Origin of the sequence: Streptomyces sp. NPDC048523 (assembly GCF_043199815.1) — a bacterium.
Classification (GTDB): Bacteria; Actinomycetota; Actinomycetes; order Streptomycetales; family Streptomycetaceae; genus Streptomyces.
This window is the reverse complement of the sequence record NZ_JBICWQ010000001.1, coordinates 281,321-394,346: the sequence shown is the minus strand read 5'-3', so window position 1 is coordinate 394,346 and position 113,026 is coordinate 281,321. Positions and strand designations below refer to the sequence as shown.

General features: G+C 69.9%; 93 protein-coding genes, 1 tRNA gene and 8 pseudogenes (1 of these 102 only partly in view). 54 read left to right on the top strand and 48 right to left on the bottom strand.

The window, feature by feature from the left end; all coding sequences use genetic code 11:
* Positions 1–201: 201 nt before the first annotated feature.
* The 3 genes from ACGFWE_RS01845 to ACGFWE_RS01835 are packed head-to-tail and all read right to left on the bottom strand — an operon-like array spanning position 202 to position 1,375.
* A complete protein-coding gene (locus ACGFWE_RS01845) occupies positions 202–483 on the bottom strand; it encodes a helix-turn-helix domain-containing protein (protein ID WP_393597138.1) in 282 nt (93 codons plus the stop codon).
* On the bottom strand, positions 483–935 hold the full coding sequence (locus tag ACGFWE_RS01840; RefSeq protein WP_393598894.1) for a DUF2975 domain-containing protein: 453 nt from the start codon (positions 933–935) through the stop codon (positions 483–485). Before ACGFWE_RS01840 ends, ACGFWE_RS01845 begins: the two co-directional genes overlap by 1 nt.
* Before the next feature lie 17 nt (positions 936–952).
* Positions 953–1,375: a MarR family winged helix-turn-helix transcriptional regulator gene (locus tag ACGFWE_RS01835; protein ID WP_352385165.1), complete on the bottom strand. Its 423-nt coding sequence runs from the start codon at positions 1,373–1,375 to the stop codon at positions 953–955.
* A 62-nt stretch (positions 1,376–1,437) separates the two neighbouring features.
* On the opposite strand from ACGFWE_RS01835, the gene ACGFWE_RS01830 reads away from it, so the two are divergent.
* Entirely contained in the window at positions 1,438–2,232 is a 795-nt protein-coding gene (locus tag ACGFWE_RS01830; RefSeq protein WP_393597136.1) for an alpha/beta fold hydrolase, read from the top strand.
* A 57-nt stretch (positions 2,233–2,289) separates the two neighbouring features.
* Here ACGFWE_RS01830 and ACGFWE_RS01825 read toward each other — a convergent pair whose 3' ends face one another.
* Together ACGFWE_RS01825 and ACGFWE_RS01820 are read right to left on the bottom strand one after the other, a co-directional pair.
* Positions 2,290–2,415 (bottom strand): alpha/beta fold hydrolase, encoded by a 126-nt coding sequence (locus ACGFWE_RS01825; RefSeq protein ID WP_393597134.1) that lies wholly within the window; start codon positions 2,413–2,415, stop codon positions 2,290–2,292.
* Positions 2,412–3,221 carry an alpha/beta fold hydrolase gene (locus tag ACGFWE_RS01820; protein WP_393597132.1) on the bottom strand — a complete coding sequence of 270 codons (810 nt, stop codon included), beginning with the start codon at positions 3,219–3,221 and terminating at the stop codon, positions 2,412–2,414. The genes ACGFWE_RS01825 and ACGFWE_RS01820 overlap by 4 nt, the downstream gene beginning before the upstream one ends.
* Before the next feature lie 135 nt (positions 3,222–3,356).
* Between ACGFWE_RS01820 and ACGFWE_RS01815 the strand changes: the two genes are divergently transcribed.
* The gene (locus tag ACGFWE_RS01815) at positions 3,357–3,947 is read left to right on the top strand and encodes a TetR/AcrR family transcriptional regulator (RefSeq protein WP_352385171.1); all 591 of its coding nucleotides are present in this window, start codon (positions 3,357–3,359) and stop codon (positions 3,945–3,947) included.
* A 20-nt stretch (positions 3,948–3,967) separates the two neighbouring features.
* Here ACGFWE_RS01815 and ACGFWE_RS01810 read toward each other — a convergent pair whose 3' ends face one another.
* Both ACGFWE_RS01810 and ACGFWE_RS01805 read right to left on the bottom strand, forming a co-directional pair.
* Positions 3,968–4,135: a VOC family protein gene (locus tag ACGFWE_RS01810; protein WP_393597130.1), complete on the bottom strand. Its 168-nt coding sequence runs from the start codon at positions 4,133–4,135 to the stop codon at positions 3,968–3,970.
* Positions 4,136–4,241: 106 nt separating this feature from the next.
* Positions 4,242–4,358 (bottom strand): annotated as a pseudogene (locus ACGFWE_RS01805) (VOC family protein); the annotation flags it as partial.
* A gap of 452 nt (positions 4,359–4,810) precedes the next feature.
* Between ACGFWE_RS01805 and ACGFWE_RS01800 the strand changes: the two are divergent.
* Complete coding sequence (locus ACGFWE_RS01800; RefSeq protein ID WP_352385177.1) at positions 4,811–5,668, top strand: oxygenase MpaB family protein; 858 nt, start codon at positions 4,811–4,813, stop codon at positions 5,666–5,668.
* A 52-nt stretch (positions 5,669–5,720) separates the two neighbouring features.
* Here ACGFWE_RS01800 and ACGFWE_RS01795 read toward each other — a convergent pair whose 3' ends face one another.
* The gene (locus tag ACGFWE_RS01795; protein ID WP_393597128.1) at positions 5,721–7,739 is read right to left on the bottom strand and encodes a non-reducing end alpha-L-arabinofuranosidase family hydrolase; all 2,019 of its coding nucleotides are present in this window, start codon (positions 7,737–7,739) and stop codon (positions 5,721–5,723) included.
* A 55-nt stretch (positions 7,740–7,794) separates the two neighbouring features.
* On the bottom strand, positions 7,795–9,438 hold the full coding sequence (locus ACGFWE_RS01790; RefSeq protein ID WP_393598892.1) for a glycoside hydrolase 43 family protein: 1,644 nt from the start codon (positions 9,436–9,438) through the stop codon (positions 7,795–7,797).
* Positions 9,439–9,822: 384 nt separating this feature from the next.
* On the opposite strand from ACGFWE_RS01790, the gene ACGFWE_RS01785 reads away from it, so the two are divergent.
* Together ACGFWE_RS01785 and ACGFWE_RS01780 are read left to right on the top strand one after the other, a co-directional pair.
* Positions 9,823–11,469 carry a glycoside hydrolase family 27 protein gene (locus tag ACGFWE_RS01785; protein ID WP_393597126.1) on the top strand — a complete coding sequence of 549 codons (1,647 nt, stop codon included), beginning with the start codon at positions 9,823–9,825 and terminating at the stop codon, positions 11,467–11,469.
* 77 nt (positions 11,470–11,546) lie between these two features.
* Complete coding sequence (locus tag ACGFWE_RS01780; RefSeq protein WP_393597124.1) at positions 11,547–12,815, top strand: cellulose binding domain-containing protein; 1,269 nt, start codon at positions 11,547–11,549, stop codon at positions 12,813–12,815.
* A 39-nt stretch (positions 12,816–12,854) separates the two neighbouring features.
* Here the strand turns inward: ACGFWE_RS01780 and ACGFWE_RS01775 are convergent, their stop codons facing one another.
* Positions 12,855–14,483, bottom strand: coding sequence for a PucR family transcriptional regulator (locus ACGFWE_RS01775; RefSeq protein WP_393597122.1), 1,629 nt, complete (start codon positions 14,481–14,483; stop codon positions 12,855–12,857).
* A gap of 251 nt (positions 14,484–14,734) precedes the next feature.
* Here ACGFWE_RS01775 and ACGFWE_RS01770 point away from each other — a divergent pair, with 251 nt between their 5' ends.
* Complete coding sequence (locus ACGFWE_RS01770; RefSeq protein ID WP_393597120.1) at positions 14,735–16,003, top strand: aspartate aminotransferase family protein; 1,269 nt, start codon at positions 14,735–14,737, stop codon at positions 16,001–16,003.
* Positions 16,000–19,005 carry an FAD-binding and (Fe-S)-binding domain-containing protein gene (locus tag ACGFWE_RS01765; protein WP_393597118.1) on the top strand — a complete coding sequence of 1,002 codons (3,006 nt, stop codon included), beginning with the start codon at positions 16,000–16,002 and terminating at the stop codon, positions 19,003–19,005. Before ACGFWE_RS01770 ends, ACGFWE_RS01765 begins: the two co-directional genes overlap by 4 nt.
* On the opposite strand, the pseudogene ACGFWE_RS01760 reads toward ACGFWE_RS01765, so the two are convergent.
* Positions 18,888–20,501: pseudogene (locus tag ACGFWE_RS01760) on the bottom strand (PucR family transcriptional regulator); the annotation flags it as partial. The gene ACGFWE_RS01765 and the pseudogene ACGFWE_RS01760 overlap by 118 nt on opposite strands.
* Before the next feature lie 277 nt (positions 20,502–20,778).
* On the opposite strand from ACGFWE_RS01760, the gene solA reads away from it, so the two are divergent.
* From solA to ACGFWE_RS01715, 9 genes are all read left to right on the top strand, one after another.
* Positions 20,779–21,915 carry an N-methyl-L-tryptophan oxidase gene (gene solA, locus ACGFWE_RS01755; RefSeq protein ID WP_352385190.1) on the top strand — a complete coding sequence of 379 codons (1,137 nt, stop codon included), beginning with the start codon at positions 20,779–20,781 and terminating at the stop codon, positions 21,913–21,915.
* 71 nt (positions 21,916–21,986) lie between these two features.
* Positions 21,987–22,667, top strand: a complete 681-nt coding sequence (locus tag ACGFWE_RS01750; protein ID WP_352385192.1) for a haloacid dehalogenase type II — start codon at positions 21,987–21,989, stop codon at positions 22,665–22,667.
* 103 nt (positions 22,668–22,770) lie between these two features.
* Complete coding sequence (locus ACGFWE_RS01745; protein WP_393597115.1) at positions 22,771–23,868, top strand: extracellular solute-binding protein; 1,098 nt, start codon at positions 22,771–22,773, stop codon at positions 23,866–23,868.
* Positions 23,861–25,027: an ABC transporter ATP-binding protein gene (locus ACGFWE_RS01740; protein ID WP_393597113.1), complete on the top strand. Its 1,167-nt coding sequence runs from the start codon at positions 23,861–23,863 to the stop codon at positions 25,025–25,027. The genes ACGFWE_RS01745 and ACGFWE_RS01740 overlap by 8 nt, the downstream gene beginning before the upstream one ends.
* A gap of 4 nt (positions 25,028–25,031) precedes the next feature.
* Complete coding sequence (locus ACGFWE_RS01735) at positions 25,032–25,934, top strand: ABC transporter permease (RefSeq protein WP_352385198.1); 903 nt, start codon at positions 25,032–25,034, stop codon at positions 25,932–25,934.
* Positions 25,931–26,770: an ABC transporter permease gene (locus tag ACGFWE_RS01730; protein WP_393597111.1), complete on the top strand. Its 840-nt coding sequence runs from the start codon at positions 25,931–25,933 to the stop codon at positions 26,768–26,770. The genes ACGFWE_RS01735 and ACGFWE_RS01730 overlap by 4 nt, the downstream gene beginning before the upstream one ends.
* A 117-nt stretch (positions 26,771–26,887) precedes the next feature.
* Positions 26,888–28,168: an NAD(P)/FAD-dependent oxidoreductase gene (locus ACGFWE_RS01725; protein ID WP_393597109.1), complete on the top strand. Its 1,281-nt coding sequence runs from the start codon at positions 26,888–26,890 to the stop codon at positions 28,166–28,168.
* Positions 28,169–28,210: 42 nt separating this feature from the next.
* The gene (locus ACGFWE_RS01720; protein ID WP_393597107.1) at positions 28,211–29,662 is read left to right on the top strand and encodes an NAD-dependent succinate-semialdehyde dehydrogenase; all 1,452 of its coding nucleotides are present in this window, start codon (positions 28,211–28,213) and stop codon (positions 29,660–29,662) included.
* A 1-nt stretch (position 29,663) separates the two neighbouring features.
* Positions 29,664–30,647 (top strand): D-2-hydroxyacid dehydrogenase, encoded by a 984-nt coding sequence (locus ACGFWE_RS01715; RefSeq protein WP_393597105.1) that lies wholly within the window; start codon positions 29,664–29,666, stop codon positions 30,645–30,647.
* A 62-nt stretch (positions 30,648–30,709) separates the two neighbouring features.
* On the opposite strand, the pseudogene ACGFWE_RS01710 reads toward ACGFWE_RS01715, so the two are convergent.
* A pseudogene (locus ACGFWE_RS01710) lies at positions 30,710–32,728 on the bottom strand (alpha-L-fucosidase); the annotation flags it as partial.
* Between the two features lie 113 nt (positions 32,729–32,841).
* Here ACGFWE_RS01710 and ACGFWE_RS01705 point away from each other — a divergent pair.
* The 4 genes and pseudogenes from ACGFWE_RS01705 (at position 32,842) to ACGFWE_RS01690 (ending at position 40,199) form a co-directional block, all read left to right on the top strand.
* Positions 32,842–33,561: a FadR/GntR family transcriptional regulator gene (locus tag ACGFWE_RS01705; protein WP_352385209.1), complete on the top strand. Its 720-nt coding sequence runs from the start codon at positions 32,842–32,844 to the stop codon at positions 33,559–33,561.
* A gap of 87 nt (positions 33,562–33,648) precedes the next feature.
* Positions 33,649–34,119 (top strand): annotated as a pseudogene (locus ACGFWE_RS01700) (RNA-guided endonuclease TnpB family protein); the annotation flags it as partial.
* 314 nt (positions 34,120–34,433) lie between these two features.
* Entirely contained in the window at positions 34,434–35,528 is a 1,095-nt protein-coding gene (gene chvE, locus ACGFWE_RS01695) for a multiple monosaccharide ABC transporter substrate-binding protein (protein ID WP_393597103.1), read from the top strand.
* 495 nt (positions 35,529–36,023) lie between these two features.
* Positions 36,024–40,199 (top strand): beta-galactosidase, encoded by a 4,176-nt coding sequence (locus ACGFWE_RS01690; RefSeq protein ID WP_393597101.1) that lies wholly within the window; start codon positions 36,024–36,026, stop codon positions 40,197–40,199.
* A gap of 27 nt (positions 40,200–40,226) precedes the next feature.
* Here ACGFWE_RS01690 and ACGFWE_RS01685 read toward each other — a convergent pair.
* The 3 genes from ACGFWE_RS01685 to ACGFWE_RS01675 form a co-directional block, all read right to left on the bottom strand.
* Positions 40,227–40,302, bottom strand: a tRNA-Gln gene (locus ACGFWE_RS01685).
* Between the two features lie 99 nt (positions 40,303–40,401).
* Entirely contained in the window at positions 40,402–41,769 is a 1,368-nt protein-coding gene (locus ACGFWE_RS01680; RefSeq protein WP_393597099.1) for a hypothetical protein, read from the bottom strand.
* A 63-nt stretch (positions 41,770–41,832) separates the two neighbouring features.
* Positions 41,833–42,741, bottom strand: coding sequence for an NAD(P)-dependent oxidoreductase (locus ACGFWE_RS01675; protein WP_393597097.1), 909 nt, complete (start codon positions 42,739–42,741; stop codon positions 41,833–41,835).
* Positions 42,742–42,824: 83 nt separating this feature from the next.
* On the opposite strand from ACGFWE_RS01675, the gene ACGFWE_RS01670 reads away from it, so the two are divergent.
* Entirely contained in the window at positions 42,825–43,196 is a 372-nt protein-coding gene (locus ACGFWE_RS01670) for a helix-turn-helix domain-containing protein (protein ID WP_352385219.1), read from the top strand.
* A gap of 97 nt (positions 43,197–43,293) precedes the next feature.
* Here ACGFWE_RS01670 and ACGFWE_RS01665 read toward each other — a convergent pair whose 3' ends face one another.
* The 3 genes from ACGFWE_RS01665 to ACGFWE_RS01655 all read right to left on the bottom strand — a co-directional run bounded on the left by ACGFWE_RS01665 (position 43,294) and on the right by ACGFWE_RS01655 (position 45,228).
* A complete protein-coding gene (locus ACGFWE_RS01665; RefSeq protein ID WP_352385221.1) occupies positions 43,294–43,980 on the bottom strand; it encodes an SDR family NAD(P)-dependent oxidoreductase in 687 nt (228 codons plus the stop codon).
* A 113-nt stretch (positions 43,981–44,093) separates the two neighbouring features.
* Positions 44,094–44,438 (bottom strand): ester cyclase, encoded by a 345-nt coding sequence (locus ACGFWE_RS01660; RefSeq protein WP_393597095.1) that lies wholly within the window; start codon positions 44,436–44,438, stop codon positions 44,094–44,096.
* 49 nt (positions 44,439–44,487) lie between these two features.
* Positions 44,488–45,228, bottom strand: a complete 741-nt coding sequence (locus tag ACGFWE_RS01655) for an SDR family oxidoreductase (RefSeq protein ID WP_352385224.1) — start codon at positions 45,226–45,228, stop codon at positions 44,488–44,490.
* Between the two features lie 92 nt (positions 45,229–45,320).
* Between ACGFWE_RS01655 and ACGFWE_RS01650 the strand changes: the two genes are divergently transcribed.
* Entirely contained in the window at positions 45,321–45,929 is a 609-nt protein-coding gene (locus ACGFWE_RS01650; protein ID WP_393597093.1) for a TetR/AcrR family transcriptional regulator, read from the top strand.
* 49 nt (positions 45,930–45,978) lie between these two features.
* Here ACGFWE_RS01650 and ACGFWE_RS01645 read toward each other — a convergent pair whose 3' ends face one another.
* The 3 genes from ACGFWE_RS01645 to rox all read right to left on the bottom strand — a co-directional run bounded on the left by ACGFWE_RS01645 (position 45,979) and on the right by rox (position 49,071).
* Positions 45,979–46,602 (bottom strand): TetR/AcrR family transcriptional regulator, encoded by a 624-nt coding sequence (locus tag ACGFWE_RS01645; RefSeq protein ID WP_393597091.1) that lies wholly within the window; start codon positions 46,600–46,602, stop codon positions 45,979–45,981.
* A gap of 206 nt (positions 46,603–46,808) precedes the next feature.
* Positions 46,809–47,273, bottom strand: a complete 465-nt coding sequence (locus tag ACGFWE_RS01640; protein WP_393597089.1) for a hypothetical protein — start codon at positions 47,271–47,273, stop codon at positions 46,809–46,811.
* Between the two features lie 304 nt (positions 47,274–47,577).
* On the bottom strand, positions 47,578–49,071 hold the full coding sequence (rox, locus tag ACGFWE_RS01635; RefSeq protein WP_393597087.1) for a rifampin monooxygenase: 1,494 nt from the start codon (positions 49,069–49,071) through the stop codon (positions 47,578–47,580).
* A 359-nt stretch (positions 49,072–49,430) separates the two neighbouring features.
* Between rox and ACGFWE_RS01630 the strand changes: the two are divergent.
* Positions 49,431–49,774, top strand: a pseudogene (locus ACGFWE_RS01630) (glutaredoxin domain-containing protein).
* A gap of 310 nt (positions 49,775–50,084) precedes the next feature.
* Here the strand turns inward: ACGFWE_RS01630 and ACGFWE_RS01625 are convergent.
* The 3 genes from ACGFWE_RS01625 to ACGFWE_RS01615 form a co-directional block, all read right to left on the bottom strand.
* Positions 50,085–52,442 carry an alpha-L-fucosidase gene (locus ACGFWE_RS01625; protein WP_393597085.1) on the bottom strand — a complete coding sequence of 786 codons (2,358 nt, stop codon included), beginning with the start codon at positions 52,440–52,442 and terminating at the stop codon, positions 50,085–50,087.
* 167 nt (positions 52,443–52,609) lie between these two features.
* Entirely contained in the window at positions 52,610–53,281 is a 672-nt protein-coding gene (locus ACGFWE_RS01620; protein WP_393597083.1) for an enoyl-CoA hydratase-related protein, read from the bottom strand.
* 44 nt (positions 53,282–53,325) lie between these two features.
* Entirely contained in the window at positions 53,326–53,937 is a 612-nt protein-coding gene (locus ACGFWE_RS01615; RefSeq protein ID WP_393597081.1) for a TetR/AcrR family transcriptional regulator, read from the bottom strand.
* A gap of 764 nt (positions 53,938–54,701) precedes the next feature.
* On the opposite strand from ACGFWE_RS01615, the gene ACGFWE_RS01610 reads away from it, so the two are divergent.
* The 5 genes from ACGFWE_RS01610 to ACGFWE_RS01590 all read left to right on the top strand — a co-directional run bounded on the left by ACGFWE_RS01610 (position 54,702) and on the right by ACGFWE_RS01590 (position 59,644).
* On the top strand, positions 54,702–55,901 hold the full coding sequence (locus ACGFWE_RS01610) for a hypothetical protein (protein WP_352385239.1): 1,200 nt from the start codon (positions 54,702–54,704) through the stop codon (positions 55,899–55,901).
* 11 nt (positions 55,902–55,912) lie between these two features.
* On the top strand, positions 55,913–56,503 hold the full coding sequence (locus ACGFWE_RS01605; protein ID WP_352385240.1) for a hemerythrin domain-containing protein: 591 nt from the start codon (positions 55,913–55,915) through the stop codon (positions 56,501–56,503).
* Positions 56,504–56,811: 308 nt separating this feature from the next.
* On the top strand, positions 56,812–58,530 hold the full coding sequence (gene ctaD, locus ACGFWE_RS01600; RefSeq protein WP_393597078.1) for a cytochrome c oxidase subunit I: 1,719 nt from the start codon (positions 56,812–56,814) through the stop codon (positions 58,528–58,530).
* Positions 58,527–58,904 carry a hypothetical protein gene (locus tag ACGFWE_RS01595; RefSeq protein ID WP_352385244.1) on the top strand — a complete coding sequence of 126 codons (378 nt, stop codon included), beginning with the start codon at positions 58,527–58,529 and terminating at the stop codon, positions 58,902–58,904. The genes ctaD and ACGFWE_RS01595 overlap by 4 nt, the downstream gene beginning before the upstream one ends.
* A 161-nt stretch (positions 58,905–59,065) precedes the next feature.
* Complete coding sequence (locus ACGFWE_RS01590; protein WP_393597076.1) at positions 59,066–59,644, top strand: hypothetical protein; 579 nt, start codon at positions 59,066–59,068, stop codon at positions 59,642–59,644.
* A 38-nt stretch (positions 59,645–59,682) separates the two neighbouring features.
* On the opposite strand, the gene ACGFWE_RS01585 is transcribed toward ACGFWE_RS01590, so the two are convergent.
* The gene (locus ACGFWE_RS01585; RefSeq protein WP_352385246.1) at positions 59,683–59,883 is read right to left on the bottom strand and encodes a hypothetical protein; all 201 of its coding nucleotides are present in this window, start codon (positions 59,881–59,883) and stop codon (positions 59,683–59,685) included.
* Between the two features lie 313 nt (positions 59,884–60,196).
* Between ACGFWE_RS01585 and ACGFWE_RS01580 the strand changes: the two genes are divergently transcribed.
* Together ACGFWE_RS01580 and ACGFWE_RS01575 are read left to right on the top strand one after the other, a co-directional pair.
* Entirely contained in the window at positions 60,197–60,658 is a 462-nt protein-coding gene (locus ACGFWE_RS01580) for an SPW repeat protein (protein WP_352385248.1), read from the top strand.
* A gap of 298 nt (positions 60,659–60,956) precedes the next feature.
* Positions 60,957–61,100: pseudogene (locus ACGFWE_RS01575) on the top strand (ANTAR domain-containing protein); the annotation flags it as partial.
* Here ACGFWE_RS01575 and ACGFWE_RS01570 read toward each other — a convergent pair.
* Positions 61,085–62,506 (bottom strand): PP2C family protein-serine/threonine phosphatase, encoded by a 1,422-nt coding sequence (locus ACGFWE_RS01570; RefSeq protein ID WP_393597074.1) that lies wholly within the window; start codon positions 62,504–62,506, stop codon positions 61,085–61,087. The pseudogene ACGFWE_RS01575 and the gene ACGFWE_RS01570 sit on opposite strands and share 16 nt — an antisense overlap.
* 441 nt (positions 62,507–62,947) lie before the next feature.
* Here ACGFWE_RS01570 and ACGFWE_RS01565 point away from each other — a divergent pair, with 441 nt between their 5' ends.
* A complete protein-coding gene (locus tag ACGFWE_RS01565; RefSeq protein ID WP_393597072.1) occupies positions 62,948–65,215 on the top strand; it encodes a M4 family metallopeptidase in 2,268 nt (755 codons plus the stop codon).
* A gap of 180 nt (positions 65,216–65,395) precedes the next feature.
* Positions 65,396–66,286, top strand: coding sequence for an aminoglycoside phosphotransferase family protein (locus ACGFWE_RS01560; RefSeq protein WP_393598890.1), 891 nt, complete (start codon positions 65,396–65,398; stop codon positions 66,284–66,286).
* Between the two features lie 154 nt (positions 66,287–66,440).
* Here the strand turns inward: ACGFWE_RS01560 and ACGFWE_RS01555 are convergent, their stop codons facing one another.
* On the bottom strand, positions 66,441–66,869 hold the full coding sequence (locus ACGFWE_RS01555; protein WP_352385255.1) for a VOC family protein: 429 nt from the start codon (positions 66,867–66,869) through the stop codon (positions 66,441–66,443).
* Positions 66,870–67,640: 771 nt separating this feature from the next.
* Here ACGFWE_RS01555 and lpdA point away from each other — a divergent pair.
* The 4 genes from lpdA (at position 67,641) to ACGFWE_RS01535 (ending at position 72,728) form a co-directional block, all read left to right on the top strand.
* On the top strand, positions 67,641–69,053 hold the full coding sequence (gene lpdA / locus ACGFWE_RS01550; RefSeq protein WP_393597070.1) for a dihydrolipoyl dehydrogenase: 1,413 nt from the start codon (positions 67,641–67,643) through the stop codon (positions 69,051–69,053).
* A gap of 172 nt (positions 69,054–69,225) precedes the next feature.
* On the top strand, positions 69,226–70,404 hold the full coding sequence (locus ACGFWE_RS01545) for a cytochrome P450 (protein ID WP_352385259.1): 1,179 nt from the start codon (positions 69,226–69,228) through the stop codon (positions 70,402–70,404).
* A 65-nt stretch (positions 70,405–70,469) separates the two neighbouring features.
* Positions 70,470–71,417, top strand: a complete 948-nt coding sequence (locus ACGFWE_RS01540; RefSeq protein WP_352385261.1) for an RNA polymerase sigma-70 factor — start codon at positions 70,470–70,472, stop codon at positions 71,415–71,417.
* Positions 71,418–71,531: 114 nt separating this feature from the next.
* Positions 71,532–72,728, top strand: coding sequence for an NAD(P)/FAD-dependent oxidoreductase (locus ACGFWE_RS01535; RefSeq protein WP_393597068.1), 1,197 nt, complete (start codon positions 71,532–71,534; stop codon positions 72,726–72,728).
* 65 nt (positions 72,729–72,793) lie between these two features.
* Here the strand turns inward: ACGFWE_RS01535 and ACGFWE_RS01530 are convergent, their stop codons facing one another.
* From ACGFWE_RS01530 to ACGFWE_RS01515, 4 genes are all read right to left on the bottom strand, one after another.
* The gene (locus tag ACGFWE_RS01530) at positions 72,794–73,963 is read right to left on the bottom strand and encodes a serine hydrolase domain-containing protein (protein WP_393597066.1); all 1,170 of its coding nucleotides are present in this window, start codon (positions 73,961–73,963) and stop codon (positions 72,794–72,796) included.
* 139 nt (positions 73,964–74,102) lie between these two features.
* The gene (locus ACGFWE_RS01525) at positions 74,103–75,230 is read right to left on the bottom strand and encodes a cellulose binding domain-containing protein (protein WP_393597064.1); all 1,128 of its coding nucleotides are present in this window, start codon (positions 75,228–75,230) and stop codon (positions 74,103–74,105) included.
* Positions 75,231–75,394: 164 nt separating this feature from the next.
* Entirely contained in the window at positions 75,395–76,417 is a 1,023-nt protein-coding gene (locus ACGFWE_RS01520) for a LacI family DNA-binding transcriptional regulator (protein ID WP_393597062.1), read from the bottom strand.
* Between the two features lie 206 nt (positions 76,418–76,623).
* Positions 76,624–77,916, bottom strand: coding sequence for a cellulase-like family protein (locus ACGFWE_RS01515; protein WP_393597060.1), 1,293 nt, complete (start codon positions 77,914–77,916; stop codon positions 76,624–76,626).
* Positions 77,917–78,075: 159 nt separating this feature from the next.
* Here ACGFWE_RS01515 and ACGFWE_RS01510 point away from each other — a divergent pair, with 159 nt between their 5' ends.
* The gene (locus ACGFWE_RS01510; RefSeq protein WP_393597058.1) at positions 78,076–80,124 is read left to right on the top strand and encodes a glycoside hydrolase family 2 protein; all 2,049 of its coding nucleotides are present in this window, start codon (positions 78,076–78,078) and stop codon (positions 80,122–80,124) included.
* Between the two features lie 60 nt (positions 80,125–80,184).
* On the opposite strand, the gene ACGFWE_RS01505 is transcribed toward ACGFWE_RS01510, so the two are convergent.
* The 3 genes from ACGFWE_RS01505 to ACGFWE_RS01495 form a co-directional block, all read right to left on the bottom strand.
* On the bottom strand, positions 80,185–81,114 hold the full coding sequence (locus ACGFWE_RS01505; protein ID WP_352385273.1) for a carbohydrate ABC transporter permease: 930 nt from the start codon (positions 81,112–81,114) through the stop codon (positions 80,185–80,187).
* Positions 81,111–82,016, bottom strand: a complete 906-nt coding sequence (locus ACGFWE_RS01500) for a sugar ABC transporter permease (RefSeq protein ID WP_352385275.1) — start codon at positions 82,014–82,016, stop codon at positions 81,111–81,113. The genes ACGFWE_RS01505 and ACGFWE_RS01500 overlap by 4 nt, the downstream gene beginning before the upstream one ends.
* Positions 82,017–82,080: 64 nt before the next feature.
* The gene (locus tag ACGFWE_RS01495; RefSeq protein ID WP_352385277.1) at positions 82,081–83,427 is read right to left on the bottom strand and encodes a sugar ABC transporter substrate-binding protein; all 1,347 of its coding nucleotides are present in this window, start codon (positions 83,425–83,427) and stop codon (positions 82,081–82,083) included.
* 168 nt (positions 83,428–83,595) lie between these two features.
* Here ACGFWE_RS01495 and ACGFWE_RS01490 point away from each other — a divergent pair, with 168 nt between their 5' ends.
* The 6 genes from ACGFWE_RS01490 to ACGFWE_RS01465 are packed head-to-tail and all read left to right on the top strand — an operon-like array spanning position 83,596 to position 88,868.
* Positions 83,596–84,339: an SDR family NAD(P)-dependent oxidoreductase gene (locus ACGFWE_RS01490; RefSeq protein ID WP_393597055.1), complete on the top strand. Its 744-nt coding sequence runs from the start codon at positions 83,596–83,598 to the stop codon at positions 84,337–84,339.
* 43 nt (positions 84,340–84,382) lie between these two features.
* The gene (locus ACGFWE_RS01485; RefSeq protein ID WP_352385281.1) at positions 84,383–85,129 is read left to right on the top strand and encodes a FadR/GntR family transcriptional regulator; all 747 of its coding nucleotides are present in this window, start codon (positions 84,383–84,385) and stop codon (positions 85,127–85,129) included.
* Positions 85,126–86,271, top strand: a complete 1,146-nt coding sequence (dgoD, locus tag ACGFWE_RS01480; RefSeq protein ID WP_393597053.1) for a galactonate dehydratase — start codon at positions 85,126–85,128, stop codon at positions 86,269–86,271. Before ACGFWE_RS01485 ends, dgoD begins: the two co-directional genes overlap by 4 nt.
* A gap of 49 nt (positions 86,272–86,320) precedes the next feature.
* Positions 86,321–86,941: a bifunctional 4-hydroxy-2-oxoglutarate aldolase/2-dehydro-3-deoxy-phosphogluconate aldolase gene (locus tag ACGFWE_RS01475; RefSeq protein ID WP_393597051.1), complete on the top strand. Its 621-nt coding sequence runs from the start codon at positions 86,321–86,323 to the stop codon at positions 86,939–86,941.
* Between the two features lie 53 nt (positions 86,942–86,994).
* Entirely contained in the window at positions 86,995–87,957 is a 963-nt protein-coding gene (locus ACGFWE_RS01470; RefSeq protein WP_393597049.1) for a sugar kinase, read from the top strand.
* A 14-nt stretch (positions 87,958–87,971) separates the two neighbouring features.
* Entirely contained in the window at positions 87,972–88,868 is an 897-nt protein-coding gene (locus tag ACGFWE_RS01465) for an SMP-30/gluconolactonase/LRE family protein (RefSeq protein ID WP_393597048.1), read from the top strand.
* Between the two features lie 358 nt (positions 88,869–89,226).
* On the opposite strand, the gene ACGFWE_RS01460 is transcribed toward ACGFWE_RS01465, so the two are convergent.
* The gene (locus ACGFWE_RS01460) at positions 89,227–89,925 is read right to left on the bottom strand and encodes an SDR family NAD(P)-dependent oxidoreductase (RefSeq protein ID WP_393597046.1); all 699 of its coding nucleotides are present in this window, start codon (positions 89,923–89,925) and stop codon (positions 89,227–89,229) included.
* A 114-nt stretch (positions 89,926–90,039) separates the two neighbouring features.
* Between ACGFWE_RS01460 and ACGFWE_RS01455 the strand changes: the two genes are divergently transcribed.
* The 5 genes from ACGFWE_RS01455 (at position 90,040) to ACGFWE_RS01435 (ending at position 94,825) form a co-directional block, all read left to right on the top strand.
* On the top strand, positions 90,040–90,906 hold the full coding sequence (locus ACGFWE_RS01455; protein ID WP_393597044.1) for a helix-turn-helix transcriptional regulator: 867 nt from the start codon (positions 90,040–90,042) through the stop codon (positions 90,904–90,906).
* Positions 90,907–91,032: 126 nt separating this feature from the next.
* Positions 91,033–91,638 (top strand): hypothetical protein, encoded by a 606-nt coding sequence (locus ACGFWE_RS01450; RefSeq protein WP_352385798.1) that lies wholly within the window; start codon positions 91,033–91,035, stop codon positions 91,636–91,638.
* A 319-nt stretch (positions 91,639–91,957) separates the two neighbouring features.
* Positions 91,958–92,614, top strand: coding sequence for a hypothetical protein (locus ACGFWE_RS01445; protein WP_393597042.1), 657 nt, complete (start codon positions 91,958–91,960; stop codon positions 92,612–92,614).
* 549 nt (positions 92,615–93,163) lie between these two features.
* Positions 93,164–94,186: a DUF4232 domain-containing protein gene (locus tag ACGFWE_RS01440; protein WP_393597040.1), complete on the top strand. Its 1,023-nt coding sequence runs from the start codon at positions 93,164–93,166 to the stop codon at positions 94,184–94,186.
* A 42-nt stretch (positions 94,187–94,228) separates the two neighbouring features.
* Entirely contained in the window at positions 94,229–94,825 is a 597-nt protein-coding gene (locus ACGFWE_RS01435) for a DinB family protein (protein WP_393597038.1), read from the top strand.
* 133 nt (positions 94,826–94,958) lie between these two features.
* On the opposite strand, the gene ACGFWE_RS01430 is transcribed toward ACGFWE_RS01435, so the two are convergent.
* On the bottom strand, positions 94,959–96,602 hold the full coding sequence (locus ACGFWE_RS01430) for a peptidoglycan-binding protein (RefSeq protein ID WP_393597036.1): 1,644 nt from the start codon (positions 96,600–96,602) through the stop codon (positions 94,959–94,961).
* A 198-nt stretch (positions 96,603–96,800) separates the two neighbouring features.
* Positions 96,801–97,247 (bottom strand): peptidoglycan-binding domain-containing protein, encoded by a 447-nt coding sequence (locus tag ACGFWE_RS01425; RefSeq protein WP_352385301.1) that lies wholly within the window; start codon positions 97,245–97,247, stop codon positions 96,801–96,803.
* 274 nt (positions 97,248–97,521) lie between these two features.
* On the opposite strand from ACGFWE_RS01425, the gene ACGFWE_RS01420 reads away from it, so the two are divergent.
* Together ACGFWE_RS01420 and ACGFWE_RS01415 are read left to right on the top strand one after the other, a co-directional pair.
* Positions 97,522–98,352, top strand: coding sequence for a peptidoglycan-binding protein (locus ACGFWE_RS01420; protein WP_393597034.1), 831 nt, complete (start codon positions 97,522–97,524; stop codon positions 98,350–98,352).
* Positions 98,349–99,284: a DUF2690 domain-containing protein gene (locus ACGFWE_RS01415; protein ID WP_393597032.1), complete on the top strand. Its 936-nt coding sequence runs from the start codon at positions 98,349–98,351 to the stop codon at positions 99,282–99,284. Before ACGFWE_RS01420 ends, ACGFWE_RS01415 begins: the two co-directional genes overlap by 4 nt.
* Before the next feature lie 37 nt (positions 99,285–99,321).
* On the opposite strand, the gene ACGFWE_RS01410 is transcribed toward ACGFWE_RS01415, so the two are convergent.
* The 3 genes and pseudogenes from ACGFWE_RS01410 to ACGFWE_RS01400 form a co-directional block, all read right to left on the bottom strand.
* Positions 99,322–99,672 (bottom strand): hypothetical protein, encoded by a 351-nt coding sequence (locus ACGFWE_RS01410; RefSeq protein WP_393597030.1) that lies wholly within the window; start codon positions 99,670–99,672, stop codon positions 99,322–99,324.
* A gap of 16 nt (positions 99,673–99,688) precedes the next feature.
* A pseudogene (locus ACGFWE_RS01405) lies at positions 99,689–100,060 on the bottom strand (maleylpyruvate isomerase N-terminal domain-containing protein); the annotation flags it as partial.
* A 95-nt stretch (positions 100,061–100,155) separates the two neighbouring features.
* Positions 100,156–100,956: an SDR family NAD(P)-dependent oxidoreductase gene (locus tag ACGFWE_RS01400; protein WP_393597028.1), complete on the bottom strand. Its 801-nt coding sequence runs from the start codon at positions 100,954–100,956 to the stop codon at positions 100,156–100,158.
* A gap of 73 nt (positions 100,957–101,029) precedes the next feature.
* Between ACGFWE_RS01400 and ACGFWE_RS01395 the strand changes: the two genes are divergently transcribed.
* Positions 101,030–101,620, top strand: coding sequence for a TetR family transcriptional regulator (locus tag ACGFWE_RS01395; protein ID WP_352385311.1), 591 nt, complete (start codon positions 101,030–101,032; stop codon positions 101,618–101,620).
* An 18-nt stretch (positions 101,621–101,638) separates the two neighbouring features.
* Here ACGFWE_RS01395 and ACGFWE_RS01390 read toward each other — a convergent pair whose 3' ends face one another.
* Positions 101,639–102,385, bottom strand: a complete 747-nt coding sequence (locus ACGFWE_RS01390) for a phosphotransferase family protein (protein WP_393597027.1) — start codon at positions 102,383–102,385, stop codon at positions 101,639–101,641.
* A 203-nt stretch (positions 102,386–102,588) separates the two neighbouring features.
* Here ACGFWE_RS01390 and ACGFWE_RS01385 point away from each other — a divergent pair, with 203 nt between their 5' ends.
* Positions 102,589–103,578 (top strand): SDR family oxidoreductase, encoded by a 990-nt coding sequence (locus ACGFWE_RS01385; protein ID WP_393597025.1) that lies wholly within the window; start codon positions 102,589–102,591, stop codon positions 103,576–103,578.
* Between the two features lie 214 nt (positions 103,579–103,792).
* Here the strand turns inward: ACGFWE_RS01385 and ACGFWE_RS01380 are convergent, their stop codons facing one another.
* Positions 103,793–104,683: a hypothetical protein gene (locus ACGFWE_RS01380; RefSeq protein WP_393597023.1), complete on the bottom strand. Its 891-nt coding sequence runs from the start codon at positions 104,681–104,683 to the stop codon at positions 103,793–103,795.
* Positions 104,684–104,924: 241 nt separating this feature from the next.
* A complete protein-coding gene (locus ACGFWE_RS01375; protein ID WP_393597021.1) occupies positions 104,925–105,461 on the bottom strand; it encodes an FAD-dependent monooxygenase in 537 nt (178 codons plus the stop codon).
* 26 nt (positions 105,462–105,487) lie between these two features.
* Here ACGFWE_RS01375 and ACGFWE_RS01370 point away from each other — a divergent pair, with 26 nt between their 5' ends.
* Positions 105,488–106,015, top strand: a complete 528-nt coding sequence (locus tag ACGFWE_RS01370; protein WP_393598888.1) for a TetR/AcrR family transcriptional regulator — start codon at positions 105,488–105,490, stop codon at positions 106,013–106,015.
* A 42-nt stretch (positions 106,016–106,057) separates the two neighbouring features.
* On the opposite strand, the gene ACGFWE_RS01365 is transcribed toward ACGFWE_RS01370, so the two are convergent.
* Positions 106,058–106,771, bottom strand: a complete 714-nt coding sequence (locus tag ACGFWE_RS01365; RefSeq protein WP_393597019.1) for a GAF and ANTAR domain-containing protein — start codon at positions 106,769–106,771, stop codon at positions 106,058–106,060.
* A gap of 321 nt (positions 106,772–107,092) precedes the next feature.
* Here ACGFWE_RS01365 and ACGFWE_RS01360 point away from each other — a divergent pair, with 321 nt between their 5' ends.
* Complete coding sequence (locus ACGFWE_RS01360; RefSeq protein WP_352385327.1) at positions 107,093–107,848, top strand: alpha/beta hydrolase; 756 nt, start codon at positions 107,093–107,095, stop codon at positions 107,846–107,848.
* Positions 107,849–108,124: 276 nt separating this feature from the next.
* Here ACGFWE_RS01360 and ACGFWE_RS01355 read toward each other — a convergent pair whose 3' ends face one another.
* The 4 genes and pseudogenes from ACGFWE_RS01355 to ACGFWE_RS01340 all read right to left on the bottom strand — a co-directional run.
* Complete coding sequence (locus ACGFWE_RS01355; RefSeq protein WP_393597018.1) at positions 108,125–109,690, bottom strand: lectin; 1,566 nt, start codon at positions 109,688–109,690, stop codon at positions 108,125–108,127.
* Positions 109,691–109,716: 26 nt separating this feature from the next.
* Positions 109,717–111,096 carry a ricin-type beta-trefoil lectin domain protein gene (locus tag ACGFWE_RS01350; RefSeq protein WP_393597016.1) on the bottom strand — a complete coding sequence of 460 codons (1,380 nt, stop codon included), beginning with the start codon at positions 111,094–111,096 and terminating at the stop codon, positions 109,717–109,719.
* A 110-nt stretch (positions 111,097–111,206) separates the two neighbouring features.
* Positions 111,207–112,232, bottom strand: a complete 1,026-nt coding sequence (locus ACGFWE_RS01345) for a glycoside hydrolase family 5 protein (RefSeq protein ID WP_393597014.1) — start codon at positions 112,230–112,232, stop codon at positions 111,207–111,209.
* A 179-nt stretch (positions 112,233–112,411) separates the two neighbouring features.
* Positions 112,412–113,026: pseudogene (locus tag ACGFWE_RS01340) on the bottom strand (SGNH/GDSL hydrolase family protein) (its annotated part continues 99 nt past the right edge of the window); the annotation flags it as partial.

Sequence of the window (113,026 nt, the reverse complement as noted above, 5' to 3'; positions counted from 1 at the left end):
GTCCTTCCTCATGGATGGCGCCCCTGCTCCGGGGGCGCCACCACAGGCTCTCGCGGGGTGACGGCCCCTCACATCGCCCGTGGAACTGACGTGTTGCTCCGCCGCGCGGCTCACGGCGATGACCGCCGTGCACCCGCAGAGGTACGTCTGCCTGCACCCCTGGTCCCACGGAGAGCGAATGAGTCCAGCAGCACCCGTACGTCAGGAGGTGCCGGTGGCGCCGGTCGCGGTCCGGCCTGACGCGGGCACGTCCTCGTCCGTGCCGTCCTCGGGCCCCCAGCGCAGCAGGTCGCCCGGCTGGCGCTCGAGCACCTCGCAGAGCGCGGCGAGCGTCGCGAAACGTACCGCCTTGGCGCGCCCGTTCTTGAGTACCGCCAGATTGGCGGGCGTGATCCCTACGCGGTCGGCGAGTTCGCCCACGGACATCATCCGCCTGGCCAGCATCACGTCGATGTCGATGTCGATGTCGACGGCGATCGGCATCAGATCACTCCGTCCAACTCGGCCTGCAGCTGCGATGCTTCGACGTCGCGCGCGACGGCCTGGGCGAGCAGCATCCGCAGCACGAGCACGATGAGGGCGACTCCCAGGATGGCCACGCCGACGCCGCCCATGATGAGGGTGACGCCCGGGTCGTCCCGCTGGCCCGGCGCATTGACGAGGGTGACCGCGAACCACACGAGGGCGGCCGCCACGATCGCGCCGATCACTCCGTCCACGTACCGGAAGGCGGCGGGGGAGAACACGGTTCCGCGTCGCACCATCGTCATCAGCCGCCCTACGCGGACCACTGCCACCTGGACCGACACCGTGCCCAGGATCGTGATCACACGCAGCGGGGTCAGCGGGAGCGACCCGTCCTCAGGGTCGCTCGCGCTGACCAACGTCCACACCATCAACGTCTGTACGAACGGGGTGCCGACGAGCACATCGATAGGTTGGGCAAGTGCCGTCAGTGCGCGTCCGGCTCCGCCGTGAGGCGTTGAAGCAGGCCGAGCAGGGTGGCGCGGTCCGGCCCTGGCAAGGCCGAGAAGCAGTCGGCGAGTACGTGGTCGGCGACTTTGTGGCCGGCCGCCAGGACCTGCTCGCCGGCAGGGGTGAGGTGGTGTTCGATGCGCCGGCCGCGTCCGGGCCGGCGTTCGACGAGGTCCTGGGCCGTGAGGCGGCCGGCGAGCGTACCGAAGGCCTGCTCGGTCTGGAAGGTCGCTGCGGCCAGTTCGCGGGCGGACGCTCCGGGGGAGCGGCTGATCGCGCGCAGCGCGTCCCACTGGGCCAGTGTCGTGCCGACCGTCTGGAGGGCGCTGTCGAGGGCCCGGTGTTGCCGATACTGGGCCTGCTTGACCGCTCTGCCGAGTTCTTGCAGCTCACCGTGCATGCGCCAAGTCTACGCCATGACCAAGCTAGCTTATATAAAGATGTTTAGTTACAGTGGTCGGCATGTCCACCAACGCATCAGCCATGTACGCCGACCTGTCGCTCACCCTGTCCGAGGCCGGGGAGGGGAGGCCGGTCCTCGTCCTGCACGGCGGCGGAGGCCCCGCCACCGTCGCCGGCCTCGCCCGGCACCTGTCCCGCACCGCTCACACGATCACGCCCGTGCATCCCGGCTGGGACGGCACGGACCGCCCGGCCGGGCTCACCGGCATCGACGACCTCGCCCTCGCGTACCTGCGCCTCCTGCGCGAACGGCGACTGCGCGACGTTCTCGTCGTCGGCTCCTCCCTCGGGGGCTGGACGGCCGCCGAGATGGCCGCCCGCGACACCACGGGGTCTGTCACCGGCCTCGTCCTGATCGACGCGGTGGGCGTGCGGGTCGAGACGGAACCGATCACCGACTTCTTCGCCCTGGACGCCCGCGGCGTCGCGGAGCACTCCTGGCACGACCCGGACCGCTACTACCTGGGCCCGGCCGGGATCCCGGACGAAGAACTGGCACGCAGAGGGGCCAACATGGCCACCATGCGCCTGCTCGCCGGCGACCCCTACATGCACGACCCCACGCTGCTGTCCCGGCTCGGGCAGGTCCAGGTGCCCGCTCTCCTGCTCTGGGGTGAGAGCGACCGCATTGTCACCCCCGCCTATGGCGCCGCGTACGCCGACGCGTTCGGCCGCGGCCGGCTCGAGGTCATCCCCAAGGCCGGCCACCTTCCGCAGATCGAGCAGCCGGACGCCACGTTCGCGCTGATCGACGAGTACCTGCGTCAGACAAACAGCCCGCTGCGGCAGCGGTGAGGGGTCCTGCTCACCGTTACGAAAGGCGTGCCGGCGACTGCCACCCTCCCTGCCGCCTCACGTGCGCCCCCGGGTCAGGAATGCCGTCAGCGCGGCCAGAGTCTCGTCGGGTGCCTCTTCCGCCGGGTAGTGGCCGCAAGGGACAGTGACCGTCTCCACGTCGTCCGCGGCCAGGCGCATCATCGCGCCGACATGATCGGCCAGGTTCGCCGCCCCTCCGACGGCCAGGACGGGCAGTTGAAGTCGACGGGCCGCCGCTCGTTCTGGGCGATGGTGGTGTCGAGAGCGCGGTAGGGGGCGAAGCTCGCACGGAGGGCGTCCGGGTCCCCGGCGAGGGTGTCGATGTAGTGCCGGACGGCGTGCTCGGGCAGTGGTGCGGCTGCCTTGGCCGCGAACTGCCGGCCGAAGAAGAGGTCTTCGCGGCCCTGGACCAGTTGCTCGTTGAGTTCGGGGAGCCGGTTGAACGTGAAGTGCCACAGCCGGTCGTTGTTCTCGGTGCTGCCGAGCAGGGGCGGTGAGGGGGCGAGGCCCGGGATGAGGGCTTCGGCGACGGCCAGGTGGTCGACGCGGTCCGGGTGATCGGCGGCCAGGGCGTAGCCGACCCACACGCCCACGTCGTGCCCGGCGACGTGGAAGCGGTCGTGCCCGAGCGCCGTCATCGCGGCCGCCGCGTCACGCGCGAGGCTGCCGGTGTCGTAACCGTCCAGAGGCTTGTCCGACAGGCCCACCCCGCGGGCGTCGAGCGCGACGACCTGGAAGTCACGGGCGAGGGCCGGCATCAGCAGACGCCACGCGTACCAGGTCTGGGGCCAGCCGGCGAGGAGCAGCAGCGCGGGCCCCGAGCCTCCGGTGACGGCGTGCAGGCGGACCTCGCCGGTGTCGACGTAGTGGCTGGTGAAGGTGCGGGCGAAGCCGTCCGGGAGCTGCGGCGCGCGGGAGACGGAGCCGGGGCCGTCGGCGGTGAGGAGGGCGGCGGAAGGGGGCGTCATCAATGATCACCTTCGCTGGAACGGCGACGGCAGGCACAGCCACCATCTTGGAACGATTAGTCAAACATAGTTGGACCGGTCGATACAAGATGGCGGTAGACTCGCAGCGAGATCCCGCGGGGAAAGGTGAACGGCATGTCCGGCCGAAAGCAGTTCGACGTCACCGCCGCACTGGACCAGGCCATGCGCGTGTTCTGGCAGCAGGGATACGAGGGCGCCTCGCTCGACGCCCTGGGATCCGCCACCGGTCTCGGACGCGGCTCCCTGTACGGCACCTTCGGCAACAAGGACGCCCTCTTCCGCCAGTGCCTCGACCGGTACGTCTCGGTGTACGGCGCCCGCCAGGAGAAGGCGCTCGCCGGGCACCCCGGTGATCCCGTGCGTGCCGTGAAGGCGTTCCTCGACACGACCCTGGCCCGGATCGCCGACCCCGCGGTACCGGACGGCTGCCTCATCGCCCAGTCCAGCGCCCAGGCGCCGACGTTCAACGAGGAGAACGGCGCCCATGTCCGCGCACTGGTCGCCGCCCAGCGCGCACGGGTGCGCGCTGCACTCGGTAGCGCGGCGGTGGATGCACAGGTGCTGGACGAACTCGCCCTGTACGTCGTCGCCGTCAACCAGTCCCTGGGTGTACTCAGCCGGGCCGGTGTGCCGCACGAGGAACTGCGTGCCGTGACCCGGCTGGCGTGCGCGACGGTGGCGGACACGCTGGCCCGAACCGCCTGAAGGCCTCCCGCCCCGACCCGTCAGACGCCGGGGCCGCTGCGCACGAAGAGGCAGAACGGGTGGCCCGCCGGGTCGTGCAAGACCCGTACACCGGTCTGAGGCTGTACGCCGGCTGCGGTCGCTCCCAGTCCGAGGGCGTGCTCGACGGCCGAGGACAGGTCGTCCACCTCGATGTCCAGATGCATCATCATCTGCTGCTCGGAGCGTGGAAGGCCACTGCGGGCGTTCGAAGAGCGGCTCTGTCTGGAAGGACAGCCCGGCAGTGCCGTCGGGCGAGGCGATCTCCACCCAGCCGGGTTCCTCCGTTCGCAGCCGCCACCCGAGCAGATCCTGGTAGAACCGCGCGAGCGCGTGGGCGTCCGGTGCGTCCAGAGTGGTCGCGGCCAAGGTGAAACGCGGTACGGGCTCCATGCAGTAGTGCTGCCCGGTTCCGCTGCTGTCAGACCGACGTGCCGCGCGGGCCGCACAGGGGTGGGACGCCCGGCCCGGGGTAACCGCGTCTGTACGAAGACCAAGTCGGGCGGCAGGCCATGTCGTGCGGCAGTTGTCGTCGACCTTCACGGGAGGACAGTCGTGCCTGGCATGTTGGAGAAGATCAAGCAGTTCAGCAGGAGCCCGCAGGGACGGCGTGCCGCCGAGCAGGTACGCCGTGCATCGGCCGATCCGCGTCGTCGGGCCCAGGCTCGGCAACTGCTCGGCAAGCTCCGCGGACGGAGCCACTGACCCGGAACGCACTCGCCACGGCGGGTGGACGCCGGTGACGCCGCTCGGTGGGAAACCGAGCACACCGCATCCACCCGCACGGCTGCCCGGGAAGACAGACCACCGGGCGTGCCGCGGGGCGGGAAGGAGGTGCGGCGCAGATGACCGACCTTCGTGATCGGCTGGGCAGGGCCGTGTTCCGGCGAGTGGCGGGGCCGGACGGCCCCGCCAACCGCGCCCGTATCCATGACACGCCCGGACCCCGCTGGTTCGGTCCCGAACGTCCCATCCGCACGGTCCACGGCGACGCGTCGATGTTCATCGGCGGGCTGAGCGCTCTGCTCCTGCAGTCCCTGCACCCGCTCGCCATGGCCGCCGTGTCCGCGCACTCCGGGTTTCGCGGAGATCCCTGGGGGCGGCTGCAGCGCACCAGCACTTTCCTGGCCGTCACGACCTACGGCACCGCCTCCGACGCAGAGGAAGCCGTCGAACGCGTGCGCGCCATCCACCAGCGGGTGCGGGGGACCACCACCGAGGGACTGCCCTACCACGCCGCCGACCCGCATCTGCTGGGCTGGGTGCACGCGGCCGAGACCCACAGTTTCCTGCGCGCCCACGAACGCTACGGGGCCCGCCTCCTCGACCCGGCGGAGTACGACGGCTACGTGTCCGACACCGCGCGGGTGGCCGAGGCACTGGGCGTGGTCGATCCACCCCGGGATCGCCGGGCCCTGGCCGCACTGCTGGCCACCTACCAGCCGGAACTGCGGGCCACCCCGGAAGCCCGGGCCGCCGCCCGGTTCCTGCTGCTGCACCCACCCGTACCGCTGGCCGTGCGGCCGTTCTACGGCGTCCTGGCGGCGAACGCGGTGGCCCTGCTCCCGGCGTGGGCGCGCAGTGTCCTGCGACTGCCCCGGGTCCCGGTCGTGGAGGGGCTCGCCGTCCAGCCCGCGGGTCTGCTGCTGACGCACGCCATCCGCTGGGCCATGACCCCGGGAGCGCGCTCGCCGGTGGAGTGAGGTCCGGCGAGCGCACGATGTGGGCCCCGCACGCCGTACGGGGCCCACACGGTCAGCAGGTCGAGTTGGTCTGGGTCAGCAGCCCCAGTCGCCAGGGCAGGCTGTTGTAGTCACCGCCGGCGTTGGGGTCCTTCCCCTGGTACAGGTACTGGAGCCTGCAGGCCGGGATCGTGAGCGTCTGGTCGTAGCCGGCGCGGATCATCTCGCCGTGACTGATGTCCCGGCTCCAGGTACCGGCGGGGAACGTCACGTTGTTCGACTTGGCGAACGGGTTGCTCTCGGACGCGGCCAGGGGCGACCACGAACCGGCGAGGCTGCTCGATGTCCAGGAGCGGAAGTAGCGCCGGCCGTCCGAGGCGATCGCCTCCACGAGCAGCAGGTACTGATTGCTGCCCTGCACCTTGTAGACGTTGCTCGCTTCGAACATGGCGTACTTGGAGTCCTGGGCCGCGATGACGGTGTCGGTGAAGCCGTTGGGGAACTGGCCCACCGACGTCCGGGAGCGGTAGAGATGACCGTTGTCGTCCGAGGAGAACAGGTAGCAGTTGGCGCTGTCGCAGATCACCCACATGTCGACCCAGTAACCGTTGCCGATGTTCTGGCGGATGATGTCCGGCATCGACGAGTAGAAGTTCTTCGGGGCGCTCCACCCGTTGGGGTTGCTGATGTCCGGATTCGTCGAGTACGAGGCGTTGCCGGTCTGGTAGACGAGGTACCACAGGCGTTGCGGGGCGTTGTAGAAGACCTGCGGTGCGGCCCGGTACCCGGCGCCGATGGCGGTGCGGTCCAGGTAGTGGTGCGTGGCCGAGCCCGCCTGGGACCAGTCGGAGAAGCTCAGGTACACCAGGTTGTACCCGGCGGCGTTCGCGGTGCTCGCGAACACGTGGTACTTGCCGTTGTAGTAGACGACCGACGGGTCCTTGATCCCCGCGATGTTGTGCGTCGCGTCCGACTTCGGCCCGATCAGGGCGCCGCTGGAACTCCAGCGGAAGGAGGAGGGGAGCGCCGCGGCGGACCGGGCCGCGGATGCGTCCGTCCGCTGTGCCGCGGCGCGGCCGCCCAATGCCGTGAGCGTCGACTGGTAGGCGGGCTTCTTGTTGCCGTTGCGGTCGAACAGCAACGGGTTCTCACCGCTGCGCCAGGAGTCGCTGTCGCGGATGCCCCAGACGGTGATGCCGGTGCAGCGCGCCACGTTCATGCAGGCCCGCACCGTGTTCGTGTACGCGGCCGTGGGCGCCTGCGCGATGTCCAGCTCGGTGATCTGGACGTCCACGCCGAGCGCGGCGAAGTTCGACAGGGTCGTCTGGAAGCTCCCGGGCGGTCCGCCCGCCCCGAAGTGGGACTGGAGACCGACGCAGTCGATGGGCACGCCGCGCGCCTTGAAGTCGCGCACCATGCGGTAGACGCCCTGGGTCTTGGCGTCGCTCCAGTTCTCGATGTTGTAGTCGTTGTAGCAGAGCTTGGCCGACGGGTCGGCCGAGCGCGCGGTGCGGAAGGCCTCCTCGATGAAGCCGGTGCCCAGCACGTCCCGGAAGACCGAACTGCGCATCTGGCCGCTGCCACCGTCGGCGAAGGCCTCGTTGACCACGTCCCAGGCGTAGACCTTGCCCCGGTAGTGGTTCGCCACCTGGGTGATGTGGTTGTTCATCACGCTGCGCAGGGTGTTGGCGTCCCTGATGGAGCTGACCCAGCCGGGCAGTTGCTGGTGCCAGACGAGGGTGTGTCCGCGCAGGCGTTGCCCGTGTGACTGGGCCCGGTTCGCGATCTGGTCGCCGGGGCCGAAGTTGAACGAGCCGCGGGAGCGCTCGACGGTGTCCCACTTCATCTCGTTCTCGGGCGTGACCGAGTTGAACTCACGGTCCAGGATCCCGGTGTACGTGCCGTCGCCGAGGCGTCCGGCGGCCACGGCGGTACCGAAGTACCGCCCGGACTGGGCCGCCTGGGCGCCCAGCGTGGAGGCCCGGACGCCGTCGGGTGCGGCGCTCGCGGCGCCGGGGGTGACCAGGGCGGCCACGGCCAGCAGGGACAACACCGAGGCTCGGCGACGGCCGAACCGCTTCAGCGGGTTCATGGTTCTCCTCGTACGGTCGGGTGGGGGGTTGCGCCGTGCGATCGACGGGATGGGATCAGGGCGTCGACAGCTCGAACCGCGCGATGCGGACCGCGCCGCCGAGCGCCTGGGTGGCGTGGTTGAAGAGGGCGAATCGGTAGCCCATGAAGAAGCGCCAGTCGTTGCCCATGGAGAAGGCGGGCCCGAGCCGGGTGAAGTGAGTGCCGTCGGTGCTGTAGGAGAAGGTTCCGGGGCGGGCCGCGCCGGGGCGGATGTCCGCGGTCGCGCGCAGCCAGACGCGGCCTCCCGCGAGGGGCACGCTCGCGACCTCGGTACCGGTCGCGGTGGTGTTCCAACTGCCGTCCATGGTCAGTCCATTGACCATCGTCACCCGTGCCGCGCCGCCGTCGCGCCTGACGCCGATCCACGCGGAGGAGTCGCGGAGCAGCGCGAGTCCTGCCCGGTCGCCGTCCCGCATCGCGGAGTGGTCGAGCTCGACCGTGGCGGTGGAGGTGGGCCCCTGGATGCGGTGCGTGAGGGTGTTGCGGGCCCAGTACAGGTCGCCGGTGACGGTCGCCGTCCGCAGGGTCAGGCCGTCGCCGGCCGACCACTTGGTGTTGTCCGGGTTGTGGTTCCACTCCCATCTCGGCTTGAGGGCCGTGCCGTCGAAGGTGTCCACGCCGGTCATCGGGGTGACCTGGCGGGGCGGAGCGGGCACGGCAGGGCCGGGGTACGACGTGCCCCAGGCGCCATTCACCAGTTGGACGACGGGCCAGCCGTCCGGGGTCCAGGTGACGGGTGCGAGGACCGGCACCCGGCCGCCGGGATAGGCGTCCACGAAGGCCATGTAGTACCAGGCGCCGCCCTGTGTCTGCACCAGCCCGCCCTGGTGCGGGACACCACCGCCGGGGATCGGCCCGCGCAGGTCGAGGAGGACCTGTCGCATCGTGTACGGGCCGAAGGGACCGCCCGACGACTTCAGGATGTACTGCCCGTTCGCCGGACGGGTCAGGAAGATGTAGTACTGCCCGTTGATCTTGTAGAACCGGGAGCCCTCGAGGGTGCCGACGCTCGACGGTGTGGTGAACACCTGCTGGGTACGGATTTGGCTCCGGCCGTCGGGCGAGAGCTGGGCCACGCTGATGGTGGTGTTCCCGTACGCCACGTACAGGGTGTCGTCGGTGTCGACGAGCAACCCCGCGTCGTAGTACGGGGTGTTGATCGTCGTCAGCCTGCTCCACGGCCCCTCGACGGCGGTGGCGGTGTAGACGTACGTCCTGGCGAAGTCGATCTGGCCGAGCCAGTAGAACGTCCTGTTGGCCGGACGGTAGGCCAGTGACGACGCCCAGATCCCCCTGACGTAGCCGCGGGCACCGTTCAGGTCGTACTTGGCCCCGAAGTCGAGCACGGGCACCGAGTGACCGGCGATCTCCCAGTTGACGAGGTCGTACGAACGCAGGACGGGGGCGCCCGGTGAGTAGTGCATGGTCGAGGCGGAGGCGTAGTAGGTGCCGCCGACGCGGATGACGTCGATGTCCGCGAAGTCCTGCCAGATCACCGGGTTCGTGTACGGCGCGGCGGCCGTGGGGGCCGGTCCTCGGGCGGGAGCGGAAGCGGCGGTGGGGGAGGGCCCCGCCAGGGACAGGAGGGCGCCGGTGACCAGGCCGCCGCCGACGGTCAACGCCTTTCGGCGATCGAAGGGTTGGCGAGGACATGACATATCCATGTGTCGTTCTCTCTGCGAGGGAGCGCTGCGGGGGCGGGGCTGTCCTGCTCGTTCGAGAGTGTGAACGCCGACTGACGTGTCGAGCAATCAGGATGATATGTGCCTGACACATCCCGTCAATGCCTCTCGCAGGATTCGCTGTGAGCAGCGAAATGTTTCGGCGATTTGAGGGTCCTGATGTACTGAAGTGAACAGTTGACAGCCCGTCAGGTGTTGACACATACGGGACTACCTCTAGCATCCGTAAAGCCAACGATCCGAAACCCGACCGAAATTTCGAACCGTCGTTGAATGTCATGTGCCTGACATGGAGTTGCCCTGCACGGTTTCATCCACTGTCTTGCCGTGTCTCGCGAGGTTCCCTGAAAGGAATCACCGATGCCACGACCCTCCGTCAGACGACTGCTCCGCGTCCTCGCGGCCGCCGCGCTGACCGTCACCGCGTCCCTGACTGCTTCCGCCCACTCCACCGCTTCGGCCGCCCCCGGCAGCCCCGCACTCACCCCGCCCCTGGGCTGGAACAGCTGGAACAGCTTCGGCTGCGGGGTCACCGAGGCGCAGGTCCGCCAGGCCGCGGACGCGATGGTCTCCTCGGGCATGCGGGACGCCGGGTACCGGTATGTGGTGGTCGACGACTGCTGGTTCGACCCGCAGCGTGACGCGGCCGGCAACCTCCGGGCCAGTCCGACCAAGTTCCCGAGCGGGATGAAGGCGCTCGGGGACTACATCCACGGCAAAGGCCTGAAGTTCGGTATCTACCAGGTGCCGGGCGAGCGCACCTGCGCGCAGACCAGCGGTGCCTATCCGGGGTCGACGGGAAGCAGGGGACACGAGACCCAGGACGCCTCGACCTTCGCCTCGTGGGGCGTCGACTACCTCAAGTACGACTGGTGCTCCTCCAGCGGCACCCGCGACGAACAGGTCGCGCGTTTCTCGCTGATGCGGGACGCCCTGCGGGCCACCGGACGGCCGATCGTCTACAGCATCAACCCCAACAGCTTCCACGCCATCACCGGGGCCACGTACAACTGGGGCGAGGTCGCCGACCTGTGGCGGACCACCGAGGACCTCCTCGACATCTGGCAGAACGGCAACACCAACAGCTATCCGATGGGCGTCGGCAACGTCCTGGACATCACCGCGCCGTTGGCGGCCCAGTCGGGTCCGGGGCACTGGAACGACCCCGACATGCTGGTCGTGGGCCGCCCCGGCCTGTCGCTCACGGAGTCCCGCTCCCACTTCGCCCTGTGGGCCCTGCTGGCCGCACCGCTGATGGCCGGCAACGACATCCGCACCATGTCCCCCGACGTGAGCGCGATCCTGCGCAACCCGCGTCTGCTGGCGGTGAACCAGGACGCACTGGGCGCCGGCGGGCGCAGGGTCCGCGACGACGGCAGCACCGAGGTGTTCGCCAAGCCCCTGTCCGACGGCTCGGTCGCGGTCGGGCTGTTCAACCGGGGCAGCGGTACCGCGACCCTCACCACCAGCGCCGCACAAGTCGGTCTGTCCGGCGGGTCGTTCACCCTGACGGACCTGTGGAGCGGCGGTACCTCCAGCACCTCCGGGCAGATCTCGGCGAGCGTCCCCGCACACGGCGTGGCCGTGTTCCGGGTGACCGGCGGCAGCCCGCAGGCCGCCACCACCTCGCGACTGCGCGGCAACGCCTCCGGCCGCTGTCTGGACGTGGACAACGCCTCCACCGCGGCCGGAGCCACCGCACTGATCTGGGACTGCCACACGGCCGCCAACCAGCTGTGGACCACGTGGGTCGGCGGCGAGATCCGCGTCTACGGCGACAAGTGCCTCGACGCCTACAACCAGGGCACCGCCAACGGAACCCGGGTCATCATCTGGTCCTGCAACGGCCAGGACAACCAGAAGTGGACCCTCGGCTCCGACGGGACGATCCGCAACCTCCACGCCGGGCTGTGCCTCGACGCCGACCAGTCCGGCACCGCCAACGGAACGCCCCTGGTCCTGTGGACCTGCAACGGCCAGGCCGGCCAGAGGTGGACCCGCGCGTGAGGGACGTCGCGCTCCTGTCCCACCACCAGGAATGCATCCACCGGACAAAGCACCCGCCGAACAAGGGGAGTCGCATGATGACAAGAGCCCGATTCCGCTTATGGCACACCGTTGTCGCGGTGCTGCTCGTGCTGGCCACGGGAGGCTCGGCAGTGGCCGCCGGCCGAGGTGAGAACGTCCCGCTCACCGCCTCCGGCACCGCCGCCCCGACCGCGGGATGCGGGAAGACCCCCACGCTGACCAGCGGTACCCACACGATCCAGAGCGGCGGCAAGAACCGCAGCTTCATCCTGAAAATCCCGGACGGCTACGACCGTAACCACCCCTACCGGCTGGTCTTCGGATTCCACTGGCTGGGCGGCACCTCGACCGATGTCGCCACCGGCCGCACGGTCGACACCGGCACCTGGGCCTACTACGGGCTGCAGCGGCTGGCGAACAACAGCGCCGTCTTCGTCGCCCCACAGGGCCTCAACAACGGCTGGGCCAACTCCGGCGGGGAGGACGTCGCGTTCGTCGACGACATGATCCGGCGGATCGAGGCGGACCTGTGCGTCGACACCACCCAGCGCTTCGCGCTCGGCTTCAGCTACGGCGCCGCCATGTCGTACGCCCTCGCGTGCGAGCGCGCCACGGTCTTCCGCGCGGTCGCGGTGCAGAGCGGCGGGCAGCTCAGCGGATGCGGCGGCGGCACCGAGCCCATCGCCTACCTCGGAGTGCACGGCCTCAGGGACAACGTCCTCGGCATCTCCGGCGGACGGGCGATGCGGGACCGGTTCGTCAGGAACAACGGCTGCACCCCCCAGAATCCGCCGGAGCCCGCCCAGGGCAGCCTGACGCACCGGGTCACCACCTACTCGGGCTGCTCGGCCGGGCATCCGGTCGCCTGGGCCGCGTTCGACGAGGGACACATCGCCGCCCCGCAGGACGGGGCGCCCGGTGACAGCGGCAGGACCTGGGTGCCGGGAGAGGTGTGGAAGTTCTTCACGCAGTTCCAGACCTCCGACCCGTCACCGGGTACCGCCACCTGCAAGGTCAACCGCACCGTCAGCGCGTGGAACAGCGGCCTGACCTCGAACATCACCATCACCAACACCGGTACCGCCGCGATCGACGGCTGGTCCCTGGCCTTCACCCTGCCCGGCGGGCAGACCATCACCTCCGGCTGGAACGCGGACTACTCACCCGCCTCCGGCCAGGTCACGGCCAGGAACGTCTCCCACAACGCCACCATCGCGCCGGGCGCCTCCGTCGGCATCGGCTACCAGGCCGTCCACACCGGCGACACGGCCGCGCCGGGCTCCTACACCCTCAACGGCAACGCCTGTGCCGTATCGGGGAGTTGAGCGAACCGACCGCGGACCGTCGCACCTGCCGCCGTGTCCTCAGCGCGCTCGCAGCACATCCAGTGCCGTGAGAGCGGCGTGGAGTTCGGTGCGCTGGTCGCCCGATTCGAGGTCGCGGACCAGGAGGCGCTCGATGGTGCGCAGCCGTTGGTACAGGGTCTCGCGGGCGAGGCCGCCGCGGCGGGCGGCGACGGTCTTGTTGCCGGCCGCGTCGAGGTAGTGGCGAAGGGTCGTCAGCAGGTCGGTGCCGTGCCGGGTGTCGTACTCGACGAGCCGCCCCAGTTGGCGTTCGGTGTACGCCTGGATCCTGGGGTCCTCGCGCAGGGCGTACAGCAGGCGGCGCAGGCCGATGTCGGAGAGTTCGTGGAACGAGCGGTCCGGAGCTAGCGGCTGGCCGGGCGGCGTGGCCTCGGCGACTCGGGCCGCCTCGCGGAAGGAGCGGGCGGTGTCGCGGAGGTCCGTGACCTCGGAGCCGACACTCACGACGGCTTTCGGGGCCATGCCCAACGCGATGCCGCTCAGGCGTTCGACGATGGGCCGCCACGGTTCGGCGGGACGCAGGGCCAGCAGGATGCCCAGTCGGCCGGGGGCCAGTTCGCCGACGAGGCTCACTGCGCCTGCCGTCCTGAGTTCCCGGAAGATGCGGGACTCCGGATCGCTCTCCGTGTCCTGCGGGCCGAGGTCCACGAGGACCGCGACATAGCGGCTGCGGTGCGTCGGCAGGCCCAGTGCCGCGCAGCGGGCGCCGGCGTCCTGCGGAGAGAGGTGACGCTGTTCGACCAGCTCACGCAGGACGTTCCGGTGCGCGGTGCGTTCCCACCGGGTGGGGTGGATGAGGCGCGCGACGGTCAGGGCCATCGCGGTCCTCTCCAGCACGGTGATGTCCTCCGGGCCGAAGGCAGGCCCTTCGTCGGCGCGCGCGGGAAGCATGACCGCCCGGCCCCAACGTTCGCCCTGGTACTCGACGGGTGTCGTGAGCCAGCCCTCCGGACCGCAGGCCGCGGTGTGCGCGCCCGGCCCGGTGGCTCTGGAGCGCTGCTCCCAGTCGGTGAGCGCCTCCTCCACCGTTCTTCCGGACGGTTCGCAGATCAGCGCCTGGTGAACCAGATTCTCCAGGACGACCGTGCGACCGCTGATCTCCGCCGCCGCGCGCACCACGTCCTCCGGCCCGGCTCCGCGCAGGGTGAGAGCGGTGAACGCCTCGTGGATACGCTGCGCGCGGCGCAGGGCGTCCGTCTGGTTGCCCAGCAGGAGCGCGTGCACGACCTGGGTGACCTCGAGGAAGTTGACGTCCTTGGCCAGGGTGACGAGAGGCAGACCGCGCAGGCGACAGGCTTCGACGAGCGCGTCCGGCGGGCGGTGGTAGCGGCGTACGAGTTCGATGACCAGCGCCGCGGCCCCGACATCGGCGAGTTCGTCGACGTACCGGCGCACGCCGGCAGCGTCCTCGGGCAGCGGCATTCCGGTGGTGAGCACGAGTTCGCCGCCCTTGAGGAAGGACGCGGGGTCGGTCAGCTCGGTGACGTGGACCCATTCGACCGGCCGGTCCAGGTGCGGCGCACCGGTCACCACCTGCGGCTGCCCGGCGGACAGGACGGGAAGGGCCAGGACGTCGGCCACGGTGAGCGGACGGGTGAGTTCCTGGCCGGCCGGGTGGTTGTCGTTCACGGTGTCTCCACGGGGTCCCCTGCCCCCACCGAGCCCGAGTGCTCGGGGGCAGGGTCCGGCCACTGTGACAAGCGCCGCTGACCTGCGCAAGAGCGGTCCGTGAGCGAGCGGCGCCCGGCAGCGCCGGCGCGGGACCGACACAACGTCCGGATGTGGCGCCCCAGCCGGACAGATCGCGCTGTGCCGCAGCCCCGGCCCGCGGAGATGCTCGGCATACCGCAGGAGACCGATACCGAGGCCGGGAGACGAACATGACCGCACTGTCGCCGCACCTTCGCCAGGCCACACCCGTCGTGGCGGTCCGGGGCGAGGGCGTCCACCTCTACGGCGAGGACGGCCGCCGCTACCTCGACTTCACCGCCGGGATCGGCGTCACCAGCACCGGGCACTGCCACCCCAAGGTCGTGGCCGCGGCGCAGGAGCAGGTGGCCACGCTGATCCACGGTCAGTACACGACCGTCATGCACCAGCCGCTGCGGCGGCTCGTCGAGAAGCTCGGTGAGGTCCTGCCGGCTGGCCTCGACAGCCTGTTCTTCACCAACTCCGGCAGCGAGGCGGTGGAGGCCGCGCTGCGGCTGGCCCGTCAGGCCACCGGCCGACCGAACGTCATCGTCTGCCACGGCGGTTTCCACGGCCGTACCGTGGCCGCCGCCTCCATGACCACCTCAGGCACCCGTTTCCGCTCGGGTTTCTCCCCGCTGATGAGCGGCGTCGTCGTGACCCCCTTCCCGTCGGCCTACCGGTACGGCTGGGACGAGGAGACCGCGACCCGCTTCGCACTCCGAGAGCTGGACCACACCCTGCAGACGATCTCCGCTCCCGCCGACACGGCCGCGATCATCGTCGAGCCGGTGCTCGGCGAGGGCGGGTACGTGCCCGCCACCCGGGCTTTCCTGGAGGGCCTCAGGGAGCGTGCGGACCGCCACGGTTTCTTGCTCATCCTGGACGAGGTACAGACCGGCGTCGGCCGCACCGGACGCTTCTGGGGCCACGACCACTTCGGCGTCACGCCCGACATCCTCGTCACCGCCAAGGGCCTGGCCAGCGGTTTCCCGCTGTCGGGCATCGCCGCCTCCGAGGAGCTGATGACCAAGGCGTGGCCCGGCTCGCAGGGCGGCACGTACGGCGCCAACGCCGTCGCGTGCGCGGCGGCCTGCGCCACCCTCGACGTCGTACGCGACGAGAGGCTCGTCGAGAACGCCGAGGCGATGGGCAAGCGGCTGCGCCAGGGTCTGGAGGCGGTGGCCGAACGGACGCCGGGCATCGGCGACGTCCGCGGCCTCGGCCTCATGCTCGCCGCCGAGTTCGTCACCGAGGACGGCAGCCCCGACCCCGAGACCGCCGCCCGCGTCCAGCGCGCCGCCGTCGACGAGGGCCTGCTCCTCCTGCTGTGCGGGGCCTGGAACCAGGTCGTACGGTTGATCCCGGCGCTCGTCATCGACGAGACGGCGGTGGACGAGGGCCTCCAGGCATGGGAGGCCGCGGTCGAGGCCGGTACATCGGGATCGGCACGGCGATGACGGACACCACCACGGCCCTGGAGCCGCTGGTCGCGCGGCTCGCCGAGACCGCTCCCGGCCTACGGGTGGAGACCGGCTCGGGTGCCACCGGTCCCTATGCCTACGACGCCTCCAACTACCGGGTCCCACCGAGGGCCGTGGTGTTCCCCCGCACCGCCGACGACGTGGTCGCGGTGCTGCGCTCCTGCCGTGAGACGGGCATCCCGGTCACCGCGCGCGGCGGCGGCACCAGCATGGCGGGCAACGCCGTCGGACCGGGCGTCGTCCTGGACTTCTCCCGGTACATGAACCGGATCCTGGACATCGACGCGGACGCGCGCACCGCGCGTGTCGAGGCGGGAGTGGTCCTGGACGCGCTGTGCGGCGCAACGGCCCTGCACGGGCTCACCTTCGGTCCCGACCCCTCCTCGCACAGCCGCTGCACCCTCGGCGGCATGATCGGCAACGACGCGTGCGGCAACCGATCGGTGCGGCACGGGCGCACCGGCGGCCACATCGAGGCGCTGGAGCTCGTGATGGCCGACGGTGTGCGGGCCGTCGCCGACCGCACCGGCCTGCGCGCGGCCGACCCGGACGACACGGACGCGGTCCGCCATGTCGCCCGCCTCGAAGCGGACGTACGCCGCCTGATCGACGCCAACCTGGCGCCCATCCGCACCGAGCTGGGCCGGATACCGCGCCAGGTCTCCGGCTACCAGCTGCACCACCTGCTGCCCGAGCGCGGCTTCGACATGGCCCGCGCTCTCGTGGGCACCGAGGGCTCCTGTGCGGTCGTCACCGCCGCGACGGTCCGCCTGGTGCCGACCGCACAGGCCGCCACCCTGCTGGCACTCGGCTACGACGATGTGGTCGACGCCGCCGAGGACGTTCCCACGATCCTGCGCTGGAGTCCCACCGCCGTGGAGGGCATGGACGAGGCGATCGTCGCCACCATGCGTGCCCGGCGCGGTCCGGACTCCGTGACCGGGCTGCCCGAGGGACGTGCCTGGCTGTACGTCGAGCTCGACGGTGACGACCAGGAGGCGGTCGACGCCCGCGCCGCTGAGCTCCTGGACGTACTCGAGGCCCAGGGCCGGATGACCGCCGGGCGGGTCGTGCGGAGCCCGGCGGAACGGCGCGCCCTGTGGCGGGTCCGTGAGGACGGTGCAGGGCTCGCCGCCCGCCTGGTGGACGGCGGAGAGTCGTGGCCCGGCTGGGAGGACGCGGCGGTCGCGCCCGAGAACCTGGCCGCCTACCTGCGCGACTTCCGCAAGCTGCTGGCCGGCCACGACCTGACGGGGGTGCTGTACGGGCACTTCGGCGCGGGCTGTGTCCATGTGCGCATCGACTTCGACCTCGCCACGGCGGACGGACGCGGTGCCGCCCGCCGCTTCCTGAGCGAGGCGGCAACCCTGGTCGCCGGCCACGGCGGCACCCTGTCGGGTGAACACGGCGACGGACGGGCCCGCTCCGAGCTGCTGGAGATCATGTACACCCACGGGCTGATCCGTACCTTCGCCGCCTTCAAGGAGATCTTCGACCCCGAAGGGCTGCTCAACCCGGGCATCATCGTGGCCCCGGCCCGCCTCGACGCCGATCTGGCGCTGCACACGCCCGCCGACGTGCTTCCCGTCGAGTCCCTCTTCTCCTTCCCGCACGACGCGGAAGGCTTCGCGGGCGCGGTGCGCCGCTGTGTCGGTGTCGGCCGCTGCCGCAGCGACGCGGGCGGCGTGATGTGTCCCAGCTACCGGGCCACGGGCGAGGAGAACGACTCCACGCGCGGCCGGTCCCGTCTGTTGCAGGAGATGGTGCGCGGCGAGTTGGTGGAGGACGGCTGGCGCTCGACCGAGGTGCGCGACGCCCTCGACCTGTGCCTGTCCTGCAAGGCCTGTTCCAGCGACTGCCCGGTCGGCGTCGACATGGCCACGTACAAGGCGGAGTTCCTGCACCACCACTACAAGGGCAGGCTCCGGCCGCGCTCCCACTACTCGCTGGGCTGGCTGCCCCTGACCTCGGCCCTCGCCGGATACGCGGCGCGCCCTCTGAACGCGCTGCTGCGAGGACCGGCCGGCAGGCTGCTCGCCCGTCTCGGCGGCGTCACCACGAAACGCCTGATCCCGGCGTTCGCCTCCCGCCGCGCGCTGCGCCGGGCCCTGCGGTCGGCGAGGAGCGGTGAACCGGCGAAGACCGTGCTCTTCGTCGACAGCTTCACCCGCGCCTTCCGCCCCGAGGTCGCGGGAGCGACGAGCCGTGTACTCGCCGACGCCGGCATCCCGTGCACGACCGAGGACGGCCTGTGCTGCGGCCTGACCTGGGTCAGCACCGGCCAGCTGTCCGTCGCGCGCCGCGTCATGACCCGTACCGTCGCCCGCCTGGACAACGGCGACGACCGGCCCGTCGTCGTGGCCGAACCGAGCTGCGCCGCGGCCCTCAAGCGCGACGTGCCCGAACTCCTCGACACCGACGCCGCCCGGCGCGTCGCGGCCCGGGTCCACACCCTCACCGGGGCCCTCACCGACCTCGCCGCACCCGACTGGACGCCTCCCGAGCTGCCGGACGAGGTCGTGTTGCAGACCCACTGCCACGAGTACGCCACCTTCAAGGGCCACCACCCCCGCGGGTTGCTCAGCCGCCTCGGAGTGACGAAGGTCGACGAGGCCGAGGGCTGCTGCGGACTCGCCGGCAACTTCGGCTTCGAGGCACAGCACTACGACACCTCGATGGCCGTCGCCGACCTGGCGCTGAAGCCCCGCCTCGACGGCATCGACCACGACACGCCCGTAGCGGTCGTGGCGGACGGCTTCAGCTGCGCCACACAGATCGACCACCTCGCCGGTGACCGGGGCATCCGCGCCCTGCACCTGGCGGAACTGCTCGACCCCGCCGCCCCCGGTCGTCACACCCCGGGGACAGCTGCTTCCCGTGCGTCCAGGACCAGCACCGCGACGTGCAGGGACGTGCGCTGCAGACCTGATTCCAGGTCGCAGCCCAGGAGCCGTTCGATGGTGTGGAGGCGCTGGTAGTACGCCTGCCGGGACATGCCGACGCGTTTCGCCGCGACCGACTTGTTGCCGGCCGCCGCCAGATAGGCGCGCAGTGCCGCCAGCAGATCACCGCTGTTGCGGTCGTCGTGCTCGATGAGGCGGGTCAGTTGCCGTTCCGCGTACCGCTGCAGACGGGTGTCCTGACGCAGGACACCCAGCAACTCCGGCAGCTGCACGTCGGCGGTGACGTAGAACCACCGCTCCGCGGAGGCCGGTGTGATGGCCTCGGCGGTCTGCTCGGCCTCCTGCCACGACCGGGCGATCCCGGAGAGGTCGGTCACCCCGGGGCCGACGGCGACGACGGCCTCCGGTCCCAGCTCCTCCCGGGTCAGACGGCCGATCCGCTCGGCGACCGGCTGCCAGGCGCTCGCCTGTGCCAGTGCCAGGAGTACGCCGATCCGGCCGGGGGCCGTCTCGCCGACCAGGGCGCGGACGCCGATCTGTGTCAGCGCCTTCGCGATCCGCTCGTCGAGGTGCTCACCCGCGGTGCCGGTGTGCGTGTGGCGGATGACCAGGGCGAAGAGCCGGTGCCCGAAGGCCGGGAGCCCCAGTGCCTCGGCGCGGGCGCGCGCGTCCGCGGGTGAGCGGAAGCGCCGTTCGTACAGGTCCCGCAGTACGGAGCGGTGGGCCCGGCGCTCCCACCAGGCCGGCCCGGCCAGGCGTGCCATGGTCAGCGCGACCGCGGCGCGCTCCAGCACCAGGACGTGTTCCGGATCGGGCTCGGCGTTCAGCCGCCCTTCCAGCAGAACGAGCCGCCCCCACGGCCCGTGGTGGTCCTGCACCGGCGCGATCAGCCACCCCTCCGGGCCGCTCGGCCTGATCGTCTCCGGCGTCGGGGCGGCCCGCGAACGCCGCGACCAGGCCGACACCACCGGCTCGTACGGCCGGCCGAGCAGCTCGCACATCAGGACCCGGTGGGTGAGATCCTCCAGCACCACGGGGGCTCCGGTGAGCTCCGCGGTGGTGTGCACCAGTTCCTCGGGGTCCGCGCCCCGCAGCGTCAGCGCGGTGAAAATAGCCTGGATGTCCGTTCCGCGACGCAGCAGGGCTCCCTGGGCGTCGAGGATGAGCGCGTGCACCGTCTGCGTGACGTCGATGAACCGGACGCCACGGGCCAGCTCGACCAGCGGCACTTCTCGGGCACGGCACGCCGCCACCAGCTCGGGGGGCACCTTCCGGTACCGGTAACCGAGCTCCACGACCAGACCGGCCGCTCCGACGTCGGCGAGCTGGTCGACGTAACCGCGCAGCTCGGAGGCGTCCTCGGGATACGGCATGCCGGTGGTCAGCACCAGCTCGCCGCCCTCGAGGAAATCGGCGGGGTTGAGCAGCTCGGTGACATGCACCCAGCGCACGGGCCTGTCCAGCTGTGCCTCACCGGCCAGCACGCGCGGCATCCCTTCGGCGAGCACGGGCAGGCGCAGTACCTCCGTGATGGTGGGGAACTGCCCGGCTGCGGGACGTCTGGGCGGCATAGGGGGTGCTTTCGTCCGAGGCGATCGGGTTACCTTCGCACCGGCCACCCCCCGTGACAAGAGGTGTCCGGCATTTCGTCGAGCCCGGTCGTGCGCAGTGACAAACCGTCTTGAGAAGACACCGCGGTGGAACACAGTGTGGGTTGACCTGCACGTTCCCCGGGGCCGAAAGTGAACGCCATCCCCAGTGGGACCCGAACCGGAAAAGTCCGCACGGTGTCCGCATCGTGCTGGGGCCCGACTGCCGTCCAGACCACACCATCGAAAGGAGCGACTCATGCGCATCCCGAAGCGGGTCGCCGTGATCGGTGCCGGCAGCATGGGCAGCCAGGCCATGTGGCGACTGGCCGCCCGCGGAGCCGAGGTCATCGGCTACGACCGGTACGCCCCGGGTCACGACCGCGGTGCGGCCGGGGGCGAGAGCCGCATCTTCCGAGCCGTCCACCTCGGCGAAGCCGGGTACCTTCCGCTGCTGCGGCTGGCGGACGGGCTGTGGGAGCAGCTCCAGGCGGAGACGGGCCGGTCGCTGCGGCGCCGCAGCGGCTGCCTCGTGATGGGCGAGACCGCGTCACCGACCATGCGCCTTCTCCTGTCCACCAGCGCCACCCACCGTCTGGACCACGAGGTACTGGACCGGGACGCTCTGGCCCGTCGTTACCCGCAGCACCGTCTCCCGGACGGACACACCGCCGTACTCGACCGGATGGGCGCCGTCATCAGGCCCGAGGCGTCGGTCCAGGCGGCCGCCACCCGTGCCGAGGAACTGGGCGCCCGGCTGCACCGCTACACCCCGGTGCGGGAGATCGTCCCGGCGGCGGGGGGCGGCGTGCGGATCGTCACCGACCACGGCACGGACCACGTGGACGCCGCCGTGGTGACCGTGGGCCCCTGGATCAACACACTGCTCCCCGACCTCCCGCGGACCGTCGACGTCCGCCGGGTGATCTGCTCCTGGCATCTGCCCACCCGCCACGACTGGTTCGCGGCCGGGGCACCCCCCTTCGTACGCGCCACACCCCACGACTGCTTCGGGCTCCCGTCACCCGACGGCCTCTCCGTCAAGCTCGGTCTCTCCGTCGCACGCCATCTGCCGGTGCCCGAGCCCGACCGGCTCGACCGTACCGTCCGCCCCGAAGAACTCGGCACCTTCCGCGAGCTCATCTCCGAGCTGATGCCCGACCTGAACCCGGATCCCATCAGGATGTCGGCCTACATGGAGGGCTACACCGACTCCGGTGACCCGCTCGTCGGCCATCTCCCCGGCGAGGACGACGTCATCGTCATGGCCGGCTTCTCCGGCAGCGGCTTCAAGATGTCGCCCGCCATGGGCGAGATCGCCGCCGACCTGGCGCTCGACGGCACCACTGAACACCCCATCGACTTCCTCGCTCCGGCAGGAGTCGGCGCCGCCTGACCCCCCGGCGACACCGGCGGCTTCACTCCTCACATCGCTATCCCTGCCATGTACACGACAGGAGTACCCTCATGCCCATTCCCTCGTTCCAGTTCCGTCCGAAGTACGTCTCGTTCGACTGCTACGGCACCTTGATCGAGTGGCCGATGACCCCCATCACGCGTGAACTCGTCGGCGACCGGATCCCCGCTGAGCACTGGGACCAGTTCGTCCGGGAGTTCCGCGGTTACCGCTACGACTCGATCTGCGGCGCGTACTACCCCTACGAGCAGACTCTGCAGGACGCCTTCGAGCGGGTCTGCCGCAAGTGGGGTGTGCAGGCCGACCCGGACGCGGGCAAGCGGTTCGCCGACGGTGTGCGCAGCTGGGGCCCGCACGCCGACGTGCCGGAACCGCTGAAGAAGATGGGCGAGAACTACAAGCTGGTGATCCTCTCCAACGCCGGGGACGACTTCCTCGAGGAGAGCGTCCCCCGGCTCGGCGCGGACTTCCACGCGGTGTTCACCGCGGAGCAGGCCGGCTACTACAAGCCCCGCTACGCCGCGTTCGAGTACATGCTCGACCAGCTCGACGCCTCCCCCGAGGAGTTCGTACACGTCTCCTCGCACACCCGCTACGACCTGATGCCGATGCACGACATGGGCTTCCGCAATCTGGTCCTGCTGGACCGTGGCTACGACCCGGTGACCCACGGCTACGACTACGTGACGGTGAAGTCCCTGGACGAGCTCAACACCATGCTCGGCATCTGACGCGCGACGCACCTCGTCCCGCAGGGACAACCCCGAAGGACCCCAACCCCCCACCCAGCGTTTTCCGTTCCCCCGAATCCCCACCCTCACCAGGAGGCGCCCGATGGAAGCCAACCGGATAGGACGCAGAACCGTACTCCGCACCGCAGGCGCGCTCGCCGCCGCCTCGGCACTGACCGGATGCGGCACCCTCATGGGCAACGGCGAAAGCCGCGGCTCGTCGGGCGGCGGCAAGAAGAGGCTCGTCGTCAGCAACAGCGGTGGCGCCTACAACGACGCTCTGATCAAGGCCATCTACGAGCCGTTCGCCAAGGAGACGGGCATCACGGTCACGACGGTCAACTACCAGTCGGCGCAGATCATCGCCCAGGTCAAGCAGGGCCGTCCGCAGGTGCACCTGCTGGACAACACACTGCTGAACTTCCAGAAGATGGCGCGGCTGGAGTGTCTGGAGCCGGTGGACCACGATCGGCTGAAGAACGTCAAGGGCGCCGGAATCGCGGAGGTCAACCTGCCGGAGCACGCGGTCGGCAAGAACGTGTGGGCCAGCGTGATGGCCTACCGCACGGACAGCCTCAAGCGCGCCCCGAAGAACTGGGCCGACTTCTGGAACACCCACTCCTTCGGCGGCGCCCGCTCCCTGCAGAGCGCGGAAGTCGACCTGCCGGAGCTGGAGTTCGCGCTGCTGGCCGACGGTGTGCCGCTGGACGGGCTCTACCCCCTCGACGTGGACCGGGCGTTCGCGTCGATGTCGCGGATCCGCGGTGATGTGAAGAAGTTCTGGAACACCGGCGCCCTGCCGGCCGTCCTGCTCGGCCGCAAGGAGGTCGTCGCGACCAGCCTGTGGGGCGGCCGCGCGGACGAGCTGATCAAGCAGGGTCAGCCGGTCGCCTACCAGTGGAACGGCGCCCGCCGGATGACCAACGGCTGGGGCATCCCGAAGGGCGCGGACAACACCGACGCGGCCTACCAGCTGATCGACTTCTCGCTGCGGCCCGAGGTGCAGGCGGCCTTCGCCAAGCTCAGCCCCACCGGCGGCCCGGTCGTCCCGGCGGCGACGAAACTGCTCTCGGACGACGTCCTGGCCTCGCTGCCGACCTCGCCGCAGAACCTGAAGACCGGGTTCGACGCGGACCCCGCCTGGTGGGACAAGAACCGTGACGCCGTCACCAAGCGCTGGCAGGAGTGGGCCGATGCCTGAACGGACCCGGAGTCTGACCGCCGGAAAGCTCTCCGCCGACGACCTCGCCGCCGCCCTGGCCCCTCGCTCCTCCGCACCGACGGGCAGGTCGCTGTCGGTGACCGGGCTGCGCAAGTCCTACGGCGGGACGACGGTGGTCGACGGCGTGGACATGGAGATCGCGGCGGGTGAGTTCGTCACCTTCCTCGGCTCGTCCGGTTCCGGCAAGACGACCACGCTGATGATGCTCGCCGGCTTCACCGAGCCCGACTCCGGCACCGTCACCGTCGACGGCCGGGACATCACGCAACTCAACCCGGGCAAGCGGGACTTCGGTTTCGTCTTCCAGCAGTACCTGCTCTTCCCGCACATGACGGTCGCCGAGAACGTCGCCTTCCCGCTCCAGCTGCGCGGGGTGGACAAGGCGGAGATCCGCCGCAGGGTCGGGGAGACGCTGGAGGCGGCGGGCCTGTCGAAGTTCGCCGGCCGCAAGCCCCGCGAGCTCTCCGGCGGTCAGCAGCAGCGCGTCGCACTGTGCCGGGTCCTGGTCTACCGCCCGCCGATCGTGCTGATGGACGAACCGCTGGGTGCGCTGGACAAGCGGCTCCGCGACCAGATGCAGACCGAGATCAAGAGCATCCAGCGCGAACTCGGCCTGACCGTCGTCTATGTGACACATGATCAGGAAGAGGCCCTGGTCCTGTCGGACCGGATCGCCATCATGAAGGACGGCCGCATCGAGCAGTTCGACACCCCACGCGGCCTGTTCGAACGCCCCCGCACCCCGTTCGTCGCCGACTTCCTGGGCGCCGCCAACTTCCTCACCGGCAAGGTCGAGGTCGGCGGAGCGGACGACTGCACCCGCGTACGACTGGACACCGGAGGCGTCCTCACGGCCCGCGCCCACCCCTGCGCACCGGGCCAGAACGTACGGGCCGCGGTGCGGCCGGGCAAGCTGCGCCTGGTCGGTGCCGAGGAGAGCTGCTGTTCCGGCACCGTCGAGACGGCCGTCTACGTCGGCTCGCTCACCCGGATCTCCGTCCGCCTGGACGGTGCCGCTCCGGGGACGCCACCGCTGCGGATCGAGACCGCCCACACTCCGCCCCGCCCCGGCGAGCGGGTGTGCGTCACGGCGGACCGCGAGGACGTCAGTGTCTTCGACGCGACGGACGGGGGGTGAGCCCATGGCCGGCACCGCTCTCGCACCCACCAAGGTGCGGGTGAAAACGTCCGAGAAGCGCGGACACCGCTCCCGGATCGCCCTGGTCAACGCCGTCCCCGTCACGGTGTTCCTGCTGGTGCTGTTCGTCTACCCGATCATCGGGGTGCTCTCCCTCAGCCTCAAGGGCGACAGCGGCGGATTCACCCTGCACTGGTACGCCGACGCCCTCAGCGGCGTGAACCTGTCCGTGCTGCTCTCCACCCTGCGGATCTCCGCGGAGACCGCGCTGCTCAGTCTCCTGGTGGGTTTCGTCCTGGCGCACGCCATCACCCGGATGCGCCCCGCCCTCGCCGCGCCGGCCATGCTGATCGTGGTCGTGCCGCACTTCATCAGCGCCCTGGTACGCACCTACGGGTGGATCATCATGCTCGGTGACCACGGCCTCATCAACACGCTGTTGACCTCCCTGCACGTGCCCGGAGCCCCGTTCTCGCTCCTCTACAACGAGACCGGTGTGGTCATCGGCACCACCTCGGTGATGCTGCCCTACACCGTCCTGGTTCTTCAGGGCGTCATGCGCGGCGTCGACGGCCGGCTCCTGGCCGCGGCGGCAGGCTTCGGCGCCGGCCGTTTCACCATCTTCCGCAGGATCTACCTGCCGCTGGTCGCTCCCGGGATCGGCACCGCGGGTCTGCTCAGCTTCATCCTGTGCCTGGGCTACTACATCACCCCGGCCCTGATGGGCGGCGACAAGCAGACCGTCGTCGCCGCGCTCATCGACCAGCAGGTGATGAAGCAGGACCAGTGGAACTCGGCCGCCGCCTTCGGCGTCATCCTGCTCCTGCTCACCTTCGCCGGCCTGGGCGTACTCGGCCTGGCCAAGCTCCGCCGCAAGCAGGCACACGCACGAAGGAGCAGCTCATGATGGAACTGCCCGCCACCCGGGCCGGACACATCGGCCGCGCCGTGAGCGCCACAGCAATCCTGCTGTTCCTGGCGATGCCCATCGTCATCATCCTGATCACCTCCTTCGGCGCGGACGGCATCGGCACCTTCCCGCCCAAGGAGTACAGCACCCACTGGTACGAGCAGATGGCCGCGCCCGGCGGCAACTGGGCCGCCTCCATCGCCCTGTCCAGCCTCATCGCCACCCTCACCACCGCGTTCTCCCTCATCCTGGGAGCCACCGCCGCCACCGCCCTGGCCCGCGGCCGACTGCCCCTGCACACGGCGGTCTACGGGCTGGTCCTGGCTCCGCTGCTCATCCCCCAAGTGGTCATCGCGCTCGGCCTGTTCCTGTTCTTCGAACCGGCCGGCATGCTCGGCAGCCCACTGGCCATCGCCCTCGGCCACACCGTGCTCGCCGCACCCATCGCCATCCTCATCATGATCTCCACGCTGAGGGGCATCGACGAACGGCTGGAGGACGCGGCGGCCAGCATGGGCGCCGGACGCCTCACCATCGCCCGGCGCATCACCTTCCCCCTGGCCACCCCCGGGTTGATCGCCGCCGCGGTGTTCTCGTTCATCACCAGCTTCGACGAGTTCTTCATCGCCCAGTTCATGTCGACACCCGACACCCGCACCCTGCCGGTCCTGGTCTTCAACGCCCTCCAGTTCGACGTCGATCCGACCGTCACCGCCGTCAGCGCCGTCCTCATCGCACTCGCCGTCCTCGCCCTCGTCCTGGTCGCCGTCGTCCGCAAACTCGGCGGCCACCGCAGCGGCCGGCACGTCCTCCCCGTAGAACCCCTCGCCTGAGCCTTGCGCCGGCACGGGCCGTGCCACCGCTGACAGCGCCCTCGGCCGGGCCCCTGCCGGGCCCCTGCCGTGCCCCTCCGCGCCCTCCCCCTGACCCATTCCCGCAGGAGACCCGTTATGAAGACGATCCCGTACTGGGTAGAAACCGCCGGGGCGTTTCCCGACCGGTCCGGCAAGCCACTGACCGAGGACACCGACCTGGTGGTCGTCGGCGCCGGCCTGACGGGTCTGTCCACCGCCCTCCACTCCGCCCGCAAGGGCGCCCGCGTCACCCTCGTCGAGAAGAGCCAGATCGGCTCCGGCGCCTCCGCGCGCAACGGCGGAATGGCCAACCTGGGCTTCACCATCGGCGTGGGCCAGGCGATCCGCCGGTACGGGCTCGAACGGGCCCGCGAGATCTACAACTCCTACGGCAATGCCGTGGACACCGTCGAGCAGCTCGTGAACGAGGAGTCCATCGACTGTCAGTTCCGCCGCGTCGGACGCCTGGGCGTCGCGTCCCGCCCGGCGCACTTCGAGAACAAGAAGGCCCAACAGCGCGACCTGGCCAAGTACTTCGGACACGAGACCACGCTGATCGACAAGTCCGAGCTGCGTTCCGAGATCGGATCCGACGCCTACCACGGCGGCCTGCTCGACCCGCTCAGCGCCGCACTGCACGTCGGCCGCTTCGTGCGCGGCATGGCCGAGGCGTGCGAGCGCACCGGTGTCGAGATCCACGAGCGCAACGCGGCCATCGGCGTACGGCGTACCGCCGCCGGCCGGTTCGAGGTCAGCACCGAACGCGGTGTGATCCGCGCCGGGCAGGTCATGATGGCCACCGACGCCTACACCGACAAGAACTTCCCGTGGCTGCGCCGCCGGCAGGTCTGCCTGGGCAGCTTCATCATCGTCACCGAGCCGCTCGGCGAGGAGCTCGCCCGGGACATCATCCCGAAGGCCCGCCTCATCGTCGACTCCAACCAGGTCTGCCACTACTTCCGGCTCACCCCCGACAACCGGCTGCTGTTCGGCGGCCGCGCCCGCTTCGCGCCGTCCGACCCCACCTCGGACAAGAAGAGCGGGGCGGTTCTGTTCCGTGAGATGTGCGAGGTCTTCCCCCAACTCGCCCGGACGAAAGTCGAGTACGTGTGGGGCGGCTCCGTCGGTTTCGCGAGGGACCGCATCGTGCACGCCGGGCAGTCGGATGACGGCGTCTACTACTCCATGGGATACGCGGGCCACGGCGTGCAGATGGCCACGCACATGGGCCAGGTCATGGCCGAGGTGATGGACGGCCACCCCGAGGCCAGCCCGGTCCGCGACCTGGCCCCGCCCCGCATCCCCCTCTACAACGGCACTGCCTGGTTCCTGCCCTTCGCGGGCGCCTACTACAAGACGCTGGACCGCATCCGCTGACCGGTCGGCAGCCCCTCGACACCCACACAAGGAGATACCACGATGACTGTCGTCCGTGATGTTCCCAAGCAGCTGTTCATCGGCGGTGACTGGCAGGACGCCGAGTCCGGCCGGACGCTGTCCGTCGACAACCCGGCCACCGGCGAGGAACTGTGCCGGGTCGCCGACGCCTCGCCCGCGGACGGCCGGCGTGCCGTCGAGGCGGCGGTCGCCGCACAGGCCGCCTGGGCCGCCACCCCGCCCCGGGCGCGCAGCGAGATCCTGCGCCGCGCCTACGACACCATCATCGAGCGCACCGAGGACCTCGCGCTGCTGATGACCCTGGAGATGGGCAAGCCCCTGGCCGAGGCGCGCGCCGAAGTCGCCTACGGCGCCGAGTTCTTCCGCTGGTTCTCCGAGGAGGCCGTCCGTATCGACGGCGGCCTGATGACCGCCCCCGACGGCAGGAACCGTCTGCTGGTCAGCCGCCAGCCGGTCGGCCCCTGCCTGCTCATCACGCCATGGAACTTCCCCCTGGCCATGGGCACGCGCAAGATCGGCCCCGCCATCGCCGCCGGCTGCACCATTGTCCTCAAACCCGCCCCCCAGACCCCCCTGACCAGCCTCGCCCTCGCCGCCATCCTGAAGGAAGCCGGGCTCCCCGACGGCGTCCTCAACATCATCGTCACCACCGACGCCGCCGGCGTCGTCGAGCCGCTGCTGCGCGGCGGGCAGATCCGCAAGCTCTCCTTCACCGGCTCCACCCAGGTCGGCCGGATCCTGCTGGCCCAGTGCGCCGACACCGTCATCCGCACCTCCATGGAACTCGGCGGCAACGCCCCCCTCATCGTCTTCGACGACGCCGACCTCGATGTCGCCGTCGAAGGCACCATGGTCGCCAAGATGCGCAACATGGGCGAATCCTGCTGCGCCGCCAACCGCATCTACGTCCACACCTCCGTGGCCGAGGAGTTCGCCACCCGTCTCGCCGCCCGCATGGCCGCCCTGACCGTCGGCGACGGCACCGAACCAGGCACCGACGTCGGCCCCCTCATCGACACCGCCGGCCGCAGCAAGGCCCACGACCTGGTGCGCGACGCCGTCAAGCGCGGCGCCACCGTCCTGACCGGAGGTGAATTCCCCGAAGGCCCCGGCTGCTTCTACCCGCCCACCGTCCTCACCGGCATCGCCCCCGACTCCGCGATCATCGACACGGAGATCTTCGGCCCGGTCGCCGCGATCCGTCCCTTCGACACCGAGGACGAGGCCATAGCCGCCGCCAACGACACCGAATTCGGCCTCGCCGCCTACCTGTTCACCCAGAACCTCGACCGCGCCCTGCGCGTCGCCGAGCGCCTCGAAAGCGGCATGATCGGCCTCAACACCGGGCTCGTCTCCAACCCCGCCGCCCCCTTCGGCGGCGTCAAGCAGTCCGGCCTGGGCCGCGAAGGCGGACGCGTCGGCATCGACGAGTTCCTCGAGTACAAGTACATAGCCGTCCCCGTCGGAGCCTGACATGCCCGAGCGACTCGTCGTCCTCTACCGCGGCAACCGGCCCCCCGCCGCCGCACTCATCGAACGCCTCATGGACACCGTCTACGCCACCGAGGAGGAACTCCCCTACCTCCTCCCAGGCGCCGACGCCCTCCTGGCCTGGGTGACCATCACCCCGGCCATCCGCGAAGCCTGGCCGGACAACCCGGAGAAGGCACCGCGGTGGGTCCACGCGTCCTCCGCGGGCGTGGACTCGTTCCTCTTCCCGGCCCTGGTGAACGATCCGGGCGTCGTCCTCACCAACGCCCGCGGCGTCTACGACCAGCCGACCGCCGAGTACGTCCTCGGCCTGATCCTCGCTCTCGCCAAGGACTTCCCCGGCACCTGGGAGCACCAGCGGCGCCGGGAGTGGCGTCCACGCCCCAGCGACGGCATCACCGGCCGCACCGCACTGGTCTGGGGCACCGGGCCGATCGGCCGGGCCATCGCCCGGCTGCTGCGGGCCGCCGGGATGCGGGTGTGCGGCGCGGGCCGCGAGGCCCGCGCGGACGACCCCGACTTCGGTACGGTCCACGGCGAGGCGACCCTGCGCTCCGCGCTGACGGAAGCGGACTACGTCGTCCTGGCGGCACCCCTCACCGAGGGCACCCGGGGCATGGTCGATGCCTCCGTGCTCGCCGCCATGAAGCCTGGGGCACGGCTGATCAACGTAGGCCGGGGCGGGCTCGTCGACGAGGAGGCGCTGGTCGACCACCTCGCCGCCGGCCGGCTCGCCGGCGCGGCCCTGGACGTGTTCGCCCAGGAACCGCTGCCCGCCGAGTCACCCCTGTGGGACATGCCCGGCGTGATGATCTCCCCGCACACCGCGGGGGAGACCACCAGTGAACGGGAGGCGCTCGTGGAGGTGTTCCTCGACAACCTCACCCGGCACCTCGAGGGCCGTCCGCTGCGCAATGTGGTCGACAAGCGGCGCGGCTACGTGGTCGACGAGACGCGCCCCGGGTAGGGGGCGAGCAGGGGCCCGCCGGGGAGAGTGTGCGTCCGAGACCTCACAGATCAGACCGCCGCCTACACCGCCGTGAAGCTCCACAGCAGGTTGGTGCTGCTGCCGAAGGTCCACTGCTTGGTGACGGAGCCCGAAGCGACGCCGCCGCCGCCGTCGAGGACCAGACCGGTGGTGCGGTTGGCGATCGAATAGCGGTCACCGCCCCGGTGGGTGATCGTCCACTGCTGGTTGGTGCCGCCGTTCCAGGGGGCCTGCCGGGCGGCGGAGCCGTCCTCGGTGGCGCCCCAGCCGTCGGCGACCATGCCGTTCGTACGGTTGACCAGCCGGTAGTAGCCGCCTCCGACAGCCTCCGCATGCCACTGCAGGTTCGAACTGCCGTCCCAGGTCCACTGCTTGAGGTTGGCGCCGGAGGCGACGTTGCCGCCGCTGTCCAGGGCGAGTCCGTCGGTGGCGTTGACGATCCGGAAGTACGTCGCCGGATTGAACTGGACCCTCACCGAGGCGATCCGGTCGTTGTTGCCGGTGACCCTCAGATCGGGGTTGTCGGCGGTGAACGTCCACGCGGTTCCGGTGAAGTCGCCGCCGGAGTAGCCGATCACCTGGCAGCCGGGGGCCGGCCGGAGGGAGGAGAGGGTGCCGGGCCCCGGCCCGGCCGCGCTCAGATCCGCCGCGCTGTAGTCGCCGACGGCGAGCACGGCGGCCTTGCCGGTGTAGCCGGTGTCCGTGAAGACGACGGCGCCGGCGAGGGGCCGCAGAGCGGGGATCGCGCCGGAGAAGGCGAGCTTCAGCACGTAGGCGTTGGCGCTGTACGGCGCCGAGGACGGCAGGGTGACCGCGAGTCCGGAGGAGGTCTGGGCCGGCGCGGGCAGGTCGATGTAGGTGCCGGCGGCGGAGCCGAGGAGCTTGACCGAGGTCAGCGACGAGAGGTTGATCCGGTCCGCGCTGAGCGTCTTGATCGTCAGTGAACTGCCGGGCCAGCCCAGGACGGTGGCGTACAGGACGTTGCCGGCCTTGTCACGGGTGAATCGGATGTCCTGTGGGGTGCCGGCGGTCGGGCTGGTGAAGGCGCCGCCGCCCATCTTCGTCGGACCCTCGCCGTACGTCGTCCAGGCCCGGGTCGCGTACACCGACTCGCCGAAGCGCCTCAGGTGGTCGCCGATACCGAGCAGGATGTCCTTCTGCGCCTGGGGGATGGTGCCGTCGGCCATCGGCGCGATGTTCAGCAGCACATTGCCGTTCTTGCTGACCCGGTCGATGAACGAGTGCAGCATCTGCTGGACGGTGTAGTAGCCGATGCCCTGCGTGTAGCACCAGCTGCTGCTGGAGATGCTGTCGTCGGTCAGCCAGTACGGCGAGGTGAGATCGGCGGGGCCGCCGCGTTCGTAGTCGAAGACCTCGCCCTTGCCGTTCATGCCGTCCTTGTAGGTCGCGACGACCTCGCGGCCCCAGCTGTCGGCCTGGTTGTAGTAGTAGGAGAGGAAGTTCAGGCGCTGTGTCTCGTCGACGGCGTCCAGATTGAAGTCCTGCCAGAGGATGTCGGGCCGGGCGCGGTCGACGACCTCCTTCAGCTTGTCGAACCAGAGTTGGTTCTCCGCGGCCGAACCCAGCTGCCCGTAGAGCTTCTTGAGGCTGGGGTCCGTCTGGGCGGGGGCGAACTCGTAGAAGCCGGTGAAGTTGTACGCGTGGTGCATGGCCACCAGCAGCTTCAGGCCCTTGGCGCGGATCGCCGTGGAGAAGAGCCGCAGCAGGTCGAGGCCCGGGCCCTTCTTCACCGAGTTCCACTCGTTGACCTGGCTGTCCCACATGGAGAAGCCGTCATGGTGCTCGGCGACCGGGCCGGCGAACCTGGCGCCGGCGTCGACGAACAACTGCACCCACTCGTCGGGGTCGAACTTCCCGCCGGCCGACTTCAGCTTCGGTGCGAACTGCACGGTGTTGCCCGCCAGGTCCCGTGCCCCGTTGATGAAGTTGTGGTAGGGCCAGGCCGCCGGTTGGCCGTAGGTCGCGATGTGATGTCGGTTCGCGTTGCTCCCGGCCTCGTACATGTTGCGCGGATACCACTCGTTGTCGAAGGCGGGGACGTGCCCGCCGGTGCGGTCGCCGTCCCGTCATACGCAGCCCCGTATCATCAGCGTCGCCTTTGGCATGCGGACTGCGGCATGGGTCGGGGCGCGACGTGGAGAAGGGATGCGCGGTGTCTCTGACAGACAGGGCGATCGAGCAGATCCGTGAGCTGATCCGGACCGGAGCGCTGCCTCCGGGATCGAAGCTCCCCCCGGAGCCGGATCTGGCCGCGCAGCTGGGACTGTCCCGCAACCTCGCCCGTGAAGCGGTCAAGGCCCTGGCGGTCGCACGGGTCCTGGAGGTCCGGCGGGGCGACGGCACCTATGTGACCAGCCTCCAGCCGAGCCTTCTGCTGGAGGGACTCGGTGGGGCGGTGGAACTGTTGCAGGGCGACTCGGTCGCTCTCCAGGACCTCATGGAGGTACGGCGGCTCCTCGAGCCCGTTGCCACGGCCCTTGCCGCGACCCGGATCTCCGACGACCAACTGGCCGAAGTCAAGGGTCACTTGGATGCCATGCGTGAGGCGCGTGAGGACGTCGAACGACTCAACGCCCATGACGCGGCCTTCCATCGGGCCGTCGTCTCGGCCACGGGCAACGAATCCCTCCTCGCGCTCCTGGAAGGCATTTCCGGCCGCACGCTGCGTGCCCGGATCTGGCGCGGCCTGGTCGACTCCCGGGCGGCGGGCCGCACCCTCGCCGAGCACGAGGCGATCTTCGAGGCACTGGCCGCACGCGACGCGGTCCTCAGCCAGGCGGCGGCGCTGCTGCACGTGAGCAACACCGAACGCTGGCTGAAGGAGCACCTGCGCTCGGCCGAGGCCCTTCCCTCCGGTACGACCGCGGGCTGACGGGGAGCCCGCCCGCACGCGTCCTCATGGGTCAGGGCCGCCAAGGGCCTGGTCGGTCCTGACTTGCTGCGCGCGAGGCGCCCCCGACATCGTCGGCACGGCAAGAAGGCCCGGGCGAGGCTGACCCGGTACGACCGGATGGTGGCCCGCCGCAGGCCGAAGAAGGGACAACCGGCATCGAAGGGCTACCGCGAGGCGAAGAAGCCGCGGGGTGAAGGCGCACATGAAGGTCACCAGGCAGCGGGAGGGCGCCGGCCGCAAGTGGGTCAAGAAGGTGGTCCGCGACCACGACGCCATCGCTGTCGAGGACTTCCGCCTGAAGTTCCTGCCCAAGACGACCATGGCCCGCAAGGCCGCTGACGCCGCCATCGGAGCCACCCGCACTGCGATGCGAGAGGCAGGCATCGCCTGCCGCTGGGTGGGCGCACCTACACCTACACCTGCACCGCGTGCGGAAGGCGCACTCCCAACCTGCCCCCACAGCACCACAGACCTGACGGAGTCCTGCTAGGACTCCGAGGCCGTGTTCCCGGGCGCGAGGCCCGGCCAGGGCCGTGACTCCCGTCGGCCGCACACGCTCTCTGTAACCGATCGTGTTCACACCGTTGACATCCTCCTCACCTGCCTCTACCGTCGCGCCGCCATATGGAACGCGTGACGAAATCTCGAACATTCGAAGGCGGTTCCCCTGTGCATGCCCGGAACAGCGGGAGGCAGGCCTGTACCGGCAGGACCGCCGACCCCCTGACGTTCGGCCCGTCCAGGGCAACCGGGGTATCCACCGCTCCACCCGCACCGCACCCGTCCGAGCACCTGCACGTCTGATGCGCCGTCATCCTGTCAACGACGAGAAGAACAAGGACCCATTCACCATGCTCGACCGAAGAGCCGCCCTCGCCGCCCTCGTAGGAACCGCCTCCCTCGCCCTTACCGTGTCCGCCTGCGGCAAGGAGAACGCCGGCAGCTCCCAGAGCCGCTCCGAGGGCGGTACCGTCGGCATCGCCTTGCCGACCCGGTCCTCCGAGCGCTGGCTCGCCGACGGCAAGAGCGTCGTCGGGGGTCTGAAGAGACGGGGGTACAAGGCCAAGCTGGTCTACGGCGACGACGACCCGAAAGCCCAGCTGTCACAGATCGGGACCCTGATCGAGCAGGGCGTCGACGCACTGATCATCGCGGCCATCGACGCAAAGTCGCTGAACGGCGTGCTTCAGCGGGCCTCCGACGCGCGCATCCCGGTGATCTCCTACGACCGGCTCATCCTCGGCACCGGGAACGTCGACTACTACGTCTCCTTCGACAACGAGATGGTCGGCCGGATGGAAGCCAACTACATCATCGGGAAGCTCGGCCTGGAGAAGGGCAAGGGCCCGTTCAACATCGAGCTCTTCGCCGGTTCCCCCGACGACAACAACACCAAGTACTTCTTCAACGGCTCCATGGCCCTCCTGCAACCGTTCCTGGACAGCAAGCAGTTGGTCGTTCCGTCCGGTCAGACCGGGATGGACCAGCTCACCACCCCACGCTGGGACGGACCCACCGCGCAGAAGCGCATGAGCCGCCTGCTCAGCCGGTGGTACGTCGGCAGGACGCTCGACGCGGTCCTGTCACCGTACGACGGCATCTCCCGCGGTGTCCTGTCCGCGCTGGAGGAGCAGGGCTACGGCTCCGCCGGCAAGCCCCTCCCGATCGTCACCGGCCAGGACGCCGAGCTGCCCTCGGTGAAGTCGATCATCGCGGGCCGGCAGTCGCAGACCGTCTACAAGGACGTCCGCGCCCTCGCCGACGCCGCCGCGTGGATGGTCGACGACATCCTCAGGGGCCGGGCGCCGCGGATCAACGACCGGTTCAGCTACAACGACGGCGTCAAGAAGGTGCCCGCCTACCTGCTCCAGCCGCAGAGCCTCGACAAGAACAACGTCGAAGTACTGGTCAGGGACGGCTACTACACCGCCGAGGAGCTCGCGTAGCGACGGGATGTGTCCGAGCCCGGCCCCGGCCCTCAGGCCGGCTGCCGCTCGGACAACTCTCGGAGCAACGCGCTGTATTCGTCGGGATGCTGCTGTCACAGGATCCTCAGCCGCTGGAGTGAGACGATCAAGGGGTCGGTCAGAAGCCGTCGAGGCCGAGACCGCCCCGACGGCGCACCATCAGGGCCGTGAGGCCGGCGAGCCGGGTGCGGCACCGGCGACGCCGCTCGACGACTGCCATCTGCCGAAGCTCGTCCCCAGTCGGCCGGGCGAGGACGCGGTGCTCCTGGGAGCGGTGGCGACAGCCCCGGCACGGCCCGGGGGCTGGTGTTCGAGCGACGAACGACCACGTCCTGAGCGGCCCGGGCCGGCCTTCCGCCCCCAACGCCCCGTCCGTCTTCTCCCGCCCCATTGTGCTCAGCCAACTGCCCCCCTACTGTTCGACTTTGCCTGAGTCTGTTTGATGCTGATCGCTCAGGCGAGAGGGAGGCCGCAGTGCGAGGCAATCGGACCGATGCAGAGACCGTGAGACCCGGTCGCCGCGGGTGGTGGAGGGCGGCCCTCGCGACGGCCGCGACCCTCGCCCTGGCCGTGGGCCTGACCGCGCCCGCCGCGGCCAGGGAAGCCGGGGGGCCCGCACCCGCCGCAGCGCCTGCCGCCAACCCGCAGCCGCACACGGTGACTCTCGACGGCTACTCGTTCCTCGTGGACGGCAAGCGCACCTACCTCTGGTCCGGCGAGTTCCACTACTTCCGGCTCCCGAGCCCGGACCTGTGGCGGGACATCTTCCAGAAGATGAAGGCCGCCGGCTTCAACTCCACCTCGCTGTACTTCGACTGGGGCTACCACTCGCCCAAGCCGGGGGTGTACGACTTCACCGGGGTGCGTGACGCCGACAAGGTCCTGGACATGGCCGAGGAAGCCGGCCTCTACGTCATCGCACGCCCCGCGCCGTACATCAACGCGGAGGTCGACAGCGGTGGCCTGCCCGGCTGGCTGACCACCAAGGCGGAGGACAACCGCAGTGACGACCCGCGGTTCCTCAAGTACGCCGACGAGTGGCTGACCCAGATCGACAAAATCATCGCCCGGCACCAACTCACCAACGGCACCGGGTCCGTGATCGCCTACCAGGTCGAGAACGAGTACTACAACGGCTCCGCCTCCGCCCGCTCCTACATGCAGCACCTCGAGGACAAGGCCCGCGCCGACGGCATCACCGTGCCGCTGACCGGCAACAACAACGGCACCTTCAACACCGGTGCCGGCGCCCTGGACGTCGACGGCCCGGACTCCTACCCGCAGGGCTTCGACTGCTCCAACCCCACGAAGTGGAACGGCGTCCCCGACATCAGCTACGACCACCCGGCGGGCAAGCCCCTGTACTCGCCCGAGTTCCAGGGCGGCGCCTTCGACCCCTGGGGCGGACCGGGTTACGACAAGTGCGCCCAGCTGATCAACGACCAGTTCGCCAACGTGTTCTACAAGCAGAACATCGCCGTCGGCGCGACCGCGCAGAGCTTCTACATGACCTACGGCGGCACCAACTGGGGCTGGCTGAGCATGCCCCAGAACTACACGTCGTACGACTACGGAGCTGCGATCCGCGAGACCCGGCAGCTCGATCCGAAGTACGACGAGGACAAGCTGATCGGGTACTTCACCCAGTCGGTGGCCCCGCTGACCAAGACGGACGCGATCAGGAGCACGCCGCCGGACGACTCCGCGGTCGTCGACACCGCCCGGATGAACCCGGACACCAAGACACAGTTCCACGTACTGCGGCACGGGAACTCCACGTCCACGGCGGTCGACAGGGCCCACATCTCGCTGGACTTCAACGCCCAGCCGGCCGGGGACACCACCTACACCTGGGACGACCCCGACTCCGCGCTGCAGTACGCCGGTTCGTGGTCGCACGTGGCCAACCAGAGCTACACCGGCGGCGACTACAAGAAGACCGAGTCGTTCTCCGACAAGGCCGGTGACTCGGTCACCGTCCCCTTCGACGGCACCGCGATCCGCTGGATCGGCTCGAAGACGAACAACCACGGCAACGCCGACGTCTACCTCGACGGCACCAAGGTGGCGACGGTCGACGACTCCGGCGCCGAGAACCAGGCGGTCGTCTTCCAGAAGACCGGCCTGCCGTCCGGGGCGCACACGCTGAAGATCGTCGTCGCCGGAAACCACGGTTCGGGGTCCACCGACAACTACGTGGCCATCGACGCCATCGACGTGCCGACCGGTGCCGCCGCCGCGGAACCGACTTACCCCGTCGTGCCCCAGCAGCCCGGCACCGCGATCACGCTCGACGGACGCGACTCCCACGTGATCGTGGCGAACTACCGCCTCGGGGAAGCCCAGTTGCAGTACTCGACCTCCGAGATCATGACCGGCGCGACCATCGGCGACCGGGACCTCGCCGTGCTCTACGGCGACCCGGACAGCGATGGCGAGACCGTCCTTCGCTACGCCTCCAAGCCCACCGTGACCGCCACCGGCGGTGCCGTCACGACCACCTGGGACCCGGCCACCGGCGATCTGCGGCTGAACTACACCCACAAGGGCCTGATCCGGATCAGCGTCAGCGGCGGCGGACAGCGCCCGCTGCTGCTGCTCGTGGGTGACAAGGCCACGGCGAAGACCTTCTGGCGTCAGGACACCGCGGCCGGACCGGTGCTGGTGCGCGGCACGCACCTGCTGCGGACAGCGACCAGCCTGAACGGCGGCCGTACGGTGGCGCTCACCGGCGACAACGCCGACGACCAGAACATCGAGGTGTTCACCTCCGCGGCCCGCGTCACCTGGAACGGCCGGAAGGCGGACACCCGGACCACCGCCACCGGAAGTCTCACCGGCAGGATCCCGACCGCCGCCGCGATCCACCTGCCGACGCTGACGAACTGGAAGCACGCCGAGGAGTCCCCCGAAGCGGCCCCCGGCTTCGACGACACCGGCTGGCAGACGGCCGACAAGACCACGACCAACAGCGTGTCCGGCATCAACAAATTGCCGGTGCTCTACGCGGACGACTACGGCTTCCACACCGGCAACACCTGGTACCGCGGCCGCTTCCACGCCACCGGCAAGGAGACCGGCATCCACCTGGTCTCGGACTCCGGCGGCGGCGCACAGGCGTTCTCCGCCTGGCTGAACGGCACCTTCCTGGGCAGCTCCACCACCGGCAGTGCCGACTTCACCTTCCCGGCCGGTGCGGTCAAGTCCAAGGGCGACAACGTCCTCTCCGTGCTCACCGTGAACATGGGGCACGAGGAGGACTACAACTCGACCAACGGCAACAAGACCGCGCGTGGTCTGACCAGCGCCTCTCTCGTCGGAGCGCCGCTGACCTCCGTCACCTGGCGCCTGCAGGGCGTACGCGGTGGCGAGGACCTCCAGGACACGGTGCGCGGCCCGCTCTCGACGGGCGGCCTGTACGGCGAGCGGGCGGGCTGGTCCCTGCCGGGCTACCCGGACGCCAAGTGGAACCGGGTCACCCTGCCGACGACCGACACCCGCCCCGGAGTGTCCTGGTACCGCACCGACGCCACTTTGGACCTGCCGCGCGGCCAGGACACCTCACTGGGCCTGACGTTCACCGACGACCCGGCGCGCAAGTACCGGGCCACGATCTTCGTGAACGGCTGGCAGGTCGGCAACTACGTCAACTACCTCGGCCCGCAGCACACGTTCCCCGTCCCCAACGGCATCCTCGACCCGAACGGCCGCAACAGCATCGCCATCGCCGTGTGGAACCTGGACGGCAGCACCGGCGGCCTCGGCAAGGTCTCGCTCACCGACTACGGCAGCTACGCCTCGTCCCTGCGCGTGGCGCAGAACGACAGTCCCCGCTACGACTCCCGGAAGTACGCGATGCCGAGGCCTCCCGGCGCCGAGGTGACCCTGGACGTGCCCGACACCGCTCAGCCGGGGGAGACCTTCACGGCCCGGACGACCGTGCGGGTGCCCAAGGGCGGATCGCCCGCGTCCCGGCTGACACCCTCGCTCTCCGCTCCCGACGGCTGGACGGTGAGCGCTCCGAGCCCCGTGTCCCTCAAGCGCCTGCAACCGGGCGCGTCGGCGACCTTCACCTGGACGGTCCGGCCACCGACCGGTGATCTGCCCGCCGCCTCGGCACTCGGCACCGCGGTGCGGTACGACCAGAACGGACGACAGCACACCGGAGCCGACGAGCGCATCGTCGGCGGGATTCCACCGGCTCCTCCGGCCGGTAAGAACGCGGTGAGCGACCTGCCGTTCTTGTCCTCCACCAACGGGTGGGGCCCGGTCGAGCGCGACAGCAGCGTAGGCGAGCAGGCCGCCGGGGACGGCCGTGCGATCAGTATCGGCGGCGTGGGCTACGCCAAGGGCCTCGGCACCAATGCCCTCAGCGACGTCCAGCTCTACCTCGCCGGAAACTGCTCCCGCTTGACGGCGCAGGTCGGCGTCGACGACGAGACGGGCGGCGCCGGAACGGTCACGTTCTCCGTGATCGCCGACGGCAAGACGCTGGTCACCACCCCGACGATCAGCGGCCGACAGGCAGCCGTCCCCATCGACGTCGACGTCAGCGGCGCCCAGGTGGTCGACCTCAAGGTCGGCGACGGCGGCGACGGCAACGGCAACGACCACGGCGACTGGGCGGTACCCACACTGACGTGCGGCTGACGGCTGTCGGGAGGAAGTGGGTCCCGGTGGCGACGAGGGCAGGATTCGAACCTGCGTCCACCCGGGATCAGAGCCGGGCGCTCCTCCGCAGAGCTTCCTCGTCGCCACCGAGATCATTGCCTGAGCTGATGCGTGAGGCAACTGCTTTGTGGAGCAACTGGTTCGTGGGTCGGACGCACGGTTGGACGCACATGGGAATCGGTCACATCCACTCCTGAGCGGCAGCGCGCTTCTCCTTGCCGGAGAAGACTCCTGCCGAGCGAAGGGCGCTGGCCATGAGTGGGTCGGCGACCGCGACTCCGTGCACCAGTTCGGGTGTCCGCCGGAAGGCGACGGCCTCGGCCGTCGGCCTGGGAGCGGTCCAGGCGCCTGCCATCGGGTCCACCCGATGCCGGGCACAGACTGCCTCGACGAGCGAGCGTGGGCACTGCTTCTCTCCTCGGAGAACTTCCCAGGGCAGAGGCAGCTCTGCCCAGACATGAGTGTCCGGGTGCAGCCCGCCGCCGCGCATGCGGTGCCAGTACGCCACGTCGGCCGCCATCAGCCGGGGCACCTTGCCGGGGCAGACCCGGTCGAGAATCTCGTCCTGCCCCAGCTCGGTCAGCAGCGCGAACCAGTGGGCACGGGCCGTGTTCCATGCCTGTGCGGCCTGGTTCCACGTCGAGGAGTCGTCGCCACGGCGCACGATCATCGTCTCGCGTTCCAGCGGATGCCGGTTCCACGCGTCCTCCAGCAGCCCCGCGACCTGGCGCAGGAATCCGTTCCACCGGACCAGCAGCCGAGTGAGGTCCTGGTCGGACACCTGGGCCAGCACTTCAGCCGTGGGGTGCACATGCGCGATCGCGTACCAGCAGGCATCCTCGGGCCTGAGGCGCCGGAACAGGGCCTCGGCGACCTCGTCGTAGACCTGACGCTGCCGACCGTCGGTGAACACGCTGCGCGTGTGGCCGCGCGCCGTGAAGTAGGCGATGAAGGCCGCCGTGTCCGGATCGGCGGCGAACACCTCGTACGGCAGGGCGTGGGCGAGGGCACCCTTGCCGGTGATGACCACCTCGCGTCGACGCTGCTCGTGGATGAGCCGGGCCAGTTTGGCCTCCATCCGCCGTAGGAGCCGGAAGCGCTTGTTGTACTGGCGTTTCGAGATCTCCCCGAGGCCCGCCGCCGTGCGCTCGGCCCGGTCGAGGCGGTCCATGCCGAAGTCGTTCTGTCCGTACGAGCGGCCGATCTCCTCACCCGCTCGCCGGATCACCTCCTCGATCCGGGCCGGATCGTCCCCCGCACTGCCCGGGAGTTCCGGCAGGTTCGCGAAGAGGCTTGCCGCCCGGGCGAGTTGGCGTTGTGCACCGACCGGCCACGCGAACTCCTCCCGCATGGAGGTGTAGCCGTGCCAGAGATTGCGCAGCGAGTGCTGGGCGGCCTTGGCGAGCGCGGTATCGGTCGCCGCGTCGAGGTCGGTGCCCTGGGCGGCGTACATGTCCTGGATGAGCCGGGCCACGTCTTCCGGACGCTTGCGCAGTGTCAGCGAGGCGTGCAGTTCACGGACGAGCTGTTCGAGTGTGGGCGACGGCATGGGGCTCACCTTGTCAGCACCACGCAACGGTCTCCACTGCTTATCCGCATGCGGCGCGGTCGGTCAGTGCGGTGCTCGGATGCTGTCGATGATGCGGGTCCAGTGGTCGCCGCCGTGGCCGTTCTCGATCGCGTGCCGGTAATGGGCCTGCACGGCCCGCGGGAGCGCGAGGTCGAGGCCGAGTGACGTGCTGGTCTCGACGATGTGGTCGGCCGTCGCACCCATCATGGTGACGGTGCTGAGGTCGCCGGGATGCTGTCCGGCGTCAAGCGCGGCGCCGGGCCTTTCCTCCCCGGCCCTGAGGATGGCACCGATCGAGTCGGTGAAGGAGAGCAACTCCGGCAGCGCTTCCGATGCCTTCATCCCTGCCGTACCCAACATCGCGGTGGCGTGCATCAGTGCCGACAGGGTGGTGAGGAACACCGCGAGTTGGGCCTGGTACATCATCTGGGCGAGGCCCGGGTCGTCGCCCAAATGCCTTGGTTTTCCGAGCAGTGTCAACGTCGCCCGGTGGTTCTCCATCACCTGGTCGTGGCCGCTGTAGTAGACGTAGGCCGCCTCTGTGCCGACCATCGGCGCGGGAACCATGACCCCTCCGGTGAGGAACGTGGCGCCGTGGCCCGCCGCCCAGTTCGCCGCCTCGCGTGTGCGGTCGGGAGTGTCGGAGCTCAGGTTGACCAGGGTGCGGCCGGCGAGCGATGCGGTGGCGCTGTCGAGGATGTCGTACATCGCCTGGTAGTCGGTGAGGCTGAGGATCACGAGGTCGCTCGCCTCGACCGCCTCGCGGGGTGTCGCCGCGAGCGTCGCTCCGTCGGCGACGACGCCGTCGGCCCGGCCGGCGGTGCGGTTCCAGACGGTGACCGGATGGCCGGCGGTGAGGAGGGTGCGGGTCATCGCCCGGCCCATCGGGCCGAGCCCGATCACGGTGACAGCGCTGTTCTGCCCGGTGGTGGAGTGCAGTTGTTCGTTCACTCCTCCATGCTCGGAGAGCACGGCTAGTGTCGGAAGTACCCACTATTTTCTGCGGTACTTACCTTTTAGTAAGGGGTTCGGGGATGGCCAAGCCGCCGAGGTGCGGGCCGTACATCTGTGGCATCGACGCCGCGCTCGACGTGGTGAGCGGGAAGTGGAAGGGACTGATCCTCTGGGAACTCGAAGCCCATGGCATACGCCGGTTCGCTGAGCTTCGGCGCGGCTTACCGGGCGTGAGCGAGAAGATGCTGACGCAGCACCTGCGCGAGATGGAGGAGGACGGTCTCGTGCACCGGAAGGTGTACGCCGAGGTGCCGCCGCGCGTGGAGTACTCCCTCACCGAGCACGGGCACACGCTCAACCGAGCGCTCGAGCCGCTCGGCGCCTGGGGAGCCGAGCGGATACGCCGCGAAGGCTCCGCAGCGGTTGAGGTGGCCGAGGCGTCACGCAGTTAGGCATTCCGGGGCGTCGGCGCTCACGGGCCTCGACCACGTCCCGCCGGAACGGTCCCGGGGCAGTCGGCCGGAGGCTGCCCCCGCCCCGTTCACCTGTCTACCAGGGCACTACCCCGTTCTCGTCCTGGAAGGTTCCCGTCGGGCCGTCCGCGTCGAGAGTCGCCAGGCGAACGACGACCTTGGCGCTCTCCTCCGGCGACCTTCCGATCCCGAAGGCCGCCGTGAGGTCGGTCGCGGTGGTCCCGGGCTCTACCGCGTTGAACTTGATGCCCGGCTGGGATTTGGCGTACTGGACGGTGAGCATGGTGGCCGCGGCCTTGGACGCGGAGTAGAGCGCCAACGGCAGATTGAACTCCGGCCGGTCCGGATTGTTCACCGCCCAGAAGGACCCGGCACTGCTGGACACGGTGACCACGGTGGGGTTCGAGGACTTGCGCAGCAGGGGAAGCGCCGCCTCCGTGACGCGCACGACGCCCACCGCGTTGGTGTCGAAGGCTCGCAGAGCCGTGGGCCCGTCAAGGGCCCCGTTCCCCAGGATGCCCGCGTTGTTCACCAGGACATCGAGCCGGCCCTCGGCCGAGTCGATCGTGGCGAGCGCGCTGCTCACCGACGCGTCGTCGGTGACGTCGAGTTGTACGAACCGGGCACCGAGCTCGGCCGCGGCCTTCTCGCCCCGCTCGACGTCACGAGCACCGATGTAGACGACGTGGCCCAGTGCCAGCAGTTGTCCGGCGGTCTCGAAGCCGATGCCCTTGTTGGCCCCGGTTATCAGTGTGATGGGCATGCGTATCCTCACAAGTCATGTGGCCCGAGAGGGCCGTTGATGATGCCGGACTGTCGTGGCGAAGACTCAGCCAGTCAGTTGCCGGAGAAGCTCACCGCCGTCGTGCAGGGCGGTCATATGGACGAACCGGCCGTCGCGGACCTGGTAGATGGCGTACTCGGCGATCTCGAACGAGCCCCGGTGGGAGCCACGCCGAGCCATGTCTTCACCGGGGTACCGGTGTTGACCAGCCGCGCGGCCAGACGGTCACCGTCGAAAAGCAGTTCATTGAGCTCCCAGTGCAGGTCCGGAACCGCGTCCACGTCGTGCGTCTGAACCGCTATGAGGTCGTCCCGGGTGGCGGGCTCACCGTTCAAGGTGGTCCGGTCGCTGATGAACTCGTCCATTGCGTCGAACTCGTGGGCGTTGAGCGCCTCGATATACCGCAGGTAGAAGGCGCGCAGATCACCGTCGGACATGAGAGGACCCTTTCGTGGGGCAGTTGCGGGTGACGAGGTTCGCGCGCGCTCAGATCTGGTTCAGGCCTCCGTCGACATACAGGCTCGAACCGGTGACGAAGCTGCTCTGCCCGGAGGCGAGGAAGGCCACGGCGGCGGCGATCTCCTCGGGACGCGCGAGCCGGCCCAGCGGCACGCGTGTCGCCAGTTGCCGCTGGAACCCTTCCGGGTCGGGGGTGAGTCCCGACAGGGCGGGGGTGTCGGTCGGTCCGGGTGTCACGGTGTTGACCCGGATACCGCGTCCCTTGAGTTCGTTGGCCCAGGTCCGGGCGAACGATCGGGTGGCGGCCTTGGTCGCCGCGTACACGCCGAGCCCCTCGTCGCCGACGTCCACGTTGGTGGAGCCGTTCAGAATGACCGACGCCCCCTCGTTGAGCAGGGGAAGTGCCTTCTGGACGGTGAACAGCATGCCCCGGACGTTGATGCCGAAGAGGGTGTCGAAGTGGTCCTCGGTGATCTGCTCCAACGGCACCAGCCTGGCGGCGGACGCGTTGGCGAACAGGACGTCCAGCCCCTGTCCACGGTCGCGGATCGTCGCGTAGAGCCGGTCCAGGTCGTCGAGGTTCGAGATGTCGCCGGTCACCGCGGTGGCCGCTGAACCGATCATTTCGACGGCCGCGTCGAGTTCGGTCTTGCGCCGGCCGGTGACGAACACGTGCGCGCCTTCGGCCGCCAGCCGGACGGCACTGGCCAGGCCGATGCCGGTGCTGCCCCCGGTGACGAGAGCGGTCTTGCCTTCGAGTAGTCCCACGAGAAAGGCCCCTTCGAGTTCTGCAGCGATCGCTGCGGAAGTCGACGGTAACACTTCTGCAGCGGTCACTGCAGAAGAGGTAGGCTGCGGGAGTGGAGACGAAGAGGAAAAGCCCCGCGGGCCGACCGCGAGGATTCGACACCGACGAGGCTCTCGAGCGCGCCATGCTGCTCTTCTGGGAGCACGGCTACGAGGGCGCCAGTACGGCCGCCCTGACGAAGGCGATGGGCATCTCCACCACCAGCATGTACGCGGCCTTCGGCAACAAGGCGGAGCTCTTCCGCAAGGCCCTGCAGCGCTACACCGAAGGCCCGAGCGCCTATCTGGCCCGCGCCCTCGATGAGCCGACCGCCCTCGGCGTCGCCACCGCGATCCTGGCGGGCGCGGTTCGTACCACCACCCGTCCCGCCCAGCCGCACGGCTGCCTCGGCGTCCAGGGCGCCCTGTCCACCAGCGAGTCCGGGCAGGAAGCCCGTGACCTCCTCGTCGCCTGGCGCGCCGACGGCTGCTCCTGCATCCGGGAGCGGTTCCAGCGGGCCGTCGACGAGGGCGATCTGCCTCCGCACACCGATCCGGGGCTGCTGGCCCGTTACGTCACCACCTTCGCCTACGGCATCGCCGTACAGGCCGCGAGCGGTGTGGGCCGCGACGAACTCCAGGAGCTGGCCGACGCCGCCCTGCGCAACTGGCCCGCCCTCTGACACCGCCCGGCAAGCGTCTTCTGGTCACCGGTCACGCCGGCCGCATGGATCACGGCTCACCCGGGCCGGAGGCCTGCTCGGGCCGGCGCGGTCGGCGCAGTCCTGCGACGAGGAGTGCGACCAGGGTGCGCGGGTCATAGCTGGGGTCGTTCTCCGCGCCGACGCACAGGTTGCCCACGCCGCGCATCAACTGAAGCCCTCCGATGTCGGAGCGGATCTCGCCGGCGGCCGCGGCCGAGTCGAGGAGCTGCGTGCACACCGGTACGAGGTGGTCGATGAAGTAGGCGTGCAGCGTCTCGAAACCGGCGTTGTCATGCTGCAGGGCGGCGGCGAGTCCATGCTTGGTCACCAGGAAGTCGACGAAGAGGTCGATCCACTGTTCCAGCGCCTCGTAGGCGGTGGGGCAGCTCGCCAGCAGCGCGGGGCCCGCCGCGGCGCACGTCTCCACCTGATGGCGGAAGACCGCGACGATCAGATCCGCGCGGGTGGGGAAGTGCCGGTAGATCGTGCCGATCCCGACCCCTGCCCGGGCCGCGATGTCGCGTACCGGCGCGTCCACACCCGAGGTGACGAAGACGGCGCCGGCCGCGTCCAGCAGGATCTGCTTGTTGCGCCGCACGTCCTTGCGCTGGGACCCGGCGGCCTTCTCCGTGCCCTGGCGGCTGTCGCTCACCCCGAGGCTCCTTCGTCTGTCGTCGCATCGCACTGCGGACCTGTGTCCGCATCGCACTGCGGACCTGTGTCCGTATCGCACTGCGGACCCGTGTCCGTATCGCTCTGTGGAACGGAGTTCCGTTTCGCCATGATGACAGATCGAGCCGTTGGGCCGCCTCTTGCCGGCACCAGTGCCGCGGGCCGGGGGTGCACGATGCCCGCGGCTCATGCGGGCGCGCTGCTGCTGTCCGGAGGGCGACGGAGCAGGTGCAGACACACGACCGAGGCGATGACGGTCCGCCGCTCGGCGGCGTCCAGGCCGGCGGATGTCTCGACGAGGTACTGCTGCAATCCGATCCATACGTCGTGGGTGCTCACCGTGACCCGGCCGAGGACCTCCGGTGCCGGACTCCGATGGGGATCGGTCTCCGTGAGCTGCCATTCGGTGGACAGATGGCCCCGCCTCGTGAGGAGGAGTCGGCGTCCTCGCTCCGTCCGGAGGCTCAGCTGCCAGCTCCTGATGAATGTCCCGGCACCGGCAGTGCCGGCCGCCCGGCCCGTGTCGTCGGTGAAGCGGAACGTCGCCGGCTCGAACTGCTCGATACGGACGAGGCACCCGCCGGACGCCTTCGTGAGGAGCGAGTGCGTGTCGTCGGTGTGCGTGACATGGGCGAGCAGGGTCCCCTCCACGGTCGACACGGTCAGAGCAGGTCCCGGGTACCTGCGCCACCGCGACCGCTTCGGCTGCGCCACGACGACGGCTTCCATCCCGAACAGCCGGGCTTCCGTCGTTCGTCTTTCGTCCCCCGCCACGGATCCCCCCGCCCTCGACCGAGTACGTCCACTGTGACCGACAAGCTGTCCGATTCCCATCCCGTCGCAGGAGAGTCGCAGGAGACACGGGCGACGAACGACCTGCCGGTGATCGTGATCCCCGGCAGGTCGTCCGCCCGCGACGCCGAGTGATCCACTCGGCGGTGCTTTTCCCCCTCAATCAGTCGACGGGCCTGCCGAACCAGCGGGAGAGATGGTTGTCCAGGTCGCGCTGGTCGTCGCCGATCCAGGCGACGTGGCCGTCAGGGCGTAGGAGGACGCACGGAACATCCAGTGCCGCGGCGGGGTCCGCGAGGTAGTCGACCCGGTCCGCCCAGCCGCCCACGGTCAGGCGCTCGGTGCGGTCCAGCAGCAGACCGCGGCCGCGGTGCAGCAGATCGTAGAGGCGGCCGTGTTTCAGGTCGAGGTCGGGCAGGCGGCGGCCGAGGAGGTCGGGGCCGTCGCCGAAGTCGTAGCGGATGTCGATCGCGGTGATCTTCTCGACCAGATGGCGGTTCACCACGTCGAAGTCCATCAGCTCGGTGATCAGCTTCCGCACGGCCTGCGGGCCCGGTTCGGGGGACAGGAGTTCCATCTGGGCGCGGGTGTTGGCCAGCACGTCCTTGGCGACCGGTTGGCGTTCGGTCTGGTAGGTGTCCAGGAGTGTTTCCGGCGCTCGGCCGCGGATCTGTGCGGCCAGTTTCCAGCCGAGGTTGAACGCGTCCTGAACGCCCAGGTTGAGACCTTGGCCGCCGGTGGGTGGGTGGATGTGTGCCGCATCGCCGGCCAGCAGCACCCGCCCGACCCGATAGCGTTCGGCCAGCCGCGTGGCGTCCCCGAAACGGGACAACCAGCGCGGGGAGTGCACGCCGAAATCGGACCCGGCGACGGCACGCAGCTGTCGTCTGAAGTCCTCGAGGGTGGGCGGTTCCGCGCGGTCGGTGACCCCTGCGGCGGGGACCACGACGCTGTAGACCCCTCCGCCGAACGGCCGGAGCCAGAACCGATGAAGCGTCTCCCGGACTTGGTTCACCTTGGCGGCGATCTCCTCCTGCGGCACACCCACTTCCATCTCGCCCATCAGCGTCTCGGTCCGCGAGGGCTCGCCGGGGAAGCCGACGCCGAGCAGTTTGCGCACCGTACTGCGGCCGCCGTCACAGCCGACGAGGTAGCGCGAGCGCAGGCGTTCGCCGTCGGCCAGCTCGATGGTCACGCCCTCGTCGTCCTGTTCGCAACCGGCCACCGCGCACCCGCGCCGGACCTGCGCACCCTGCTGGGCCGCATGCTCCTCGAGCAGGCCGACGATGACGGGCTGCGGGATTCCCAGGAAGAAGGGGTGGGGGGAGTCCAGGCCCTGGGGTGCGGGCTTGTTGATGGCGGCGAAGAGTCCGCCGGCCGGTCGCTGCCTGCCGTGTCGGCGAATGCGATCCAGCAGTCCGCGCATGGCCATCAGTTCGAGACTGCGCATGTGGAGACCGACGATGCGGACGAATGACACGGGCTCGGTGTCCTTCTCCAGCACGAGCACCCGTACATCGTGCAGCCGTAGTTCGGCGGCCAGCATCGCGCCGGTCGGCCCGCACCCGGCGATGATCACGTCGAAGTCGAACCTGAGGGGCGGGCGATCGGTGCCGGAAGCCGACGACGGCTCGGCGGTGAACTGCGGAGAGTCCATGGGTGTTGCCTTTCGGGAGTGCCTTGTTGGCCAGGCGCTCCCGACGACACCTACGTCAATCGCCGGCCGTGACGGGAAAGGGGGAGCACCCACATCGCTACAGCGTTCATGGGTCTCACCTCCTCAGGCGGTGTCACGGTCAACTGCAAGCTACAAGCCCGATCATCACGCCGTCCAACCCTTTTCCCGACCACTGCGCCTCCGCGTCGACGGCCGGCGGCGAGAGTCAGGTCCACCGGCGATGTCACCCGGCCGTGCCTCCACAACGACGCGACCACGAGATCGATGGGGTCGTCCTCGCGCGCGGTCAGGCAGTTGGAGGCGTCGTCCCGGAAGCGTGACGGATAACCTTCGTCGTCATGACACGCGCTTGGGTCCTGCCGCTGGTGCTGATCTGTGCGGCTCAGTTCTTGCGGCTGGGTCGATCGGCGCGCTGGAGGCTCAGCACCGCAGTGCGGCCGATGGCCGACCGGTCGTCTTCTGGCGGCCGGGCTGTAAGTACTGCCTTCGACTGCGCATCCGGCTGGGCCGTAGCGCCCATCAGTTGCACTGGGTCGACATCTGGCGCGATCCGGCTGCAGCTGCAGTGGTGAGGGCGGCCAACGACGGCAACGAGACCGTCCCGACTGTCGTCGTGGCGGGTGAGCCGCACACCAACCCCGATCCAGCATGGGTCCGCGAGCAACTTTCTCGTTCCGCGTGACCGGCGTCGACCGGCGCCAAAAGGTACGGCAAAGCTGAGGGCGGGCCGCCGCCGTTCTTCAGCGAACGGACGTGCGCGCCCCATCCCGCACCCCTCATGGCTGCCTCAGATCGGACCCGGGGTGCGAGTAGGCGATGCGGACGACACCGCTGACCAGGTCCATGCTCTGACGGTACGTGGCCGTCACGTCAACGGCGCTCCGTCCGTTGACACGCTCATGGAGGCACGCCCCGGCGCCGACACACCAAGTGCCGGCGTCAGGGAGTGCGTCATCGTCCGGGAGCAGTGTTCGCCGGGCGCGGTGGAGCGGTCAGGAGTTCCACTTCACCTTGAAGACCCAGACGTGCTGTCCGGCCTTGCGGGCCGCCGCGGGGACGTCGATCACCAGCGCGCCCTTGCTGACGGTCCAGGTCAGTGGCCGGTCGTGGCCCAGCATCGTCACCGTGTCCCCGCTGCGGACAGGGACCGGCGCCTCGATGGTCAGCCGCGAGCCCGGCTGTGCCAGGGAGTGGATGTAGAAGGCCCGGTTCGGGCGGACGGTGAAGCGGATGTCGTCTCCCAGTTCCGCCATCTTCGACCAGTACGTGGTGTCGTAGACGGCCTCGCCGTTCGTCCGCAGCCACCGCCCCGTCTCGCGCAGCCGCGTCTGCATGATCTCCGGGATGGTGCCGTCGGCACGCGGGCCGATGTCGAGCAGGAAGTTGCCGTTCTTGGAGACGATGTCCACCAGGCTCTGCACGACCTGTTCCGTCGTCATGTAGGAACCGTCGGGAGTGGCCTGGTTGTAGCCGTAGCTGAACGGGTCCAGGCCGCGGCTGGACTCCCATTTGGCGATCACGGTGTTGTCGTACGTCGTGTACTCGGGCGTCGTGAAGTCGTGGAAGGAGATGCCCGAGCGGTTGTTGACGGTGACGTCGATGGGACGGGCCCGGTTCTTGGCGTGGTTGAAGTACTCGGCGAGCACGTGCACGCTGTCGTTGGCGCCGCCGATGTCGCACCAGATGAGCTCCGGGTCGTACCCATGGATCAGCTCCAGCATCTGCGGGGCCTGATAGTCCTTCACGAAGTCCTTGCCCGCGGTGTATCCGGTGTAGGGCACGGGGTCGAGGGTGTACGGGTTGCGCGGGGCGTGCCCCATCCAGGGGTTGTCCGGGTTGAACCACTCGGGCATCGAGAAGTAGAGGCCGCGGTGGAGCTCGGGCGTGTAGCGCCGGGACGCCTCGAACAGCTCTTTGATCAGGTCCCGCTTCGGGCCCATCTTCACGGCGTTGCGGTCGGAGACCTTGGTGTCCCACAGGGCGAATCCCTCGTGGTGCTTGGAGGTCAGCACGTGGTACTGGGCGCCGGCGTCCCGGAACAGTTCGACCCAGGATCGCGGGTCGAACTTCTCCGCCGTGAAGCGCGGAATGAAGTCGTCGTAGGCGAAGTCCTCGCCGTAGGTGTCCCGGTGGTGGGCGTACGTGGGGTTGTTCGGGTCCTGCATCTGGTCCCAGTACCACTCGGCGTACTGCGTGCCGACCGGCGCCCAGGCGGGCACCGAGTACACACCCCAGTGGATGAAGATGCCGAACTTGGCGCTGTGGAACCAGTACGGCGCCTGGTGACCGGAGAGGGAGGTCTCGGTCGGCTGGTAGTCGGCGACGCCGAGGGACAGCCGGCTGCGCTGGGTGGCGGCCGTGGCACCGCGGCCGGTGACCGTCACCACCCCGTCCTGGGCAGTGCCGGGTGCCGTCCCCGTGCGGTTGCGGATACCGATGCGTACGCGAGCCTGCTCGCCGGGGTCGAGACGGCGCACGGCGGCGGGCTCCACGGTCCGGGCGCCCGGGACGTTGACCCGTACCGACACGTTGTCACCGGCCAGGACGGCGGCGGTGCCCGCGTTGACGACGGTGGCCTCGAGGCTCTGGGCGCCGGTGGACGTCAGGAGCGAGTTCGTGGAGTGGACGTCGCGCAGGACCAGTGCGCGGCCCTGGGCGACCGGCTGGAGGGAGAGCGCGAAGACGTGGAGCGAGGTCTGGTTCGGCTCGGGTGCGTGGGTGACCGGCAAGGTGACGGCGATCGCCTCGCGCTGCGGGTCGACCCACACCTCCGATGTGCCGATGCCGACGCTGTGTTCGTCCTTCGCGCCGCTCGGACCGTAGCGGTACGGCGCCGACAACGAACCGCCCGCCGCGTACCAGTCCGCTCCGGTGAGGCCGGCCGTCGTGGTCGAACCGTCCGCGTAGTGCACCGTGGCCTTGCCCGAGGCGTTGCCGTAACTCCCCGAGGTGAGGAAGTAGGCCGCCATGTAGCGGCCCTTGGGCAGATCGATGCGCTGGCCGAGCGCGACGACGTTGTTCTTGGCGCCTGCGGCCGAGGACGGGAAGACGAAGGGAACGCCGTCCACCTCCACCTGGCCCGCCGGGAGTTCCTCGCCCGGGAACGTGTAGCCGGAGCCGTCGAAATCGCCGCCCCGGGCGGATGTGGTGTCGATGCCGTCGTTGTCGTAGAGGCCGTCGAGGGGGACGGGAACCGGAGCGGGCACGGGCGCCCACGTCCGACTCTGCTGGGCGGCCGTTGTAGCCGTCTGAGCAGCGTGTGCGTCGGTCGCGGAGGCGAAGGGAAGAGCGGCTGAGGCAGCGACACCCGCCGTGACGCCGAGGACTTGACGTCTTGGATACGTACTCATGGCGGCTCCCAATCATCGGATGTCTTGATGATTGGGGAGGCGTAGGGGAGTGTCAATGGGGCGGACAAGGGAGAGAGTTGAAGGAGAGGTCGGATGGTTCGACGCTCAGGAAGGGCTTGCCCGCGATTGATGAGCTTCTCCTCGGCCGCAAGAGGTGAGGTGCCGCCTCAGCCGAGCGGGTCGGCGGTGTCGCGCAGGGTGGCCAGGACCGGCCCGTACATGCGGGCCTTGATGGTGCCGAGGGTGTCACCGGCCTTGTTCACCTGCGACCGGGCGAGCTCGATCGCGGTGGAGCGCACGGCGTCCTCGCCGGTCGCCCGGTCGACGATGCCGTCGGCCGCGGCGTCGGCGCCGCCGTAGCGGCGGGCGGTGACCATGGCCTCGTGAGCGGTTCGAGGTGTGAGCCGGGCTTGGATGAGGGCTGCCATGCCGGGGGTGAAGGGGATGTTGATGTCCGCTTCGGGCAGGCACCAGTAGCCGCGGTCGGCGCGCATGACGCGGAAGTCGTGGGCGAGGGAGAGCATCGCGCCGGCGGCGAAGGTGTGCCCCTGCAGTGCGGCCACCGTGATGACCGGCAGCGACAGCAGCCGCGCGAACAGCTCCTGGACGGAGACGACGTAGTCCTGGTGCTGGTCGGCGTGCGCGAACAGCCACTCCAGGTCGAGCCCGTTGGAGTAGAACTTGCCGGTGGCGGCGGTGACCAGGGCGCGCGGACCCTCGGCTTTCTCCACCTCGTCGAGCGCGGCCCCGACGGCGGCGATCCAGTCGGGGTGGAAGCGGTTCTCACCGTCTCCGAGGTCGAGGACGAAGACGTTGTCCTGACGGTCGAGCGAGAGCATGGCGACTCCTTCGAGCTGTGCGGTGAGTGGCAGGGGGCTGCGGGTCAGGCCTGGGGCCCGGGTTCTGCGCCCGGGCGGTTGCGCAGGGCGTGGCGGAGCAGGTCGTGGATCTCGGCGGCGGCGGCCTCGATCGGGGCGGTGCTGTGCTCGGCCCGGCACATGACGACCGCCCCTTCGACCGAGGCGATGATGAAGGCGCCGAGTCTGCGGCTGCGTTCCTCGCCCAGGCCGTGCCGCAGCAAGAGTCCCGCGAGGGCTTCCTGCCAGCGGGCGAACACGGCGGCGGCCGAGCGGGCGAGCTGGGGTGCGTCGTCGTTGGTCTCGACGGCCATCGCCACGATCGGACAGCCGGCCCGAAAGTCGCTCTCCACGAGCCGATCACGCCACAGCGCGAAGAACGCGTCGACGGCCTGCACCGGGTCGTCCGCCTGCAGGGCGGCATCGATCAGACCGGCTATGAAGTCCCCCGCCAGTGCCACAGCCTCGTCGATGAGCTGCGCCCGCCCGCCGGGGAAGTGGTAATACACCGAGCCTCGAGGGGCGCCGCTGCGGGCGAGGACCCGGTCGATGCTGGTCGCGCTCGCACCGTACTCGCGCAGCAGAGCAGCGGCGCTGAGGATCATCCGGTCCCGGGTGTCACTCTTGCGCGGACTCACCCGCCCACGTCCCTTCGACGGCGTAGCACCGCCCCGAAGGGGGCTACCTGTCGGTAACTTAGGGGGTAAGCCATAGAACCTGCAAGACAAGAGTCGCCCTGCTCGACGGCATTCGGCTGGAGCGGGTATGTCGGCACGCCCTGACAGGTCAGCACCAGGCCGTGCGGCACACGCCGCCTTCGGTTGCCTCGCCGCGCGCGGCGTCCGCCGACCTTCCCCTCGTACGTCGGTGGGTGCTTGGCGGCGACGGCCGCCTGCTGGCGCTCCCGCTCAGCCAGCAGGCGGCGTGTCGGCGGCGCGGCCCCTGCGGTACGGCGGTGCCGCCGCATGGCGCGAGCCCGGGACGCGCGCTGGACGGACCGGGCCCTGAAGTGGTCTGTGGTCGGGAAGAAGTTTTCGACGTTCCGCAGAGCGTCTCGCCGGACCGTAGGTCTGTCATCACCCACACGAGTGGCGGCGTCATGGAGGGTGCGCCGGGTCCTGCCGCGTTGGGCGCCGTCGGCCTCCAGGGTCCAGCTCCGGCACCGAAGTGGCTCCTGCCCCCAGGACCTGCCCCGCGGTGGGCGTTACCGCAGCGCCCGCCGGACCGCTCGGCGTGCGGCGCTCGGGCCATCCGAACGGCGGAGGGATGCGGCCGTCCGGACGTGTGCGGTGGCCGGAACGGCCGGGTGGCTGAAACCTGACGGCGGTTCCCTGGTACCGAAACACGCACTACGGCGTCGGGGGTACTGCACCCGCCCGTCCCGTCGCAAGGAGCGCTTGTCATGACCTTCAACCCCCTGGAACAGCGGGGTATCCCGCTGGACCGCCAGCTGCGCAACTGGCGCGAGCTGAACGTGGAGCCGATCGACCCCGACCGCTGTGACCCCTACACCCGCTGCCGGATCATCACGATGAACGGCATCGAGGTGGAGGCGATCCTCTTCAGCCACCAGCTGGCCCGCAACACCGTCGACCCGGAGGTGAAGCGGCAGCTCGCCCGCACCCGCTACATCGAGGCCCAGCAGCAGAAGGTCGTCAACTGGCTGCTGCCGGGTGTGTCGTCGGTACTGGAAACGACGATCGCCTACGAGCAGGTCGCGGTGGACCTGACGGCCTGGGTCGCGCGGATGGAGCCGGACCCGTACCTGAAGCAGGCGTACCAGTTCGGGGTGCTGGAGGACTTCGACCACCTGTACCGGTACGCCAACCTCTACGAGATGATCGAGCACCGCAAGGCGGAGTCGATCGTCGACAACCTCACGGAGGTCATGCCCGGGCGGCCGACTAAGTTCCACCACCGTGACCCGTACGACAACGTCCGCGACCCGTACGACACGACGGCCACGAACCCGCTGTCCAAGCTGCACGCGCTGACGATCATGTCGGCGGAGCAGCAGACCATGAACTTCTACATGAACACCGGCCCCACCTACATGGAGCCGATCGCCCGCCGGCTCTACCAGGAGATCGGGCTGATCGAGGAGGAGCACGTCACGCACTACGAGTCCCTGGTGGACCCGGGCGAGACGTGGTGGGAGCAGCTGGTCAACCACGAGTACAACGAGTGCTACCTGTACTACTCCTTCATGGAGCAGGAAAGCGACCCCAAGGTCAAGGCGATCTGGGAGCTGCACCTGAACATGGAGCTGGAGCACCTGCACACCGCCTGCGATCTGATGCGCCGTCACGACGGCCGGGAACCGCAGGAGGTCCTGGCCCCCGAGCTGCCCAACGTGCTCACGTTCGAGCCGAACAAGCAGTACCTGCGGGAGCTGCTGGACACGCAGATGGACCTGACCACGCTCGGCGCCGGCTATGTGCGCGAGGCGCACGAGCGGTTCGAGAAGATGCAGGAGCAGATCCACGGCGGTGAACAGCCGCCGAGTGAGCAGGTCATCGCGGAGCACGACGAGATGTTCGGCCGTGAGTACCGCGTCCAGTCCGAGGGTGAGCACCCCGACCCCGCCATGCGCGAGAAGTGAGGGGATCCGAGATGACCGAACTGCGCACCCCGCAGGCCGGCGACGACAGGGCCGAGGACACGGACGTGGTGGCCCTGCTGATGCGTCAACACGGTGACATCCGCAACCTCTTCGACGAGGTCGAGCAGAGCCAGGGCGAGGAGCGACGCGAGGCGTTCCGTCGTCTCGTACGCCTGCTCGCGGTGCACGAGACCGCCGAGGAGGAGGTCGTGCACCCCTTCGTGCGGAGGGCGGTGGACGGTGGCCGGCAGGTCGTCGAGGACCGCCTCGCCGAGGAGAAGGCCGCCAAGGAGACGCTGTCGTCCCTGGACGAGATGGACACCGACGATCCCCGGTTCCTGCCCCTGCTGAGGCAACTGCGCACGGACGTGCAGGAGCACGCGCGGGCGGAGGAACGCTACGAGTTCTCCCACATCCGCCGCAGCACCGACCTGACGAACCTCGCCGCCATGGCCAAGGCCGTCAAGGCCGCCGAGGCGATGGCCCCCACCCGCCCCCACCCCGGCATCGAGTCCGGCGCGGCCAACGTTGCTCTCGGCCCGGTGGCCGCCCTCATGGACCGCACCAAGGACGCTGTCCGCAAGGCCATGGGCAACGGCTGACCCACGGCGGTAGATGCAGTCCACACCTGGGGGAACACCGTCCTCGTGCGGTGCGCCCCCAGGCCCACGTCCTCGATGCGCACGGGACGGGCTCGGCCCCACGCCCGGACCGGAGAAGCGGCGGGGCAGCCGCCGGTGATGCCCGCTGTAGTCCAAAGGAATGGCCGGACCGGCCATGTGGCGCAAGGCCGGCTCCAGGCAGGAATCGCTCCGGCTTCCTGGGATTACGTTGCCCATGACTGGTTGTCCGGCCGCCACGGTGACCGTCGGCGGCGCCGGCCCACCTTGGCTTTCATCGAGGGGTTGTGATGGCGACTCATACCACTGAACCGATCTCTCCCGCTCCGGCGGCCGAGGACCGCCGGAGCCGCGGCCAGGTGATCGTGTCCTGGCTGAGTACGACCGATCACAAGAAGATCGGGCATCTGTATCTGATCACTTCGTTCTGCTTCTTTCTGGTGGGCGGGGCGCTGGCGATGGCGATCCGGGCGGAACTGGCCCGTCCCGGGCTGCAGTTCCTGTCCAGTGAGCAGTACAACCAGGCGTTCACGATGCACGGCACGATCATGCTGCTGCTGTTCGCCACCCCGACCTTCGCCGGGTTCGCCAACGCCATCATGCCGCTGCAGATCGGCTCCCCGGACGTCGCCTTCCCCCGGCTGAACATGTTCTCCTACTGGCTGTTCCTGTTCGGCGGACTGATCGTCCTGGGCAGTTTCCTGACCCCGCAGGGCGCCGCCGACTACGGTTGGACCGCCTACACCCCGCTCAGCGGCCCCATCCGCAGCGGCTACATCGGCGCCGACTTGTGGATCATGGGACTCGCGCTGGCCGGGTTCGGCACCATCCTGGGCGCGGTCAACTTCATCACCACCATCATCTGCATGCGCGGTCCCGGCATGACCATGTTCCGCATGCCGATCTTCACCTGGAACGTGCTCCTGACCTCGGTACTCGTCCTGTTCGCGTTCCCGGTGCTGGCGGCGGCCCTGCTGGCGCTGGAGGCCGACCGCAAGTTCGGGGCGCATGTCTTCGACGCGCAGTACGGTGGGGCGCTGTTGTGGCAGCACCTGTTCTGGTTCTTCGGCCATCCCGAGGTGTACATCCTCGCCCTGCCGTTCTTCGGGGTGATCACCGAGATCATCCCGGTGTTCTCCCGCAAACCGATCTTCGGCTACATGGGCCTGGTCGGCGCGACCATCGCCATCGCCGGTCTGTCGGTCGTCGTGTGGGCGCACCACATGTTCGCCACCGGCGCGGTCCTGCTGCCGTTCTTCTCCTTCATGACCTACCTGATCGCCGTCCCGACCGGGGTGAAGTTCTTCAACTGGATCGGCACCATGTTCAAGGGCTCCCTGTCCTTCGAACCCCCCATGCTGTGGGCGGCAGGCTTTTTGGTCACCTTCCTGTTCGGCGGCCTGACCGGCGTCATCCTCGGCTCCCCGCCACTGGACTGGCACGTCACCGACAGCTACTTCGTGGTCGCGCACTTCCACTACGTGCTGTTCGGCACCATCGTCTTCGCGATGTTCGGCGGCTTCAGCTTCTGGTGGCCCAAGATGACCGGCACCATGCTCGACCACCGCCTGGAGAAGATCCACTTCTGGACGCTGTTCGTGGGCTTCCACACCACCTTCCTGGTCCAGCACTGGCTCGGCGCCGAAGGCATGCCCCGCCGCTACGCCGACTACCTGGCCGCCGACGGCTTCACCGCCCTGAACACCGTCTCCTCCCTCGGCGCGTTCCTGCTGGGCCTGTCCACCCTGCCCTTCCTCTACAACGTGTGGAAGACCGCCAAGTACGGCAAGCGCATCGAGGTCGACGACCCCTGGGGATACGGCCGCTCCCTGGAATGGGCCACCTCCTGCCCGCCCCCACGCCACAACTTCACCGCCCTGCCCCGCATCCGCTCCGAATCCCCCGCCTTCGACATCCACCACCCCGAGATCGCCCGACACGACCAGAAACAGCACTCCGGCAGACGCGACGCCATCGACGCCCCAGGACACGAGGGTCAACGGTCATGATCGGAAACCAGGCACGTGCTGCGCGACCCGGCCAGGTCACGACCCCCCTCGCCGCAGAGGCCGAGGGCTACCTCCTGCTGCGCAGCCACCATGACAAGGCCCGCCGTGAAGCCGAGCAACTGTGCGCCCGTATGCCCTGGCTGACCATCGCCCAGGCGGAGGCGCTCACCCACCACTACCTGGACCAGCGCATTGAGCTCACCCGTCACATGCTCCAGGACACGGCCCGGCGCGCCGATCAACTGCGGCAGGAGTACGAGACCCGCTACGGCGAACTGCGCCGCGCACTGCTCAGGCGCCATGCCGCCTTGGTCTCCACCGTCCTGGCCTGCGCCACGGGTCTCGGTGCCGCGGCGGGAGTGCTGGCGCGGTAGGCGCGCCGGCAGCCCCGTTTCGTGGCGGGAGCGGCGGGCACCCGGCACGCCCACGGGAGGATCCACACGTCACCGCAGGCGTGCGGTCGGGCACCGGTCCGAACACTCGTGCCCGGCGGATCGGCCCGCCGAAACACCGGATGATCCTGTAGAGGGCCCCGATGAGCGAGTACACACCGTCCCAGGCCGAAGGCGAACGGGACGACGACATGCCGAACGAGCCCGCGGAAGCCCGCCCCGACTCGGGCCCGCCCCGGACGACTCCCTCCCAGGCGGAAGGGGAGCGAGCGCTGCCCGACAGTCCTGACCGGTACGCGCGGGCGCGCAGCGAGGAGGAGCCCGGTGCGCACTCCGGTGCCGAGAGCCGGGCGCACAGCCGCATCGTGCCGGGGACGGCGAGCGCCGCCGAGGGCTATGGGCCACCGGGTGGAACGACGGACGACGCACCCCTGGCCGGAGTCGAGAACACCGAGCGGCCCGGGCCGTCCGGTCCGGTCACCCGCGACCACGTACGAGAACTGCTCGCGGCGCGCGGGGACTCCGCCACGCTGGTGCTCATCGAGGGCCACGCCCAGGTGATCGCCGCCGCGGAACGGGACACCGACCGGTACGCGGGCGCACTGGACGTCATGTCCGCCGAGGAACTGGCCCACCGGATCGGAACGGACTCCCCGACGGGTCGGGAACTGGACGTGCTGGCCGGCACGTTGAACACGATGGTGGCCCAGCTCGGGGCCTGAGTCGGTCAGCGGCGTCGATGACCAACCAGGTCGAGTTCTCAGGGACCGGACCAGCCGGCTTCCCATTCCTTGCTGCGCCGCTGCTCCTCGTCATCGTCCGGCGCCTGCCCGTCGTCCTCCGGCGAGGGACGTGTCGACCGTGACGGCTCGTCACCTCCGGACGGGTCCGCGTTGTCGTCCGGAGTGCTCTCCTGGTACTGCTCGTCCTGCGCTTCGTCGGACGCAGACTGCTCGGTCATGACCGGCCTTTCTGTCGGGTGAGGATGTCGGCGTGGCGTGGCCGTCATGGGAGACGTCCATCCGGCTCGAGAGTCTGCGAGCCGTGTACCCCTTTCCTCGCATCAAGCCACCCGACTCGGCGCGCGGAAGAGCCGGGCCATCCCAGGGGCCGAGCCGCCGAGCCGACCCCCTTTTTATTGGCGGCGGAGCCGACACCCAGACGTGATGTGGAATCGGCGGTTCATCTCGTCGCCCGGGGTACTCGGCGGCCCAGTAAGACCCCATCCGTCCCCTATCGGAGGTGCGGAGATGACCACCTCTCCTCATTCGTCCATGGAAACCCATCCGGACCTGCTCGACATGCGTCGGCGCCACGAGATGGCGGAGCACGCCACGACCACCCCAATGGCGCAGGCCGTCGAGACGCTGGCCTTCCTCACCGGGGTGTATCTGGCGGCCTCGCCCTGGATCGCCGGCTTCAACAGCCTGTCGACGCTCGCCGTCAACAACCTGATCGTCGGCATCGCGTACGCCCTGCTGCTGAGCGGCGGCTTCGGCCGCGCTTACGAGCGCACGCACAGCATGGCGTGGGCCGCCTGCGCGCTGGGCCTGTGGACCATCGTCGCCCCGTGGGTCGTGGCCGGCGACGTCAGCACCACCAGGTCGGAGGTCAGCAACATCATCGTGGGCGCCATCGGACTGCTGCTGGGGCTGGCGGCCAGCGCCCTCGCCGGCGGCATGCGGCGCGGCGAGGAGCGCGATGCTTCGATGTCGTACGGCGCCGGCCGGAGCTGACGTCCCGCGGCGCCCCATCGATCGGAGGAAACGACCTGAGTGACCCGGTACCGGGGCGTATTGCGCCCGGGTACCGGGTCGTCCGCGTACCGGCACGGGCACGGAACGCCGTGGTTGTGCGGAGTGCCGTCGTAGGAGGACTGTGGGGGTGTACGGCTCATTTCCCCAAGCCTCCCTCTGGGGGGCTGGGTGTCGACCGTACGCCGGGATGTGGCCCTGCGAGGTAGGAACCCGTGGACCTCGGTGACCGCTTCCACTGTCCCGGCAGCGGGCCGACCGGCCCGCGGAACGGATCGTCATGGCCTTCCCCGACGGCGGCTGGGCCGACGCCTCCACTGCAGCCCATCTCCAGCAGACACTGCGCCGACACCGTGTGATCAACCAGGCGGTCGGCATCGTCATGGCCCAGCGGCACCGAACCAGTGCTCAGGCACGGGAGATGCTGCGTGCCACCGCCCGCGACCGCAGACTCACTCTCTTCGATGTGTGCACCGGTCTGGTCGCAAGCTTCGGCAGACCGCCGCGGGACCCACCCGACCCCTCGCCCCCCGGCCCCCGCCCGTAGCCGTCAGCTGTGGTCGTCGGCAGCGGGATTCCGGCGAGTGGTGCGGCGCGGGACAGGTGGGTGTCGGGGCCGAGCCATTCGCACACCAGGAGGCTGGCGTCGTCGTGGAGCCGGTCGTCGTGGTGCTTGAGAAGGGCGCGGATGAGGCGGCGCAGGGTTTCGGGGACGGAGAGCTGGTCGGCGTGGTGGCGGACGAGGAAGTCGATGAACCGGTGCACGCCGAACTCCCGTCCTTCGGCGGTACGGGCTTCCGTGATGCCGTCGGTGTACAGGACGAGCCGGTCGCCGGGCTGGAGCTGCTCGTGGCAGACGGTGGTGGGCAGGTGCAGGTCGGTGCCCATCGGGTGGGCGGGCGGGCACCGCAGGAGGGACGTCCATCGGCCGCCGCGGATCACGATGGGCGGATGGTGGCCACGGTTGACCCAGGTCAGCATGCCGGTGGAGGTGTCGAGGTCGGCGAGGATGCCGGTGACGTAGCGGCTGGTCCCGAACTGTTCCAGCAGGACCTGTTCGACGGCGTCCCCGAGGGCGGACAGCGGGGTGTTCTGCCTGCGGTTGTTGCGGCAGGCGCCCAGGGCGAGGTTGGCGGTGATGCCGGCCGCGGTGTCATGGCCCATCGCATCGAACATCGACAGGTGTACGACGTTGTCGGCGACGGCGTAGTCGTAGGCGTCGCCGCTGACCTCGTACGCCGGTTCCATCGCCGCGCCGATGACCACCCGGCCGTCGGCGTAGGTACGGGGCGGCATCAGGGTCCACTGCATCTCGGCGGCGACGTTCATCGGCCTCACTCTGCTGAAGCGGGCGTAGGAATCGCTGACGTCTCGTGTGCTGATGACCAGCAGGGCCACCAGGGACGCCAGCGCGTACATGTCCCGCCGCGTCTGCGCGTCGTCCCTCGGGGAGGTCACATGCAGCACGCCGAGCCGCTCCGCGCCGTCCAGCAGCGGCACCCACCAGCCGTGGGCGCCGGGGCGGACATCACCGGTGGCCATCATGCGGCCGTACTGATAGGCGCGGCCGGCGACGGTGCCCTCCACGGTCAGCTCCGCGATCCCCTCGGGCGCGTCCTGGGCGGCGTCCAGGCCCTTGCCGGTGAGCAGGCGAAGGACGTTGCGCTGGAGATCACCGAGATAGATCCGCACGTCACTGAATCCGGCGCGCGCGGCGTTCTCGGCCACCAGTGAGGGCATGCGCTCGAACGACATCAGGTGGCTGCCGATCAGCAGATCGGCCAGCATGCCCTGCACCGCTTCCTCGTGATCCGCCACCACTGCCCTCATCTCCGCACGGCAATCGCGCAGCGAATACTCACCGATACCCGAGATACCCGATAGTCGCTTCTCTCCAGTACCCACCACGGCCCGCGCCAACATCTCACTTCCGCTGGGGCGGGAACTGCGAGCCGGTGCCCGGGGGACCACGGTGAACCGGGAGCGCAGGGGGCTGCACACGGCGTTCGACGAGGCCGAAAACCGGCCGCCGTGTGTACCGATTTGCCTGACGTGCCTGATCAATTCAAGCCGTTGGTTTGAGGCTTGCATGACAAGAACGCGTCCGCGATGTCAGTCTTCTCCGGGAATTCACAGCCCCCTCACAGGTTCATCACCCCCCACCTCCTTCCACCCGCATGCCGTGCAGCGCCCCGGACCGGCGTACCCCGCCGATCCGTCTCGTCCACGGCCCCCACCACGGGTCGGCCGTCGTACCGAAGGAGAACCTCCTTGCCCCTGCGACAGAACGCCCTCGTGCGCCCCAGACGCCTCACCGGCCTCGCTCTGGCGGCCGTCGGCTCCCTGCTCGCCCTCACCGCCCCGGACTCCGCCACCGCGGCTCCGGCGCATCCGGCAAACGCGAAGATCACCGCCACGCCTCGGGCCAGCGCCGCCCAGCCCCCGCTGTCCCCCGCCCGCCGAACCGCCCTGATCAGGAGCGCCCGGTCCGAGGCGGCCGGAACCGCGCAGCGCATCGGCCTCGGCGTCAAGGAGAGGCTCGTCGTCAAGGACGTCATCAGGGACGCCGACGGCACCACGCACACCCGCTACGAGCGCACGTACGCCGGACTGCCCGTCCTGGGCGGCGACTTGGTCGTGCACGACAACAGCGGCCGTACGACCGTCACCAGGGCCAATGCGGCGCAGCTGTCGCTGCCCTCGCTCAGCCCGAAGGTCACGGCCGCAGGCGCCGCCGCCAAGGCCCTCGCCGCCTCGAAGCACGATCAGGTCAGGGGCGCCAAGGTGGCCGACGCCTCCCGTGCCGTCGTCTGGGCCGGAACCGGCAAGCCCGTGCTGGCCTGGGAGACCGTCGTCGAAGGCGTCCAGAAGGACGGCACGCCCAGTGAGCTCCAGGTCGTCACCGACGCCGCCACCGGCAAGGAACTCCTGGCCGCCGAGAAGGTGCACGCCGGCACCGGCACCGGCCAGTACGTGGGCACGGTCTCCCTCGGCACCACCCTGTCCGGGTCGACGTACCAGCTCGCGGACCCCGACCGCGCCGGGCACAAGACGTACGACCTGGGCCAGGGCACCTCGGGCACCGGCACCCTGTTCACGGACGACAACGATGTCTGGGGCAACGGTCTGCCGACCGACCGCCAGACCGCAGGGGTGGACGTGGCGTTCGGCGCCGCGGCCACCTGGGACTTCTACAAGGAGGCCTACGGCCGCAACGGCATCCGCAACGACGGGGTCGCCGCCTACAGCCGCGCCCACTACGGGAGCAATTACGTCAACGCCTTCTGGCAGGACTCCTGCTTCTGCATGACGTACGGCGACGGCTCGGGCAACACCCACCCGTTGACGGCACTCGACGTGGCCGCCCACGAGATGAGCCACGGTGTCACCGCCGCCACCGCGGGTCTGGTGTACTCGGGGGAGTCCGGTGGCCTGAACGAGGCGACCTCCGACATCTTCGCGGCGGCCGTCGAGTTCCACGCGAACCTCGCAGCCGACCCCGGTGACTACCTCGTCGGCGAGAAGATCGACATCAACGGCGACGGCACGCCCCTGCGTTACATGGACAAGCCCTCCAAGGACGGCTCCTCCCGCGACAGTTGGAGCTCCACCCTGGGCGGCGTCGACGTCCACTACTCCTCCGGGCCGGCGAACCACTTCTTCTACCTGCTCTCCGAGGGCAGCGGCGCCAAGACCGTCAACGGCGTCTCGTACGACAGCCCGACCTACGACGGTCAGGCCGTCAGCGGCATCGGCATCGAGAACGCGGCCGCCATCTGGTACCGGGCGCTGACGACGTACATGACCTCGACGACGAACTACGCCGGCGCCCGCACCGCCACCCTGGCGGCCGCCGCCGACCTGTTCGGCGCCTACAGCCCGACCTACCTCGCCGTCGCCGACGCCTGGGCCGCGATCAACGTCGGCAACCGCATCGCCCTCGGCGTGAACCTCGCGCCGGTGGCGGACCAGATCAGCGGCGTCAACCAGGTCGTCAGCCTGCAACTGGACGCCTACACCACCAACACCGGCGCCTCGCTGACCTATGAGGCCACCGGCCTGCCGGACGGGCTGACCATCAGCCCGAGCGGTCTGATCAGCGGTACCCCGACCACACTCGGCACCGGCGACGTCACGATCAAGGTGACCGACAGCACGGGAGCGACCGCCTCGGTCACCTTCAGCTGGCAGATCGCTTACGTCTACGCCAACGCCTCCCGTGTGGACATCCCCGACAACGGGGCCGCCGTGGAGTCCCCTGTGACCATCACGGGCCGCGACGGCAACGCCTCCACGACCACCAAGGTCTATGTCAACATCGTCCACACCTACCGCGGAGACCTGACCGTCGACCTCGTCGGCCCGGACGGCACCGTCTACTCCCTGCTCAACCGCAGCGGAGGCTCCGCCGACAACGTCGACCAGACCTTCACGGTCGACGCCTCAGCACAACCGCTCAACGGCACCTGGAAGTTGCGCGTACAGGACCGGGCGTCCATCGACGTCGGATACATCGCCCGCTGGCAGCTCACCCCCTGACGCGGTACCACCGGCACCACCGGAACCCCGCTGCCCGGGCCCCTCGGGGCCGGGCAGCGGGGTTCCGCAAAACCCGGTTCCATCCGGACCGTGGCGTATGAATACTGGCTGTCGTCCCAGTCGATCCGGCTGCTTCGGGCGTTTCGCATGGGGCTGGTGGGAGGGCCTGCGGGAGTGACCATGCACGATGACCAAGTGGACGTGACGCCCGAGATCGTCGCGGCCTTGATCCAGGAACAGTTCCCTCGGTGGAGCGGCAAGGCGATCCGACTCGTACCGTCGACCGGGACGGTCAACGCCATCTTCCGTATCGGGGACGACCTCTCTGCGCGCTTCCCACTGCGCGCGGCCGACGCCGTCGAGACGCGGGCGGTTCTGGAACAGGAAGCCCGGGCGAGCGCGGAGCTGACGAAGGTGTCTCCGTTCCCGGTCCCGGAACCCGTCGCCCTGGGAAGTCCTGGAGCGGGTTACCCCATGCCGTGGTCGGTCCAGACATGGCTGCCGGGAACGGTCGCCACTAATACCGACCCGAGCGGGTCGGACGCCTTTGCCGAGGACCTCGCGGCCTTCATCGCAGCCCTGCGAGGCGCTGAGACGGGGGGTCGGCTCTTCAGTGGCGAAAACCGTGGCGGCGTTCTCGCCCACCACGACGATTGGATGGCGAAGTGCTTCGAGGAGAGTGAGGGGCTGCTCGACGTGCCCCGGCTGCGCCGATTGTGGAGCCGTTTCCGGGAGTTGCCACGCACCGGCGCCGACGTGATGAGCCATGGTGACTTGATTCCCGGCAATGTACTGGTCGCGGGAGACCGACTCAGCGGCGTACTCGACACCGGCGGTTTCGGCCCGGCCGATCCCGCGCTGGATCTCGTCAGCGCCTGGCACCTCTTGCAGCCGGGCCCGCGGGAACTGCTCCGGCGGGCACTGGCCTGTGACGACTTGGAGTGGGAGCGCGGCAAGGCGTGGGCGTTCGAACAGGCGATGGGCGTTGTCTGGTACTACCTCGAAAGCAATCCGACGATGAGTGCCATGGGGCGCCGGACGCTCGACCGCATCCTGGAGTCGGTGGAGTGATGTACGCGAGCGATGGACACCGAGCTGCCGCCCACGCCTACCTCATGTCCAACGAGTTCCGTGGCGTCGGACATGACAGAACACGCCCACAGACCTCACCAACCAGCGGGTCGCAAACCTCTCGTCACTCGTCAGGCGTCAGCCTTCGCGGCCCTCAGTCGATACAGAACTCGTTGCCCTCGATGTCCAGCATCGGGATGCAGGAGTCCTTGCCGTCGTACAGCGTTCGCACGTGTACCGCGCCGAGCGGGACCAACCGTTCGCATTCGGCTTCAAGCGCGGCGAGGCGCTCTTCCCCCACGAGTCCGGTGCCGACTCGCACATCGAGGTGCACCCGGTTCTTGGCGGCCTTCCCCTCAGGGACGCGCTGGAAGTACAGCCGCGGGCCCACGCCTGAGGGATCAACGCAGGCGAACCAGGAATCGCGCTGCTCAGGCGGCTGCGAGCCCTTGAAATCGTCCCAAGTGGCAAACCCCTCCGGTGGCGGCGGTACGACGTACCCCAGCACCTCGCACCAGAATCGAGCGAGACGCTCGGGTTGTGCGCAGTCGAAGGTGACCTGGAACTTCTTGATCGACGTCATCGGTCCACCATATTGGCCCCCACCGACGCTCATGGCGGTGATCGAAGTGAAGGCCGAAAGCGGCTTTCCCGAGGCCCACTTCGCGCTGGTTCTGCCCAGGACGCTGCTCGACGGCCGTTACGAACTCGCCAAGGTCACTCATGGTGTCGTGGGGGAGTTACAGCCTGGGCGGCGACCCGGCCGAGGGCGCGCTGGTGATCACGGGCTTCTACGGTCGGTTCAAGCACCAAGCCGGAGCCCGTGCCGAGGCGTTGAAGCGCGACGGTGAAGCCGACGGCGCGAAGGTATCCGTACCACCGAGGGACGTCACCCCGGCAGGGTCGGCCGTGAGGATCAGCTGTGAGTGCTCGTGCGGAAGCGGCCCGGCCTGACGATTCACCTACCCGGTCTGCGTCTGGGCGGACGGCAACACCTCGGCCCTGGTGGCCGAGATGACCTTCGGTGTCGTGAACGCCGACCTCGACCTGAAGTCGGCCGCCAGGACCACGCTCCGGGTCCGCTCCGAGACTCTGAAGGCGATCAAGTGACCGGGAGAGCAGCGCCTTCCGCTCGGCAGGGCCGGTCACCTCGCGGCGAGAGGGCCATTCGTGGAGTCGGTGAGACGTTGCCGGGCCAGTGACGATTTCGCGGGCATAGATCACGGCAGCGGGATGCTGAAGTGGATGCCGGGGCCGCTGTCGCCGAGGTGGTCGACCACATGGTCGCCTCCCTCGTCCTCCGCCGGCTCGGTCGAATGGTTGAACAGGTTGTCCGATCGGAAGGAAGCCGTCCATGGACGAGCAGGACGAGCACTTCGACGTCGTCGTACTCGGTGCGGGCCCCGGCGGGTACGTCGCCGCCATCCGGGCCGCCCAACTGGGCAAGCGCGTCGCGGTGGTCGAGGAGAAGTACTGGGGCGGTGTCTGTCTGAACGTGGGCTGTATCCCCACCAAGGCCCTGCTGCGCAACGCCGAACTCGCGCACATCTTCACCCGCGAGGCGAAGACCTTCGGCATCAAGGTGGACGGGGAGGTCTCCTTCGACTACGGCGAAGCCTTCCGCCGCAGCCGGAAGGTCGCCGACGGCCGGGTCAAGGGCGTCCACTACCTGATGAAGAAGAACAAGATCACGGAGATCAACGGCCGCGGCACGTTCCTCGACCCGCACACCCTCCAGGTGGCCGACTACGACGGCAACACCCGTACCATCGGCTTCGACCACTGCATCATCGCCACCGGCGCCACCCCCAAACTGCTGCCCGGCACCCGCCGCACCTCGCGCGTGGTGACGTTCGAGGAGCAGATCCTGGCCGAGGACCTGCCGCAGTCCATCGTCATCGCGGGCGCCGGCGCGATCGGCATCGAGTTCGCCTACGTGCTGCACAACTACGGCGTGAAGGTGACGATCGTCGAGTTCCTGGACCGGGTCGCCCCGCTGGAGGACGCCGAGGTCTCGGCCGAACTGGCCAAGCAGTACCGGAGGCTGGGCATCGACGTGCTCACCTCGACCCGGGTCGAGTCGATCGACGAGTCCGGCCCGCAGGTCCGCGTCACGGTCACCGGCAAGGACGGCGCTCAGAAGGTGCTGGAGGCCGACAAGGTCCTGCAGGCGATCGGCTTCGCCCCGAACGTCACCGGCTACGGCCTGGAGAAGACCGGCGTGACCGTCACCGAGCGCGGCGCGATCGACGTCGACGGCCGCTGCCGCACCTCCGTCCCGCACATCTACGCCATCGGCGACGTCACCGCGAAGCTGATGCTGGCGCACGCCGCCGAGTCGATGGGCGTGGTCGCCGCCGAGACGCTCGCGGACGCCGAGACCATGGAACTCGACTACGTCATGATCCCGCGCGCCACATTCTGCCAGCCGCAGGTCGCCAGCTTCGGTTACACCGAGGCGCAGGCCCGGGAGAAGGGCTTCGACGTCCAGGTCGCCAAGTTCCCGTTCACCGCGAACGGCAAGGCACAGGGCCTGGGCGACGCGGGCGGCTTCGTGAAGCTGATCAGCGACGGCAAGTACGGCGAACTCCTCGGCGGCCACCTCATCGGCCCGGATGTCACCGAACTCCTGCCCGAACTGACCCTGGCCCAGCAGTGGGACCTGACCGTCCACGAGGTCGCCCGCAACGTCCACGCCCACCCGACGCTGGGCGAGGCGGTCAAGGAAGCCGTCCACGGCCTCGCCGGCCACATGATCAACATGTAGGGCCGCTGCGCCCTTTGCGGGCCACGCAGGAGAGTGCGCTCTCCTCCGACAGATGGGGCCACGGGGCGGATGGTCCGCCAGGCGGGGCTCCTACCGGTAACTGAGGTGTATCCGGCCTGTGTTGGGCGTGTCGCCGACGGCGGTGAGCCCGAGCCGGTTGGAGGCTGGAAGCATGACCGACCCGACTCAGGACCCCCGCTTCCTCCAGGACCCGTACCCCGTCTACGCGGCCATGCGGTCCAGGTGCCCGGTGCAGTCCCTTCCCGCCGAGTCGGGCGGCCGCGCCGGCTACCTGGTCACCGGATACGCGGAGGCCAGGCAAGCCCTCGGCGACCCCCGGCTCTCGAAGGACACGGCCGCCTTCTTCGCGGACAAGGCGTCACGGCGCCGTCTGCACTCCGCGGTGGCGCACACCATGCTGGCCAGCGACCCACCCCGGCACACCCGGCTGCGCAAGCTGGTGACCAAGGCGTTCACCGCGAAAGCCGTCGCACAGCTGCGTCCGTTCATCGCCCGCTTCACCGAAGAGCTGCTGGACCAGTGGACCGTCGGAGAGCAGGTCGACTTCGTGACCGGCGTGGCGGTGCCGCTGCCCGTCGTCGTGATCTGTGAGCTGCTCGGCGTCCCCGAGGCAGACCGGCCCGACGTGCGGCGCTGGTCCGGAGAGCTGTTCGCGGCAGGCAGGCCCGACGTCATCGACGCGGCCTCGCATTCCATGGCCGACTACATGACGGGCCTGATCGCGGCCAAGCGCCTGCACCCCGGTGACTCTCTTCTCGACCGGCTCATCGCGGCTCGTGACGGAGCCGAGCAGCTGAGCGAGGAGGAACTCGTCTCTCTGGCCGTGCTGTTGCTTGTGGCCGGACACGAGACCACGACCAACTTCCTCGGCAACGCCGCACTGGCGTTGCTGCGGCGCCCGGCCGAGTTGCACCGCCTCCAGCAGAATCCGGACGGCGTGCCGGCCGTGCTGGACGAGCTGCTCCGGTTCGATTCCCCGGTCAGTACGGCCACCTTCCGGTTCACCACCGAGGCCGTCACACTCGGCGGTACCGACATCCCGCCCGGTGCCCCCGTATGGGTCGCTCTCGGCGCGGCCAACCGCGACCCGGAACGGTTCCCTTCGCCGGACCTCCTCGACCTGGACCGGGACGCCTCCGCGCATCTCGGCTTCGGCCACGGCATCCACCGCTGTGTCGGCGCGCCCCTGGCGAAGGCCGAGGCGGAGATCGCCCTGCGAGCGGTACTGACCCGGTTTCCCCGCATCCGACTTGCCGTACCGCCTGATCAACTGCGGTGGCGGCACACTCGTCTCGTTCGCGGCCTCGCATCGCTTCCTGTCCTGGTGTGACCTGCAGGGCTTCATGGACCGGCAACTGCCGTGTAACCGCGGGGGCCGCCGGATAAGATCTCCGCATGGCCCTGACCTTCAACGACGTGGACCGGTTCGAGGCGGCCAGGCCGCGTCTCGAGGCCATCGCCTATCGCATGCTCGGCTCCTCGAGCGAGGCCGAGGACGCCGTGCAGGAGACCTATCTGCGCTGGCAGGCCGCGGATGCCGGGCGCATCGAGGTGCCCGAGGCATGGCTGACCAAGGTGCTCACCAACCTCTGCCTCAACCAGCTCACGTCGGCCCGTGCGCGCCGCGAGACCTATGTCGGCCAGTGGCTGCCCGAACCATTGCTCGACGGGGACCCGATGCTGGGCCCCGCGGAGACGGCCGAGCAGCGCGAGTCGGTGTCGTACGCCGTGATGGTTCTTCTGGAGCGCCTCTCGCCGAACGAGCGCGCGGTGTACGTGCTGCGCGAGGCGTTCGCGTACTCCCACCGGGAGATCGCCGAGATCCTGGACCTCAGCGAGGCGGCCAGCCAGCAGATCTTCCATCGTGCGAAGAAGCATGTGGCGCAGGGCAGGGCACGCGTCGAGATCGACGAGGCGGCCGCGCGCCGGATCGTCGAGGAGTTCCTCGCCGCGGCGACCAGCGGGGAGACCCAGCCGCTGATCAAGCTGCTCACCTCTGACGCCATCGCGGTGGGCGACGGCGGCGGGAAGGTGCCGGCCCGGGCCAGTGCCTTCGAGGGCGCACGCACGGTGGCGAAGTTCCTGCGCGGGCTGTTCAAGCCGGCCCAGGCCAAGCGGGATCTGATCGGCGGCTCGCCCGACCTCTACGCCGCCACGGCCAACGGCGAGCCCGCGGTCGTCGTGGTGGTCGACGGGCGGGTCGTCGGCATCATGTGCCTGGAGCGGACGCAGGAGGGGATCGTCGCGGTCCGCAGCCAGGTCAACCCGGACAAGCTGGAGCGGGCTGCACAGCGCTGGGCGGCGGGCGATTTCGGTCCTCCGGTCGTGGCCGAAGCTCTCTGATCCCTCATGTGACGCAGGTCACTCCATTCTTCTGTCAGGTATCGGCGGGCTGTCCGGTTCAAGGGGCGTGACCGGGCCAGAAGGCACCGGACCCGCGCAGACAGGAGCAGGAAGATGCAGCACCGGATCATCGTTCTCGGCGCCGGCTACTCCGGGGCGATCGCGGCAGGCCGACTCGCCAAGCGGTTGCGTCGTGAGGACGTCGCCATCACCCTCGTCAACGCCGAGCCCGATTTCGTCGAGCGGGTCCGGATGCACCAGCTGGCCGTGGGGCAGGACCTCGCACCGCGTCCGCTGCGCGAGATGTTCGCGGGCACGGGCGTCGACGTGAAGCTCGCGCAGGTCACGTCGATCGACGTGGACCGCAAGACGGTCGCGGTGCAGAGCACGGAGGGCACCGCGGAACTGGCGTACGACACCCTCGTCTACGCCCTCGGCAGCGGCGGGAACGACCACGGCGTCCCGGGTGTCGCCGAGCACGCCCACCAGATCGCGAGCCGCCCCGGCGCGCTGCGGCTGCGTGAGCGCCTGGCCGGGCTCGCCGAGGGCGAGACGGTCCTCGTCGTGGGCGGTGGCCTGACCGGTCTGGAGTTGGTGACGGAGCTGGCCGAGGCCCGCCCGGACCTCGATGTCACCCTGGCCACGCGCGCCGAACTGGGCGACTGGCTCTCCCCGAAGGGCCGCGCGCACCTGCGCAAGGTCATCGACGGGCTCGGCATCACGGTGTACGAGAACGCCGCGGTGACCGCCGTCGGGGCGGACCGTGTCACGACCGCGGACGGCCGGACCTTCCCGGCTGCCGTCACCGTCTGGACCACGGGCTTCGCCGTCCACCCGCTGGCCGCTGACACCGGCCTGGAACTCGCGGACAGCGGCCGCATCGTGGTCGACGCGACGATGCGCTCGGTCTCGCACCCGGACGTGTACGCGATCGGCGACGCCGGCCATGCGCTGGGCGCCGGCGACCAGCCCCTGCGCATGTCCTGCGCCTCGGGCACCCCCATGGCCTGGCAGGCCGCCGACTCCATCGCCGCCCGCCTGACCGACGGCAAGCTGCCGAACACCCCGCTGCGCTACTTCAACCAGTGCATCTCGCTGGGGCGCAAGGACGGCCTGATCCAGTTCGTCACCGCCGACGACCGCGCCGTGGACCGCGCCCTGACCGGCCGCTTCGCTGCTCGCTACAAGGAGTTGGTCTGCAAGGGCGCGGCCTGGGGTGTCGCCAATCCGACGCTGGGCATTCCGGTGCGACGGCGGCGAGCGGTGGCCGAGCGCACGGGTTCCGAGGCGACCGCACGCGTGGCGGCGTGATCCACGTGGCGCCGCGCGGCACGGAGGGCCCGGACCGCCACGGTGTCCTCCGCGGCCGGTCGTCGTCAGGTGGTGAGCAGGTCGGCGACCCGAGCGATCATCCGGCTCTCACCGCCGTCGCGGGCGGTCGTCGGGTGGTACGCGAGGACGAAGCGGCGCTGCTGGTCGCGAGTGGAGAAGGCGGCGTTCTTGTAGCCGTATGTCTCCCCGGTCTTGCCCCAGAGGGTGACGCCGTTGACGGTGGCCTGCTGCAGGCCGGTGCTGTAGCGGGCTGGGGAGCCGTCCAGCATCCGCACCTCGTCGGGCGGCAGGGTGAACATCAGCCGAAGCAGCTCCGGCGGGAGCAACTCGCCGGAGAACAGCGCGGAGAGCATGCGGTCCAGATCGCGCGTGGTGGAGATCATGTCGCCCTCGCCCCGGCTGGAAGACTGGTCGTACGTGGTGATGTCCCGCAGGCTGCCGTCGGCCATCGTCAGGTAGCCGTGCACGTGCCGACCGTGGATGCGCGGGTCGTCGCCCGGTACGACCGTACGCGCCAGGCCCAGTGGACGCAGGATGCGGGCCGCGACGGCCTCCCCGTACGAGCGGCCGGTGAGCCTTTCGATGATCAGCGCGGCGAGTACGTAGTTGATGCCGCGGTACTCCTGCCGGGTGCCGGGGGCGAACTTCAGCGGTCCGTGGGTCGCCGTCGCCACCCACTCCCGCGGTGTCCAGTGGTCGAAGCGGTGGCGGAACACCTCCTCCGCGGTGTGCGGGTCCGGGATGCCGACGTGGTCGGGCAGTCCGCTGGTGTGGTTCAGCAGGTGCGTCAGGGTGACAGCCGCGAACCGGGCCGGCAGCAGCCCCGGCAGGACGTGCCGTACCGGCGCGTCCAGGGCGACCCGTCGCTCCGCCACCAGTTGCAGCACCACCGTGGCGACGAAGACCTTGGTGATGCTGCCGATCCGGACCCTGTCGTCCGCCGACACCGGACGCCGCGTTCGGATGTCGGCCACTCCGGAGGTGCCTCGCCAGTGGCCGCCAGTGCCGCCGACGCGCAGCCGGGCCGCGGTCGACGGCGGGTGCTCCAGGTCGTCGATCGCCGCCTGCAGAGCGGCGGAGTCCAGGGGCGGGAGCGGCACGGGTAAGGCGGCGCTCGCCCGCTGCACGGGCAGTACCGCGGTGGCGGCCAGCGCGGCCGTCCCCGACACGGCGACGTTCACAAAGGACCTGCGGGAGATGCGGGTTGGGGTCATACGCGTCATCCTGCCCGCGGGCACGGACCCCCGACATCGGGGTCCTCCCGGAGTGATCCCGGATCACACCCTGACCCGCCCTCCGAGGCTCGCCGGGCGCCGTGGGCGGATCGGGCGAGCCTCGGAGGGGGAGGCTGGATCACGTGGTGCAGGCGGTGCCGTTCAGGCTGAAGGCGGAGGGCTTGGCGAAGGTCCCGCTGGAGGTGCCCTGGAACCCGAAGGTCGCCTGGCCGCCGGGCGCCAGCTCGCTGTTGTGGCTCACATTGCTCGCTGTGACCGCTCCGGACGACCCGGAGAGGTTCGCGTTCCAGGCGTTGGTGATCTGCTGCCCGGAGGGCAGGGTGAACGCGAGCTTCCAGCCGCTGACGGGGGAGGTGCCGGTGTTGGTGATGGTGACGTCGGCGGTGAAGCCGCCCTGCCAGGCGTTCGCCCCGTACGCCACCTTGCAGGCCGTGGCGCCGCCCGGGGTGCCGGGGTCACTGGAGGAGCCCTTGTTGACGGTGGAGGAGAACGAGGTCACGGCGAGGCCGGCGCCGTTCTGCCAGGGTTCGAAGCCGGCCTGAACGCTCGTCAGGTACCAGTTGTTCTGCGCGATTCCGCGGGAGACGGCCTGGCGGGCGAAGTCCATGACGTCGAAGTTCCAGCTGCTGATCGCCGACGGCGCGACGAAGGACAGGACGTCGTTCGTGCCGTTGCTGCCGGACCACACCTGCCAGGTGCGCCCGCCCACGTTGGTGTTGCCGACCGGGGAGCCGATGGGCTGCACGGATCCGACCCTGTTGAACCAGATCATGATCTCGGTCCGGTTCACGCCGTCGGTGCGGGGCGTGGGGTCGAGCCAGATGTCGTACGCGGCGTCGTACACCGCGTTGTTGACGTAGTTGAAGGAGATGCTCGACGGCGCGGTGGAGATGGTGCTGAGCTGGGCGGGAAGCTGGGTTCCGGGAGAGCAGTTGGTGTAGTGGCAGCCGTTGAAGATGGACGGGTAGGACTTCGGGGCGCCGTTCGTCGGGACGGATCCGTCGGCCTGGGTGATCCTGAACCCCGAGTCGGTCGCCGTGATGCACTGGGTCGCGCTGGTGCCCCAGCGGTTGTTCTGGACCACGTACCGGCCCTGGATGGTCGTCGAACCGAAGGCCTCGCAGAGCGTGGTGTCGGCCTGCGCGAGGGGGGCGGTGGTCAGCAGCGCGGCGAGCGAGACGAGCGAGGTGAGCAGCGCGCCGAGCAGGCCACGCGCGCGGCGGGCATGGTGCGGTGAAGGACGCATGCGGATCCTCTTCAGGCGTGGGGGAGGGGGTGACGGGGAGACGTTCCCGTGCCCTAATGAATGGGAGCGCTCCCAATCCTGGTTTCGGCAGGACTGTAGAGAATGGGCAGGGGCATGACAAGACCCGAAGCAGGAACACCTTGAATCGATCGTGACGGCCTGCGTCAGGTCGACTCGCGGACCACCAGTTCCGTACGGAGGATGACGTGACGCCAGGCCACTGCGCCCTCCTCCATCTCCTCCAGGAGCAGTCGGATCATGGCCTGCCCGACCTCCTCGATCGGCTGACGCACGGTGGTCAGCCGCGGTTCGGTCCGCTGAGCGAGCGGAAAGTCGTCGAAGCCGACCACGGCGACGTCCTCGGGCACCCGGCGCCCCGCCGCGCGCAGGGCCTCCAGGGCCCCCGCGGCCGTGGTGTCCGACGCGGCGAGGACACCGTCGATGTCCGGATGCCGTTCGAGGAGCTCGGCCATGGCGCGACGCCCGCTCTCCGCCGTGAAGTCGCTTTCGGCGACGCGGGTCCGCTCGGCCTTCAGGCCCGCCAGCGCCAGCGCCTCTTCGTAGCCGCGCAGTCGGCACTGGGCGGCGTGCAGGTCGAGCGGACCGGTGATGGTGGCGATGACCCTGCGGCCCCGTTGTACAAGGTGGGAGACGGCGCTGCGCGCACCGCCGACGTTGTCCATGTCGACGTAACTGACGTACTCGTCACCGGAGCGGCGCCCCAGCAGCACGGTCGGCAACCGCGCTTCGGCGAGCATGTCCGGCAGTGGATCGCCGGCGTGTACGGACATCAGCAGGACGCCGTCGACCCGGCCGCCGCGCGCGTACTCGAGGAAGCGTTGCCGTTCGGCGTCCGAGCGCACCAGGGTCAGCATCAGCTGCATTCCGGTGTCGGTCAGGGCGTCTCCGAGCGAGGTGACGATCTCGGAGAAGAAGGGTTCCGCGAACTGCCGCCAGTCCGGCTCCGTCATGACCAGGGCGACGGCGTCGGCCCGCCGTCCGGCCAGGGATCGGGCCGCGAGGTTGGGTACGTAACCGAGTTCGTCGATGGCCTGCTGCACGGCACGACGTGTCGACTCCTTCACGCCCGCAGCGTTGTTGATGACGCGGGAGACCGTGCCTCGTCCCACCCGCGCGTGGGCGGCCACCTCCTCCAGCGTCGGTGCCCCCGGGCGTCGTCTGCCCATGCGACCTCCCCCAAGAGATCACCGATCTTACCGGCGGGAGGGGATCGCGCACACGACTTCACCAGGGGGAGCGGCTGTGAACGGCCGCTGTGCCGCCCGTTGTTGGGAGCGCTCCCGAACAGGGTGGGGGCATGGTTCCGGCCCCACAAGAAGCGCCGCGTCGGCAGGGACCGCCCTCCGCGATCCGTGCCGACGCGGGGCCGCGTTCAGGCAGTGGTGATATGGGTGTTGACCTTCCGCATCCAGTCCCGGTCGGTGTGCCACATGGGGTGGTGCGGGGCCGCGTTCGAGGTCAGGACGACGCCCTGGAAGCCTGCCGTGAGGCAGCGGTCGACGACGAACTCGGCGATGTCCTTGCCGACGGCGTCCTCCTCGAAGCGCGTCAGCAGCGGGGTGTAGCCCACGACGCCCTCACCGAGGACGGCGGGGATGCCGCGGCCGCGGGCGAACTCGGCGACGGAGTCGACCCACCCGGCCAGGGTCTCCCGCATGGACTGCCGGTGTGCCGGATAGTTCTCGTAGAGCCACAGGTCCCAGCGGTCCGGGTCGACCCAGTCGTGTGCGTAGAACAGTTCGCGCGGGATGCCGGTGGCGGCCAGCCGCCAGGGCTCGTCCGGCCGGTAGTCGTCGAAGGCGGGCGCGTCGGGGCGCAGCATGGCGGCCAGTTCGGGGGTCGGCCAGGTGGCCGTCTCGGGCGCCGCCTCGGTGCCGTGGCCGAGTCCGACCGCCTCGTACAGCGCGCCGAGCACGCCGTAGACGTAGAAGTGGAAGTGCGCGATCTGCGCCTGCTCCGGCAGGTCGTCGAGTTCGCCGGGCCAGGGCTCGCCCAGGGAGTAGGTGACGGGGATGTCCGGGTGGCGTGCCTGAAGGAGCTTCACGGCGCGTTCGAGGGGGCCGCGCAGCCGGGCGTAGTGGCCGGGGGTGCCGTCCGCCGGCACCAGGTCGCAGTTGTCGACCTCGTTGTGCACTTCGACGTAGGCGACGGGGCCGGCCAGTCCGCGCTCGGTGAGGAAGTCCAGCAGTCCGGCGAGGGCTTCGGCCACCGCCTCCGCGCGGTCGGGGCCGGGGACCTCGGCCAGGGCGCGGTGCCAGGCGTCGGTGTCGGCGAAGCTGGGGGACTGCTGGTACTCCCACGAGGAGACGATCACCTTGCAGTCGTGGCGGGCGGCCGCTTCGAAGAGCTCGACGAGCCTCTGCAGACCGTCCAGCGGGTAGCCGCCGCGCACGTCGTACCAGCGGGTGCGCTGCCCGAACTGCTCGCCCAGGCCGCGGACCTGGATGGACTCCGGGGAGGGGACGCGTCCGGAGAACAGCAGGAAGGGCATGGCGCAGATGCGCACGGTGTTGAAGCCGCGGTCCACCGTCTCGGCGAAGGCGCGGTCGAGGTCGGCGAACGGCTCGCCGGGTCCTGCCTGTGTGTACCAGCTGAAGTCCCACAGGGTGATGGCGAGCCGGCCCGTGGGCTCGCTCGTGCTGGCTTGCTGCTGTGTGGCGGTCATGAGGTCACCCGTCGTTCGTGTGCGGTAGGACGCCGTCGGCGGCTCGACGGCACCACGCTAGCTCAATTCATTAATTATGAATAATCCTTGACGAGGGTGACGGGGTTGTCCAGGCTGTGGGGCGGACGAACCCGTACGCGCATCAAGGAGCCGCCTGTCATGACCGAATCCACCCCTCCGTCCCGGCGCACCGTCGTCACGGCGCTGGGCGCGGCCGCCTTCGTCGCTCTGCCCGCTTGGCCGGAGACGGCGCTCGCGGCGGACGGCACGGCCGCGGCCGCCGCGAACGGCCCGGTGCTGGACACCCACCCGGCCACCGAGCCCTCCGGTACCCACGTGCGTGAGATCGGCGGCACCAACGTCGTCTTCCAGTACGGCGCGGTGCTCCCCTCCTTCGACGGCCGGCGCACCCATGAGCCCACCCGGGAGTACCTGTCCCTGGACAGGAAGTGGCGCTTCCGCTTCGACGCGGCCGATCAAGGACTCGACGAGGGCTGGCAGTTGCCGCACCACGACGACCGGGCGTGGGGACTCATCGACGTCCCGGCGGCCTGGGACCTGCTCGACACCCCCGGATTCGGCTCGCAGACCGCGCCGTTCGGCAAGGGCACGGCCTTTGCGGACGGTTACGCCTGGTACCGCACCACCGTCGACGTCCCCGCCTCCTGGCGTGCCCGGCATGTCCGCATCGCCTTCCTGGCCGCCGGCTACAGCGCCGAGGTCTGGCTCGACGGAACGCATCTCGGCAAGCACGAGGGCGCCAACTCCCCCTTCGCGCTTCCCGTGTCCGGGGCACTGCGGCCGGGCCACCGTCAGACGATCGCCGTGCGGGTCTTCCGCCGGGCGAGCTACACCGACTACACGGCCGCCACCGCGCAGCCGGTCACCGACGACCACGAGCTGCCCTACAAGCCCGTCGACCACTGGCCCTACGCGGGGCTGACCCGGTCGGCCTGGATCGAGGCGGTTCCGCAGGTCACCATCGCCAAACTGCTGGTGACAGCAGCGAACGGGCGTCTCGAGGCCCACGCGGTCGTCGAGAACCACGGTGCCCGCGACTTCGACGGCCGGCTCACCCTGGATCCCGGCCACGGAACCGGCGCCCGGCCCACCGGGGTCGCGGCCCGGATCGCCGCCCGGTCCGCGGGCGTCGTACGCGTCTCGCTCCGGGTCCCCGACGCCCCGCGATGGAGCCCGGCCTCACCGCACACGCTCACCGCCCGGGCCACCCTGACCGCCGGCCGGGCCTCGGGCGCCCGCGGGGACACGCTGTCCACCGTGTACGGCATGCGCGAACTGACCATCGCCGGCGCCCAGTTGCGGCTGAACGGCAAACCACTGTTCCTCAAGGGCCTCAACTGGCACGAGGAGACGGCCGCACACGGCAGGGCGATGACACCGGCCGAGTACGACCGGGAGCTGGGCCATGTGACGGCGGTGGGCGCCAACTTCATCCGCAACTGCGTCTACAACCGCCACCCGTACGTCTACGACTGGGCGGACGAGCACGGCGTGCTGGTGATGGACGACATCGACACCATGTGGCTCAACACCGCCCAGGAGCAGCTGCAGACCGAGCGCTACGGCCTCGCCCGTGCCCTGGCCCTGACCATGGCGTGGAACCAGCACAACCACCCCTCGGTGATCCTCTGGGGGCTGCAGAACGAGTCGGAGATCGACGGGGACGGCGCCCCCGTCTACCGTGCCTGGCTCGCCGACCTCAAGGCGGCCGTGAACGCGGTCGACCTCACGGCCCGCCCCGTGACCTGGGCCTCCAACACCAGCAACGACCCCGCCTTCGACCTCGCCGACGTGATCGGGTTCAACGAGTACTTCGGCTACTTCTACGGCAAGGATGCCGACCTCGGCCCCACCCTGGACGCGGTCCACGCGAAGTATCCCGACAAGCCGATCCTGATCACCGAGAACGGCACCTGGGCCGTGGCCGGCACCCACGGCGCCGCCACCACACAGGGCACGGAGGAGTGGCAGGCGGCGAGCTTCACCGCCCACTGGGAACAGGTGACCGCGCGCAGCGCGTTCGTGGCCGGGTTCACCTACTGGGTGCTCAAGGACTACAAGGAGCGGGCCGGGTACAACCAGGACTACAACGGGATCTCCGTGATGGGCCTGCTGACCTTCGCGGAGGAGCGGCCCAAGCTGGTATACGACGCCTTCCGGAAGGCGGCCGTGCCGGGCGGCGAGTGAGCGTCGAACGACTGAAGAGGGGAGGGGCGGTCCGCCCCTCCCCTTCCTGCCATCGAGCTCTCAGCCCTTCACGCTGCCCTCGGTCAGACCGCTGCGCCAGAAGCGCTGCAGGGCGACCATGGCGATCATCAGCGGGACGACGGAGACGAAGGCACCTCCGACGGTCAGCTGGTAGAGCTGGGGCTGGCGGTCGGCGAAGGACTGCCACGACGTCAGACCCAGGGTGATCGGGTAGAGCTTGGAGTCGGACAGCATGACCAGCGGCAGGAAGTAGTTGTTCCAGATGCCCACGAACTGGAAGAGGAAGATCGTCACCAGTGCGGGGGTCATGATGCGCAGAACGACGACCGTGAAGATGCGGATCTCTCCCGCGCCGTCGATGCGGGCCGCCTCCAGCAGCTCGTCCGGTATGGATGCCGCGGCGTAGATCCGGCACAGGTACACGCCGAAGGGACTGACGAAGCTCGGCAGCAGCACGGCCCAGTAGGTGTTGGCCAGGCCTGCCTTGCTGAACAGCAGGTACATGGGCAGCGCCAGCGCCGTGGCGGGGATCAGGACGCCACCCAGCACGATGTTGAAGATCGTGTCGCGGCCGGCGAAGGAGAACTTGGCCAGCGCGTAGCCGGACATCGCGGCCAGCAGCGTCGCCACGGCTGCGCCGACGCCCGCGTACAGCAGGCTGTTGGCGGCCCAGCGCAGGTAGATCGCATGGTCGTAGGTGACCACCTGGCGCAGATTGCTCAGGAACCGGGGATGGGAGAACCACAGCCCGAAGCTGCCGAACAGGTCGCCGGTGGACTTGGTGGACGCCACGACCAGCCAGTACACCGGGAGCAGGAAGTACCCGGCGGCAGCCACCAGCAGGCCGGTGACCAGGATGCGACTGCGCGCGGTGACCCCGGTGATGCCGCTGCGCGGCCTCGTGCCGTCGTCGGAGGCCGGCGTCCCGCCCCGCGGCGGGACCGTGCGGGCCGGTGTCTGGAGACTCACGCGTCCCCACCTCTCTTGTTGATCAGCCGCAGGAAACCGAAGGAGAGCGCGAACGCGGCGAGGGCGAGCAGCACTGCCTCGGCGGCGGCGAGGTGGTAGTTGTCGTTGGTGAACGCCTCGTTGTAGGCGCTGAGGTTGGGGGTGTAGGCGCTGTCGATACTCGAGGAGACGGGCTTGAGCACCAGCGGTTCGGCGAACAGTTGCAGCGTGCCGATGATGGTGAAGACCGTGGTGAGGATCAGCGCCGGGCGCAGCAGCGGCAGTTTGACGTGGCGGACCGTGTGCCACGCGCTGGCGCCGTCGATGCGGGCGGCCTCGTACAGCTCCGCGGGGATGGTGCGCAACTGGGCGACGAGAACCAGGACGTTGTAGCCGGCGAACTCCCACGTGACGATGTTCGCGATGGACCACAGAACCGTGTCTCCGCCCAACAGGTCGACCGACAGCCCCAGATGGCGCATGCCGTCCACGAGAGGGCTGACTCCCGGCACGTACAGGAAGCCCCACAGGATGGACGCGATGACCCCCGGAACGCCGTAGGGCAGGAAGAAGGCGGCGCGGAAGAACCGCACGCCTCTGGCCGAGGCGCTGTCCAGCAGCAGTGCGAGCCCGGCGGACAACGCGACCATCACCGGTACCTGGACGGCCGCGAACAGCAGGACGCGACCGATGCTGCGCACAAAGGCGTGATCGGACAACGCGTCGGCGTAGTTGCCGAGCCCCACGAAGACGGTATGGCTGCCGCCGAGCCCCAGGGCTCCGGTGTGCTCGACATCCATGACGCTCTGGTGGACGGCGTAGCCGATGGGGACGGCGAAGGTCAGTAGGAACAGCAGGAGGAACGGCGCGACGAAGACGACGGGCGTCAGATTTCTGCGGCGACGGGGCGCTCGGGTGGGCATCAGGGTTCTTTCTGGAGTCCGGAGGGGAGAACGGCGGCGGCCGTGTCGCGCCCTCCGGAGGCGGTCACTGGCCGGTGGAAACCTTCAATCCCTTCCTCTTCAGGTCCTCGACGGTCTGCTTCTGCGCCTGCTGGACCGCGGAGACGAACGTGCCCTTGCCGGCCAGGGCGGCCTGGAAGCCGTCGTTGAGGTGCTGGTAGGTGGCGTCGATCGTCGGTATCCACTTCCACGAGTTGTCGATGCTCTTGTCCGCCTCCGCGAAGACCTCGTTGTACTTCTGGCCTCCGAAGAACGAGGACGGCTTGTCAAGGGAGGAGCCCTTGTACGCGTCGTCCGCCGCGGGCCAGCCGTATCCGCCCTGCAGCAGCAGGTCGACGCTCGCGGGGTCGGTGTTGAGCCATTCGGCGAACTCCAGGGCCTCGGGGATGTGCCCCGCGCCCTTGAGGACAGCCGTGGAGGAACCGCCCCAGTTCGCGGACACGTTCGCACCCTTCGTCCACTGCGGCATGGGTGCGACCGCCCATTTGCCGGTGGTCTTGGGAGCGTTTCCGCTGATGATGGCGTCGCCCCACTGGGCGCTGACCCACGAGGTGATGCCCCCGCTCTGCAGGTCCTTGTACCAGCCGTTGGCGAAGTCGGGTTCGGTCTTGATCACCTTCTTGCTGCGCAGGTCGTCCCAGAAGGCGGCGACCTTGAGGGTCTCCGGCGAGTTGATGTTCACCGTCCAGGTGTCGCCGTTCACGCCGAACCACTTGGCGCCGGCCTGCCAGGCGAGTGCGGTGAACCAGGCGGAGTTGCCGGCGGGGAAGGTGCTGATGTACGCCTTCGGGTCGGCATCGTGGATCTTCTGCGCGGCCTGGGCGAACTCGTCCCAGGTGGCGGGCGGCGCGATGCCCCACTTCTTGAACAGGTCGGACCGGTAGAACAGGCCCATCGGACCGGACGCCTGGGGGATCGCGTAGACGGACGAGTCGAAGACTCCCTGCTGCCACTGCCAGTCCACGAACTTCGACCGGTCCTTGTCGGCGCCGTACCGGGACAGGTTCACCAGGCCGTTCTCCAGCAGGAACGAGGGGATCTCCTGGTATTCCACCTGCGCCAGGTCGGGCGCGTTGCCGCTCTTGAGGGCGGCGCGCATCTTGGCGTAGCCGCCGCTGCTGCCCGACGGGATCTTCTCCAGTTTGACGTGGATGTCCGGGTGCGTGGCGTTCCACTTGTCGACGGCCTTGTCGACACCGGGAACCCACGACCAGAAGCGCAGGTCGACCTTCTCGCCGGGCTTGACGGGCTTCTGGACCGCGGGGTCCTTCGAACCCGTCGAACCCCCGCAGGCGGAGATCAGCAGGGAGGCGGCGGCAAGGGTCACTGCGAGTGCGCCCCGGCTCCGGCGGCGGGGTGTGGTGCGGCTCATGGGGAGGAGGTCCTTCCTAGCTTCGTACTGAAGGTGCCTGATGCATGCCGGTCAGTTTCGGAGTGGTGTCACCGCCCCGTCAAGATATATTCATAATTAATTGAAACAGCTATGGTGGGCACGTAGGCAGGAGCGAGGGGAGAGCACGTGATGACGGAATGCCGCAGGATGACCGGGCGCGTGGCGATGATCACCGGTGCCGCACACGGCATTGGCGCGGCCACGGCACGCAGGCTCGCGGCCGAAGGAGCGGTGGTCGTGGTCACGGACGTGGACGACACAGCCGGTAAGGCGGTCGCGGCAGGTATCACCGACAGCGGTGGACGCGCGGAGTACGTACGCTGCGACGTGACGTCGGCCGACGACTGGGAGAACCTGGCCCGTCACGTCGCCGAGCACCACGGACGGCTGGACGTGCTGCACAGCAACGCCTTCGCCCAGCTCAACAAGCCCGCCGACGAACTGAGCGAGGCCGAGTGGGACGGTCAGATGGCCGTGCTGCTCAAGCCCGCCTGGCGGGGGATGAAGACCTTCGCGGCCATGCTGCGCGAGGCCCGCGGCTCCGTCGTGCTGACCTCCTCGGTGCACGCCGTCATCGGGCTGCCGGGCCACGCCGCCTACGCCGCCGCGAAGGGCGCACTGTGCTCGCTGGGACGGCAGTTGGCCGTCGAGTACGGTCCTGACATCCGGGTCAACACCGTGTTGCCCGGCCCCATCCTCACCGCCGCCTGGGACGGCATCCCCGAGTCGGACCGGGAACGCAGCGTGGCGGCCACCGCGGCAAGGCGGTTCGGGCAGCCGGAGGAGGTGGCGGCCGCCGTCGCCTTCCTGGCATCGGAGGACGCCTCCTACGTGACCGGTGCCGGCCTGGTGGTCGATGGAGGATGGAGCGTCATGAAGGAGTCCTCGTGAGCAGTGCGCACAGCACGTCAGGACCGATACGGAAACGGAGCACGTGGTGACCCATCCCCCCAAGGGGCTGCACGGCCAGGCCGTGGAGGAGCTGGGCCGACGCATCATCCGCGGCGACTACCCCCCCGGCTCCGTGGTGGACCCGGTCAGGTTCGAGACGGAACTCGGCGTCAGCAAGACCGTGGTCCGAGAGGCCATGCGCGTACTGGCCTCCAAGGGCCTGCTCGAGTCGAAGCAGAAGCGCGGTACGACCATCCGGCCCCGCGCCGACTGGAACCTGCTCGACAGCGACCTGCTGCGCTGGCAGGGCAGCAGCGCTCCGACCGACGGCTTCCTGGAGGACCTCGCCGAGGTCCGCGCGATCGTCGAACCCGCCGGAGCCCGCCTCGCCGCGACCCGGCGCACCGCCTCCGACCTGGACGCCATGCGGCAGGCCCTCGAGGCCATGGCCGCGGCCGGCGCGGACGCGGACGCGATGGTCGAGGCGGACCTGGCCTTCCACCGCGCCCTGCTGGAGTCCGCGCACAACGAACTGCTCAGCCGGATGGAGGTCGTCATCGAGGCCGGCCTGCGCATCCGTGACCGGATCGTGCACGGCGCCCGGCACTTCTCCGACTCCATCCCCGTGCACCAGGATCTGCTGGACGCGGTCGAGGCAGGCGATCCGGACGCGGCCGTGGCCGCCGTCGAGTCCCTGCTCGCGCAGGCGTCCCACGACCTGGCCGCCGTTCAGGCCCGGGACGACGACGCCGACGCCGCGACCGACCAGCTCCCCGAGGAAACTCCTTGAAGATAACCGGACTTGAGACGTTCCTGGTGGCTCCGCGCTGGCTGTTCCTGCGCATCGCCACTGACGAGGGCGTCATCGGCTGGGGCGAGCCCGTCATCGAGGGGCGCGCCGAGACCGTGCGCGCCGCCGTCCACGAACTCGCCGACTACCTCGTGGGCCGGGACCCACTGCGCATCGAGGACCACTGGCAGGTGCTCACCAAGGGCGGCTTCTACCGCGGCGGCCCCATCCTCTCCAGCGCCGTCGCCGGCATCGACCAGGCCCTGTGGGACATCGCCGGCAAGACCTACGGCGTCCCGGTGCACCGCCTCCTCGGCGGGCCCGTCCGCGACCGCGTGCGGATGTACGCCTGGATCGGCGGAGACCGCCCCAGCGAGGTCGCGGAGCTGGCCGAGGAGCAGATGAAGGCCGGCTTTACCGCGGTGAAGATGAACGCCTCGGCCGAACTCGCCCCGATCGACACCCCGGCACGCACCGCTGAGATCGTCGAACGCGTCGCCGCCGTCCGCGAAGTCCTGGGCGACGAGCGGGACATCGCCGTCGACTTCCACGGCCGGGCCTCCACCGCCATGTCACGCCGCCTGCTGCCCCTGCTGGAACCACTGCACCCCCTGTTCGTCGAGGAACCCGTCGCACCGGAACACTCGGGCCACCTGCGCAGCCTGGTGGAATCCACGAGCATCCCCCTCGCCACCGGCGAACGCCTCTACTCACGCTGGGACTTCCGTGGGGTCATGACCAGCGGCATCGCCGTCGCCCAGCCCGACCTCTCGCACGCCGGCGGCATCTCCGAGGTCCGCCGCATCGCCGCCATGGCCGAGACGTACGACGTCGCCCTGGCCCCCCACTGCCCGCTCGGCCCGATCGCCCTGGCCGCAAGCCTCCAGATCGCCTTCTCCGTGCCCAACTTCCTCATCCAGGAACAGAGCTTGGGCATCCACTACAACCAGAGCTGCGACCTGCTGGAGTACGTGATGGACCCCGAACCCTTCCGGTTCGAGAGCGGATACGCCGTCGCCGGCTCCCGCCCGGGTCTCGGCGTCGAGATCGACGAGAAGGCGGTCCGCCACGCCGCCGAGACCGGACACCGCTGGCGCAACCCCGTATGGCGCGGCCCCGACGGGGCGTTCACCGAATGGTGACCGCCGTCCAGCCCCTGAACACACGCACACCCGAGGAGAGCCCGCTCCCATGAACCTGGTGGAATCCCTGCGAACCCACCGCCTGCTGGCGATCGTCCGCGGCAAGGACGCCGCCGCGGCGCTGCGCACCGTACGCACCCTCGCCGAGGAGGGCATCGCGGCCGTCGAGGTCTCACTGACCACCGCCGACGCCCTGACCGTGATCAGGCAGGCCCGCAGCGAACTGGGCCCCGACGCACTCCTCGGCGCCGGGACCGTTCGCTCGGCCGCGGACGCCGCCCGCGCCGTGGACGCCGGCGCGTCCTACCTCGTCACCCCGGCACTGGTCGACGGACTCCAGCCGTACGGCGTCCCCGTGCTGATGGGGGCCCTGACTCCGACCGAGATCGAAGCCGCCCTCGCCCGGGGCGCCGACGCGGTCAAACTCTTCCCCGGCTCCCTGGGCGGACCCGGCTATCTGCGGGCCCTGCGCGATCCGTTCCCCGAGGTGCCCTTCGTGCCCGTCGGCGGAGTGGACGCGCAGACCGCCCGCGACTACCTGGACCGGGGCGCCCTCGCTGTCGGCGTCGGCTCACCCCTCGTCGGGGACGCGGCCGACGGCGGCGACCTGGACCAACTGCGCGCCCGCGCGGCCGAGTTCCGCAGGGTGGCGGCGGGGGAGACGCTGTGACCACTCCGGCCGCATCGGAAGGGGGGACTTCGGCTGCTGTTGCACCGGAGGTGGTGACGTCGGGTCCGCCGGAAGTGGTGACCTTCGGCGAGACGATGGCGGCGCTGCGGGCCCATGGCGCGCTGCGGCTCGGCGGCAGTCTCGGCCTGTCCGTGGCGGGCGCCGAGTCCAACGTCGCCATCGGCCTCGCCCGGCTCGGACACCGGGTGCGGTGGGCAGGCCGGGTCGGCGCGGACGAACTCGGCGCCCTGGTGCTGCGCACCCTGCGCGCGGAGGGCGTCGACACGGGACACGCCGTCACCGACGACACCGGCCGACCCACCGGCCTGCTCCTGACCGAACCCCGCCTGGGCACACTGACCCGGGTCAGCTACTACCGCGCCGGTTCGGCGGGTTCGGCCGTCACACCGGACGACGTACTGCCCGCGCTGGCTCCGGGATCCCGCATCCTGCATCTGACCGGCATCACACCGGCGCTCAGCGCGTCGGCGGCCGAAGCCGTCCTGGCCGCCGCCACCACCGCTCGCGAGACCGGTATCGCCGTCTGTCTCGACGTCAACTTCCGCTCCCGGCTGTGGACTTCGGACCAGGCGCGCATGGCCCTGCGGCCGCTCCTGGACCATACCGACCTGCTCATCGCCTCCGAGGACGAGCTGCCGCTGGTGCTGGAACATCCCGATGCCGACGAATCCGAGGCCGTGCACAGGCTTCTGACCGCAGGCGTCAGCGAGGTGGTCGTCAAGCGAGGCGCACGCGGCGCGACGGCCTTCACCGCCGACGGGGCGACCGACCGCGCCGCCCGACAGGTCGACGCGGTCGACCTGGTCGGCGCCGGCGACGCCTTCGTGGCCGGCTACCTCTCCGCCCTCCTGGGCGGGGCGGACATCGCGGCCCGGCTGCACCGGGCGGTCACCACCGCGGCCTTCGCCGTCGCCACCCGCGGCGACTGGGAGGGCCTGCCCACCCAGGACGAACTCGGCCTGTTCGACCAGCCCGACGGCACCACGATCCGCTGACCTGGAGACGGAACATGACATCAACGGCACTGCCGGCGACGGTCGTCGTGGACGGAGCCTACGAACTCGCCGAGGGCGGCCGCTGGATCGACGGCCGGTACGTGTACGTCGACATCCTCAGCGGCCGGCTCTTCGAACTGCGCGAGGACACCGAACCGGAGTCCGCGCGCCAACTGGCCCGACTGGACGTGGCGCTGGGTGCCGTCGCTCCGGTGGCCGGCCGGCCGGACACATGGATCGCCGCAGCGGGCACCGGCATCGCCCTGCTCACCCCCGGCGGTGTTCTGCAATGGCTTGACCGACCCGAGGACCGCACCCCGGTCCCCAGCCGGATGAACGACGGCGTCGCCGACCCCGCCGGGCGCTTCTGGGCGGGCAGCATGGCCTACGACGGGACCCGTGGCGCGGGCTCGCTGTACCGAACGGACCCCGACGGCACGGTCGTTCGCGTCCTCGACGGCCTGACCATCGTCAATGGACCCGCCTTCACCACTGACGGCTCGACCCTCTACTTCGCGGACACGGCCGCCGGCACCATCCTGCGCTGCCGGATCGACCCCGTCTCGGGTGACCTCTCCGGCGGCCCGGAGACCTTTGCCCGACTGCGTGGCGGGGAGGGAAGCCCTGACGGGATGACCGTCGACGAGGAGGGCTGCCTGTGGGTCGCGCTGTGGGGCGCCGGGGCGGTCCGCCGCTACGGCCCCGACGGCCGCCTGCTCCACACCGTGCCCGTCCCCGCCCCACATCCCACCTCGGTGTGCCTGCACCCCGAGGACCACCGGCTCTTCGTCACGACGGCCCGGTACGGGGTGACGAACCCGACAGCGGCGTCGGGCGCGCTGCTCAGCATCCCTGTCCCGGTCAGAGGAACGGTGGCCTGCTCGTGGCAGGGCGGCTCGGGCGCTGCGTGAGCCGCGATGCGTCGGGTCGTCCGAAATGGTCGAGACGGCGCGCGTCAGGATGGGTGCTCAACTCCTGGACGCCATCCGACTGACAGGCCCCAGTGGATTCCGGCGCCGGCCGTAACCGTGACGAGGACGTCGTGGCTGCTGCTGCCCAGCCCGATCTCGTTGTACGTCGTTGTGGAGGGAGTTCTCGTCACATCGAGGGCCGGAGACGCATGGGGCTGGGGGGCGGAAGAATGTGGGGCCGGCGTATTTCGCGAGGATTCCTGGCCTTCGTGCGGCGCACAGCCCGCGACGAGAGACATGCTGGAGTGGCTCCGCTGGATGTCTCGTCGCCCGAAACGGCTGATCCGCACAGCCGGTGTCAGGACCAGGCGATCTCGCCATGGCGGGAGACGAAGCGGCCGGTGCCTGCGCCGGGACCCTCGGTGGCGAGGTGGACGATCGAGTCCGTGCCCTCGGTGACGGTTTGGGGGCCGCTGTGACCGTTGAGGTCGGTCGCGGTGTAGCCGGGGTCGGCGGCGTTGACGCGGATGTCGTCGAGCCCCTTTGCGTACTGCGTGGTCAACATCGTCAGCGCCGCCTTGGACGAGGTGTACAGCGGCGCGACGACGTGCGACTCGGGCCGGTCGGGGTCGTGGGTCAGGGCGAGGGACCCCATGCCACTGCTGACGTTGACGATCACGGGGTCGTTCGAGCGGCGCAGCAGAGGCAAGAACGCGGTGGTGGTGCGGATGACGCCGATGACGTTGACGTCGAGGACGGCGCGGGCATCGGCGGCGGTGAGGTCGCCGGGATCGCCGACGGGGCCATGCACACCGGCGTTGTTGATCAGGACGTCGATTCTGCCCTCGTGCTCGGCCACGTCCACGGCCGCGGCAGCCACGGACGCGTCGTCGGTCACGTCGATCGGAACGTAGCGCGCCCCGAGCGCGGCAGCGGCCTCCTCGCCCTGTTCACGATCGCGCGCCCCGACGAGTACGGTGTGGCCGCACTCGATCAGGCGGCGGGCGGTCTCGCGACCGAGACCCTTGTTGGCTCCGGTGATGAAGGTGATGGTCATGCGTACGACTCTGATCCCGGCGACAGGGATGGACCAGGGACGCTTCGACGGTAGGAAGACCAGTACCACCCTGGCGCTTCCACGCACGACCGGGGATGCGGGAGGATGGGGATCATGCTGGCAACACCCGGAACCGGACTGGGCGCGATGATCCGCACATGGCGGGAGCGGCTGCCTCCGTCGGCTGCCGGGCTGCCGGTGGCCCGCGGTCGCCGGGCGGCCGGGCTGCGGCGCGAAGAACTGGCCGACCTGGCCGGCGTGTCGGTCGACTACATCGTGCGCCTGGAGCAGGGGCGGTCCACCACACCCTCGGCGTCGGTGGTGGCATCCCTGGCACGCGCACTGCAGCTGTCCGCCGCCGAGCGGGACCACCTGTACCGGCTGGCCCAGCTCGTGCCGCCCGCCGACGGCACGATCTCCGACCATCTTCCGCCCGGTATGCAGCGGGTGCTCGCCCGCCTCGGGGACGTGGCGGTCGCCGTGTTCGCCGCGGACTGGCAGCTGGTGTGGAGCAACCGCGGATGGACTGCCCTGCTGGGCGACCCCGCCGCCTCGCCGCCGCGGTTGCGCAACTTCGCCCGCGACAGGTTCCCGGTGGACGCCGGCCCCGCCCGCCTCGCGCTGTGGCCGGTGACCGAGGCGGACCACGACGTCACCGACGCCGCCGTCGTCTCCGACCTGCGCCGCGCCACCGGCCGCTTCCCCCAGGACACCCGCTTGGCCACGCTGATCCGCGAGCTGAACGCGGGCAACAAGAGGTTCGCCGAGCTGTGGGCGACCGGAGAGGTGGCCGCGCACCGCGAGGACCACAAGACGATCGACCACCCGTCGGTGGGCCCGGTCACGGTGGACTGCGACGTTCTGACCGACGGCGACTCCGAGCTCAAGATCGTCATCATGACCGCCGTGCCCGGCAGCGAGGACGAGACCAAACTCCGGCTGACCGCCATCGCCGGCCCACCGGCCACCACGCACAACTGATCCGACCAGGTGTCGGTCGGGCGCTCACCTTTGGGCAGTTCACCGTAGGACACCCAGTGAGGGCTCTGGCCGCGATTTTGTGATCAGCGGTGGCGACGGCTGGGGCCGTGGCATCGTGGCCGGGTGATGCATGGAGACGGTGAAGAGGAGTGGCTGGCGACCCAGCGTCCGTCGCGCGTGCGCGAGGTCCAGGCCGGGCGCCTGGCCTGGACCGAGGTCGACCTGATCGACATCGAGGGCGGGTTCGCGCATCCGTTGCGTGCCGGGCTGGAAGTCTTCGGTGTCCAGGTGAACTACCTGAAGGTCGGGCAGCCTCGACACCTGGTGGCCGCGTTGGACGGCAGCAGACCGATCGCCCCCTATGTGATCTTGTCCTGTCACGGCGACGAGGGACGCATCCTCATGGAAGACGTCGCCGAGGAACTGGCCAGGTTCCAGCCGTTCAACGGTGCCGTCGGGCCGGACCGAGTACGCGAACACTTCCAACTGCCGGGCAGCGTCACTCTCGTCACCGGATGCGACACGGGGGAGCCTGCACTGGCCGACGCCTTCCTCGACGCCGGTGCCGGCATCTACATCGCTCCCCGGGGCGCCCCCTTCGGCTATGCGAGCGTGTTCGCCCCGCTGTTCTTCTTCTACGAGCTCACCGAACAGCGCACCCCCATGGAGGCCGTCGAGCGCCTGCGCGCGCACGACGACGAACTGGCCATGTGGCACCTCTATCGACGCTGACCCGAAGGCGGCCGACGCGAAAGGGCCTTGCAGCGCCACGGGGGAACGGCGCTGCAAGGCCCTACAGCTCCGCTTGCCCACCAACGGGGAGCCCATGCACCCGTGTCAGAACATCATTGAAGTCGGCATTCCCACGGCTCGATGTCCTCTGGCGTTCACCAACGGCCAACTGGTCGGCATGCCTCTCGTCAGTATCCGCAGCAAGGTCCGTTGACGCTGGCCGGGCCCCGCGCGGGGGCGGGGCATCGGGATGAGGGAGCATCTGCTCAGCCACCGTGGCAGTCAGCCACCGTGCCGCCGTCTGCCTGCGAGGACCGTCATGCGTTCTGCCCTCCGTACCGTGCCACCCCTCCTGCTCAGTTGTCTGCTGCTGGCGGGCTGTTCATCCGTCTCGCTCGGTACGTCGGCGCCATCCGAGACGCAAAGTCCGCCGACGGGAGCGCCGGCCGGCTCCGGGCGGGCGATCGCAGTGGGGGCCGGACCGCAGAAGCACTACACGGTGCAGAAGCAGCCGGCCGCGCGCTCCTGCCACTACCGGTACCTCAAAGGGGAGCCGCTGGAGGATCCGACGTGCACACCGGGCGCGATATCCCCGGCGGTCACACAGACGAACCTGGCCTCGACAATCTGCCGCAAGGGCGGTTACACCTCCGGGGTACGCCCCTCCACGTATGTGACGGGCAAGGAGAAAAAGCTCAACGCCGCCTCCTACGGCTTCACCGGACGCATGGCGGATGCCGAGTACGACCACCTGATCAGTCTGCAGTTGGGCGGAGACCCCAACGACTACCGCAACCTCTGGGTGGAGCCGGCCGACCCCGGCCACAGGAAGGGCTCGGGGGTCAACAACGCGAAGGATCCGGTGGAGACGAAGCTGCACACCGCGGTCTGCAAGGGCACCGTCACCCTCGCCGCCGCACAGCAGGCGATCGCCACCGACTGGACCACGGCCCTGAACACGCTCCACCTGAGCTGAAGTCGGTGGTGAGGACTGAGAGCGCACGAAAAGCCCCGGCTGGACGGGGGAGACCAGCCGGGGCCGTGTGTCGTGGCGTGCGGAGGGCGGTCGCCTCTCGGCGAAAGGCTCCATGGGGCTTCAGCCGAACGATCGTCCCCATGGGCTATAGGTGAGGCCCGGGGACACTGTCCCCTCCGCCGGCCACATACAGATGAACGGCCGACCAGCTCCGGTTGTTCCCCGCCCCGAGCCGGCGACCGTTGTGAGCTGCGGCACCCAGCGACCCGGTCGGCGCTGCCACGTGACCGGGCTGCCGTCGACAAGCGCGGGAGGAGAAGGGGCCGTTGTGCCCGCGGGCACCCACCGGCGCTTCTTCCACCCCCGGCCGACGCACTGCCGCCGTACTTCGCCGGACCGTGAACTCCCTTGTCACCGGGCGAAGTCGCGGGCGTCGTGAGGATTCGACCGGCGTGCCCCCGGTCGGCCACGCTCATCTGTGACACCGCTGTGACCGGAGGTGTGGGCTCCGCCACAGCCCAAGGCGTGTTCCCCTGGTGAGGTGAGCGGATGTCGAACGCCTCCCGCACCGCTCCCGCCGTCCTCGCAGCCGCCCTGCTGCTCACCGCCTGCGGTTCCGAGACAGCCTTGTCGGGCGGGGATGCCGGCGGGGGCCCGGTCCGGGCCGGGGCGTTGTGCCCGTCGGAGTTCTCCCGGTACGGCAGTCCGCCGTCCTCGGCACCGTCCGAATCGTCCGAACCGTCCGCTGGTCCCTCCGGCACGCCGACCGCGTTACCCCTTCCCTCGGGCCCGGCCGAGAACGGCGTCAAGATCACCGCGCTGTACGCCTGGGGCCCGCAGAGCGGCTGTGCGGGAGTCTCCTACAGCGCGGACTTCGAACTCACCAACGAGCAGACGGAAGCCGCAAGGTACACGCTGACCTTCGGGTTCCTCTCAGACTCCGGAGGCCCGGTCGACAACGCGGTACGGACCGTCGGGGCCGTCGGGCCGGGACGGACCGTCAAGGGCTCCGTCGTCATGGGGGAACAGGTCGGGAACGCCCCCGAGGTGACGGGCGTAACGGTGACCAAGGTCCGTAGCGTTCCCGAGGCCGAGGCGTCGTCCGCCTCGGGAACGTGTCCGGAGTCGGGTATGCGCCTGTACGCCGACGAGGGGGACGCGGCCATGGGGCTGCGCGTCGTCGGCCTTCACCTCGTCAACTGCGGTACCCGGCCCATCCGTCTCGACGGCTACCCGAAGCTCACGATCCAGGACGAGGACCACCACACCGTGGACGGTGTACGGATTCTTCAGGGCACCGATCAGATCGGTACGGGCGTCGGTGGGGACGGCGGCCCGCAACCGGTCGCCCTGCGCCCGGGTGAGGCCGCGGTGGCCGGGCTGGCCTGGCGCAACACCACGCAGGCGGGCGAACCGGTGAACGCGCCCTACGTCCGTGTATGGGCCACGCCCGCGGCCGATCCCGTGATGGTGGTTCCGGAACTCGACCTCGGCACGACCGGAAAGCTCGGCGTCGGTCCGTGGCGGAAGGACGAGACCTACCGGGAGTCGGCCTCCACCCCGGACTTGTGAAGTCGCGCTCGGTTGTCAGTGCCGGGTGCGAAACTGCCCGGCATGATCGAACCGAACCCGAAAGCGGACCTTCTCCGGTACCTGCAAGAAGGGCGTGACGCCCTGGTCTGGAAACTCGATGGCCTTTCCGAGTACGACGTCCGCCGTCCGCTGACCCCCACGGGCACGAACCTGTTGGGGCTGGTCAAGCATCTCGCCGGCGTGGAGCTGGGGTATTTCGGCGACACGTTCGGGCGGCCCTTCTTCGACGCGGACCCGCCGTCCTGGTGGTACACCGAGGAGTCGGAACCCAACTCGGACATGTGGGCCACCGCGCACGAATCACGGGAACAGATCGTCGGGCTGTATCGCCAGGCGTGGGAGCACTCCGACACCACGATCGCGACGCTGCCGCTCGACGCGATCGGGTATGTCCCGTGGTGGCCGGAGGAACGCCGAGCGGCGACGCTGAACCACATCCTGGTGCGCGTGATCTCCGATACTCAGCGGCACGCAGGGCACGCCGACATCGTGCGAGAGCTCATCGACGGGTCCGTCGGATATCTGGAAGGCAAGGACAACATGCCACCGGGGGATCAGGCGTGGTGGGAGGATCACCGGAGCCGACTGGAGCGCGTGGCGCGGGAAGTCGACGGCTGATCTCGGGCGTTGCCGAGCTCGTGGGGTCGGGGCACAAGCACCCGCCGCTCACGGCCCGCGCCGGGTCGGTGCCGGAGTCCTGGGTAGGCCGCCGTAGGACAGCACGGCCTGCCGTGGACCCCGGCAGCTCCGATCAGCGGACCCTGATGAACACCACGTCGTAACTACTGTTCGTGGCACGGGACTTGACGTAGACGCCGTCGCTGCCGCCGTTGGGGTCGCTCGTGTTGCCCTCGACGGTGGTGAAGGACGACCCGGACACCGTCCGCACGATGCCGATGTGCTCGTTGCCGCCGGTGAAGTCGCTTCCGCCGTCCCAGTCGAAGGCCACGATGTCACCCGGCTGCGGACTGGTCGTCACGGACAGGTGGTAGTTGCCGGCCCGCGCCTGCTTGACCCAGCCCGAGACGTAGGAGTTGCGGTAGCTGCTGGCCCCGGTCTGCTTGGCCACCCAGCTCACGAAGGTCGCGCACCAGGCGTAGTTGCTGGTGGACAGCGAAAGACCCACGGAGGCGCCGTAGCTGTTCGCGCGGGCGCTGCCCTCGACCGTGCCGACCTCGGCCGCCGCCACGTCGAGGATCTTGGCGTAACCGCCGCCGGGCGCGGGCGACGACGGCGGGGTGACCGCGCCGTACAGCGCGGCCTTGGTGTTCGGCCCCACATGGCCGTCGACCGAGAGGCCCTTCTCGGCCTGGAAGTTCTTGACGGCGCTGTCGGTGAGCGCACCGAAGTCGCCGTCGACGGCGAGATCGGCGCCGTGGTGGTTGAGCAGGCTCTGCAACTCGGTGACACAGCCGCTGCGCTGGCCCTGAACGATCTCGTTCGGGCAGGAGGCGGAGGTCAGGTTGACCGGCGCGGGTGCGCCGTTTCCGCCGCCACCGCCGATGTTGGAGTACAGGGCGCCCTTGGTGTTCGGACCGACCTGGCCGTCGGCGGTCAGGCCGTTCGCGGACTGGAACGCCTTCACGGCAGCCAGGGTCTGCGGACCGAAACTGCCGTCGACGTCGAGGCTCTGGCCCTTGCCGTTCAGCAGGGACTGCAGCGTGGAGACGCAGCCGCCGCTCTGCCCCTCCACGATGTTCGCCGGGCAGGACGCCGACCTCAGGTCCAGGCCCGTCGACGGTGACTCGTCGGTGTCGTACAGCGCGCGTTTGGTGTTCGTGCCGACCTGGCCGTCGGCCGTGAGGCCGTGGGCGGACTGGAAGCTGCGGACGGCACTCGCGGTCCCGGCACCGAAGTCGCCGTCCACGTCGACCGTGTAGCCGTGGTGAATGAGCAGCCGCTGAAGCTCGGTGACGCATCCCCCCTTGGCGCCCTGCACGATGTTCGCGGGGCACGAGGAGGAGTTGAGGTTGACGGGGGCGGGCGCCGAGCCTGCGGTGGCGTACAGCTTGCTCTTGGTCGCGGGGCCCACCCGGCCGTCCACAGCGATCGCCGTGGCGGCCTGGTACTCACGGACCGCGTAGAGCGTGGCCGAGCCGAACTGACCGTCCACCACCAGACCGGCGCCGTGCGCGTTGAGCAGGTTCTGCAGCTCCGTGACACAACCGCTCGCCTGGCCCTGCACGATCTCCTGGGGGCAGGACGCGGACGTCAGCTTGATGGGCGCCGGTGCCGCGGACGCCGGGCCGGCGCCGAGCACGAGACCGGCCGAGACCATCGCCGCGGTGGCGGCGAAGGTCCCGATGCGGACCCGCCACGGCCTCCCGGGGCGGTGTGTGTCCCGATGTGCCGGATCTCCGTCTTCGGCGCGAACGAGGATTGCGAGTCTTCCCATGGCGGCGAGGTTTCCTTCGGTTGTGGGGTCGGCTGTGGGAGGGCGAGGGACCGTACCGGGGGGACGGGGAGCGGAAACACGCATCCGCGGCCCGTCCTTGCCGGGCAAGGACGGGCCGCGGTCGGTCACTCGACGATCAGCCCGGACAGGCGGGGTCGTACGGGTCGCCGGGTCGTACGGGTCGCCGGGTCGTACGGCTCAGGCGGCGAATCGCTTGAACGCCGCCCGAGTGCCCGAACCAGCGATGCCGTCGATGGCACCCGTGTAGCCGTAGGAGTCCTTCAGCAGACGCTGCAGCGCCTTGATGGTGTTGGGGCCCGGGTCCCCGTCGATGTCACCCGTGTAGCCCCAGTACGTGGCGAGGCAGCGCTGGAAGGCCTTCCAGCTGTTGGTGCCCAGCTGGCCGTCGATGGCGCCCGTGTAGCCCCAGTTGTCCGCGAGGAACTTCTGGACGTTCTTGGCCTCGGCCGCGGTCAGACCGAAGTTCTGCGTCGCGGCCACGGCGGCGGGCTGGGCGACAGCCGCCGTCTGCGCGGTGTTCGTGGTCGCCGCGAAGCTGGTGCCCGCGGTCGCCACACTGCCGGCGGCGAGGCCGACAACGGTGATGAGGCCGGCGATGGTCCTGCCCAGAGCGTTCGGTCGCATGCGTTCCTCTTTCGGTTGGGGGGTCGGGCACTTGTCCCGCCGAGCGGGGCAAGTGGCGAGACCAAAGGTGCAGGGCGCGGGGCAGGGCCGCCACGGCTGCGGCACAGATGGCGTTCTTCCGGGACGGCCACCCTTCTGACCTGCGGTTACAGCATCCGGCGGGACGGTGATGTGGGACGCCTGTGACAGATGTGGCGGGCTCATGCAGAATGCGCAGCAGCGGAGGGGGCCGCTGTTCACGCGCTGACCACGCGACGACCGCTTTGGGGGACACATGCCGCGCTCCAAGACCCTGCCCGCGGAACTCGATGCCGAGGCACGGCAGTTGGTGGCACGCTTGCGTCGGCTGAAGGACTGCAGCGAGCTGACACTGCGGCAGCTCGCGACCAAGACCGGCTACAGCGCCAAGTCGTGGGAGCGGTATCTCGGAGGTACGTCGCTGCCGCCGCGGGAGGCGGTGGAGGCACTGGCCCGGATCACCGGCACCGATCCCGCCCCCTTGCTCGCGCTGCACGAGATCGCCCTCGACACCCGGGACTGCCACCGTGCAAGGCCCGCTGCGCAACAGCAGGACGAGCAGCGTGAGCGGGAGGCGGAGGAAGAGACACACCCGGCCGACCCGCATTCCGAGCCGTTGGCCACACCGGACGCCCGCACGCCACCGCGTGCCACCGAACCGGCTTCCGCGCGCTTCCCGCACCTCGCCCTGACAGCAGGTGTCGCCGCCCTCGCCGTAGCGCTGTCGGCGGCGCTGCTGCTCGCGCTGCGCCTTGGCCACGATGAGGCCCCGGCAGCCGTCACCGCTCCGTCCCGCAGTGCCGCCGCCTCCTCACCGCCCTCCTACACCTGCCGCATCAGCCGGATCGACGGTCGCTGGTCGGCCGGCATCAACAAGGGCCGCAACACCGAGATCGTCTACGGCGCCACCGGCGCCGATGTCGCCGAGGCGCAGTGTCTGCTGCGCCGGGCAGGCATCACACCGGGCGGCATCGACGGCATGTTCGGCCCGCTGACGCTGCGGGCGGTCAAGACGTTCCAGCAGCGCGCGGGGCTTGCCGTCGACGGGATGCTGGGCCCGCGCTCCTGGAAGGCGCTGCGCGGATGACATCCCGTGCACCCTCACCACCGGGCGCCCGACTGGCCGCCGTACTCCAGCAGTTACGGCAGCGCACCGGTCTGAGCCTCGCGCAGCTCGCGAACGCGACCACCTACAGCAAGTCGTCCTGGGAGCGCTACCTCAACGGCAAGAGCCTGCCACCGCGCAACGCGGTCAAGGAACTGTGCGGTCTCGCCGGCGAACCCGCAGACCGTGCGTTGGCTCTCCTGGACATTGCCCGCATGGACCCGACGGAACACGGGGCGCCGGCACGGACGCCGGCTCGACAACGCACGGTCGCCGACGCGGACACCTCGACCGCGGCCTCCGCCACTGCCCGACCCGACACCGCTCCTCCCGACACCGCTCCTCCCGACACCGGCCCGAGCAAGACGGCTCCGAGCGCCGCCGATTGCCCGCGCGCGACGCCAACGGGCCGTCGGGGCGCGAACATTGTCACCGTTCTCGCGTCGCTCGGTGCCGTCGCCCTCGGATCGCTCGTGCTCATTCACCTTCCCCCGTCGCACCGCAAGCCGGCGTCACCGTCCCCCGTGCCCGCGGTGGCCACCGGGGCGCTCTGTCGGCACACAGCCTGTCAGGACAAGGACCCGATCGCGACGAGATGCGGTGCCGAACCGCTGACCCTCGCCGAGCACGAGACCGCCACCGGCGCCTGGATCCAGATTCGCTACAGCGAGGAATGCGGGACGAGTTGGGCCCGAATGTGGGGCGCCGTCGTGGGCGACCGCGTCGAGATCAGGGCAGGAGGCCGGCACAGTTCCCTCCACGATGCCCAGGTCACCACCCGGAAGGAGGCGGACACCTATGTCCACACCCTCATGAGCGTGGTCGGTCCCGGTACATCCGTGCAGGCCTGCTTCAGCCCTGCGACCGGCAGCGGGAACGAATGCTTCAAGGCCTACTACAGGCCGAGCCCTTAGCCGGGAGGACACGATGCCCGAGTTGGGCGTCGGGGTGTCAGATGACGTTGACGGCGTCGAGGAATCGGGCGGCGAGTTCGGTGTCGCCGGTGACGGTCACGTCGTGGTCGCGCCACGACGAGCGCTGGGTTCCCCAGTCGGGGAAGGTGAGCGCGGGCGCGGTGATGTGCGCGGCGACCGGGCCGTTGGACGGGGGCAGCGCACCTGCCTCGTCGATCCACCATGTTCCCCCGCCGGGGCCGGTGAGCGTCAGGGCGACGCGGCCGTCGAGCCCGGCGACCGGCGACTGCCGCACCTGGTTGTCCAATACGGCGAGCATCCACGTCAGGACGGCTCGCATCCGGTCGGCGTCGGTGGCCGGTGTGGGGCGGCCGAGTGCGGGGGCCATGTCGTACCGCAGGTGGGTGTGGTGGTCGAAGACGAGGGCGCCGCCGATCAGCAGGCCCGCGGGGTAGCGTCCGAGTTCGACGAGAGGCAGGCGCAGACGGGTGGCAGGGGTGCGCCGGACGAGGTCGAGGAGTGTGGTGGCTCGGCGGGTGGCGCGGGTGTTCGAGGCTGGTGGCGCGGAACATGTCCGGTCCGGGGGGTGTGTAGAAGTTCCGTGCTGTCGCGCCGATGTGGGCGACGACGTCGGCGATGCGCCATCCCGCCGCGGCGCTGGGTGCAGCCCATTCCTCGTCGCTGAGGCTGCTGGTGAAGTCGAGCATCTCGGTGCGTTCGACGCGCAGGGCGGTGGTGAGGTTTCGCAGGTCCGCTGCGGGGAGGCGATCGGTCATGGCGTTCTTTTCTCTCGAGGAACTTCTCTCGGAGCAACTTCGGGTCGTCCGGGTTGACGGTCCCCACGCCCGTGGCGGTCCGGCGGTGAGTGGGGCTACGCGTGCATGGCGCGTCGTGCCGTCCAGCCCATCGCGCGGACGACCGTGCGCCTCGGCAGGAACCTGCCGGCGAGGGCGAGGGGGCGGCCGTTGGTGATGACCGAGGGCGGTGCGGAGCGGCGGTCGAGAGTGTCGAGGGCCGCCCTCACGACGTGGTCCGCGGTGACCCGTTTCGAGCCGTAGTCCGCCGACTGGCTGCCGGCAGCGTCGTAGAACTCGGTCTCCACCGCCCCGGGACACACGGCCAGGACGCGAAGGCCGGTGCCGTGGGTCTCCTCCCACAGCGATTCCGTGAAGCTGAGCACGAATGCCTTGGTGGCGCCGTAGACGCCCAGGTACGGCGTGGGCTGGTAGCCCAGGAGGCTCGCGACGTTGATCAGGAAGCCGTTGCCGGCGGAGGTCAGCGGGTCGATGTACGCGCGGCTGAGGTCGACGAGGGCGGCGACGTTCAGCGCGATCATGCTTTGCAGGCGCTCGGGATCCTCGTCCCGGAAGGCGCCGTGGGTGCCGAAGCCCGCGTTGTTGACCAGTCCGGTGGCGTGGATGCCGCGGGATTCGAGCTCGGCGCGCAGTGTGCGGCCGGCGTCGGGCAGACCGAGGTCACGGGCGATGACGGTCACCGTGACGCCGTGGGTGCGGGTGAGGTCGTCGGCCAGGCTCTGCAGCCGGTCCGCGCGTCGGGCGACAAGCACCAGGTCCGCGCCCCGAGCGGCCAGTTGCTGTGCGAACTCCGCGCCGAGGCCGGAACTGGCTCCGGTGACGATGACGGTCTGGTGGCGATATTCGATCCTTGTCATGGCGTACACCCTAGGCACACTCTTGCACTCAGTGCAAATATCTCTCTCGAGTGAATGCTTGTACCATCGATGCATGGCCCGGAAACAGACATCCATCCGTGAGCAGACCCGCTCCGTCGTCCGATCCCTGCTCGCCCGGACCGCCGTAGAGCTGTTCGCCGCGCAGGGGTACGACAACACGACACTGGAGGAGGTCGCCGCCGCGGCGGGCGTCTCCCGGCGGACCCTGTTCAACTACTTCCCGAGCAAGGAAGACCTCGCGCTCGGCGGCCTTTCAGAACAAGGCGAGTCGATCGCGGAACGCTTCGCGCAGCGCCCGGCCGACGAGGACTGCTGGGTCTCGCTACGCGCGGCCTTCCAGGTCGTCGAGGAGATAGAGACCACCGCCGAGCACCGGCTCGAACTGGTCACCCTCCTGTTCGGCAACGAGTCGCTGCGCGCCGGCCACGCCGAGAAGCAGGCCCGCTGGCAAGACCTGCTCGCTCCGCTGATCGAGCCGCGCCTGCCCGACTCCGACCACCGCGCCCTCCAGGCACGCGCGATCGCGGCAGCGGCGATCACCTGCCTGCAGGCAGCGAACCAGGAGTGGGCACGCCTCGGCGGCCGGGCCGACCTGTTCGACCTCTACGACACCGCCGTGCATGCCGTCCGCCGGCCAACCTGAGGCTCCGGCCGAGCCGTCTCACATCCGGGATCTCAGCACGTCGACCTCACAGCCCGGCGCGAACGGGTCGAAGCCGTGCTCGATCAACCAGCGAACGATCAGCAGGCTTCGCAACGACCACCACGCGTGGATCACGTCGAGGTCGATGGAGGTGCCATAGCCGGCGATGACGTCGTCGAGGTGCTCCTCGTGTCCCAGCGTGAAGGTCGCGACGTCATACAGGGCATCGCCCTGGCCCGCCTCGGACCAGTCGATGATGCCCGTGACCTCGTCGCCGTCGACGAAGACGTGATCGATCTGCAGGTCGCCGTGCGTGAACGCCGGAGTCCACGGCCGGAACGCCGCTTCGGCGACCCGGCGGTTGCGGGTGACCAGCTCGGCCGGCAGGACGCCGTTCGCCACGAGCCACTCGCACTCGACGTCGAGTTCCGCCGCCAGCGCGACCGTGCTCCGGCCGGCCCGGCCGAGCCGGGGCGGCAGCGGCGCGTCGTGCAGCTTCCGGATGGCGGCGCCCGCCGCAGCCCACGCCGCCGGCGACCCGGTCGACGGCCCGCCGAGGCGCCCGAGCGTCGTCCCCGCGAGTGCGGCGATCGCGAGCACGGGCGGTTTGCGCCACAGGATCTCCGGGGTCGGGACCGGCGCGAGGGACATCGCCTCGACCTCGGCGTCGATGCGCGCCCGATCGGCGTCCACCTTCACGAACACGTCACCGACGCGCAGGGTCGCGCGCTCGGAATGGGCGACGACGACTTGGACCTCATCCATGGGCGACCAGTATCCCGGGGGCGATCGCCGACGTCGCCGGGTTTGTCGCGTGCGGTTGTGCGGCTGACCGCGCAGATCGGACCAAGGTGTGCGTCGGCGCCTGTCTGCCCCTGTAGGTCGGTTCGGTGTCAGCCGGGTACTCGGTCCGCCACGGAGGCGGGCGACGGGGCGCCCGGCTCGGCAGACCTGAGGAGGAGGTACGTATGGGACTGCGCGATCACGTCGTGGTGGTGACCGGAGCATCCAGCGGCATCGGACGGGCCACGGCCGAGGCCTTCGCCCGCAAGGGCTGCGCCGTGGTGCTCGCCGCGCGCCGCGAGGAGGCACTGGAGGCGGCGGCCAGGGAGTGCGAGAAGCATCGCGGGGCCCGGACGCTGGTGGTGCCGACGGACACGACGGACGCCGGAGCGGTCGAGAACCTCGCACGGCGGGCGGTGGCGGAGTTCGGCCGTATCGATGTCTGGGTGAACAACGCGGCTGTCAACGCCTTCGGCCGCTTCGAGGACGTGCCGCTGGAGGACTTCCGCAAGGTCCTGGATGTCAACGTGATGGGTTACGTGCACGGAGCCCGGGCCGCGCTGCCGGTGATGCGGGAGCAGGGGAGCGGCACGCTGATCAACATCTCGTCCATCGTGGGTGCCGTGTCCCAGCCGTACAGCCACCCTTACAGCATGTCCAAGCACGCCGTCCGAGGGCTCGGATCGAGCCTGCGGCAGCAGCTGAGGGTCGAGGGGGTGAAGGGCGTGCACGTGTGCACGGTGATGCCCGCCACCATCGACACGCCGCACTTCCAGCAGGCGGCGAACTACACCGGGCACAAGGTGGTCGCCATGCCGCCGGTCTACACCCCGGAACGCGTCGCCCGGGCGGTCGTCGACCTCGTGCGCCGTCCTCGCCGCGAGGTGGTGGTCGGTCCGGCGGGCCGCGCCCTCGTCCGCCAGTCCCGGATCATGCCCGGGCTCGCGGAGCGGACCATGGCACGGCAGACGGACAAGGGTCATCTCGATCACGACGAGGCGGCCCCGGTCACCCACGGAGCGCTGCACGTACCGGCTGCCGGAGAAGGCGCGGTGCGCGGCGGCTGGCACGGAGGGCGACGCACCGCGATACGCCGGACCGCCGTCGCCGCCGCACTGGCCGGAGCAGCCGTGACCGCCGGCCGCAGGATGACTCGGGGCGCGGCGGCCGCCTGAGAGTGATGGGGTACGGGGCCTGACACGGTGACGGGGTCGAGGCTCGTGCCTACGCGACGTTGCCCGTCCGGTGCGAGCGAGACCGGACGGGCGACGGCCGCCGGACCAGGACGCCGACCGGGACCGGCTCGCCCTGGCACGGCACGATGCCACAGCTGAGGAGCCGGGCTGCGACCGCCGCGGGGAGACAACCCGAACTGCGTTCCGGCACTGTCTATGTGCCGCCTCTGGACATACGGCGTACCTGCTGCGCACTCTCGTGTGCCGCCCGCTCGGCCCGGGCCAGGGCGTCCGCAGCGGACCGGCTGTCTTCCTCGGCCTTCTGCTGTTCGTTCTCCGCTCGACGGCACTCCTCGCGCGCCTGCTGCAGTTGCTCCTCGACGGTGGACGCCTGTCGGCGGGCCTGCTCGGTGCGCTCGCGGGCCCGCTGCAGCTCGGCGTCGGCGTCCGCCTGCCGTGCGCGCTCTTCGCGCAGACGCTGCTCGGCTGCCTCGGCGTCCTGCCGTGCCCGGGCCAACTGCTCCTGACGTGCACGGCGCCGCTCGGCGACTTCGTCCTTGGTCGCTCTTGCCGGAGGCGGGGGCGGGGGCGCCGGGCGGCTTCGGGTGCCCGGTCTGCTGGCCACGGGTGTGCTGCCCGGGCGGAACTCCGAGGGCGGGGTGAGGGCGCTGACCAGGCGGCCGCCCGCCCACTGATCGGCTGCCTCCGGATCGGCGAGTACGGCGCGCAGGGTCGCTTCGAGATCCTGCTGGACCGGCTCCGAGAGCTGCTGACCGGCGTCGCGGGCGAGTTGGGCGGCCTGTCGGGACAGCGCGGAGACGACACGGCGGCGCTGCGCGGAGAGATCCTTGAGGCCGGCGGGGTCCAGAGTCTGGTAGGCCTCGCGCAGCGCGCGCCCCAGTTCCAGGAACTGCCGGCTCTCTTCCGGCTGGGAGCGCAGCAGGAGGTTGGCCGCCCAGGCCGCGAGGGTGGGCCGGCGGGCGGCGCGGATGCGGCGGGCGTCGTCGACCCGGCCGGCCGTTTTCGCGGCGAGGGCCAGCGTCTCCCGCCGGGTGACGAAGCCGGACGGCGGCGTGGTGTAGAGCTCGTCGAGGACGGCTTCCACGTCGGTTCCTTTGCCGTCCCGACGGCGGCCTGTGCGCGCGTTCAGCGTCTCCACACCTCCGGCTCGCCCGCATGCCTTTCGACGGGTCCCGTTGCGGCGGCGTCCGGCTCGTCCCGGCCGCTCAGGCCCGTGTTCCGCCGAAAGACGGTGAGGCCGAGGTCATGGACGCGGTAGGCCGCGCCGAGCATTCGATCGCCGACGCCCAACCCGCCGCCACCCGTCCCGGACGGCGGGCAGGCGATCACGCGGCGTTCCGGCATGACACCAGCCTCCCGCGCACCTCACCGCTTCGCATCCCGGCCTGCCCCGGCCTGGCCCGGTCCAGCTGCGGAAGGGGGCTGGGGCCCTTGGTCCGGGTGAGGCGCTCGATCGCGGCGAGTGCGGGTAGCAGCGGGAGCCGGGCCAAGGTCTCGCGGATCCGCCTGCCCAGCGCGGTCCTGGGCACCATGAGGCGGATGTCGGGGCCGATCTTCTGTTTGGCGCGGACCAGAGCGCGGTGGCTGTCGTGGTACCGGGAGAAGGCGAGCCGGTGGTCGCCCGGGTCCGTCGCGAGGGCCACGGCCAGCCGGTGCGCGCCGACCAGGGCCAGTTCCGCGCCGGCACCCGAGGCCGGGGAGGCACACCAGGCGGCATCGCCCACCAGGGCCACCCGGCCGGTCGACCAGGAGTCGATGTGGACCTGGCTGAGAGCGTCGAAGTAGAAGTCAGGTGCAGCCAGCGACGCGGCGAGCAGTTCCCTGACCCGCCAGGTGGGCTCGCCCGCGAGCGCGTCGCTCACCAGGCGCTTGTGCTGCTCGACGTCGCCTGCGGGCCGCGACGGAACTGCCGGCCGAACCAGGTACGTCCCTCACCGTCGAGGTCATCGCCAAGAAGGCCAGCCTGGGGCCGGCGACCGTGGTGCGCGCCTTCGGCGGCAAGGAGGCCCTGCGCGGCCCGGCCGAGGGGCCCGTGGACGTCCTCGTACGGGCGCTGGAGAACGTCGCGGAAACCGATGCCGACATGGTCGGCCCGATGGCCGCCGTACGCATGCGGCTGTTCCGGACCGTGCCGGCGGTGCGGGGCAAGGCGCTGCAGATCCAGCTGGACGCGCAGCGCGAGATCGCGCGGGAACTGCACGCCGCGTCCCCCGACGAGTTGGACCGGGTGAGCACGGCCGCGCTGGCCGGTGCGCTGACGGGAGCGGTGAGCGGCGCACTGGACGCGCTCATGGCGCTCATGGACGAGGAGGGCGGCGCGACCGACGGCGTGACTCCCGACGCCGTCCTCCTGCGGGCGCAGGTGCGGGAGGCGACGGAGCTGGCGCTCCGGCCCTGGCGAGAAGGGGGGAGATGAGCGCTTCGTTCGTTTGTACGGAGGTGCCGGGACAGCCGCCAGCTAAGGGTCCTGAGGCGGGTCGCGCAAGATGTCGGCGGTGATGTCAGCCAGTGACCTGCCGGTATGGAACGCCTCGGCACGCATGCGGGCCAGGGCGTCCTCCGGAGTGAGTCCCTGCCGGGAGGCCAACGCTCCGACAGCGCGGGCGGTGTCGAACCAGTGGGCGCGAACGAGCTCCTCCGGTTCCCAGGCGGGCGGGCGCCCTCCGCTCAGGATCATGTCGCGAGTCGACATGAGAGCGGCTGAGACGGCCTCGGCCACTCCCTCCGCCTCTTCCAGCTCGTACGCGCTCAAAGCGTGCGTTCGACGGGCCAGCAGGTCCACGGACCCCAGGACGTAGTCGCCGAAGAACAGGGGCAGCGCGTACACCGACGCGACCTGCGGCAGTTTGTCGCGTACGGACGCGCCGAACAGGGGCCAGGGCGTCACCTCGTGCCGCAGGTCGTGCACCGCGACGGTCTCACCGCGGTGAGCGGCGGCGAGACAGGGGCCCTCAAGCACCGTGAACTGGATCTCTTCCAGCAGCAGGGCATCGTCGTTCGAGGCGGCGAGCAGTTGCCGCGAGGGAGTGTTGGTGAGAAGGGAGAGGGTCGCACCGTCCACACCGAGCCCCTCACATACGGCCGCGCACACCTGCCGGGGAATCTCCTCCGTGCGCGCGACGGTGGCTGCTTCGGCGACCAGCAGCGCCGTCTGTGCCGCTTTCGAGGTCATCCGGCACTCCGCTCGTACTCAGGGCCAGGTGCCGTCCCTGTGTGCTGAAGAAGGGTCATGCCAGCGAAGTACCCGGACCCGTGGCGGTGACGCCCGAAGCCGTGAACGGGATGATTGGGACGTTCTGTCACGGTGACTCGGCAAAGAGAGCAGGGACGCGCGAAGACGACCGGAGCTGAAGTGGGTGGAGTGGGCGACGATCAGGCCATGGACTGCCGACATACCGAAGAGGGGCCGGTCGGGTCTGCTCCCGCCCTGCGCACCCGTCGTGGACGTAGGCGCGAGGCTGTCGTCGCCTCGCCCGGGGTGGGAGAGCAGCCCGTGCGCTCAACTGCTCGGCGCGAAGGGCGCGTTGCGGGTCTGTACACCCTGCGCCTGGGCCCCTGGCCCCCGAGCGGAGCCGCGGTCGTCATGGTCCACGGCCTCGGCCTGTCAGGACGCTACTTCACCCCTCTCGCCCGGTCCCTGGCGGCTGCGGGACGCACCGTGCTGGTACCGGACCTCCCGGGAAACGTACGCTCGCGGCGGGCCGTCCGGCGTGCCCCGGACGTCGAGGAAACGGTGGAAGCGTTGCTGCGCTGGCGGACCGCCGCGGCGATCGGCCCTTGCGTCCTCGTAGCCAACTCGGTCGGCTGCCAGGTGACCGCGGCCCTCGCGGCCGAGCACCCTCGACTGGTGGAGCGGATGGTGCTCATTGGCCCCGCACTCGACGCGACGGCCTTGTCACCGGTGCGGCAACTGCTGCGACTGCTGACCGACGCGCCGAAGGAACCGCTGTCGCTCCTCGCTGTGGCCGCCGCCGACTACCTGGTCACCGGAGCGGCCCGGTCCCTCGCGGGGTTCCATCGCGCACGCCAGGACGCGTCCGGCCCGTTCGAGGCGCACCTGCGTCGCATCGAGGCGCCGACCCTCGTGCTGAGGGGATCCGGCGATCCGGTGGCCCCTCAGCCCTGGGCCGAGCGAGTGACCGCCCACCTGCCGCACGGCCGACTCGCCGTGGTGCCCGGCGCGGCCCACGCGGTCCACTTCAGTCGCCCCGACACCACCGCCCGGCAGATTCTGCAGTTCCTGCCATGAGGAATTCCGGTACGCCCACCGCCGTCGCCCCGGCTCGTAGTCCTTGAAGGCGCATCCGTAGGGCAGGCGAAGAACATGGACGACTTCGAGGTCGACGAAGTAGTGCAGCGGGCGTTGGACCGGCTCACGATGCCGCATTCTCGTTCCGCCCCCGATCCGGCCCGGACGATGATCCGTGCCAGGAGCTACGGCTGTCTCGTGCGCGTCACGAGAAGGTCCGCCCGGGCCTGACTGACCGCTGCCTCGGCCCGGACGGTGTACGTCATTCTCGCTCGGTCAGACGCGGGTCCACTTCTGGTTGGCCCCGCCACCGCAGTCCCAGATCTGGACCTTGGTGCCGTTGGTGGTCGCGCCGCCATTGACGTCGAGGCACTTGCCGGAGCCGACGGTGGTGATGGTGCCGTCGGCGTTGAGTCGGAACTGCTGGTTGGACTGGCCGTTGCAGTCCCAGATGTTCACGGCGGTGCCGTTGGCGGTGGCGGCGCCGACGACGTCCAGGCACTTGGTACCGCCGTAGACCCGTAGCTCGCCCGCGCCGGTGCTGGTGAACCTTTGGTTGGCGCCGCCGTTGCAGTCCCAGATCTCGGCGAGCGTGCCGTTGGCCTGGGCGCCGCCGGTGATGTCCAGGCAGCGGCCGGAGCCCTGGCCCTTCAGCGAGTAGGAGCTGCCGCCGCCGGAGACCACGTACATCGCGGCGCCGTGGGCGGGGACCGAGGCGCTGAGGGAGCCGCTGGTCGTGCTGCTGGAGTGCGCCCACAGATCGCGTACGGAGTAACTGGACGCCGCACCGAGGCCGATCTGGGAAGCGGACGTGGAGACGGTGGCCGTGCCGCTGCCGCGGTTGAGGAGCACCACGGCGACCGAGCCGCCCGCCATCGGCTTGGTCCACACCTCGGTGTCACCGTTGTCGACGAGGCGGTTGCCCTGGCGGCCGCCCCAGTCCTGGTTGACCCCGATGACCTCGGTGTTGGTCAGGATCGACTTGGTGGCGGCACTCATGGAACGCAGATCGTTGCCCGCGATCAGTGGCGCGTTCAGCAGCGCCCAGAGGCTGAAGTGGGCTCGGGACTCGGTGTCGGACAGGCCGTTGCCGACCTCCAGCATGTCCGGGTCGTTCCAGGCACCTGGGCGGGAGGAGCCCGCCCAGGCGGGCTGGGCGTCCAGGATGCCCATCACGGAGTTCCAGTTGGCCTGGATGTCGCCGGTGTTGCGCCAGGAGTTGCCGGTGGCCGGGCCCCAGGTGCCGACCTGGTCCTGACCCCAGTTGCAGAGGGCGAACAGGATGGGGCGGCCGGTCCTGGCGAGAGCGTCGCGCATGGCGGTGTAGCGGTCCTGTCCGCTGCGGCCCTGGTGGTCACCGCAGTTGTCGTACTTGAGATAGTCGATGCCCCAGGACGCCCACAGGTTGGCGTCCCGCTGCTCGTTGCCGAGGCTGGCGGGGTATCCGGCGCAGGTGGTCAGGCCGGCCGACGAGTAGATGCCGAGCTTCAGCCCCTTGCCGTGCACGTAGTCGGCGACTGCCTTCATGCCGCCTGGGAATTTGACGGGGTCCGCGACCAGGTTGCCGCCCGCGTCGCGGTTGCGTGTCGACCAACAGTCGTCGATGTTGACGTACTGATAGCCGGCCGCGGCCATGCCGCTGGACACCATCGCGTCGGCGGTCTCCCGGATCAGACGATCACTCACGTTGCAGCCGAAGCTGTTCCAGTCGTTCCAGCCCAACTGCGGAGTACGGGCAAGGCCGTTGTCGAGCGCCAGGGCCCGGGGAGCGGGTAAGAGGGCGAGAGGTACGGCGGCGGCTACCAGGGCCGCGGACAGAACCGCGCGGATGAGTCTGAGCATGGGTTTCTCCTCGGGTTGCGTCCTCGTCAGCGGACGGTCCAGCGCTGCGTGGACGCGCCGTTGCAGTTCCCCAGGACGGTCTGGGCGCCGTTCCCGGTGCCGGCGTTGTTCGTGTCCAGGCACAGACCGGAGCCGACGCTGGTGATCGTGCCGTTGGCGTTGACGTTCCAGCGCTGGTTCTGCCCGCCGTGGCAGTCCCAGATGACGACCCGTGTGCCGGTGGCCGTTCCCGAGGTCTCGGCGTCCAGGCACTTGCCGCCGTACACGCGCAGTTCTCCGGCGTCGGTGCGCGCCCACTTCTGGTTGACGTTGCCCGAGCAGTCCCATAGCTGGACCTGGACGCCGTTGGTCTGCGACGCGTTCGGTACGTCCAGGCAGCGGCCCGAACCGGCGCCGACGATCTGTCCCCCGCTCGGCGGTGGAGTGGTCGTTCCCCCCGGCGGCACATACGGGCACTTGGTCTGGGACCGGGAGATTCCACTGCTGTCCGCCAGCGACGGGCACATGAACTGCGTGTAGCGGGTGTCGTTGTCGAGGAAGATCTTCAGCCAGGGGATCGTACGACGCGTCACATCGGAGTTCCCCCAGGTGGGGAAGGCGTGGCCGCCGCTGGTGAGCTCGATGTAGGCGCTCTGGGTGGCGGTCGGCATGCTGCCGTAGAGGCCGTTGAGGTAGGAGGGAGTGACCGTGCCGTCGTCCCGTGCGCCCATGATCATCGTGGGCACGCGCAGGCTGGACAGGTTCTGCGAGGGGGAGAAGGGTGCGAGCGGCAGGGCTGCCTTGAGTGACGGCCGGCGTTCGGCCGCGCTGATGGCGCCGCCACCGCCCATGGAATGGCCGAGCACGCCCAGCCGGTTGGGGTCGACGCGGTCGCGCACCGGGCTCTTCTGGGTGAGGTAGTCCAGGGCTGCGAGGAGCTGGGTGCCGCGGGCGGTGTCGTAGTCGTTGGGGCTGTTGGTGTCGATGCCGATGACGACGAACCCGAAGGACGCGAGCCAAGGTCCCATCCACGCGCCTTCGACAGCCCACTTGGCGGTGTAGCCGGGCACGGCGGCCACCGCACCCCACGTGCCCGGAGAGGTGTCCGTCGGGTAGTAGATCTTCCCGCCGTTGAAGCCGTTGCCGGGCGGCACGGTCACCTCGGCGGTCGCGAACGTGCCCCGCTGGGCCGCAACACTGCTGACGGTGGGAGCCGGTCCCCGCTCGTACGGGTTGGCCGCCGCCGTCGGCGATTGCGCCGATGCCGGCTGGATCGCCGCCAGTGCGGTGATCAGGCCGGTCACGGCCGCGAGCACAGCGGCCTTCAAGGTGACGGTCCTGCTCACGGTCCTGCTCCTCCTGCGGAATCCCTTCGGGCGGGTACGGGCGTCGCGGGAATCCGGGACGTCGATGATGCTCGTGTGCATCGTCCTGCTCCTCCATGCCTTTGTCGTGGTTGCGGGAGTCGCGCCGAACCGGCGGCGGCGTATGTCATGCGTGCGTGGCGTGCGCATGACAGCCATAGGGCCGAGTCGCCTCAGCCGGAGCGCTGGGCAACGGCCGGGGGAGTGGTGCCCGTGGCGCCGGTGGAGAAGACCGCGGCCTCCTTGGCGGTGGCAGCAATGCCGTTCGTTCCGTTGAAGAGGCGCCGGCCCCAACTGGTGAGCTGGTTGGGGTCGAAGCCGGTGACCAGGTCCAGGTATTGCACATCGCTGCTGTTGCCGCTCCAGGACCAGCCCAGGTAGCCGATGCGCAGTCGCTGCGCGGCAGCCAGGATGGCGTCCTCGTCGGGGTTGCCGTCCGAGTGGTTGTGGCCGAACTCGCCTACCACGATGGGGAGTTTCGCGGCCACGAAACGGTTCAGGTAGTCGTCGACCTTCGCGGCCGTGTTGAAGACGCCGTACATGTGGACCGAGAACACCGTGTTGCGGTCCGGGTCGGCGGCGAACACCGACGCGGCGTTGTCGCGCATCGTGAACGCCCAGTCCTGACCCCAGTTGGGCGCGTCCACCATCAGCGTGTGGCTGAACCCGGCGCTCCGCAGCTTCTGGACGGCGGCCTTCGTGTCGGCGGTCCACCGTGTGTAGTTGCTGTTTCCGTACGGCTCGTTGCCGATGTTGACGATGACGTACTTCTCCTGGCCGGCCAGGGCACTCTTCACGCTGATCCAGTAGTCGGCGGCGCGGGACAGGGTGATCGCACCGCTCTGGTCGCCGTAGCCCGTGGTGTCGTGCACTTCCAGGACGCAGATGAGCCGGTTCTGCTTGCACTGGGTGATGACGTTGGCCACGTCGGCGGCGGTGTTGCGAGTCCAGCGGTCACCGCCGGCGAGGACGACTCGGACGGTGTTGGCGCCCTTGGCCTTGATGTGGGAAAGGGAGCTGATCCGGTTCGGGTACCAGGTGTGGGCGTGGTTGACGCCCCGCAGCACGAAGTCGTTGCCGGACGCTTCCAGCAGCCTGCCGTTCTGGACGCGGAAGCCACTGGGCGCGGCCTGGGCCGGGGCGGCGAGACCGAGCAGGGGGACGAGGAGACCCAGGAGAGTCGCCAGGACGGCGGCCATTCGTGGGGCGGTTCGGGTGCGGACTCTCATGGTGGCGGCTCCGAGAGGGGGAGGGGTGTGCTGAGGAGGGGTGGGTCGTGTCATGCGGCTGACTGGAGCGGCTCGTGCCGTGAGGAGGCGGCCCCAACAGCGGCCGGGCAGGCGGCCATAGGTGTCCGGGCCGCTCGCCACCCCGTTCACAGGAGAGCGGCGAGGGCGGGATACCAGCGGGCGGCGATCTTCGTGTTGCCGGAGGCGGAGGGGTGTACCCCGTCGTAGGTATCACCCGAGGTGTTGAAGCCCGTCCACTGGTCGACCACAGTCACCGGAGAGCGGCTTGTACCGGTCGCCCGGGCCCAGCCGGGGATCCGCGCATTCAGGTCGACCACTCGACCGGCACAGCCGGTGCAGCCGGAGGGGTTCATCGGAATGATCTGTGCGACCAGGATCTTCATGTTCGGGTTGGACGCCCGCATCTGTGTGACCAGCTTGGTGTAGGCGGCGAGGATGCGGTCGGGCGCGATGCTGCTCCAGACGTCATTCGTGCCGAAGTGCATGACAACGATGTCGGGACGGGTGGCCGAGAGGCGGGCAGGGAGCAGGTTCTGGTTCGCCACGTTGGTCACGAGCTCACCGCCGTGGCCTTCGTTGTCGCCGTCGAACGACTGGGGGCAGCCCTGCTCCTTGAGGGTGCCGACGAAGTCGATGTTCGCGTGCCCGCCGCTGCGCAGGCGGTTCCACAGCACCGCCCGCCAGCAGCCGGGGGAGCCGGTGATCGAGTCACCCAGCGGCATGATGCGTACGGGGGCCGCTGC

What these genes read in the sequence shown, in the direction of transcription:
- ACGFWE_RS01845 (WP_393597138.1), bottom strand. Translation starts at nt 483, where the DNA reads ATGCCGATCGCCGTCGACATCGACATCGACATCGACGTGATGCTGGCC.
- ACGFWE_RS01835 (WP_352385165.1), bottom strand. Translation starts at nt 1,375, where the DNA reads ATGCACGGTGAGCTGCAAGAACTCGGCAGAGCGGTCAAGCAGGCCCAG.
- ACGFWE_RS01830 (WP_393597136.1), top strand. Translation starts at nt 1,438, where the DNA reads ATGTCCACCAACGCATCAGCCATGTACGCCGACCTGTCGCTCACCCTG.
- ACGFWE_RS01825 (WP_393597134.1), bottom strand. Translation starts at nt 2,415, where the DNA reads ATGATGCGCCTGGCCGCGGACGACGTGGAGACGGTCACTGTCCCTTGC.
- ACGFWE_RS01820 (WP_393597132.1), bottom strand. Translation starts at nt 3,221, where the DNA reads ATGACGCCCCCTTCCGCCGCCCTCCTCACCGCCGACGGCCCCGGCTCC.
- ACGFWE_RS01815 (WP_352385171.1), top strand. Translation starts at nt 3,357, where the DNA reads ATGTCCGGCCGAAAGCAGTTCGACGTCACCGCCGCACTGGACCAGGCC.
- ACGFWE_RS01810 (WP_393597130.1), bottom strand. Translation starts at nt 4,135, where the DNA reads ATGATGCATCTGGACATCGAGGTGGACGACCTGTCCTCGGCCGTCGAG.
- ACGFWE_RS01800 (WP_352385177.1), top strand. Translation starts at nt 4,811, where the DNA reads ATGACCGACCTTCGTGATCGGCTGGGCAGGGCCGTGTTCCGGCGAGTG.
- ACGFWE_RS01795 (WP_393597128.1), bottom strand. Translation starts at nt 7,739, where the DNA reads ATGAACCCGCTGAAGCGGTTCGGCCGTCGCCGAGCCTCGGTGTTGTCC.
- ACGFWE_RS01790 (WP_393598892.1), bottom strand. Translation starts at nt 9,438, where the DNA reads ATGTCATGTCCTCGCCAACCCTTCGATCGCCGAAAGGCGTTGACCGTC.
- ACGFWE_RS01785 (WP_393597126.1), top strand. Translation starts at nt 9,823, where the DNA reads ATGCCACGACCCTCCGTCAGACGACTGCTCCGCGTCCTCGCGGCCGCC.
- ACGFWE_RS01780 (WP_393597124.1), top strand. Translation starts at nt 11,547, where the DNA reads ATGACAAGAGCCCGATTCCGCTTATGGCACACCGTTGTCGCGGTGCTG.
- ACGFWE_RS01770 (WP_393597120.1), top strand. Translation starts at nt 14,735, where the DNA reads ATGACCGCACTGTCGCCGCACCTTCGCCAGGCCACACCCGTCGTGGCG.
- ACGFWE_RS01765 (WP_393597118.1), top strand. Translation starts at nt 16,000, where the DNA reads ATGACGGACACCACCACGGCCCTGGAGCCGCTGGTCGCGCGGCTCGCC.
- solA (WP_352385190.1), top strand. Translation starts at nt 20,779, where the DNA reads ATGCGCATCCCGAAGCGGGTCGCCGTGATCGGTGCCGGCAGCATGGGC.
- ACGFWE_RS01750 (WP_352385192.1), top strand. Translation starts at nt 21,987, where the DNA reads ATGCCCATTCCCTCGTTCCAGTTCCGTCCGAAGTACGTCTCGTTCGAC.
- ACGFWE_RS01745 (WP_393597115.1), top strand. Translation starts at nt 22,771, where the DNA reads ATGGAAGCCAACCGGATAGGACGCAGAACCGTACTCCGCACCGCAGGC.
- ACGFWE_RS01740 (WP_393597113.1), top strand. Translation starts at nt 23,861, where the DNA reads ATGCCTGAACGGACCCGGAGTCTGACCGCCGGAAAGCTCTCCGCCGAC.
- ACGFWE_RS01735 (WP_352385198.1), top strand. Translation starts at nt 25,032, where the DNA reads ATGGCCGGCACCGCTCTCGCACCCACCAAGGTGCGGGTGAAAACGTCC.
- ACGFWE_RS01730 (WP_393597111.1), top strand. Translation starts at nt 25,931, where the DNA reads ATGATGGAACTGCCCGCCACCCGGGCCGGACACATCGGCCGCGCCGTG.
- ACGFWE_RS01725 (WP_393597109.1), top strand. Translation starts at nt 26,888, where the DNA reads ATGAAGACGATCCCGTACTGGGTAGAAACCGCCGGGGCGTTTCCCGAC.
- ACGFWE_RS01720 (WP_393597107.1), top strand. Translation starts at nt 28,211, where the DNA reads ATGACTGTCGTCCGTGATGTTCCCAAGCAGCTGTTCATCGGCGGTGAC.
- ACGFWE_RS01715 (WP_393597105.1), top strand. Translation starts at nt 29,664, where the DNA reads ATGCCCGAGCGACTCGTCGTCCTCTACCGCGGCAACCGGCCCCCCGCC.
- chvE (WP_393597103.1), top strand. Translation starts at nt 34,434, where the DNA reads ATGCTCGACCGAAGAGCCGCCCTCGCCGCCCTCGTAGGAACCGCCTCC.
- ACGFWE_RS01680 (WP_393597099.1), bottom strand. Translation starts at nt 41,769, where the DNA reads ATGCCGTCGCCCACACTCGAACAGCTCGTCCGTGAACTGCACGCCTCG.
- ACGFWE_RS01670 (WP_352385219.1), top strand. Translation starts at nt 42,825, where the DNA reads ATGGCCAAGCCGCCGAGGTGCGGGCCGTACATCTGTGGCATCGACGCC.
- ACGFWE_RS01665 (WP_352385221.1), bottom strand. Translation starts at nt 43,980, where the DNA reads ATGCCCATCACACTGATAACCGGGGCCAACAAGGGCATCGGCTTCGAG.
- ACGFWE_RS01660 (WP_393597095.1), bottom strand. Translation starts at nt 44,438, where the DNA reads ATGTCCGACGGTGATCTGCGCGCCTTCTACCTGCGGTATATCGAGGCG.
- rox (WP_393597087.1), bottom strand. Translation starts at nt 49,071, where the DNA reads ATGGACTCTCCGCAGTTCACCGCCGAGCCGTCGTCGGCTTCCGGCACC.
- ACGFWE_RS01625 (WP_393597085.1), bottom strand. Translation starts at nt 52,442, where the DNA reads ATGAGTACGTATCCAAGACGTCAAGTCCTCGGCGTCACGGCGGGTGTC.
- ACGFWE_RS01620 (WP_393597083.1), bottom strand. Translation starts at nt 53,281, where the DNA reads ATGCTCTCGCTCGACCGTCAGGACAACGTCTTCGTCCTCGACCTCGGA.
- ACGFWE_RS01610 (WP_352385239.1), top strand. Translation starts at nt 54,702, where the DNA reads ATGACCTTCAACCCCCTGGAACAGCGGGGTATCCCGCTGGACCGCCAG.
- ACGFWE_RS01605 (WP_352385240.1), top strand. Translation starts at nt 55,913, where the DNA reads ATGACCGAACTGCGCACCCCGCAGGCCGGCGACGACAGGGCCGAGGAC.
- ctaD (WP_393597078.1), top strand. Translation starts at nt 56,812, where the DNA reads ATGGCGACTCATACCACTGAACCGATCTCTCCCGCTCCGGCGGCCGAG.
- ACGFWE_RS01595 (WP_352385244.1), top strand. Translation starts at nt 58,527, where the DNA reads ATGATCGGAAACCAGGCACGTGCTGCGCGACCCGGCCAGGTCACGACC.
- ACGFWE_RS01590 (WP_393597076.1), top strand. Translation starts at nt 59,066, where the DNA reads ATGAGCGAGTACACACCGTCCCAGGCCGAAGGCGAACGGGACGACGAC.
- ACGFWE_RS01585 (WP_352385246.1), bottom strand. Translation starts at nt 59,883, where the DNA reads ATGACCGAGCAGTCTGCGTCCGACGAAGCGCAGGACGAGCAGTACCAG.
- ACGFWE_RS01580 (WP_352385248.1), top strand. Translation starts at nt 60,197, where the DNA reads ATGGAAACCCATCCGGACCTGCTCGACATGCGTCGGCGCCACGAGATG.
- ACGFWE_RS01570 (WP_393597074.1), bottom strand. Translation starts at nt 62,506, where the DNA reads ATGAGGGCAGTGGTGGCGGATCACGAGGAAGCGGTGCAGGGCATGCTG.
- ACGFWE_RS01560 (WP_393598890.1), top strand. Translation starts at nt 65,396, where the DNA reads ATGCACGATGACCAAGTGGACGTGACGCCCGAGATCGTCGCGGCCTTG.
- ACGFWE_RS01555 (WP_352385255.1), bottom strand. Translation starts at nt 66,869, where the DNA reads ATGACGTCGATCAAGAAGTTCCAGGTCACCTTCGACTGCGCACAACCC.
- lpdA (WP_393597070.1), top strand. Translation starts at nt 67,641, where the DNA reads ATGGACGAGCAGGACGAGCACTTCGACGTCGTCGTACTCGGTGCGGGC.
- ACGFWE_RS01545 (WP_352385259.1), top strand. Translation starts at nt 69,226, where the DNA reads ATGACCGACCCGACTCAGGACCCCCGCTTCCTCCAGGACCCGTACCCC.
- ACGFWE_RS01540 (WP_352385261.1), top strand. Translation starts at nt 70,470, where the DNA reads ATGGCCCTGACCTTCAACGACGTGGACCGGTTCGAGGCGGCCAGGCCG.
- ACGFWE_RS01535 (WP_393597068.1), top strand. Translation starts at nt 71,532, where the DNA reads ATGCAGCACCGGATCATCGTTCTCGGCGCCGGCTACTCCGGGGCGATC.
- ACGFWE_RS01530 (WP_393597066.1), bottom strand. Translation starts at nt 73,963, where the DNA reads ATGACCCCAACCCGCATCTCCCGCAGGTCCTTTGTGAACGTCGCCGTG.
- ACGFWE_RS01525 (WP_393597064.1), bottom strand. Translation starts at nt 75,230, where the DNA reads ATGCGTCCTTCACCGCACCATGCCCGCCGCGCGCGTGGCCTGCTCGGC.
- ACGFWE_RS01520 (WP_393597062.1), bottom strand. Translation starts at nt 76,417, where the DNA reads ATGGGCAGACGACGCCCGGGGGCACCGACGCTGGAGGAGGTGGCCGCC.
- ACGFWE_RS01515 (WP_393597060.1), bottom strand. Translation starts at nt 77,916, where the DNA reads ATGACCGCCACACAGCAGCAAGCCAGCACGAGCGAGCCCACGGGCCGG.
- ACGFWE_RS01510 (WP_393597058.1), top strand. Translation starts at nt 78,076, where the DNA reads ATGACCGAATCCACCCCTCCGTCCCGGCGCACCGTCGTCACGGCGCTG.
- ACGFWE_RS01500 (WP_352385275.1), bottom strand. Translation starts at nt 82,016, where the DNA reads ATGCCCACCCGAGCGCCCCGTCGCCGCAGAAATCTGACGCCCGTCGTC.
- ACGFWE_RS01495 (WP_352385277.1), bottom strand. Translation starts at nt 83,427, where the DNA reads ATGAGCCGCACCACACCCCGCCGCCGGAGCCGGGGCGCACTCGCAGTG.
- ACGFWE_RS01490 (WP_393597055.1), top strand. Translation starts at nt 83,596, where the DNA reads ATGACCGGGCGCGTGGCGATGATCACCGGTGCCGCACACGGCATTGGC.
- ACGFWE_RS01475 (WP_393597051.1), top strand. Translation starts at nt 86,321, where the DNA reads ATGAACCTGGTGGAATCCCTGCGAACCCACCGCCTGCTGGCGATCGTC.
- ACGFWE_RS01465 (WP_393597048.1), top strand. Translation starts at nt 87,972, where the DNA reads ATGACATCAACGGCACTGCCGGCGACGGTCGTCGTGGACGGAGCCTAC.
- ACGFWE_RS01460 (WP_393597046.1), bottom strand. Translation starts at nt 89,925, where the DNA reads ATGACCATCACCTTCATCACCGGAGCCAACAAGGGTCTCGGTCGCGAG.
- ACGFWE_RS01455 (WP_393597044.1), top strand. Translation starts at nt 90,040, where the DNA reads ATGCTGGCAACACCCGGAACCGGACTGGGCGCGATGATCCGCACATGG.
- ACGFWE_RS01450 (WP_352385798.1), top strand. Translation starts at nt 91,033, where the DNA reads ATGCATGGAGACGGTGAAGAGGAGTGGCTGGCGACCCAGCGTCCGTCG.
- ACGFWE_RS01445 (WP_393597042.1), top strand. Translation starts at nt 91,958, where the DNA reads ATGCGTTCTGCCCTCCGTACCGTGCCACCCCTCCTGCTCAGTTGTCTG.
- ACGFWE_RS01440 (WP_393597040.1), top strand. Translation starts at nt 93,164, where the DNA reads ATGTCGAACGCCTCCCGCACCGCTCCCGCCGTCCTCGCAGCCGCCCTG.
- ACGFWE_RS01435 (WP_393597038.1), top strand. Translation starts at nt 94,229, where the DNA reads ATGATCGAACCGAACCCGAAAGCGGACCTTCTCCGGTACCTGCAAGAA.
- ACGFWE_RS01430 (WP_393597036.1), bottom strand. Translation starts at nt 96,602, where the DNA reads ATGGGAAGACTCGCAATCCTCGTTCGCGCCGAAGACGGAGATCCGGCA.
- ACGFWE_RS01425 (WP_352385301.1), bottom strand. Translation starts at nt 97,247, where the DNA reads ATGCGACCGAACGCTCTGGGCAGGACCATCGCCGGCCTCATCACCGTT.
- ACGFWE_RS01420 (WP_393597034.1), top strand. Translation starts at nt 97,522, where the DNA reads ATGCCGCGCTCCAAGACCCTGCCCGCGGAACTCGATGCCGAGGCACGG.
- ACGFWE_RS01415 (WP_393597032.1), top strand. Translation starts at nt 98,349, where the DNA reads ATGACATCCCGTGCACCCTCACCACCGGGCGCCCGACTGGCCGCCGTA.
- ACGFWE_RS01410 (WP_393597030.1), bottom strand. Translation starts at nt 99,672, where the DNA reads ATGGCCCCCGCACTCGGCCGCCCCACACCGGCCACCGACGCCGACCGG.
- ACGFWE_RS01400 (WP_393597028.1), bottom strand. Translation starts at nt 100,956, where the DNA reads ATGACAAGGATCGAATATCGCCACCAGACCGTCATCGTCACCGGAGCC.
- ACGFWE_RS01395 (WP_352385311.1), top strand. Translation starts at nt 101,030, where the DNA reads ATGGCCCGGAAACAGACATCCATCCGTGAGCAGACCCGCTCCGTCGTC.
- ACGFWE_RS01390 (WP_393597027.1), bottom strand. Translation starts at nt 102,385, where the DNA reads ATGGATGAGGTCCAAGTCGTCGTCGCCCATTCCGAGCGCGCGACCCTG.
- ACGFWE_RS01385 (WP_393597025.1), top strand. Translation starts at nt 102,589, where the DNA reads ATGGGACTGCGCGATCACGTCGTGGTGGTGACCGGAGCATCCAGCGGC.
- ACGFWE_RS01365 (WP_393597019.1), bottom strand. Translation starts at nt 106,771, where the DNA reads ATGACCTCGAAAGCGGCACAGACGGCGCTGCTGGTCGCCGAAGCAGCC.
- ACGFWE_RS01355 (WP_393597018.1), bottom strand. Translation starts at nt 109,690, where the DNA reads ATGCTCAGACTCATCCGCGCGGTTCTGTCCGCGGCCCTGGTAGCCGCC.
- ACGFWE_RS01350 (WP_393597016.1), bottom strand. Translation starts at nt 111,096, where the DNA reads ATGCACACGAGCATCATCGACGTCCCGGATTCCCGCGACGCCCGTACC.
- ACGFWE_RS01345 (WP_393597014.1), bottom strand. Translation starts at nt 112,232, where the DNA reads ATGGCCGCCGTCCTGGCGACTCTCCTGGGTCTCCTCGTCCCCCTGCTC.